Below are 113,679 nucleotides of genomic sequence, written 5' to 3'. Positions count from 1 at the left end.
ACTCCGCGCCCTGATCGGTCAAGGCATCGAAGCCTTGCGCGCCAATGGCACCCTGCCGGCCGACACCCTGCCGCCGGACTTCGTGGTCGAGCGGCCCAAGACCCGCGAGCACGGCGACTTCGCCACCAACGCGGCGATGCTGCTGGCCAAGGCCGCGCGCACCAGTCCGCGCGCCCTCGCCCAGCAGCTGGTGGACGCGCTGCCGGCCAACGACGACGTGAGCCAGGTCGAGATCGCCGGCCCCGGCTTCATCAATTTCCACCTCGGCCCCGGCGCCTACCAGCGCGAGGTGCTGACGGTGCTCAAGCAGGGCGAGGACTACGGCCGCAGCCTGGTCGGCAACGGCCGCACCGTGGGCGTGGAGTACGTCTCGGCCAACCCGACCGGGCCGCTGCACGTCGGCCACGGCCGCGCCGCGGCCATCGGCGACTGCCTGGCGCGCCTGCTCGAGGCCAACGGCTGGAACGCCAAGCGCGAGTTCTACTACAACGACGGCGGCAACCAGATCGAGAATCTGGCCCGCTCGGTGCAGGCGCGCGCCCAGGGCAAGACCCCGGACAGCCCGGACTGGCCGGAGGAAGGCTACCGCGGCGACTACATCCAGGACGTGGCCGACGCCTACCTGGCCGGCGCCGCGGTGGACCTGGAGGGCCACGTGGTCACCGGCGCCAGGGATCCGCAGGACCTGGACGCGATCCGCCGCTTCGCCGTGGCCTACCTGCGCAACGAGCAGAACCACGACCTGGCCGCGTTCGGCGTGGATTTCGACATCTACTTCCTGGAAAGCTCGCTGTACCGCGACGGCAAGGTCGAGGAGGCGGTGCAGAAGCTGATCGCCTCCGGCCACACCTACGAGGACGGCGGCGCACTGTGGCTGAAATCCACCGATTTCGGCGACGACAAGGACCGGGTGATGCGCAAGTCCGACGGCACCTACACCTACTTCGTGCCGGACGTGGCCTACCACCTGAGCAAGTGGCAGCGCGGCTACGTGCGCGCCATCACCGAACTGGGCGCCGACCACCACGGCTCGCTGGCGCGGGTGCGCGCCGGCCTGCAGGCGATGGACCTGGGCATCCCCAAGGGCTGGCCGGAGTACGTGCTGCACCAGATGGTGACGGTGATGCGCGGCGGCGAGGAAGTGAAGCTGTCCAAGCGCGCCGGCAGCTACCTGACCCTGCGCGACCTGATCGAGGAAGCCGGCCGTGACGCCACGCGCTGGTTCCTGATCGCGCGCAAGCCCGATTCGCAGCTCACCTTCGACATCGACCTGGCCCGCCAGCAGAGCAACGACAATCCGGTGTTCTACGTGCAGTATGCGCATGCCCGCGTGTGCAGCCTGCTGCGCCAGGCGCAGGAGAAGAAGCTGGACTACGACCAGGCCGATGGCCAGGCGCAACTGAACCGGCTGAACGACGCGACCTCGCTGGAACTGATGCAGGAACTCTCGCGCTACCCGGAAGTGGTGGAGAATGCGGGGCATGCGCTGGAGCCGCACCTGATCGCGCAATACCTGCGCGAACTGGCCACGGCCTTCCACACCTGGTACCACGGCACGCCGGTGCTGGTGGACGACGCCGGCGAGCGCAACGCCAAGCTGACCCTGGCGGTGGCGGCGCAGCAGGTGCTGGCGAACGGTCTGAATCTCCTGGGCGTTTCGGCCCCGGAAAAAATGTGAGTGGAGAAGCGGTAAATGGCAGCACGACGCGGTAAGACCCAGGCCCGACGCAACACCGGCAACGGCACGCCCGGGTGGGTGTGGCTGATCGCCGGCGCGGCGATCGCCGCGGTGGTGTTCCTCGGCGCGCCGGGCCTGTTCAAGAAGGACGGCGACTTCCTGCGGGTCAGCGGCCCGCGCGCCAATCCGGACGCGCAACCGGCGCCGGTGGCCGATGCCGACGTCGATGCGGCCCCGGACCTGCCCAAGCCCGCCGCCAACGCGGCCGGCAGCACCAAGCCGGAGGCGAAGAAGGACGCGCAGACCCAGTACGACTTCTACACCCTGCTGCCCGGCAAGGAAGTGCAGATGTCCGACGCCGAACTGGCCGCCAGCGCGCGCGCGGAAGCGGCCCGCCAGGCCAAGGCGCAGGCCGCGGCGGGTGCGACTGCCGCCGCGACCGGCACCACGCCGGCAGCGGCCACGGCCGCGCCGACCGCGACCGCGGCCAATCCGACCCCGCTGCCGGAAACGCCGAGCGCGGTCGCCGGCACCAGCGCCGCCGCGGCCGCCGCCAAGCCTGCGGCCGCCACGGCAACGCCGGTCGCGACCACCGCCCCGGCCGCTGCAGCCGCGGCGGCCGCGCCCGACACCGCGCGCTACATCCTGCAGGCCGGCTCGTTCGGCGCCTCCGGCGACGCCGAGTCGACCAAGGCCAAGCTGGCGATGCTGGGCCTGTCGGCACGCGTGGAATCGGCGCAGATCAGTGGCAAGACCGTCTACCGCGTGCGCATGGGGCCCTATGGCACCGCCAGCGAACTGGCCGAGGCCAAGCAGAAGTTGAACGGCAGCGGGCTGTCGGCGATCGCGATCAAGGCGCAGTGAGGCTGGGAGTCGGGAATCGGGAGTCGGGAATGGGAGAAGCGGGATCCGTGCCGCTTTTGCCTTCGCGTGCATGCATGCGGCGTCGCCGCTGACGTTGCGCTGCGCCGCCTTGCCAGGGCGCTGCAGGTCACCGGCGCTGTGCTGCCCGTGATCGCGAGCAGGGCGCAGTAGCGCCGGGAATCGGGATTCGGGAATGGGAAGAGCGAGTGCTCGCCCGTTCCGTGAGGCGTGCGGGTGCGGGACCGCGCGTGGGGGGCGTGCGCGACGCCGCCGCAGCGGCCGTGATCGCGCGCATGCGGTGATTCGCCGCGAGCGCAAGGCGGTGTCGACACCCTGCCGCCGCATTTGCTTTTACCATTCCCGATTCCCCCTCCCGATTCCCGGCCCCCCAATGACCCAGACTGCCCTGATCACCGGCGCCACCTCCGGTTTCGGCGCTGCCGCCGTGCGCCGCTTCGTCGACGCCGGCTGGCGCGTGATCGCCACCGGCCGCCGCGCCGAGCGCCTGCAGCCGCTACTGGACGCCTTCGGCGCCGAGCGCGTGCACATCGCCGCCTTCGACATCCGCGACACCGCGGCGCTGGACGCGATGCTGGCGGCGCTGCCCGAGGCGTTCCGCGGCATCGACCTGCTGGTCAACAACGCCGGCCTGGCGCAAGGCACCGCGCCGGCGCAGGCCGCGCAGCTGGACGACTGGCGCACGATGATCGACACCAACATCACCGCACTGGTGACGCTGACCCATCGCCTGCTGCCGACGCTGATCCAGCGCCGCGGCGCGATCATCAACATCAGCTCGGTCGCCGCGCTGTATCCCTACCCCGGCGGCAACACCTACGGCGGCACCAAGGCCTTCGTCAGCCAGTTCTCGCTGGGCCTGCGCTCGGACCTGCACGGCACCGGCGTGCGCGTGACCGCGATCGAACCGGGCATGGCCGAGACCGAGTTCACCCTGGTCCGCACCCATGGCGACCAGAAGGCCTCGGACACGCTCTACCAGGGCGCGCAGCCGATGACCGCCGAGGACATCGCCGAGCAGATCTTCTGGGTGGCGACGCTGCCGCCGCATCTGAACATCAATCGGCTGGAAATCATGCCGGTGACGCAGTCCTTCGCCGGCTTCCAGGTCGCGCGGCAACCGGCCTGAACGGCCGCGGGGCCGCCACGCCCGGCCCCGCCACGTCCCTGCGCTCCCACGCCCTCGCGGCAAGAAGATTCCCTGCCGCCGCACGGCGGAGGCCGGCGCCGCTCGCACCGGCCGAGTGGCGATTCCGACATTTCCTTAACGAAATGATATAACATTACTTCACTGGAGCCGGGTTCGTGGATCGGACCGCGCACCACCCGCTCGCCTGCAGCCCCGCCGCTGCCGCCAGCCTCCCGCCCCCTTTGCCTGCAGACACCATGAAGACCTACACCCATGCCCTCGCCGTGCTGGCCGGGCTCGCGGCCGGCGACGGCGCCGCGCAGACGTCGACCGACACCACCACCACCCTCGGCACCGTGGAAGCGCGGCGCCACAGTGCCGCCTCGCTGTCCACCCGCAACATCCTCAGTTCGGTCGACGTACTCGGCAGCGAACAGATCGGCGACAAGAACGTCATGAACAGCTGGGAGCTGCTCGGGCAGATGCCCGGCATGCAGCTCACCGAAACCCGGCAGGGCGCCGAGTCCGGCAAGGTCACCTTCCGCGCCTTCAACGGCGAGGGCTACATCAACGGCATCAAGGTGCTGATCGACGGCGTGCCGAGCAACGTCAACAGCGGCAACCAGCGCTTCATCGACATGATCTTTCCGCTGGAGATCGCCTACATCGAGGTGGTGCGCGGCACCAACGATCCGCGCTACGGCCTGCACAACATCGGCGGCAACCTCAACATCGCCACCCGCCAGGGCGGCGACTACCAGGACCTGCGGCTGAGCTACGGCAGCTTCGCCACGCGCGAGCTGCAGTACGCCGTCGGTCACGAGGCCGACGGCCTGGCGCAGAACTATTTCGTCGGCGCGCAGGCCGCGCATGGCTATCGCGCGCACGACACCTCGCGCAAGTACACCCTCGGCGGCAAATGGTTCTACGGCGAAGACGACGATGCCGCGCGCATCGGCCTGATCGCCCGTGCCTACCACCACGAGGCCGACGAACCGGGCTTCCTCACCGCCACGGAACTGGCCGATGACCGCGAGCAGTCGCCGCCGAAGAACGCCAACGACGGCGACGACCGCGACATGCGCCAGGCCAGCGTGCATGCCGACTTCAAGCTCGGCGACGGCCTGCACCTGCGCAACACGCTGTACGTCAACCGCTATGAGGACGACCGCCGCGTCACCTTCACCAGCTACCCGGTGGGCAACGCGCCGCGGCAACGCCGGCAATGGGACGAGACCCAGACCGGCCTGCTCAGCACCGTCACCTGGCAGGCCAGCGAGCTGCTGAGCGTGGAAGCCGGCGTCAACGCCGAGCACCAGGACAACCGCTACCGCCGCGCGCGCTACGCCTACAGCGTGCCGACCGACTTCGACCGCGCCCCGGCCCGCGTGCAGAACGACGACCGCTACAGCCTGGACAATCTCGGCCTGTACCTGCAGGCGGTGCTGCAGCCGACCGATGCGCTGAAGATCGTGCCGGCGTTCCGCGCCGACCGCTTCTCCGGCGAGACCGCGCTGCTGGGCGGCGTCCATGCGCCGCTGCAGCGCTACGGCTGGATCAACCAACCCAAGCTCAGCGTGATCTACGCCCTGACCCCGCAGCTGAGCGTGTATGCCAACTGGGGCCGCACCTTCCAGATCCTCACCGGCTCCACCGCGCCGGCGTATCTGACGCCCGGCCAGCCGGCGTTCCGGCCCTCGATCAATACCGGCAAGGAACTGGGCCTGAAACTGCAGCCCGTCGCCGGCACCGAGGCGCGGGTCGCGGTCTGGCGCCAGGACGCCACCGACGAAGTGGCCAACATGCCCAGCACCGGCACCACGGTCGGCCTCGGCCAGACCCGACGGCAGGGCGTGGACCTGCAACTGAGCACGCAACTGGGCGAACGCTGGACGGCGTGGATCTCGCACGCGATCCAGGAAGCCAAGGTGGTCAGCGCCTACACCGCGGCCGGCGAATCGCTGCGCGGGCGCGAGGTGTTCTCCACGCCGCGCTACATCAGCAACGTCGGCCTCGACTACCGGCCCGATGCGCGCTGGAAGCTCGGCGTGCAGGCGCGCGCGCAGGGCGACTACTACATCGACGAGCGCAACGCCCAGGGCAAGTACGGCGGCTTCCGCGTGGTCGACGCCAGCGTGCGCTACCAGTTCAGCCCGCGCACAAGCCTCGACCTGCAGGTCAAGAACCTCACCGACGCCCGCTACGCCTACGTCTGGTACGACAACTTCTTCTGGGGCGGCAACGACCAGCCGATGTTCTCGCCAGCGCCGGGCCGCTCGGCCTACCTCGGATTCGAACTGCGGCTGTAGCGAGCGCCAGCGACGCCCGGTCCGCCGCGGCCGCGCCAGGGCGTCTGCCTGCGCGGGGGAGCGGCCCTCTGCACATGCCGCTCCCCCGCGCATCGGTGCGCGCCGGCAGGTGGCGCGGACAGCCGCGATTTTCCCTGCGAAATCGCTTAACATCGCCTTCACGGAGCGACGTACGCCCAGCGTACCGAACAAGCAAGCCCCGCAACCTCGCCGTTGCCGCCAGCCCTCCGCTGTCCCCACTTGCTTGCAGGCCCCATGAAGATCGATTCCCTTGCCCTGGCCGTGTTGGCCGGGCTTGCCGCCGGCCATGCCGCCGCGCAGACCCTGACCTCCGAAACCACCACCACCCTGGGCACCGTGGAGGCGCGGCGCGCGACCGCCGCCTCGCTGTCCACCCGCAACATTCTCAGTTCGGTCGACGTGCTCGGCAGCGAGCAGATCGGCGACAAGCAGGTCATGAACGGCTGGGAGTTGCTGGGCATGATGCCCGGCGTGCAGCTCACCGAGATCCGCCAGGGCGCCGAATCCGGCAAGGCCACCTTCCGCGCCTTCAACGGCGAGGGCTACCTCAACGGCATCAAGATCCTGATCGATGGCGTGCCGAGCGATGCCAACAGCGGCAACCAGCGCTTCACCGACATGATCTTCCCGCTGGAGATCGCCTACATCGAGGTGGTCCGCGGCACCAACGACCCGCGCTACGGCCTGCACAACATCGGCGGCAACCTCAACATCGCCACCCGCCAGGGCGGCGACTACCAGGACCTGCGGCTGAGCTACGGCAGCTTCGCCACGCGCGAGCTGCAGTACGCCGTCGGTCACGAGGCCGACGGCCTGGCGCAGAACTATTTCGTCGGCGCGCAGGCCTCCAACGGCAGCCGGGCGCACGACAGCGCGCGCAAGTACACCCTCGCCGGCAAGTGGTTCTACGGCGGGGACGACGACGCCGCGCGCATCGGCCTGATCGCCCGCGCCTACCATCTTGAGGCCGATGCGCCCGGCTTCCTCACCGCCGCGCAACTGGCCGAAGACCGCGAGCAGTCGCCGCCGCAGAATGCCAACGACGGCGGCGACCGCACCCTGCGCCAGGCCAGCGTGCACGCCGACTTCAAGCTCGGCGACGGCCTGCAGCTGCGCAACACGCTGTACGTCAACCGCTACGACGAAGAACGCCGGGTCACCTTCACCAGTTACCCGGTCGGCAACGCGCCGCGGCAGCGCCGGCAATGGGACGAAACCCAGACCGGATTGCTCAGCACCGTCACCTGGCAGGCCAGCGACCTGCTGAGCGTGGAAGCCGGACTCAACGCCGAGCACCAGGACAACCGCTATCGCCGTGCACGCTACGCCTACGCGGTGCCGACCGATTTCTGGAGCGCGCCGGCACGCGTGCAGAACGACGACCGCTACACGCTGAACAACCTCGGCCTGTACCTGCAGGCGGTGCTGCAGCCGACCGACGCGCTGAAGATCGTGCCGGCGTTCCGCGTCGACCGCTTCTCCGGCGACACCACGCTGCCGGGCGGCATCCATGCGCCGCTGCAGCGCTATGGCTGGATCGACCAGCCCAAGCTCAGCGTGATCTACGCCCTGACCCCGCAGCTGAGCGTGTATGCCAACTGGGGCCGCACCTTCCAGATCCTCACCGGCTCCACCGCGCCGGCCTACCTGACGCCGGGCCAGCCCGGCGTGCGGCCGTCGATCAACACCGGCAAGGAACTGGGCCTGAAACTGCAGCCGACGGCGGGCACCGAGGCGCGCGTGGCGGTGTGGCGCCAGGACGCCACCGACGAGGTCGCCAACAACGTCAGTTCCGGCACCACTGTGGGCCTGGGCCAGACCCGGCGCCAGGGCGTGGACCTGCAACTGAGTACGCAACTGGGCGAGCACTGGACGGCGTGGATCTCGCACGCGATCCAGGAAGCCAAGGTGGTCAGCGCCTACAACGCCTCGGGCGAATCGCTGCGCGGACGCGAGGTGTTCTCGGTACCGCGCTATATCAGCAACGCCGGCGTCGATTACCGGCCCGACATGCGCTGGACGTTCGGCGTGCAGGCCCGCGCGCAAGGCGACTACTACATCGACGAGCGCAACGCCCAGGGCAAGTACGGCGGCTTCCGCGTGGTCGATGCCAGCGTGCGCTATCAGCTCAGCCCGCGCACAAGTCTCGATCTGCAGGTCAAGAACCTCACCGACGCCCGCTACGCCTACGTCTGGTACGACAGCTTCTTCTGGGGCGGCAACGACCAGCCGATGTTCTCGCCGGCGCCCGGGCGTTCGGCCTATCTCGGGTTCGAACTGCGGCTGTAGCGCGCCTCGACTCACCTGCATCCGCCACAGCCTGCTGCGTAGGAGCGGCTTCAGCCGCGACGGGCTCGACCGGGGCCGCCCCCGTCGCGGCCGAAGCCACTCCTACAGGACCATCCCGGAGTGATGAGAGGTGCCCGGTAGCGGCGTTTGCATGGCCAAGATGGCCGCGCAGTCGTCGGACGCGCCGTCTTCGCTGCATGTGGTACGGTTCCAGGCGTCGCCAGCCATCGCGCAAGCCTTCCGCTCGTTCACCGGAGTGCCTTGCGATGCTCTCTCCTTCTCCGCTCGACCACGTCGCCCTTCCCTTGCGGGAGCCGCGGCGATGACCGACTTCATCACCGACGCGGCACAGCTGCAGGACTGCGTGGGCCGCCTGCCCGGCCCGCGCGACATGAAGGTGATCGACCACCTGGATGTGCACGCACTGCGCTGGCTCGCCGCCAGTCCTTTGCTGTTCGCCGGCGTTGCCGGCCAGCGGCTGACGCTGAGCGCCGGCAGCGGCGCGCCCGGCTTCGCGCGCGGCGACACCCCGCATCTGCTGTCGATTCCGCTGCAGGCGCTGGACGCGGCGGACACCCAGGTCGGGGCCGGCGTCGGTTCGCTGTTCCTGGTGCCCGGCCTGGGCGAGACCCTGCGGATCAACGGCCGCATCGCCGGCGACGACGGCGCGCGGTTGTTCGTCGCCGTCGAGGAATGCTATCTGCACTGCGCCAAGGCGCTGCTCCGCGCCGACTGGTGGCGTGCCGCGGACCCGCACGAGGATGCGTCGGCGGACACGGTCGAGCGGTTTCTCGCCAGCTGCCGGCTGCTGGTCCTGGCCACCGCCGATGCCGAAGGCCGCGTCGATGTCAGCCCGCGCGGCGATCGTGCCGGGGCCTTGCTGCAGGCCCACGGCGATGCCTGGTGGTTCGCCGACCGGCCGGGCAATCGCCGCGTCGACAGCCTGGGCAATCTGCTATCGCAGCCGCAGATCGCGCTGCTGGCGCTGCGCCCGGGCAGCGCGCGCTGCGTGCGCATCGAAGGGCTCGCCCGCCCCAGCACCGACGCGGCGATCCGCACTGCGCTCGCGGTCGATGGACGCGTTCCGCATCTGGCGGTGCGGGTGCTGCCGGCGGTGCTCGACGACACCCGCAGCCCCGCGCTGGGCCGCTTCGACAACTGGCCGCCCGCCGCCATCGCACACGAGCTGGACCCGCCGGCGATCTTCCGCGACCACGTCAGGCACAGCGGCGAGCGCGGCGCCCAGGCCACGCTGCTGCGTGCGGCGGTCTCGGTGCCCGGCGTGGTCCGCAAGGGCCTGCAGACCGACTACAAGAAGAACATGTACTGAGCGTGCAACGCCGCCGCCGGCTTACCCGGTGGCGTCGATCGCGCCGGGTACGCTGATGTGATGCACGGCATAGCGCTGTGCCTGGTCGTCTGCCGCCGGCGGGTCGCGCCACAGGCGAAACCGCAGCCGCGTCCATCCCTGCGGTTCGTAACCGCGCACCGTGGCCAGCACGCGTTCGCTCGGCGCGTGCCCGTCGTCGGTGTCGTGCTCCAAGGCAAGCGAGGGTGCCTCAAGCTCACGGGTGGCGTAACGCGCCGTGCGCAGCGCCGCCGACGTCCACGCCGTCCCGACCATCCACGACTGCACCGCCGGGCGGCCGAAGGCCTCGCACAACGCGGCGAACGCGGGACCGGCGAGGAACGCATGCATCGCCGCCGCATCGCGCCACAGATAGAACGGCGCATACAGGTTCTGCCGGCCGGGCAGGACCGGATCGCGGCGATCGGCGACCAGGTAGGCCTTGAATCCCAGCCCCGGCAGCGTGTCCAGCAACGGCCCCTTGTCGGCGATGCGGCGGCGGATGATCGCCATGTCGTAGTCCGCCGGCAAGGCGATGCTGTACTGCATGGCGATCATGCCGGCGCTCCGCTGGCGGCGATGCCGGCGCGACCGCCGCCGAAGGACCAGTCCTGCGCGTCGGTGGTGACGATGGTGACCATCACGTCCTCCGGCGCGATCCCCGGCGCGATCGCCAGCAGCTCGACCAGGCGCCGGTAGAACGCCTGCTTGCAGGCGGCGCTGCGTTCGCGGCCGGCGGTGATGGCGATCAGCACGAAGCCGGCCGAGCGCGGCCCGCCCAGGTAGTGGCGGTCGAACACCAGTTCGTTCGGGTCGTGCTGGTGGATGACCTGGAAACAGTCGCCGGCCGGCACCTCGAAAGCCTCGTGCATGGCCTGGTAGAGGCTGGCCGACAGCGCGCGCAGGTAGGCGGGCGTGTTGCCGCGCAGCAGCGAAACGCGGGCGTACGGCATCAGCGCGCCTCCGTCGTGGCCGGCCGCGCCGCGGCGGCGGCGCGCAGCAACGGCAGCGCCGACGCCGCGCACGGCCAGCCGGCGTAGAAGGCCAGATGGGTGATGGCTTCGGCCAGGGCCTCGCGGTCGAGCCCGTTGTCCAGCGCGCGCGCCAGGTGAAACGGCAACTGCTCCAGCCGATACAGCGCGACCAGCGCGGCCACCGTGACCAGGCTGCGTTCGCGCGGCGACAGCCCCGGGCGCTGCCACACCTGGGCGAACAGCACCTCGTCGGTCAGGCGGGCGAACGCCGGCGCGATGTCGCCGAACGCGGCCTGGGGAGAGGGAAAAGGCGTGCTGGGGTCGGACATCGGGAAGGCCTCGCATGGGGAACGGGCACAGCCTAGTCGCGCACAATCTTCCGAAAAATCGGAAAATATCGAAACGACCATCCGGAAAAGCAGGATCGACCGATGCGCCCCACCACCTTCGACCTCGACGCGCTGCGCAGCTTCGTCGCCGGCGTGGAGCTGGGCAGCTTCGCCAAGGCGGCCGACCGCCGCGGGCGTTCCACCTCGGCGATCAGCGCGCAGTTGAAGAAGCTGGAGGAGCAGGCCGGGCAGCCGGTGCTGCGCCGCCAAGGCCGCGGCCTGGCCCTGACCGAGGCCGGCGAAGCGTTGCTGGGCTACGCGCGGCGGCTGCTCGAGCTCAACGACGAGGCGGTCGTGGCCCTGCAGGACACCGCGCTGCAAGGCTGGGTGCGGCTGGGGCTGCAGGAGGACTTCGGCGAGCACATGCTGCCGGACGTGCTGGGGCGTTTCGCCCGCGCCCACCCGCAGGTGCGGATCGAAGCGCGCATTGCCCGCCACCAGGAGCTGCTGACGCGGGTGGAGGCCGGGCAACTGGACCTGGCCCTGGCCTGGGAATCCGGCGCCGCGTCGGCGCACTGTCAGGCGCAGGCGCCCTGGCCGCTGCGCTGGATCGCCGCCGCACCCGGCCTCTCGTCCGCACTGGCCTGGAGCGGCGACGCGCCGCTGCCGCTGGTGATGCTGGAAGCGCCGTGCCTGTTGCGCAGCGCCGCGACCACCGCACTGGACCGCGCCGGCATCCCGTGGCGCATCGCCTTCACCAGCGCCAGCCTCGCCGGCGTGTGGGCCGCGGTCCGCGCTGGCTTGGGCATCACCCTGCGCACCCCGGCCGGCGTGCCGGCCGCACTGACCCTGCTGGCGCCCGGCGCCGGCGGCCTGCCGACGCTGCCGGCACTGGGGCTGACCCTGCATCGCGCGGTCGCCACGCCGCCGCCGGCGGTGGCGCGACTGGCGGAGATCGTGCAACAGCGCCTGCAGGCGGCACATGCGGCACTGGCAGCGCGCGGATGAGGACGTAGCGGCCGGACGTCAGCTTGCGCGCAGCGCGACCGGCGCGGGAACGCTGCGCCGCGCGCGCAGGCGCAGGAACGGCCGCTCCACCGCATAATGCAGCACCGCCGCGAACGCCAGCGCCATGCCGGCATAGACGGCGAAGGCGAGCGGCCCGCACCCGTCCAGTTGCGCACCGAACCACACCTGGGTCAGATGGAACGCGGCCTTGTGGCTCAGGTACAGGCTGTAGGACACCGCGGCCAGCCAGGCCACGCCCGGCACCCGGCAACGCCCCAGCCATCCCTGGGTGGAGGCGCCGGCGCCGACCAGCAACGCCAGCCCCAGCGACAGCACCGGCCAGCCGATCGCATTGGCGAGCAGGCCGGTCCGGTCGCGGAACAGCCACATCGCCAGCGCGCAGACCGCGATGCCGGCCAGCGCCACGGCGCTGGCGTGGCGCTGCAGGCGCTGCCAGTGCTGCGGCCGGAAGGTCTTCAGCACCGCCAGCACCACGCCGGCCAGCAGGCCGTCCAGGCGGTTCCAGGTGGGGTAGTAGAGATCCTCGATGAACCAGTTGCGCTGCAGCCCGGCGCCGATGCGATCCAGCGCGCTGTCGTGCAGCCAGATGGCGCTGCGCAGGGCGATCCCACCGACCACCACGGCCACGCACAGCGCCACGAAACGCGGCGCCGACGGCCGCCGCAGCATCCACGCCGCCAGCAGCGGGAACACCAGGTAGAAATGCTCTTCCACGCACAGCGACCAGGCATGCGAGAACGCCTGCTGGTTGGCGTAGTCGATGCCGAGGTTGAGGGTGAAGCTGGCGAACAGCCACCACGGCGCGATCCCGGGCGCTTCGCGAAAGCCCGGCCAGGCCAGGTACAGCGCCAGCACCACCGCGTACGCCGGCAGGATGCGATAGGCGCGGCGCCGGTAGAAATCGCCGTAGCGCAGCCGCTCGCTACGCGCCAGCGGCGCCAGCACCTGGCCGCCGATCAGGAAGCCGCTGAGCACGAAGAACAGGTCCACGCCCATCCAGCCATCGCGCGACAGCCACTGCCAGTCCGGGCCCAGCCCACCGACCACGAAGGAGTGGAACAGCATCACCCAGACGATGGCGATGGCGCGCAGCAGGTCGAGGCCGGGAGAGCGCATCGCGGGGAAGGTGGCGGTGGGAAGCGCGCAGCTTACTGGCTGCGCCGCCATCTGCGGCGGACGCCGTGCACCGGCGCCCGTGCGATCGCGCCTGAAGGACGCAGCCGCGGCGCCAAGCGACCAACCCCATGCTCGCGTGCGCGGGACGTCCCCTCACCCCACTTCCTCTCCCGAGGGGAGAGGGGCTTACTGGCGGACGCCGGCGCTGGCGCCAGTCCCGCGCGCACTCAGCCCAGCGGTTCGTCCGACAGGTAGGTGTAGCCGGTCAGGCCGGCCTCGAGCGCGTCGGCCAGTTGCGCGGCCTGCGCGGCCGGCAGCTGCGCGGCGGCCACGCGTTCGGCGTAGGCCGCGCGCAGCTCGTCCAGGCGGTAGCCGACGTAGTCCAGCATCACGTCGGTGGTGTCGCCGCGGCGCTGCTGGGCGATGCGGTAGCCGTCGCCGTCCACCGCCACTTCCACCGCGTCGGTGTCGCCGAACAGGTTGTGGATGTCGCCCAGGATCTCCTGGTAGGCGCCGACCAGGAAGAAACCGATGCGGTAGCTCTCGCCCGGGCGCAGCGCATGCAGCGGCAGCGAGCTGTCCAGGCTTTCGTTCTCGACGTAGGTCTTGACCATGCCGTCGGAATCGCAGGTCATGTCGCAGACCACGCCGCGCCGCGCCGGCGCCTCGTTCAGGCGCTCGATCGGCACGATCGGGAACACCTGGTCGATCGCCCACACGTCGGGAATCGATTCGAACACGCTGAAGTTGACGAAGTACTTGTCGACCAGGCGCTCGTTGAGTTCGTCCAGCACCGGGCGGTGGCTCTTTTCCTCGTGGCTCAGCCGCGCCCGCACGCCATGGGCGATGGCGTAGAACAGGTCGTCGATGCGCGCGCGATGGGTCAGGTCGATCTGGCCCAGGGCGTAGCCGCTGAGGCCTTCGGCATGGAAGTGCTGCGCCTCCTGGAACAGTTCCACCGCCGGGCGCTGGTCCAGTTCGGCATGGATCTCGCGCAGGTGACGGATCGCCGCCGGTTCGTCGTCGTGCGCGTCCGGCACGCGGCCTTCCGGCGCCTGCTCCACCTCGGACACGTTGGCGATCAGCACCGCGTGGTGCGCGGTCATCGCGCGCCCGCACTCGGTGACGATGCGCGGCGGCGCCAGGCCGTGCTCCTCGCAGGCGCTGGCCAGCGGCTGCACGATGTTGCTGGCGTAGGAATGCAGGCCGTAGTTGATCGAGCAGTAGCTGCGCGAGCGGGTGCCTTCGTAGTCGATGCCCAGGCCGCCGCCGACGTCGACGTGGCTGATCTTCGCGCCCAGCTTGGAGAGTTCGACGAAATAGCGGGTGGCCTCGCGCATGCCGTTGGCGATGTCGCGCACGTTGGAGATCTGCGAGCCCATGTGGAAGTGCAGCAGGTTCAGCGCGTCGGCGTACTCGGTGTCGCGCAGGGTCTTCCACAGGTCCAGCACCTGCCGCGGCGACAGCCCGAACTTGGCCTTGTCGCCGCCGCTGTTCTGCCACTTGCCCGCGCCCAGCGAGGCCAGGCGCATGCGCACGCCCAGGCCCGGCTTCACGTCCAGCGCGCGCGCCTCCTCCAGCACCAGCGTCAGCTCCGACGGCTTCTCGATGACGATGAAGGTCTGCAGCCCGAGCTTGCGCCCGATCAGCGCCAGGCGGATGTATTCGCGGTCCTTGTAGCCGTTGCACACGATCAGCCCGCCCGGCCGCGACAGCGCCAGCACCGCCATCAGTTCCGGCTTGCTGCCCGCCTCCAGGCCGAAGCCCTCGCCCTGGTGGCTGGCCAGGGTGCCGGCCACGCCGCGGTGCTGGTTGACCTTGATCGGATACACCGCGGTGTAGCCGCCGGCGTAGTCCCAGTCGGCCTGCGCCTGGGCGAAGGCGGCCTGCAGCTTGCCCAGGCGCTCGCCGAGGATGTCGGGGAAGCGCACCAGCATCGGCAGCTTGGCGCCGGCCGCGCGCGCGGCGTCCACCACCTCCGGCAGCGCGATCGCCACGCCGTCGGCGCCCTGCGGCCGCACCACCACCCGGCCGGCCGCGTCCACGTCGAAGTACCCGTCGGCCCAGTGCGGGATCGAGTAGGTCTTGCGGGCTTGGTCGAGGGACCAATCGCTCATCGTGGCGGCTCGGCTGAGGGAAAAAGGGCGTGGATTGTAACCCCTGCTACGCGTGGGGTCCGTTACAATCCGCGCCGTTCCGACGCCCTCGGCTCCGGCTGGAGCCGGGCCGGGTGCGCGGGCGCCTGGCGTGGCCTGCGCCTGGCGCTCATCCGGAAAGGGTGTGGCGGCAGCATCGCGTGGCTTGGCTGCACGAGGCTGCGCCCGACCCTCATCCGGCGAGGTGTGGTAACAGCGTCGCGTGGCTTGGCTGTGTGAGGCTGCGCCCGACCCTCATCCGGCGCTTCGCGCCACCTTCTCCCGGGGGGAGAAGGAAACGCTGCATTCTTTTTGCTTTCCTAGGACATTCCATGAGCGCCAACGACAACTGGTACATCGAACATTTCCAGCCCACCGGCTCGGCCATCGGCTACCGCATCACCGGCAAGCTGGACGAGGTGCAGTCGCCGTTCCAGAAGATCGAGATCTACGACACCACCGACTGGGGCAAGCTGATGGTGATCGACGGCGCGGTGATGCTGACCACGCGCGACAACTTCTTCTACCACGAGATGATCAGCCATCCGGCGCTGTTCACCCACGCCGCGCCCAAGCGCGTGGTGATCATCGGCGGCGGCGACTGCGGCACCTTGCGCGAAGTCCTCAAGCACCCGGGCGTGGAAAGCGCCACCCAGTGCGACATCGACGAGCAGGTCACGCGCATGGCCGAGAAGTACTTCCCGGAGCTGTGCGAGTCCAACGGCGACCCGCGCGCCGAACTGCTGTTCGACGACGGCGTGGCCTACATGGCCAACTGCCCGGCCGGCAGCGTGGACATCGTCATCGTCGACTCCACCGACCCGGTCGGCCCGGCCGAAGGCCTGTTCAACAAGGCCTTCTACGAGAGCTGCTTCAAGGCGCTGAAGGACGACGGCATCCTGGTGCAGCAGTCCGAATCGCCGCTGGCGCTGCTGGACCTGATCAAGGAAATGCGCGCGGAAATGGGCAAGGCCGGCTTCGCCAGCTTCCACACCGTGCCGTTCCCGCAGCCGTGCTATCCGACCGGCTGGTGGAGCGTGACCATGGCGCGCAAGCAGGGCGGCTTCGACTTCCGCCAGGCCGACGCCGCGGCCAAGCCGTTCGCCACCCGCTACTACAGCGCGCACCTGCACACCGGCACCCAGGTGCTGCCGCCGTTCGTGGTCGAAGCGCTGGGCGCCTAAGGCGAGGCCCCTGGCATCGGCGCGCATGGCCTGCGCCGATGCCTCGGATCGCCGGCGCTGTCCGGGCCTTCGGCAAGGCGTCGCGCCCACCGCTGCCGTCCAGCCGCCTGACGATCGTCGTGGCGGCGCCGGTGGTGGCGACGTTCTGGCTCACCCTCGGCCGCGGCTACGTTGGCGCCTGAGCCGGCGCCTGGCGCACGCGTGCTTGGCCCATCCAACGGGTCCGCCACGCGGCGGCAGACTCCGGCAGGCATGAATCCCACGTTTGTAGGAGCGGCTTCAGCCGCGACGGCTTTATCGGGAACGCCCCGTCGCGGCTGAAGCCGCTCCTGCAGGACACGCCCCGAACAGATTGGAGGCGCCCTTCCGTCGCGATGGGCCTTACCGGTGAGGTCACGTCGCGGCTGAAGCCGCCCCTGCACCGCGCCCATGCCATGCCGACGCAGGTGCGGCGAGCGTGCTACAGCGCGTCCGCATCCAGTTCGCCGGTGCGGATCCGCACCACTGTGCCCAGGTCGTAGACGAACACCTTGCCGTCGCCGATCTTGCCGGTAGCGGCGGCCTTGACGATGGCCTCGACCACGCGCTCGACCTGGTCCTCGCTGACCGCCACTTCCAGCTTCACCTTGGGCAGGAAATCGACCACGTACTCGGCGCCGCGGTACAGCTCGGTATGGCCCTTCTGCCGGCCGAAGCCCTTGACCTCGGTGACGGTGATGCCGGCCACACCCTGCGCGGCGAGCGCTTCGCGCACATCGTCGAGCTTGAACGGCTTGATCACGGCCATGATCATCTTCATGCGGCGTTCTCCAATCACAATGGCCTCAGGATAGCGCGGTTGCGCGATCGGCGGCCGTCGGGTTCAATGGCCGCGCGCCCCCAACGCCGGAATTTTCCGACAGCGCGCCGCGTCCGATCCCGATGGTCCCGACCTGCCGGGTGCCGCAGTCTGACGCCACCTGCCGGAGCACAGCCATGATCGACCTCAACCATCTCGACGACCTCGCCCGCCGCCTCAGCGACCTGGTGCCGCCGGGTCTGCGCCAATCCCGCGACGAACTGCAGAGCACCTTCAAGAGCGCGCTGCAGGCCGGGCTGGGCAAGCTCGACCTGGTCACCCGCGAGGAGTTCGAAGTGCAGCGCGCGGTGCTGCTGCGCACCCGCGAGAAACTCGAAGCGCTGGAGCGCAGCGTCGCCGCGCTGGAAGCGGCGCGCAACGGGCAGACGCCCAGCCCCACGCCCTGATCCACCCGCCACCATGAGCCTGGCGCTGGTGCACAGCCGTGCCCGCGCGGGGGTGCTTGCGCCTCCGGTTCGGGTCGAAGTCCATCTGTCCGGCGGCCTGCCGGCCACCCAGATCGTCGGCCTGCCCGAGGCGGCGGTGCGCGAGTCGCGCGATCGGGTCCGCGCCGCGCTGCTGTGCGCGCAGTACGAATTCCCGGCACGGCGGATCACCGTCAACCTGGCCCCGGCCGACCTGCCCAAGGAGGGCGGCCGCTTCGACCTGCCGATCGCGCTGGGCATCCTCGCCGCCGCCGGCCAGCTCGACCCGCAGGTGCTCGGCCAGTACGAATTCCTCGGCGAACTGGCCCTGACCGGCGAATTGCGCCCAGTCGACGGCGTCCTGCCGGCCGCGCTGGCCGCGGCACAGGCAGGACGTACCCTGATCGTGCCGGCCGACAACGGCGCCGAGGCCGCACTGGCGCAACACGTGCAGGCGTTCACCGCGCGGACCCTGCTGGAGGTCTGCGGGTTGCTCAACGGCAGCAAGACCCTGCCCGCGGCGACGGCGCCGCCGGCCGTCGCCGCGCCCTTTCCCGATCTGAGCGACGTGCGCGGCCAGGCGCAGGCGCGGCGCGCCCTGGAGATCGCCGCGGCCGGACATCACCACCTGCTGCTGATCGGCAGCCCCGGCTGCGGCAAGACCCTGCTGGCCTCGCGCCTGCCCGGGATCCTGCCCGCGGCCAGCGAGGCCGAGGCGCTGGAGAGCGCCGCCATCGCCTCGGTCAGCGGCCGCGGCGTGGATCCGGCGCGCTGGCGGCAACGTCCTTACCGCGCGCCGCACCACACCGCCAGCGCGGTGTCGCTGGTCGGCGGCGGCACCCATCCGCGCCCTGGCGAGATCTCCCTGGCCCACCACGGCGTGCTGTTCCTGGACGAGTTGCCCGAGTGGAACCGGCATGCCCTGGAAGTGCTGCGCGAACCGCTGGAGTCCGGCCAGGTGACCGTGTCGCGCGCGGCGCGCAGCGCCGAGTTTCCCGCGCGCTTCCAGTTGGTGGCGGCGATGAATCCCTGCCCCTGCGGCTGGGCCGGCGACCCCAGCGGCCGCTGCCGCTGCAGCGAGGAGGCGGTGCGGCGCTATCGCGCGCGCATCTCCGGCCCGCTGCTGGATCGCATCGACCTGCACGTGGAAGTGCCGCGGCTCCCCCCGCAGGCGCTGCGCGCCGATGCGCCGCCCGGCGAAACCAGCGCCGCCGTGCGCGAGCGCGTCGAGCTGGCGCGGCAGCGGCAACAGCGCCGGGCCGGCCGGCCCAACGGCCAGCTCGGCCACAGCGAGACCTTGCGCGACTGTCGCCTGCAGCCGCGCGACGAGGCCTTGCTGGAACAGGCCATCGAGCGCCTGCGGCTGTCGGCACGCTCGCTGCACCGCATCCTGCGCGTGGCGCGCACCATCGCCGACCTGGACGCCAGCGATGCCATCGCCACCGCGCATCTGACCGAAGCCATCGCCTACCGGCAACTGGATCGCGGCGAGCCGGCGCCGGTGGCACGTAGCGCCTAGGACCGTCGCCCCTCTGGTATTTGGACCGAATGGATGCGGGCAATGTGGGGGGGCATCGCCCGCACCACGTCCGACGCACTCACTCCTCTGCGAACTCAAGCCGCAGGGCCGGTGGCCTGTCGTCTGGGAAGGGCTTCAGAGCAGCCCGAATAACGACGGGAAACAAGTCGTAGGAGCGGCTTCAGCCGCGACGGGACGTTCCCGGTGAAGCCTGTCGCGGCTGAAGCCGTTCCCACACGGCAACCTGGATCCGGCTTGCGTGTGGCGAAAGCAGGTGATCAGAGGCGCCCTCCCGCCGCGACGGACATTCGCGCGGAAGCGTGTCGCGGCTGAAGCCGCTCCTACAACTGGCCCCAAGCAGCCCGGCATGACGCGGGCAACACCGCCGTTCCTGCGAGATCGCGCACGTGCCCCTGGCACTACATCGCACCTGTCCTGCCCCACCTGCGCAATCGCGAGGCGGCGGCCGCATCCTCTGGCCAGCACCGGCGTGGCCCTGGCCGCGTCATGTACCAGCACCACTGCCGACGTCACACACGCCGCTGTTCCAGGCGGATGTCTCCGCCTGGAACAAGGTTGCTGCGGCTACATCGCGGCGTTCAGGGCAGCGACGTGTACGGCTGCCGCCACGGATTGACCTCGACGTAGCTGCGGCCGGTGACGTCGTTGCCGTTGAGGGTGCCGACCACCTGCGAGGCGCCTTCCCAGTACGTGCGGTGACCGGTCCACAGCATCTCCTGGTCGTCGACCAACGGGGTGATGAGCAGATTGCCCTCGGGCAGGATCACGTTCCACTTCGACTCGTAGGTGTAGCCGGAATTCGGGCTGGTCCAGGTCGCGAGCCGCTGCAGGTCCATCTCGCTGCCGGACACCGGCGTCGCCACGCCCTTGGACACGCGCGTGCCGAACTTGTTGGTGATGGCGCCGGTGTTGGGATCCTGCAGGTAATACAGCATGTACTGCGTGTCGTTATCGAGCTGGATGGCGAACCAGTTCCAGCCGCCGCCGAAGAACGAGCCGTTCTCGTCGGAGGCCATGCCCTTGACGAACCACTGGCGGTCCTGCCACGAGGTGCCGACGATCTTGATCGGCACGCCGTTGTCGTAGACCGTGCCTTCCGTATCCAGCGCCGTGGACGAGTAGTAGGCCGAGGTCTTGGCGATGGGCCGATAGTCCACCACGCCGTTGCCGTTATGCAGGACGAAAGGCATGTCGCTGCTGGTCTTGAGGTCGATGGCGAAGCGTCCGTCGCTGAGCGCGCCCTTGATCGCATAGTTCTGCTGCGACCCGCTGATCGACCAGCCGTCGTTGGTGAAGTTGAACGATCCCTGCTGGTCCGGGATCTGTTCGGAGACGAAGCGCTCTTCCACCTTGTGCAGCTTGTTGTTCACGTCGGTGACCGCGAAATGCCAGGAGTAGGTGGCCGGCCCGGAGCCGATCGGCCACAACTGGAACACGGTGACCTCGTAACCGAATTCGCGCTTGGCGCCGCTGGGATCGACGCCGTACAGATGGCCGACGAAATACCACCATTCCAACTGGCTGTGGTGCGGGCCTTCGTCGCGCGGCAATTGCACCGGCGCAGGTTATTCGAAGACTTGCGCCGCCGCGGGCGCGGACGAGAGCCCGCACACGATGACCATGGCCGCGGCGAGCCAGCCACGGAAGCGCCCGAACGTTCTTGCAGAGAGATTCATTGTGATTTCCTCGAATGAATGACGGATGTCGTACTGATTGGATGCGATGCGGCGAGGTCAAGGCAGGATGCGCGCGCCCCACTCCACGCCCCAGGGATTCATTTCCGCGAACGCCTTGCCGGTAATGGATTTTCCGGCCAGGGTGCCCGCCACCTTGGCGGGTCCTTCGAAATAGAACTTCTGCGTGGCCGGCGCATACAGTTCGGCGTCCTGCAGCATCGGGGTAATGGTGATTGCGCCGTCGGGCAAGGTGACCTTCCACTGCGCCGGATAGGTGTAGCCGGTATGCGGACTGGTCCAGCTGCCGATCCGCTCCAGCTTGAGCGCGGCGGGATCGACCGGCGCGTAGTGGCCGTCGGCGGTCTTGACGGCGAGCGCCTGATCCACCGTGCCGTCGCCCTTCATGAAGAAACTGATGTTGTACTGGCTGTTGTCGTCCAGCGAAACGCCGAACCAGGTCCAGCCGCTGTTGGCGTCGCCGGGAATGCCGTTGGCCCATTCGTGGTCGTACCAGGAGGTCCCGGTGACCTTGACCGGCACGCCGTGGTCCCACACCGTGCCGCTGGTGGCATTGACGTTGAAGGAATAATACGGAGAGATGAAATCGCCGTAGGTTTCCACGCCATTGGTACCGTTCAAGGTCGGTTTCTGCAGCGCCTGCGTGCTGAGGTCGATGGCGTAATCCAGATCGGCGGGCGCGGCCTTGGCGTAGTAACTGCCCATCGATCCGCCCATCTGGAAGCCGGCGACATCGAGATCGAAACGGTCGGTCGAGGTAGTGAACGGACCGGTGGTCACCTGCTTCTTGAAGCGGAAATCGCCGCGGTCCAGATCCGAGATCGCAAAATGCGCATCGTAGACCGGCGGCGTATTGGCCACGCCATCGATCTGAAACACGACCATTTCGTACGCGTACGAATGTTTTCCGCCGGACGGGTCGGTACCGTCCAGAAAGCCGGTCATATACCACCATTCGGCCGGCTGGCGGTGCGCGGCCTCATCGTGCGGAAGCGAAATACTGGTTTCGATCGGCGGAAACGTGCCGATCGCCTGCGCCACCGCATCTGGCGCAAGCAGTGTGGCAGGAAACGCGAGGGCGGCGATCGCTAAAGCATGCACGCGTGCGTGCATCCGGATCATGTTCATGACGGAATCCCCTGAGCTGATTTGAGAAAGTGGCAACTGCGGCTGTTGGTCGTGCGTGGAACGCGATGGCGTCTTGTGTAGCGCGGCGATAGCGCGTTCGACACCAACCTCATCGACCGCGCAGTCACTGTCAACGCTCGAACTTTAAATAGTTCCATCCTGCAACGCGCGTCTCATCGTGACCGTGCGTAACGCTTCACTCGAGGTTCGCGGAAAAGCGATTTATAACCAGATTCTGACAGGCTCCAGCAGGCCCTGCGCAAAACTCAAAACGTTTCCCGGTCATTTTCCGAACACCCGCGAAACGAATAGAGCCAGGATAAATATTAGCGGGTCACGCTTCTTGTCTAGATAATCGACCAGCGCCCAATGTTCCACGCCGCGGCGCCGCGGGACGGCGCGTTCAAGACCCGCTTTCGGCAGCGACGATCGCGTCGGCGATCAGCCCATTGCAGCGCCGCGCGTGGGTAAACGTCATGCCGTGGGAGGCGCCGGCGAGCAACTGCAACTGCGCATCCGGCAGCCACCCGGCCAGGGCCGCGGCGTTGTCGTGGTACTGCGCCGGACTGTGCTCGCCGGCGACCAGCAGCACCGGCATCGCCAGCGCCGCCGCCTGCTCGGGCCGGTACGCCGGCAGCGCATCGGCGATCTGCGGCACCAGGGTCTGCGCGTTGTCGCGGACCATCTGCCGGAAGCTCGCGCTGCTGCGTGCCCAGGCGCCGGGCTGGCTGACCGAGTCGACGAAGCATGCCAGGCCGGCCTCGACCTGGCCGTCCTGCAGCAGCGCGATCGCCTGCGCGCGGACCGCCTGCACCTCCGGCGGCAGGCCCCGCGGTTGCGGACCGCCGGGATCGAACAGGGTCAGGCTGGCGATGGCCTCGGGCCGCAGCAGCGCCGCCTGCCAGGCCACGGCGGCGCCGCGGGAGTGGCCGACCAGATGCACCGGGCGCGGCTCCTCGGCAATGAAGGCGGCAAGCTGCCGGGCATGCCAGCGCCAGCCGAACGCATGGCGCGCCGCCGACGGCAGCCGAGGGTAGTACTGGCCCAGGCTCAACGCACTGAGCTGGAAACGATCGGCCAGGCCACGCAGCTGCGGCGCCCAGTAGCGGTAGTCGCACAGCGCCCCGTGCACCAGCAGCACCGGCGCGCCCTCGCCCACCCGCAGATAGGCCAGCGCGTCGTCCGCGCCGAGCCGGCGCACGGCCGGCTTGGGCAGGGGCGCCCGAGGACTGGCGGTGCGTTGCATGGTCATGCCCGTGCGCGGATCTGCGCCATCCGCCCGACGCGCGGGCACGGGTCGCCGATGCCGACCTCTGCCGCGCAGCAGGCGGCGGAATGGGCAGGCCCAAGAGCAGAAATGGGGAAGACGAGCGCAGGCATGCGCATACGATAGCCGTGCCGCTGGCATGCGCGCTGCGGCGTCAGCGGATCTGTTTGCCGGGCACGCGATCGTCGGAAAGACGGGGCGGAGGAAGCAGGGAGCAAGACTGGATGGCGCGCCCGGAGGGATTCGAACCCCCGACCAATGGCTTCGGAAGCCACTACTCTATCCGGCTGAGCTACGGGCGCAACGGACGCGCATTCTAACGGCATTCGTCGGCCGCGTCTCCCCCGGGCGCAACTTCCTGCGGCAGCGCCCCCGCGGGCGTTCCGACCAGGCCGCGCCGCTCGTAGGCAAGACGTGCGCGACGCACAGGCGACGCCGGGGCCGACCATGCCCGGCCCGGGGGTAGCATCCACAGGCTGGCGCCGGACAGACTGCCAGAGCGTATCTGTAGACCTGCAAGCGGCACCGACACCTCGCGCTCCCGCAGCTACCGCGCGGAGCGCAGGCCAACGGCACGACATCGCGTGCTGCCGTCCACACGATGCGGCTGCTACCCTTGCGCGATGGGTTACGAACGCTACGAGACGCCTGCCGCGCTGCCGCCGCGCGCGCGCCTGGGCCAGTACTGGAAGCTGCTGCGCGGCGACCGGCCGATCGGCGCGCTGCTGCTGCTGTGGCCGACCTGGTGGGCGCTGTGGCTGGCCGCCGACGGGGTGCCGCCGCTGTGGACGCTGTGCGTGTTCACCGCCGGGGTCTGGCTGACCCGCTCGGCCGGCTGCGTGATCAACGACTATGCCGACCGCTGGCTGGACCCGCAGGTCGAGCGCACCCGCAGCCGGCCGCTGGCCACCGGTGCGGTCAGCGGCCGCGAAGCGCTGGCGGTGTTCGCGGTGCTGATGCTGGTGGCGTTCGCGCTGGTGCTGACCATGAACGCGCTGACCATCGGCCTGAGCGTGATCGGGCTGCTACTGGCCGCCAGCTATCCCTACCTCAAGCGCTACACCTACCTGCCGCAGGTCTACCTGGGCATGGCCTTCGGCTGGGGCATCCCCATGGCCTTCGCCGCGGTGCGCGGCGAGGTGCCGGCGCTGGCCTGGCTGCTGTACGCGACCAACATCCTGTGGGCCACCGCCTACGACACCTGGTATGCGATGGTCGATCGCGAGGACGACCTGCGCGCCGGCTCCAAGTCCACCGCGATCCTGTTCGGCGAACTGGATCTGGTCATCCAGGGCGTGCTGTACGCGCTGATGTTCGTCGCCCTGGCCTTCGTCGGCCAGCGCGCGGACCTGGGCATCTGGTACTGGGTCGGCCTGGGCGTGGCGGCGCTGCTGGTGGCCGCCGAGTTCCGCATGGCCCGGCACCGCGAACGCGCGGCGTGCTTCCGCGCCTTCCTGCACAACAACTGGGTCGGCCTGGCGGTCTTCGCCGGCATCGCCGTGGCGCTGGCGCTGCGCGCAGCCTAGGGCCTGTCATCGATCACGCGCAGCGCGCGCCGAAACGTGCCCCAAGCCCCCGCAACGGGCCGGCACCCCAACGCGCAGTGCCGACATGGCCGCGTCCAGGCGCAGCCCGCACAGGGCCAGGCCAGGATGCGGCATCGGCCGCTCCCCATCTCACCAGCGCGTTCTAGCGCTTGGCATCCTGCGCTGGCGCGGCCTCGGCCGGCGCGTGGGTCAACAACGCCAGCACCCGCTGCTGCTCCTGCATGTCCTGCAACCCACTGATCCGCAGGCTGTCCCCCGGCAGCGGCGCCATGATCGTGGCCACGGTCAGCACCTGGCCGTCGGCCAGCAGTGCGACCGGCTTGCCGACGTTCTGCTCGGTGGCCCGGGTCAGGCGCTGGCCATGTCCAGGAAAGCGCAGATCCAGCGCTGGCTGGCCATCGCCGTTGTCGGCGGGCGCGACGGTCGCCGCCTCCTCGACGACCAGCAACGCCTGCGGCGCCAGGTACACAGGCTGTCCGTGGTAGTCGGCCTGGACAGCGTCGGGGGTGGGCGCATGGCTGGCCAGGCGCCATTCGATCTTCGCCTTGACCGGGATGGCGGCGGCGACATCCGGTGCCTTGCCATACCCGCACCCGGCGACAGCAAAGACACACAGCGTCATCGACAGACCCGAAGCCTTCCGGCGCATCGCAAGCTCCTTCATTGTTGGCCTCGTCACGATCATAAGGCCGGGGGCGCCTGCGGACCGTTCATGCGCGCAGCCCCCTGCCGGATCGCCGCTGCGGCAGGTCGGCCGATGCGCACGCAACGCGGCGCGTCCCGCCATGCCTCGCGCGACAGGCAGCGCGCCCTGACGCGCGCGCTTTCCGGCCGAGCCGAGCCGTCTGCACCCGCGTGCGATAGACGCAGCACGCTCACGGCACCCGCGCCACCACCCACGCATCGACCCGTTCGACGCCGGCACGGCGCAGCGCCTGTGCCGCGGCGTGCAGGGTCGCGCCGGTGGTCATCACGTCGTCGACCAGGGCCACGTGCGCCGGCAGCACCGCCGAGGCCGGCACCGCGAACGCGCCGCACAGATTGCGCCGACGTGCGCGGGCGTCCAGTTCGGACTGCGCCGCGGTCGCCCGCACCCGCTGCAGCGCCAGGCACAGCGGCAGCGCCAGTGCGCGCGCCAGCGGCTTCGCCAGTTCCAGGGCCTGGTCGTAGCCACGCTGACGCAACCGGGCCGGATGCAGCGGCACCGGCAGCAGCGCCTGCGGCCGCGGCAAGGCCGCGCAGCGTGTCTGCAGCAGTGCGGCGAGCAGGCGCCCGGCCGCCAGGTCCTGGTGGAACTTGAAGCGGCGCAACAGCCCATCGACCGGTGCGGCGTACACGCAGGCGCTGGCGACCCGCTCCAGCAACGGCGGCCGGCGCTGGCACGCGCCGCAGACCTGCGCGGCATCCAGGGCCGGCAACGGCAGCGCGCAGCGGCAGCAGGCCGCCGCATTCCACGGCAGGCCATCGCCACAGGCCGCACACAGGTCCAGGCCCGGCACGCCGGGCTCGCCACAGACCAGACAGCGTTCCGGCAACAGGCGGCGCTGCAGCCACCGCCAGCCGCCGTCAACCAAACCAGCGCCAATGAAGTTGACAGGACTTTGCATGCTCACCAGACTGCCCGCTTTCCCAGCCGCTGACCGTCAGGAAACCCCCATGTCCGCTGTCGTCCGACACGACTGGCAACGCCAGGAATTGCTCGCCCTGTTCGATCTGCCGTTCCCGGAGCTGCTGCACCGCGCCGCCGCCGTGCACCGCGAGCACTTCGATCCGGCGCAGGTGCAGGTCTCGACGCTGCTGTCGGTGAAGACCGGCGGCTGCCCGGAAGACTGCGCGTACTGCCCGCAGGCCCAGCGCTACGCCACCGGCGTGGAGGCGCAGAAGCTGATGAGCACCGAGGCGGTGCTGGACAAGGCGCGCCAGGCCAAGGCCGCCGGCGCCTCGCGGTTCTGCATGGGCGCGGCCTGGCGCTCGCCCAAGGACCGCGACATCCCGAAGGTGGCCGAGATGATCCGCGAGGTGAAGGCGCTGGGCCTGGAGACCTGCGCCACCCTGGGCATGCTCGACGGCACCCAGGCGCAGGCGCTGAAGGCGGCCGGGCTGGACTACTACAACCACAATCTGGACACCGCGCCGGATTTCTACGACTCGATCATCCACACCCGCCAGTACCAGGACCGCCTGGACACGCTGACCCATGTGCGGGACGCCGGCCTGAAGACCTGCTGCGGCGGCATCGTCGGCATGGGCGAGTCGCGCGACCAGCGCGCCGGCCTGCTGCAGGCGCTGGCCAACCTGCCGGTGCATCCGGATTCGGTGCCGATCAACCGCCTGGTGCAGGTCGCCGGCACCCCGCTGCACGGCACGGTCGAGCTGGACCCGTTCGAGTTCGTGCGCACGATCGCGGTGGCGCGCATCGCGATGCCGCGGGCGATGGTGCGGCTGTCGGCCGGGCGCGAGAGCATGAGCGACGAATTGCAGGCGCTGTGCTTCTGCGCCGGCGCCAACTCGATCTTCTACGGCGAGAAGCTGCTGACCACCGGCAACCCGGACACCGAGCGCGACCAGGCGCTGTTCGCGCGGCTGGGGCTGCGGCCGATGCAGGTGATGGTGGACGCCGATGCGCACGACCATCCCGGCACCGTGCATGCGGACATCACCGCCCCGTCCACGCCGGCGATCGCCGCCGCCCTGGCCTGAGTCCCCGCCGCGCGTCCGTCCGCCGATCCGGCCGTCCATCGCCGGCGGCGCCCGGCCCGGCCGGGGACGCGCTACGCTAACCGGCCCGTTGCCCGTCCCGCGCCCATGGCCCGTCCCGACCTGCACGACCGCATCCAGTCCGCGCGCGCCTTGCGCGAAGCGCAGGGGCGCCTGCGCGTGCGCCGCAGCGTCGGCCGCCGCGACGGCGTGCGCCTGGAAGTGGACGGCCGCTGGCTGACCGGCTTCTGCAGCAACGACTACCTGGGCCTGGCGCAGCAGTTCGAAGTGGTCGCCGCCCTGCAGGATGCGGCCGCGCGCGAGGGCGCCGGCGCCACCGCCTCGCACCTGGTGTGCGGCCACCACGCGCTGCACGACGCGCTGGAACGCGAGATCGCCGACTGGCTCGGCTATCCGCAGGCGCTGCTGTTCGGCAGCGGCTTCATCGCCAACCTGGCGGTGCAGCAGGCGCTGTTGAGCGAGGAAGAAGACGTGTGCGTACAGGACCGGCTCAACCACGCCAGCCTGCTCGACGCCAGCCGCCTGGCCGGCTGCCGCCTGCGCCGCTACCCGCACCTGGATGCCGAAGGCGCGATGCGCCAGCTCAAGCACGCCGCCGACGGCGCGGCGATGCTGGCCACCGATGGCGTGTTCAGCATGGACGGCGACAGCGCGCCGCTGCGCTCGCTGGCGCTGGTGGCGCGCACGCAACAGGCGCTGCTGTACGTGGACGACGCGCACGGCGTCGGCGTGGTCGGTCCGCATGGGCGCGGCAGCGTCGCCGAGGCCGGCCTGGGGGTCGACGACGTCCCGCTGCAACTGGTGACCCTGGGCAAGGCGCTGGGCGGCTACGGCGCGGCGGTGGTCGGCGATGCCACGCTGATCCGGCACCTGGCCGAAACCGCGCGGCCGTATCTGTACACCACCGCGCTGCCGCCGGCGCAGGCCGCGGCCTCGCTGGCGGCGGTCAAGCTGGCGCGGCGCGACCAATGGCGGCGCGAGCGCCTGGTCGAACTGATCGCCCTGTTCCGCGGCGGCGCGCGTCGCCATGGCCTGGAGCTGATGGCCTCGGACACGCCGATCCAGCCGCTGCTGTGCGGCGAGGAGCGCACCGCGCTGGCGTGGTCGGCGGCGCTGGAACAGGCCGGCTACCTGGTCTCGGCGATCCGCCCGCCGACCGTGCCGGAAGGCAAGTCGCGGCTGCGCGTGACCCTGTCGGCGCTGCACACGCCGGCGCAGGTGCAGGCGCTGCTGGATGCGCTGGCGCTGGCCCGCGATCGCGTGGCCGCGCATCCGCCCGGCCTGCCGGCGTGAGCGACGCCGGACTCGCGGCGCGGCGCAAGGTGTGGGACGCGCTGTCGGAGTTGTACCTGGACACAGCGGTGCACGCGCAGCATCCGCACATCGCCGCCGTGCTTGCCGCCTCGCCGTTCGCCACCGACGCACTGTGGCAGATGCTGCGCGACGACGTGCATCCGCGGCTGGCGCCCAACCTGCTGACGCCGGCCGGCGCCTGGCAGGGCATCGACGGCGAGTGGCTGAGCGCGGCGATCCAGCAGCGCCGCGGCGCGCATCGCTGGTCGGCCTGGCGCACCCGCGACTATCCGCGCCGGCAGTGGCGCCTGCTGCTGCCGCAGGTGCTGGAGCGGCGCGCGGCGCACTGACGCGGCGGCCGACGCCGCTCTTTCCGGTTTCTTCGCGACGACGGACGACGATGCATATCGACACCCTGGGGCAGGGCCCCGACCTGGTCCTGCTGCACGGCTGGGCGTTGAACGGCGGCATCTTCGCGCCGCTGGTGGAGCGCCTGTCGGCGCAGTACCGCCTGCACCTGGTGGACCTGCCCGGGCATGGCCACAGCCGCGGCGACGACACGCCGCTGGCGCTGCCGCACGTGGTCAGCGCGATCGCCGCGGCCACGCCGCCGGCGGTGTGGCTGGGCTGGTCGCTGGGCGGGCTGTTCGCGCTGCACGCCGCCGCCACCCAGCCGCAGGTGCGCGGGCTGGCGATGCTCGCGGCGACGCCGCGTTTCGTGCGCGGCAGCGACTGGCCGCACGCGGTGGAGCCGCAGGTGTTCGAACAGTTCGGCCGCGATCTCGCCGAGGACTACCGCGGCACCCTCGAACGCTTCCTGGCGCTGGACACGCTCGGCTCGGCGCATGCGCGCGCCGAACTGCGCAGCCTGCGCGACGCGCTCGACGCCCGCGGCGCGCCCGACCCGCACGTGCTGCAGGATGGCCTGACCCTGCTGGAGCGCACCGACCTGCGCCGCGCCCTGCCCGGCCTGCGCGTGCCCAGCCTGTGGATCGGCGGCCAGCGCGACCGCCTGGTCCCGCCGGCGGGCATGGACGCCGCCGCGGCGCTGGCACCCAACGCACGCGCGCTGACCATCGCCGGCGGCGGCCACGCCCCGTTCCTCGGTCATGCCGACACCGTCGCCGAGGCGCTGCGCGGATTCCTGGCGACGCTGGACTAGCGGCGTCGCGCCGCGCGTTCCACGCTGCTGCCTTAGGAGCGGCTTCAGCCGCGACGCGCCCGTTGCGTCGGGTCGCGGCTGAAGCCGCTCCTACAGGCGCTTGCGGCGAGCCCGCCGGGTGCACTGTGGGAGGGACTTCAGTCCCGACGCATTGCGCCATCGGAAAGCGCACACCGTCTCGTGCGTCGCGCGCTACATGACAGTTGACTCCCACAACGCATCACGCGACCCGCACCGACGTCAGAAAGACGCAAGCGTCTCCGCCCTGGGACTCAACTGTCGTGCCGCCGCGACAAGCGAAGCAGAAAGCCGACCGACACCCTCCGTCGTCGGGACTGAAGTCCCTCCCACAAGGACGCCCGGCTCATCACTGTGGGAACTAATTCAGTCGCGACGCATGGCAGTCGAACGCAGCGCAGCGACGTCGCACCAACACGTGTCTTGCGTGCTCGACTGTCCTGCAGTCGCGATGTGACGAAGCCGAAAGCCGGCCGACACCCTCCATCGTCGGGACTGAAGTCCCTCCCACAAGGATGCCCGGCCCGTCCCTGTGGGAGCCGCTCCATTCGCGACGCATGGCAGCCAAACACAGCGCAGCGAACTCGCTCCTGCACATGTCCTGCGCGCGCAACTGTCCTGCAGTCGCGGTGTGACGCTGGCCGCCGCAGCCACGATGTCCGATCATCGCGGCTCCTTCGAACCGGAGTGCAAGCATGGACCTGGGAATCGCCGGCAAATGGGCGCTGGTCTGCGCCGCGAGCAAGGGGCTGGGACTGGGCTGCGCGCAGGCGCTGGCCCGCGAGGGCGTGCACGTGACGATCGTGGCGCGCGGCCAGGCCGGGCTGGATAAGGCGGCGGCGCAACTGCGCGCGCTCGACGGCGGCGGCGAGGTGGTCGCGGTGGCGGCGGACATCGCCACCGAGGCCGGACGCGCCGCCGCACTGGCTGCCTGTCCGCAGGTCGACATCCTGATCAACAACGCCGGCGGCCCGCCGCCCGGCGATTTCCGCGAGTGGGAACGCGAGGACTGGCTGCGCGCGCTCGACGCCAACATGCTGGCGCCGATCGCGCTGATCCGCGCCACCGTCGATGCGATGCAGGCGCGCGGTTTCGGCCGCATCGTCAACATCACCTCCGCCGCGGTGAAGGCGCCGATCGACAGCCTGGGCCTGTCCAACGGCGCGCGTGCCGGCCTCACCGGCTTCGTCGCCGGGCTGGCGCGGCGCACGGTGGCGCACAACGTCACCATCAACAACCTGCTGCCGGGGCAGTTCGACACCGACCGCCTGCGCGGCAACATCGCCCATGCCGCGCAGCGCGAGGGCGTCGACCCCGCCGACCTGGCCGAACGCAAGCGCCGGCAGATTCCGGCCGGGCGCTTCGGCACCGCCGAGGAATTCGGCGCGGCCTGCGCCTTCCTGTGCAGCGCGCAAGCCGGTTACCTGAGCGGGCAGAACCTGTTGCTCGACGGCGGCAGCTATCCGGGGACGTTCTGAGGAGCCGGGATTGGGGATTGGGGAGTCGGGATTCGTAAGCCGAGATTGGCGGCGCGTGCGCAGAACGCGGTGATGCAGGCGCCACCGCTGGCCGCAGCGCGACGCGGGCGGCGATAATGCGCGGATGGATCCTTCCGCGTTCGACTCCCAGCACATCCGCCGCGCGTTCGCGCGTGCCGCCGCCAGCTACGACGCGGCCGCGGCCCTGCAGCGCGAGGTGCAGGGGCGCTTGCTGGAATCGCTGGACTACCTCGGCGACCGCGTGCCGCAGGTGGTGCTGGACGTGGGCAGCGGCCCGGCGCATGCCGCCGCGGCGATGAAGAAGCGCTGGCCGCGCGCGCAGGTGATCGCGCTCGACCAGGCCCTGCCGATGCTGCAACAGGCCAAGCGCCAGGCCGGCTGGTGGAAGCCGTTCGGCCGCGTCTGCGCCGACGCGCGCGCGCTGCCGCTGGCCGAGCACAGCGTCGATGTGATCTTCAGCAATCTGTGCCTGCAGTGGGTCGAGGACCTGCCGGCGGTGTTCGCCGGCTTCCGCCGCGTGCTGCGCCCCGGCGGCCTGCTGCTGTGTTCCAGCTTCGGCCCGGACACGCTGATCGAGCTGCGCGAGGCCTTCGCCCAGGCCGACCGCACCACGCCGCACGTGAGCCGCTTCGCGCCGATCGCGCAGTTCGGCGATGCGCTGATGCTGTCCGGCTTCCGCGATCCGGTGCTGGACCGCGACGTGTTCAACCTGACCTATCCGGACCTCGCCGCGCTGATGCGCGAACTGCGCGCGATCGGCGCCACCAACGCACTGCAGGCGCGCCGCCACACCCTCACCGGGCGCGGCCGCTTCGCCGCCGCCAGCGCCGCCTACGAACCGCTGCGCCAGGCCGACGGCACCCTGCCCAGCACCTGGGAAGTGATCTACGCGCATGCCTGGGCGCCGCCGCCGGGTGCGCCGATCCGCGAGGGCGGCGGCGAGATCGCCGCAGTGCCGCTGTCAGCGATCCCGATCCGCCGCCGCGGCGACTGAGCCGGGCAGCACCCGGAACAGCACCCGCCCCTGGTAGGGCGTCCCCAGCGCCTGCGCCCGCGCGCCCTGCGCGGCGATGCGCGCGGCTACCTGCGGCCAGGCGTCGTCCTTGCACACCCACACGCGGTCGGCGCGGGGTTGCCGCAAGACCGTGGTCAGGTCGGCGTCGTACTCGGGACCGAAGCGCGGCGCATCGGGCAAGGCGTCCAGGCGGATCTTGCGCACCTGCGCGCCCAGTTCCAGGCGCAGGCCGTAGCGCGCCATGTCCTCGACAAACACCACCTCGCGCACCGGCGCGCCGGCACGCCGGGCGATCGCCTGCGCCCAGGCGTCGGCATCCTTGTGCGTGGGCAGCAGCGCCAACGCCAGCGCGAGCGCCAGCAGCAGCCCGCACCAGCCCAGCAGCCACGGCCAGCGCCATGCCGCGCGGCCCTCCTGCGCGCGCTGCCAGGCCGCCAGCAACGCCAGCGGCACGAACAGCGGCAGCACGTACAGCGGCAGCCGCGAGCGCGACAGGCACAGCACCAGCAGCGGCAGCAGCACCCACAGCGTCAGCAGCAGCGGCGCGGCCTGCCGCAGGCGCAGCGCCGGATCGCGCCACCACTGCCGCAGCTGCCGCGGCAGCTGCCAGGCCCAGCGCGCCAGCGCCGGCGTCCACGGCAGCGTGCCCAGGACCAGGATCGGCGCATACGCCACCGCCCAGCCGTACCACTGCGCATTGCGCCCGAACGCATCGCTGGCCACGCGCTTGACCACCTCGTCGCCGACGAAGTACTGCAGCAACCCGGGATGGCCGCGGATCACCGCCAGGTACCAGGGCAGCGCCAGCACCGCGAACAGGGCGATGCCGGAGAGCTGCAGCGCGCGCCGCGGCGGCCCGGGCGTGATCGCGTTGAACAGCAACAGCGCCGGCAACGGCAGCAGGCCCGGCGGTCCCTTGGTCATGAACGCCAGCGCGAAACCGGCCCACATCGCCGCGATCCAGCGCTTGCCCTGGCCGGGCGGATGCGCCCGCGCTTCGACGAAGGCCCACACCGCCAGGGTCTCGCAGGCGGCGAGCAGGAAGTCGGTGGAAATCCATTGCGCCGCCCCGAACGGCGCCAGCATGGTCGCGTAGAGCAGCGCGGCCTGCGCCGGCAGGTCGGGGCGCTCGGGGAACAACCGCGCGGCCAGGCGCCAGGCCAGCAACACGCACAGCAGGTAGGCCAGCGCCGACGGCAGCCGCGCCGCCCACGGCGACGGCCCGAACACGGCGACGCTGGCGGCGATCGCCCAATAGGTCAGAGGCGGCTTGGTCCAGTGCGCCACGTCCTGGCTGCGCCGGGGCGTGAGCCAGTCGCCGCTGTGCAGCATGTTCAGCGCGACATTGGAGTAACGGCCTTCGTCGGCGTCCCAGATCCCGCGCATGCCCAGCAGGGCCAGCGCGAGCGTGCAGGCCAGCAGCGCCACCGCGACGGCCGGGGAACGAAGCAGCGCGCGCATCGGCGGTCCTCTCACTCGACGCGGCGACCATAGCCACCGCGCCTGCGGCCACCGATGACGGCGCGCGGACAGTTTTGCGACAGCGCGAACGCACCGGCCTCAGGCCGGCGCGCGGCTCAGGCGGAGACCTGCGCGATCCAGTCTTCCAGGTTGTAGTAGTTGCTGACCCGGGCGATCTTGCCGTCGCGAATGTCGAAGAACGCCCCACCCGGCAGCACGTAGCGCTGGCCGCGCGCCTCCGGCAGGCCGGTGTCGGTGTGGTGGTACTCGCCATGCACCACGTACTCGGCGGCGGCGCGGCGGCCGTCCTGCGCGGCCAGCACCACGATGTCGTGCAGTTGCTCGCGGTAGCTGGCGTTCATGCGCTGCAGGAAGGCGGCGAACGCGTCCTTGCCGGTCTCGCGCGCGCCCTGGTTGAGGTCGTGGGCGACGTCGTCGCTGAGCATGCCCAGCATGCCGTCCCAGTCGCCGCGGTTGAACGCCGCGTAATAGGCCTGGACCAGGGCGATGGCCTGGTCCTGCGCAGGAACTCCGTGGTTGCTCATGGCGGTCGCCCCTCCAGTCGTGGAAAGGCCCAATCATACGGGCTCGCCGCAACGCTCAGGCGGCCTGCTCCAGCAGGTCGCGATGGAAGAAGTACAGCTCCTGCAGCAGGAAGCGCCAGCGGGTCTGGAAGCTGCGGAAGCGGCTGCTCGGGGTCGACGACGCCAGCGCGTCGATCTGCAGTTCCTGGCACAGCCGCAGCGCCCGCGCCATGTGCAGCGGATCGCTGACCACGATGACCCGGTGCAGGCCGTGTTCGCGCATCAGCCGGCGCGCCTCGATCAGGTTCTGCCGGGTGGTGCGCGACACCGTCTCGATCAGGATCGCGTCGGCCGGCACGTCGTGGCGCAGCGCGTAGCGCCGGGCCACCTGCGACTCGGCGAAGCGCGCGCCGTTGCCGAAGCCGCCGGTGAAGATCAGGGTCGGCGCGTAGCCGCGCTGGTACAGGTCCAGGCCGTGGCGGATGCGCTCCTCGAACACCGGCGACGGCTTGGCGTCGTAGGCCGCCGCGCCGAGCACGATGATCGCGTCCGCCGGCGCCGCCTGGTCGCGGTCGCCGACCCAGACGATGTAGATCGCCACGCCCAGCAGCCACAGCCCCAGCAGCGCCGCCAGGCGCAGCAGCCAGCGCAGCCAGCGGAACCCGCCCCGCGCGCTCATGCCGCACCCCACGGCAAGGCGTCCAGGTCGACGTTGCCGCCGGACAGGATCACCCCGACCCGCCGCCCGGCGAAGCGCGCCGGCTGCGCCAGCACCGCCGCCAGGGCGATCGCCGAGGACGGCTCCACCACCTGCTTGAGCACCTGCCACAGCAACCGCATCGCCGCCACGGTCGCCGCGTCCTCGACCACCAGCACCTCGGCATGGCCGTGCAGCAGGGCGAAGTTCGGCTCGCCCAGGCTGCCGCGCAGGCCGTCGCAGACGGTGTCCGGGACCATGTCCACGCGGCGCTCGCCGGCGGCCAGCGAGCGCGCGGTGTCGGCGGCGCCGGCCGGCTCGGCCAGCAGCAACTGCGCCTGCGGTGCCAGCGCCGACAGCGCCAGGCGGCTGCCCGCGGCCAGGCCGCCGCCGCCGACCGGCACCACCAGCAGGTCCAGTCCGCCGCTGGCGTCGAGCAGTTCCAGCGCCGCGGTGCCCTGGCCGGCGATCACCGCCGGATCGGCATACGGATGCACCAGGGTCGCGCCGGTGTCGCGCTGCACCCGTGCGCACATTTCCTCGCGCGCGGCGATGGTCGGCGCGCAGCGCCACAGCGTGGCGCCGTGGCGGGCGATGTTGGCGAGCTTGGCCGCGACCGCGCCTTCGGGCACCACCACATGACAGCCGATGCCGCGGGTGCGCGCGGCCTGCGCCAGGGCCGCGCCATGGTTGCCCGAGGAGTGGGTGACGACCCCGCGGGCCGCCTGCGCCGGATCCAGCGCCCACACCGCGTTGCAGGCGCCGCGGAACTTGAACGCGCCGCCGCGCTGCAGGTGTTCGGCCTTGAAATACAGCTGCGCGCCGGTGGCGGCGTCCAGCGCCTGCGAACGCAGGACCGGGGTCGGCCGCGCATACGCGGCGATGCGTGCGGCGGCCGCCAGGACGTCGCCGAACTCGGGCAGAAAACGTGAGACCATGCGCGAAAGGGTAGCGTATCGTCGCCAACGTGCAGCGCCCGCGAGCGGCGCAGGTGCGCCGCCGTTGCGCGCGACTTAAGCGTTCAAGTGCGGCGCGGGAAGTTAAGGGGGGATTCAATGCAACGGACCGAACCTGTCAGCCAGCCTGATGGAGGGCAAATGCCATGAAACTGCGCCTGATCTGCGCCGCTGGACTGCTGGCCGCACTGGGCGGCTGTGCCACCTACGATTACGCCGGAGGCGGCGACGGTGGCTACTACCGTGGCGCGCCCTCGGTCGAATACCGCTATCCGCCCGGTTACTCCGAGTACTACTCGCCGTACGGCGCGGTGCCCTACTACGGTTACGGCCCGGCGTATTACGGCTACTACGGCTACGGCGTGCCGTATTACTACTATCGCGGCTACGACGGCCCGCGCCACCGTCCACCGCCGCGCCCGCGGCCGGACGACGGCGGTTCGTCGCCGCCACCGCCCAGCGTGGGCGGTCGGGTGCCGACGCCGTGGCGCGACCTGGACCGCCTGCGCCGTCCGGATGCGCTCAATTCGGCGCCGCGGCCGCAGTCCATCCAGCCGCCCCGGCCAGTGATGCAGCGCCCTGAGGCGATGCCGCGGCCGCCGGCACCCCGCCCCGGCAACATGGGGCGCAGCAATGGGACACGTCGCACACTCGAGCCCTGAGAAAGGGCTTGCGTTCGCCTGTCACAGCAAGCACTCTACGTCCTACGGGGTGACCGCCTGCGTCGCTTTATGACCCGAAGGGGTTGACCCCACCGTCTATGTCGATGTCCGACAGGGAAATCTGGATCCCCCCTGTTCCGGCCCTGTCGGGCGTCGGCGCCTCACAACGAAAAGCCCCGGTCCGCCGGGGCTTTTCGCGTTGGGGCCTTGTCATTGCTGGCGCGCGCGCCGGCCGGCGGCGGAAAACGGGCATAAAAAAGGGCCGGTAGTCCCCCGACTACCGGCCCCCAGCTCCCCCAACGTGCGCGTGACTGGCCCCTGTTCCAATTCCAGTCATACGCCCCTGACGCATTGCCACGTTGGGTGCAGTGGAAATATCTGCAGATTGCGTGCCAACTTGAGGCCCAGATCTGCAATTTGTGATGGAACCGCTAAAATTCATGTCCACGCCCAGGGCGACCCCCGCCCGCGGCCCCCTGCCGCCGGTCCCGTGCCGGCCGACGAGACCCCGATGAGCGACTCCTTCTACCGCTATGACGTGATCGTGATCGGCGGCGGCCACGCCGGCACCGAAGCGGCGCTGGCGTCGGCGCGTGCCGGCGCGCGCACCCTGCTGCTGACCCACAACGTGGAGACGGTGGGGGCGATGAGCTGCAACCCGGCCATCGGCGGCATCGGCAAGGGCCACCTGGTCAAGGAGATCGACGCGCTGGGCGGGGCGATGGCCCAGGCCGCGGACCTGGCCGGCATCCAATGGCGCACGCTCAATGCCTCCAAGGGCCCGGCGGTGCGCGCGACCCGCTGCCAGGCCGACCGCAGCCTGTACCGCAGCGCGATCCGGCGCCTGGTCGAGGCGCAGCCGAACCTGACCCTGTTCCAGGCGGCGGTGGACGACCTGGTGATGGACGGCGAGCGCGTGCGCGGGGTGCTGACCCAGACCGGGCTGCGCTTCGAGGCGGCGGCGGTGGTGCTGACCGCCGGCACCTTCCTGGCCGGCAAGATCCACATCGGCCAGACCCAGTACGCCGGCGGCCGCGCCGGCGATCCGCCGGCCACCGCGCTGGCGCAGGCGCTGCGCGACGGCCGCTTCGGCGTGGACCGGCTCAAGACCGGCACCCCGCCGCGTATCGACGGGCGCAGCCTGGACTACGCGGCGATGGAGGAGCAGCCCGGCGACGATCCACTGCCGGTGATGTCGTTCCTGGGCGAGGTCGCCCAGCATCCGCGCCAGGTCTCGTGCTGGATCACCCACACCACCGAGCGCACCCACGCCATCATCCGCGGCGCGCTGGACCGCTCGCCGCTGTACACCGGGCAGATCGAGGGCATCGGCCCGCGCTACTGCCCCTCGATCGAGGACAAGGTGGTGCGCTTCGCCGAGAAGGCCAGCCACCAGATCTTCGTCGAGCCGGAAGGCCTGGACGTGGTCGAGATCTACCCCAACGGCATCTCCACCTCGCTGCCGTTCGACGTGCAGCTGGAGCTGGTGCGTTCGATCCGCGGCTTCGAGCGCGCCCACATCACCCGCCCCGGCTACGCCATCGAGTACGACTTCTTCGACCCGCGCGGGCTCAAGGCCTCGCTGGAGACCAAGGCCATGCCCGGGCTGTTCTTCGCCGGGCAGATCAACGGCACCACCGGCTACGAGGAAGCGGCCGCGCAGGGCCTGATCGCCGGCCTCAACGCCGCGCGCCAGGTGCGCGGGCTTGAGCCGTGGTCGCCGCGCCGCGACCAGGCCTATATCGGCGTGCTGATCGACGACCTGATCACCCACGGCACCAGCGAGCCGTACCGCATGTTCACCAGCCGTGCCGAGTACCGGCTGCAGTTGCGCGAGGACAACGCCGACGCGCGCCTGACCGGCATCGGCCACGACCTGGGCATCGTCGACGAAACGCGCTGGGCGCGGTTCCAGGCCAAGCAGGAAGCGGTGGCGCGCGAGAACGAGCGCCTGCGCGGGCTGTGGGCCACCCCGGGCAACGCACTGGGCCGCGAGGTCGCGGCCACGCTGGGCGTGGCGGTGAGCCGCGAGACCACCGTGCTGGACCTGATCAAGCGCCCGGAACTGGACTACGCCGCGCTGATGCGGGTGCCGTCGCTGGGCCCGGGCGTGACCGATGCGCAGGTGGCCGAGCAGGTGGAGATCGGCATCAAGTACGCCGGCTACCTGGACCGCCAGCGCGAAGAGATCGCGCGCCAGCAGCGCCACGAGGACACCCCGATCCCGGCCGCGTTCGACTATGCGCAGGTGCGCGGGCTGTCGGCCGAAGTGCAGCAGAAGCTCGAGCGGGTACGTCCGCAGACCGTCGGCCAGGCGCAGCGCATCCCCGGCATGACCCCGGCGGCGATCTCGCTGCTGCTGGTGCACCTGGAACGCGCGCGGCGCAGTCGGGTGGCGTGATCGGTCGCGAACGCGCAGCGCGCGCAGCACTCGCGTAGGAGCGGCTTCAGCCGCGACCCGGGGTGCGTATCGGCAATGCCCCGTCGCGGCTGAAGCCGCTCCTACGGACGCGACGGACGTATGGTTCCAGATGAGGCAGCGCGTGCCACCACCGGCAGCGATTGCCGGGAGGTGGTATGCGCTGCAGTGGGGCTCAGTCCTACGCAGCCACCGGCAGCAGGCGCTGGCGCAGCAGCAGCGCGGCCAGGTCCAGGGTTTCACCGGCCACGCGCATCACGCCGCCCATGTTGATGAAGCCGTGGATCATGCCCGGGTAGATGCGCACCAGGGTTTCCACGCCCGCCTCGCGCAGGCGCTGCGCGTAGTGCAGGCCTTCGTCGTGCAGCGCATCGCGCTCGGCCAGCACCACCAGCGCCGGGGCGACGCCGGCCACGTCCGGCGCCACCACCGGCGAGATGCGCCAGTCCGACGCCAGCGACGGGTCCGGCAGCAACTGGCGGTCGAAGTAGCGCATCGCCGCCTCGGTCAGCGGCGGGATGCCGGCGTTGTGCACGCGCGAGGGGAAGGGGTTGTCCGGACGCACGTCGGTCAGCGGGTAGATCAGGACCTGGCAACGCAAGGCAATGCTGGCATCGCGCGCATCCAGCGCGGCGCTGGCGGCCAGGGCGCCGCCCATGCTGTCGCCGGCGATCGCCAGGCGCTGCGGATCGGCGCCGACCTCGCCCGGGTGCGCCGCCAGCCAGCGCAGCACCGCGATCACGTCCTCGATGCCGGCCGGCGCCGGGTGCTCGGGCGCCAGCCGGTAGTCCACCGCCAGCACCTGGCAGCCGGCGCGCGCGGCCAGTTGCCGGCACACGTCGTCGTGCGAGTCGAGGTCGCCGACCACGCCGCCGCCGCCATGCGCGTACACGCAGGTCGGGGCCGGACCGGCGTCGAGGCCGTGCGGGCGGTACAGGCGCAGCGGAACCGGCGCGGCCGGACCCGGTGCCTGCAGGTCGCGAACCTCGGCCATCTCCGCGCGCGGGAAACCGAACTGCGCGGCGACGCCGCGCATCATCGCCCGCGCCTCGGGCAAGGGCAGTTCCTCCATCGGCGGCTGCCCGGACTGCTGCGCCAGGGCGAAGAAACGGACGACGTCTGGATCGAAATACATGGGTGGCCCTCCCGGGGCAGCTGCGCAAGCGGCGTCGGCCAAATTGTTATTATTCATAACCATTTTCGCAAATAAGCGAACCGAAACGCGCATCACGGCGCTTGGCGGGCCATCGGCAGACGGCCGCTTGCAGTGGCGTAGAGCCGTGCGCAATGCAGCTGTAGCAAGGCTTCGCACTGCGTGCGGCACGTGCTGGCCGCCGTCGCGCACGTGACTGCGTCGCATTGCAGCGCAACATGCGCGTGCGCGAATGCGGCGTTCGCATCGCGGCCGGCGGTCCAGCCGAGGACAGCGCGTTGGGGCTGGCGGGCGCGCCGCTGGCGTTGCGGAGCGCGGTGCCCAACCGGGGAGGTCACGCCACACCGCGGCGGCAACGCGTTTGCCAGGCCCAACCCGAAGGATGCGATCGCGCACGCCTGGGGCCGCGTGGCGATGCTGGATTCCGTGCAATCGAACAGGCGCCGGTCGGGCAGACGGCCGCTACGCCCGGTCTCGCCGGTGCCATGGGCCGCCTTGCGAGCCGCGGTGAGCCTGCTGCATGCGATCGCGCACGCGGGGACGGGGTCCACCTCCTCGCTTGCTGCCCGCAAGCGCGCGCAACCGCGGCGCGGCGTGCTCGAGGAGCAAGCAGACCCTAGTCGTCCTGCGCAGCGGCCTCGCGGCCCTGCTGGCGGATGATGGCTTCCTGTCGCGCGTCCTCGATCGAGGCGCGCACCGCGCGCACGTCTGCGCGGCGGGTGTCGAAGGTGAAGCGGCCGCTGAGCGCGCTGTCCGGGCGCAGCGTGCCCTTCTCGTACAGCGCCCACATCTCCTCGCCGTAGTGGGTGGCGTTGAGCTCGGGGGCGAAGCGGCCCAGGCAGTCGCGCAGGTTGTGCACGTCGCGCAGCAGCATGGCGCGGGCGGCGTTGTTGCCGGCGGCGCTGACCACCTGCGGGAAGTCGATCACCACCGGGCCGTCGGCGCCGACCAGCACGTTGTATTCGGACAGGTCGCCGTGGACCAGGCCCAGGCACAGCATCCTGACCACGTCGCCGACCAACTGCGCATGAAAGGCCTGCGCCTGCGCCGGTTCCAGCTCGACTTCGCTCAGCCGCGGCGCGCTCTGCCCGTCGGCGTCGGTGACCAGCTCCATCAGCAGCACGCCGTGGAAGTAGCCGCGCGGCTGCGGCACGTGCACGCCGGCGTCCACCAGCTGGTACAGGGTGTTGGCCTCGGTGTCCTTCCACGCCGCCTCCTGCTCGCGGCGGCCGAACTTGCTGGCCTTGCCGATCGCCCGCGCCTGGCGGCTGCCACGTACCTTGCGCCCTTCCTGGTACTGCACGCGGGCCTGGAAGCTGCGCTGCGCCATGTCCTTGTAGACCTTGGCGCAGAGCACGTCGTCGCCGGCCTGGACTACATAGACCGCGGCCTCCTTGCCGCTCTTGAGCGGGCGCAGCACGCCGTCGATGACGCCATCGTCGATCAGCGGCTGCAGGCTCGGGGGGATCTTCATCGGTTGCGGCATACCTGGAGTGAGTCGCCGCGATTATGGCCCAAGGCTGGCGCAGTGCCCGGCGCGCTGGGGCGGTGTCGAGGGTGTCGCCAAGGCGCTGAAGAGGCGCCCGGGGCGTGCCTGCGGCCAGTGCGATGAAGGAGATGCGGCGCGCAAGCGTCCGGTATTTGTCTACGACGCCCGCCGAAGCGTACCGCTACGTTCAGCTATGAAGATGGCGGCGCGAGGCTGGTCGTGGCGTGTGCCGCGGGGGCGCGCACGAGGCGTCGCCGGGGTCGGTGGTTGGAGAGCCGTCCGAGTGCCGTCGCGTCGGGACTGAAGTCCCTCCCACAGGAGAGCGTCGCGCGTGGCGACGCTCCTGCTCGCTCAGGTCTGCCTCAAGCAGGCCTCAAGCTCGCCTCAGGCCTGCCTCGGTTCCAGCTCAGGGCGCGGCCGCGGCCTGGGCCTGGGCATCGGCACCGCCGCCGAGCACCTGGTACAGGGTCACCCGGTTGCTGGCGTCCTGCAGACGCAGCGCGATCAGCGCCTGCTGCGCGGCGTACAGCGAGCGCTGCGCATCCAGCACCGCCAGGTGGCCGTCCAGGCCGGCGCGGTAGCGGGCGTCGGCCAGGGTATAGCTGCGCTGGCTGGCGTCGACCAGGGCCTGCTGCGCGCTCAGCTGCGCCTGCAGATGGTCGCGCGCGGCCAGGGCGTCGGCCACTTCGGCGAAGGCCGACTGGATCGCCTTCTCGTACTGCGCCACGGCGATGTCCTTGCCGAGCTTGGACGCGTCCAGCGAGGCCTTCAGCGCGCCGGCGTGGAAGATCGGCGCGGTGATGCTGGGCACGAACGACCAGGTGCGGCTGCCGGCCGAGAACAGCGTCGACAGCGCATCGCTGCTGCGGCCGGTCGACGCGGTCAGGCTCAGCGAGGGGAAAAATGCCGCGCGCGCGGCGCCGATGTCGGCATTGGCCGCCTGCAGGCTGTGCTCGGCGGCGAGCACGTCCGGACGCTGCAGCAACACCGCCGAGGACAGGTGCGCCGGCAGCGGCGCCAGCGCGACGCTGTCCTGCAGTGCCTGCGCCGTCGGCAACAGTGCCGCCTCCACCGGCGCGCCGACCAGCAGCTGCAGCGCATCGCGCGCCTGCGCCAACTGGGTGGCGGCGCTGGCCACGGCGACCCGCGCCGACGCCACGCTGGTCTGCTGCTGCGCCAGGTCCAGCCCCGACACGCTGCCGACGCCGTGCTGGCGCTCGGTCAGTTGCAGGGTCTGCGCCTGGCTGTCCAGGGTCTGCTGCGCCAGCGCCAGTTGTTCCTGGTCCGCGCCCACGGTCAGCCACGCCGCGGCGACCTGGGCGACCAGGCTCAGGCGCACGCTGCGCTGGTTCTCGGCGCTGGACAGCCAGTTCTGCTGGGCCTCCTGGTTGAGGCTGCGCAGTTGCCCGAACAGGTCCAGCTGCCAGCTGCTCAGGCCGACCTGGACGGCGTCGTTGGTGGAGAGCTGGGAGACGCCATCGTCATTGCTGGCGGCGCTGCTGCGGCCGCGGCTCATGCTGCCGCTGGCATCGAACGAGGGCAGCTGCGCGGCGCGCTGGATGCGGTACTGCGCGCGCGCCTTGTCGATGGACAGCATCGCCACGCGCAGGTCGCGGTTGTTCTGCAGGGCCAGCGCGATGGTCTGGCGCAACCGCGGATCCAGGAACACCTGCTGCCAGTCCGGCATCGCCAGGGTGTCGGTGGCGGCGCCGGCGGCCGGCGCCGCATCGGCCGCGGCCAGGTCGGCCGGCACCGGCGCCGCCGGACGCTGGTAGGTCGGCGCCAGGGTGCAGCCGGCCAGGGCCAGCAGCGTGGCCGCCGCCACGCTCATGCGCGAGACGGCGCTCATGCCTGCACCTCCTCGGTGGCCGCCGGGCGGCCGGGGAACAGCCGCCGCACGATCACGTAGAACAGCGGCACGAAGAACAGGCCCAGGGTGATCGAGGCCAGGGTGCCGCCGGTGACGCCGGTGCCCAGCGAGTGCCGCGCGGCCGAGCCGGCGCCCTTGCTGAACACCAGCGGCAGCACGCCGAGCAGGAACGCCAGCGAGGTCATCAGGATCGGCCGCAGGCGCATCTGCACCGCGTGCAGGGTGGCGGCCAGCAGGCTTTCGCCGCGGTGCTCGAGGTCGCGCGCGAACTCGACGATGAGGATGCCGTTCTTCGCCGCCAGGCCCACCGTGGTCAGCAGGCCCACCTGGAAGTACACGTCGTTCTCCAGACCACGCAGGGTCATCAGCAGCACCGCGCCGAACACGCCCACCGGCACCGCCAGCATCACCGCGAACGGGATCGACCAGCTCTCGTACAGCGCCACCAGGCACAGGAACACGAACAGCAGCGAGATCGCGTACAGCGCCGGTGCCTGGTTGGCCGACAGCTTCTCCTGGTAGGCCATGTCCGACCACGCGTAGCCGAAGCCGTGCGGCAGCTGCTTGCTCAGTTCGGCCATCTCGTCCATCGCCGCGCCGGAGCTGACCCCCGGCACCGCCTGGCCGGTCAGTTCCATCGCCGACACGCCGTTGTAGCGTTCCAGCGCGGCCGGCGCGCTGGTCCAGTGCGAGCGGGTGAAGGACGACATCGGCACCATGTCGCCGTCGCTGTTGCGCACCGTCCAGCGGTCAAGATCCTGCGGCGCCATGCGCGCCTGCGCATCGCCCTGGACGAAGACCTTCTTGATGCGGCCCTTGTAGATGAAGTTGTTGACGAAGTCGCCGCCGAGCGCGCTGTTGAGCGTGGCGTTGATGTCGCCCGGGTCCACGCCCAGCGCCTGCGCCTTGGCGTCGTCGATCTTCACCGCATACACCGGCGCGTCCTCCAGGCTGGCGTAGCGCACGTTCATCAGCTTGGGATCGTGCTGGGCCAGGCGCAGCAGCTTGTCGCGCGCGGCGACCAGGGCGGCATGGCCGGCGCCTTCGTAGTCCATCAGTTCGAAGGTGAAGCCGGAGGCGTCGCCCAGCCCGGTGATCGCCGGCGGCGAGGTCACGAACAGTTCCGCATCCGGCACGTCGGCCAGCGCCTTGTTCAGATGATCGGCGATGGTCGCCGCGTCGTCGTCGCGGTCGTCCCAGTCCTTCAGGCGGATGAAGGCCATGCCGACGTTCTGGCCGGCGCCGGTGACGCTGAAGCCGGCCGAGGACAGCACCGAGCGCACGCCCGGGTCCTTCAGCGCGGCCTTGGTCAGCCGGTCGGTCACCGCCAGGGTCTGCTCCAGGGTGGAGCCGGCCGGCAGCTTGACCAGCACGTTGAGCATGCCCTCGTCCTCGTCGGGCAGGAACGCACCGGGCAGGCGCCACAGCAACAGCCCGGTGACCGCGAGCAGCAGCGCGTAGGCGATCAGGCCCAGCGCGCGCCGCCCCAGCACCCGCTCGACCAGCGCGCGGTAGCGCTCGGACAGGTGCCGGAAGCGGGTGTTGAACCAGACGAAGAACCAGCCCAGGCGGCCGTGCGAGCCGATCGGCGCCTCGCCCTGGTGCAGCGGCTTGAGGATGGTCACGCACAGCGCCGGGGTCAGGGTCATCGCCACCAGCACCGACAGGATCATCGAGGCGGCGATGGTGATCGAGAACTGCCGGTAGATCACGCCGGTGACGCCGTTGAAGAACGCCATCGGCACGAACACCGCGGTCAGCACCAGTACGATGCCGACCAGGGCGCCGCCGATCTGCTGCATCGAGCGCAGCGTGGCTTCCTTCGGCGGCAGGCCTTCCTGGCCCATGACCCGCTCCACGTTCTCCACCACCACGATGGCGTCGTCGACCAGCAGGCCGATCGCCAGCACCATCGCGAACATGGTCAGGGTGTTGATCGAATAGCCGAACGCGGCGAGCACGCCGAAGGTGCCCATCAGCACCACCGGCACGGCGATGGTCGGGATCAGCGTGGCGCGCCAGTTCTGCAGGAACAGGTACATCACCGCCACCACCAGCAGCACCGCCTCGATCAGGGTGATCACCACCTCCTTGATCGAGGTGGTGACGAACGGCGTGGTGCTGAAGGCGATGTGGTAGTTGTAGCCGTGCGGCCAGTACTGCTTGAGTTCCTGCAGGCGCTTCTCGATCGCCTCGGAGGTCTCCACCGCGTTGGCGTCGGAGTTGAGCTCGATGCCCAGCGAGGCCGAGGGCTTGCCGTTGAAGCGGGTGATGCTGTCGTAGGTCTCCGGGCCCAGACCGATGGTGGCCACATCCGACAGGCGCACGGCCGCGCCGCTGGCATCGCTCTTGAGCACGATGGCGCCGAACTGGGCCGGGGTCTGCAGGCGGCTGCGGGTGGTCACGGTGGCGTCCAGGCGCTGCCCGCGCAGCGCCGGCTGGCCGCCGATCTCGCCGGCGGACACGTCGGTGTTCTGCGACTGCAGCGCGTTCTCCACATCGGACGGCATCAGCGCGTACTTGCGCAGCTTCTCCGGGTCCAGCCAGATGCGCATGGCGTATTCCGAGCCCAGCGGCTGGATGTTGCCGACGCCGCTGACGCGGCTGATCTGGTCGTCGATGTTCGATTCCATGTAGTTGGCGACATCGAAGTTGTCCATGCTGCCGTCGTCGGAGGTGAACGCCACCACCTCGAACAGCGAGCCGCTGGACTTGGTGATGACCAGGCCGTTCTGCTGCACCGCCTGCGGCAACACCGACATTACCGACTGCAACTGGTTCTGCACCTGCACCTGCGCGGTGTCGGCGTTGGTGCCGGTCTCGAACACCAGGTTGACCTGCGCGGTGCCGTCCGAGGCGCTGGTGGAGGTCATGTACAGCAGGTGGTCCAGGCTCTGCTGCGACTGTTCGATCAGCTGGGTGACGGTGTTTTCCACCGTCTGCGCCGAGGCGCCGGTGTAGGTGGCGCGCACGGTGATGGTGGGCGGCGCCATATGCGGATAGCGTTCGACCGGCAGCCCATGGATGGCCAGCATGCCGATCAGGACGATGACGATGGCCATGACCCAGGCCACCACCGGGTGGTTGACGAAGAAGCGCGACATGCGGGAGTCCTCAGTCGGCCTGGGCGTCGTCGCCCGGCAGCGCCGGCGCGGCATCGAGTTGGGCGGCGGTGACCGGATACGGCTGCACCGGCTTGCCGAGTTCGGCGCGGCTGCCGTTGACCACGATCAGGCGCTCGCCCGGCTTGAGCCCGGACTCCACCACCCAGTCGTGGCCGATCGCCTCGCCGGTGCGGATGTGGCGCTCCACCACCTTGTTCTGCGCGTCGAGCAGCTTGACCAGCGGCTCGCCCTTGCTGTCGCGGGTCACCGCCTGCTGCGGCACCAGCACCGCGCCCTGGTCGGTGGCCATCGGCAGCACCGCGCGCAGGTACATGCCCGGCAGCAGCAGGTGCTCGGGATTGGGCACCACCGCGCGCAGGGTGACGTTGCCGGTGCCGGCGTTGACCTGGGTGCCGACGAACTCGAGGGTGCCGGCGTGCGGATAGGTGCTGCCGTCCTCCAATCGCACCTTGACCTGCGCCTTGCCGTCGATGGCGTGGATCTGCCCGGCATCGAGCTGGCGGCGCAGCGCCAGCATCTGCGTGCTGGACTGGGTGACGTCCAGGTAGATCGGGTCCAGCCGCTGGATGGTGGTCAGCGCCGCGTCCTGCGCGGCGGTGAGCAGCGCGCCGACGGTGTAGGCGGAGGTGCCGATGGTGCCGGAGATCGGCGCGGTGATGCGGGTGTAGTCGAGGTTGATCCGCGCCGCCTGCAGCGCCGCCTTGGCCGCGACCACCGCGGCCTCGTCCTGGTGCAGGGCGGACAGGGCGTCGTCGGCGTCCTGCTTGCTGGCCGCGTCCATGTCGGTGAGGGTGCGGGTGCGCTCGGCCTTGGGCCGCGCGCTGGCCAGCGCCGCCTCGGCCTGCACCAGGTTGCCGCGGGCGATGTCGTAGGCGGCCTGGTACGGCGCCGGATCGATCAGGTACAGCGGCTGCCCGGCCTTGACCTCCTGCCCCTCCTGGAACAGGCGCTGGCGCAGCAGCCCGCCGACCTGCGGGCGCACGTCGGCGGTCTCGTAGGCCACGGTGCGGCCGGCCAGGGTGCGCTCCACCGGCAGGGTATGCGCCCCCAGGGTCAGCACCCCCACCCGCGGCGGCGGCGCGGCCGCCGGCTTGTCGCCGGAGCAGCCTCCGGCCACGGCAATGGCCAGCAACAGGGCACAGCGAACGGGACGACGAGGCGCCATCAGGAGGTCGGACATGGGAGTGCGGCTGGGAAGAAACGCGCAACGCTACTCTACGGATGTGTCGCATCGCACCATCCCTGTAACGGTGCGTTGTACGGCCTTCACCAAGGTCGGAGAAACGTCGGAAGCGGCACGCAGCGTCGCGCCGGCGAACCGCGGCATTCGTTCTATTACCGAACACAAATGCGATAATCGCCCACGTTGTCGACGTGCTTCCGGGCCGCGGCATGCCATCGTGCGCACACCCCGTCCTCGCCGCCGTCGTGGCCGGCCGCGGGCGCCGCGCGCCTACCCTGCAGAGGATCGAAAACGTGCAAACCCAATCGGATGTGTCGGCCGGCGGCCGGATCGTGCTGTGGAGCGTCGGCCTGCTGCTGGCGCTGATCGGGCTGGCGCTGCTGGTCGGCGGCATCCGCCTGGCCACGCTCGGCGGCAGCGTCTACTTCCTGGCGATGGGCGTGGCCTGCGTGGCCTCGGCGCTGCTCGTGCTGCGGCGGCGCCCGGCCGGCGCCTGGCTGTACGCGCTGGCCTTCGTACTGAGCGTGGCCTGGGCGTACTGGGACGCCGGCCTGGCGTTCTGGCCGCTGGTGTCGCGGCTGATGATGCCGGCGGTGCTGGCGCTGCTGGTCGCCCTCGCCTACCCGACCCTGCGCCGCGCCCGCGGCCTGCCCGGGGGCCGCGGCGCCTATGCGCTGGCGGCGGTGCTGGCGCTGGCCTGCGCCGGCGGCCTGGCCGGCATGTTCGTGCCGCATCCGCCGGTGGTCGCCAGCGGCCCCGGACCGGCGCCGGTGCCGGTGACCCCGGCGCAGGCGCAACGCGACTGGAGCCACTACGGCAACACCGCCGGCGGCAGCCGTTTCGCCGCGCTGGACCAGATCGGCCGCGGCAACGTCGACCAGTTGCAGGTGGCCTGGACCTACCGCACCGGCGACATCGCCGTCAGCGACGGCAACGGCGCCGAGGACCAGACCACCCCGCTACAGATCGGCGAGACGCTGTTCGTGTGCACCCCGCACAACAACGTCATTGCGCTGGACGCCAGCAGCGGCCGGCAACTGTGGAAGCGCGAGATCAACGCGCAGTCCTCGGTCTGGCAGCGCTGCCGCGGCCTGGCCTACTTCGATGCCGACGCGGCGCTGGCCCAGCCCAGCGCCGCCAACGCGTCGCCGGTGGCGGCGGCGGTGCTGCCGGCCGGCGCGAACTGCCGGCGGCGCGTGCTGACCAACACCATCGACGCGCGGCTGATCGCGCTGGACGCGGACACCGGCGCGTTCTGCACCGGCTTCGGCCAGAACGGCCAGGTCGACCTGAAAGCCGGCCTCGGCGCCGCGCCGGATCCGTTCTACCAGTTGACCTCGGCGCCGACCGTGGCCGGGACCACGGTGGTGGTCGGCGGCCGCGTCGCCGACAACGTGCAAGCCGACATGCCCGGCGGCGTGATCCGCGGCTTCGACGTGATCACCGGCGCGCAGCGCTGGGCGTTCGATCCCGGCAACCCGCAGGACACGCAGCCGCCGGCGCCGGGCAAGACCTATGTGCGCAGCACCCCCAACGTGTGGGCGCCGATGTCCTACGACGCCGCCTCCAACACCGTGTTCCTGCCGATGGGCAGCCCGTCCACCGACCTGTACGGGGCCGAGCGCACCGCGCTGGACCACCGCTTCGGCGCCTCGATCACCGCGCTGGACGCCAGCACCGGCAAGGTCAAGTGGGTCTACCAGACCGTGCACAACGACCTGTGGGACTTCGACCTGCCGATGCAGCCGAGCCTGATCGACTTCCCGATGGCCGACGGCCGCCGCGTGCCGGCGCTGATCATCGGCACCAAGGCCGGCCAGCTGTACGTGCTCGACCGCGCCACCGGCAGGCCGCTGACCGACGTCCGCGAGGTGCCGGTCAAGGCCGCCGACATTCCGCACGAACCGTATGCGCTGACCCAGCCGCTGTCGGTGGGGATGCCGCAGATCGGCACCAAGCACCTGCGCGAAGCGGACATGTGGGGCGCCACCCTGCTGGACCAGATGCTGTGCCGCATCGCCTTCAAGAAGATGCGCTACGAAGGCCTGTACACCGCGCCCGGCACCGACGTGTCGCTGAGTTTCCCCGGCTCGCTGGGCGGCATGAACTGGGGCGGCCTGTCGGTCGACCCGGTGCACGACGTGGTGTTCGCCAACGACATGCGCCTGGGCCTGTGGGTGCAGATGATCCCGCAGAAGGCCGAGAAGGCGGCCGCCTCCAGCGGCGGCGAGGCGGTCAACACCGGCATGGGCGCGGTGCCGCTGAAGGGCACGCCGTACGCGGTCAACAAGAACCGCTTCCTGTCGGCGCTGGGCATCCCCTGCCAGGCGCCGCCGTTCGGCACGCTCAGCGCGATCGACCTGAAGACCCGCCGCATCGCCTGGCAGGTGCCGGTGGGCACGGTGCAGGACACCGGCCCGCTCGGCTTCAAGATGCACCTGCCGATTCCGATCGGCATGCCGACCCTGGGCGGCACCCTGGTCACCCAGAGCGGCCTGGTGTTCATCGCCGGTACCCAGGACTACTACCTGCGCGCCTACGACAGCGGCACCGGCAAGGAACTGTGGAAGGCGCGGCTGCCGGTGGGCAGCCAGGGCGGGCCGATGACCTACCTCTCGGCCAAGAACGGCAAGCAGTACGTGGTGATCACCGCCGGCGGCGCGCGGCAGTCGCCGGACCGCGGCGACTACGTGATCGCCTACGCGCTGCCGGACGCCAAGTAGGAACACGCCGCACCATTGCCACCCGCGCGCGGTGGCAATGGCTGGCCCCGCGTCCTTGGGGCCTCAGGGCGCCTCGACCGGGCGCAGCATGGTGGCCGGCACCGCGATGCCGGGCGCCGAGAACGCACAAGTCCCACGCCCACCACGTCCGAGGATCCGGAAGGTGGGGGGCAGATGCGCGACGCTGGCGCGGTGCCAGCACACGGCGCCTGCAGTGCCCGTCCAGCGCTGGAACTGGTGCCAAACGTCGCCGCCGCCACACCGGTCCCGGCGCCGGGCAGCGGCGCCGAGGGAGCGACACAGGCCAGGCCGGCACCGCCAGCGCCGTCAAGCGCGTTGTTCTCGGAGGCTGGCGCAGCGCGCGCCCGGCGGGTCGCCCTGCCTTCAACGCGCTGGCTGCAGCCGCATCGTCAACACCGCGGCAATGGCCACCAGCAGCGGCAACGCCAGCACGTAGTACAGATTGGCCGGCTGCCAGCCGGCGTCGACCAGCACGCCGACGGTCATCGGCGAGAGGATCGCGCCGACGCGGCCGATGCCGATCGCCCAGCCCAGGCCGGTGGTGCGCACGGTCGGCTCGAACACGATCGGCGCCACCGCATACAGGCCGGCCATCGAGCCGAACAGCGCCGCGCCGATCACGAAGGCCACCGGGAAGGCCAGCTGCAGCTGCGCGCCGAGCGTGGCGAACACCACCATCCCCAGTGCGGCGATCAGGAAGCTGGCCGCGGTCAGCCGCGGCAGCGCGAAGCGTGCGGCCAGAGCGCCGAACACCGCGCCCCCGACGATGCCGCCCAGGTTCAGCAGCACCCCGCCGGTGACGCCCTGTTCGGCCGACAGCCCGGCTTGCACCAGCAGCTTGGGCGTCCAGCTCAGCACGAAGTAGAAGGCGAACATGTGCATGAAGAAGCCCAGCGCGATCAGCACGCTGTTGCGACGCAGGCGCGGGGTGAACAGTGCCGCGTAACCCGCTTTCTCCTGTGCCGGCGGTCGCGGCGGCAGCGCGTCCAGCGTCGGTGCGCGCATGCGCGCCAGCAGCGCGTTGAGCCGCGCCAGCGCATCCGGCGGACGCCGGCTGAGCAGGAAATCCAACGATTCGGGCAGCAGCGCCAGCACCACCGGGATGCACAGCAGCGACGCGAGGGCGCCGAACAGGAAGGCCGCGTGCCAGCCCCAGCGTTCCAGCAGCGCCGCGGCGACCAGCCCGCCGAGCGTGGCGCCGATGGGATAGCCGGTGGCCTGCAGCGCAACCGCGGTGCTGCGCCACTTCGGGCTCGCGTATTCGGCGGTGATCACGCCCACGCCGGCAAGCATGCCGCCGATGCCGATGCCGGTGAACACGCGCAGCGCGGCCAGTTGCCAGATGTTCTGCGCCAGCGCCGAGGCGGCCATGCCGATGGTCAGGATCGCCAGGCAGCACAGGATCATGTTGCGGCGGCCCCAGCGGTCGGCCAGCGGCGCCAGCAGCAGCGAGCCCAGCGCCATGCCCACCAGCCCGGCGCTGAGCGCGATCCCCAGCAGCTTGCCGGACAAGTGCCAGGCCTCCGACACGTGCGGGGCGATGAACGCCATCACCATCACGTCGAACCCGTCCAGCATGTTCAACAGCACGCAGACCGCAATGGCCGTCCACTGGAAACCGCTCATGCGCTCCAGGACCAGGGCGGTGGGCGGGGCGGCGGCATGGCTCATGGCAATACTCCTGCTAGAACGGCGAACGAGAACCGCAGCGTCGCGGACTTACTTGGGGGGCGCGGCGGCATGCAGCGCGTCGAGCGCCTGCCGCAACCGCACCGCGTCGATCTGCCCCGGCGCCGAGGCGCTGCCGAGCATGCCGAAGGTCAGGCTCTGCCCGAAGGTGCCGCCGGACAGCCGCGACACCGCGCCCAGCGGCCCCATCGCCATGGTCAGCAGCGGCTGGCCGCTGCGCTGGCGCATCTGCCAGGTGGCGTCGAGCAGATGCAGCACGTCGCCCGGATCGCGCGGCATCACCGCGATCTTCAGCACGTCGGCGCCCAGCGCCTGCTGGCGCTGCAGCCGCGCCACCATCTCGGCCACCGGCGGGGTGGCGTGGAAGTCGTGGCTGGACATCACCACGTACACGCCCTGCCGGTGCGCGTGCTGCACCAGCTGCCGCACCACCGCCGGGTCGCGGAACATCTCCACGTCGAGCAGGTCGGCGAAGCGCGCGTCCAGCAGCCGCGCGTACAGCGCGCCGTAGGCGGCATCGTCGAGCGGCACCGCACCGCCCTCGGCGTTGGTGCGGAAGGTCAGCAGCAGCGGCTTGCCGTGCAATGCCTGCGCCAGACGCGGCCCCAATGCCGCCAGCGCCGCCGCGTCGGTGGCGCCGTCCATCAGGTCGATGCGCCACTCGGCCATGTCCGCATCCGGCGAGGCGGCGATGCGCTGCGCCTGCGCCAGCGCCTGCTCGGCGTCATGGGCGGTGATCGGCACGATGATCTTCGGCAGGCCGGTGCCGATGGCGAGCCCGCGGATCTGCAGCAGCTGCGGCGCCGGCAACGGGGCCGCCGCGGGCGCTGACGCGGGCGCCGCTGCCGGAAGCGCCGCGGGCGCGGCCTGCAGCGGCGACGCCAGCAGCAGGCCGGCGCAGCACAGGAACATCAGTCGTGACGGAAACAGGGGCATCGGGATCGGCCTGGGCAAGGAGGCGCGCAGCGCGCGCTCAGAAGGTGAGCTTGACCTGCAGCCCCACCGCCAGCGCGTTGTCGGTGCGCGCATAGGCGAAGGTGCCGGGGTTGACGATGTACTGCACATCCGGCCGCAGCATCAGCCACGGGGTCAGCTGCGCGCTGTAGGACAGTTCGTAGAGTTGCTCGGCGGTGTCGAGCGCGAACACCGGCGCGTCCGGCGGCACGCCTGCATCGAGCAGCGCCGCGCGCCGCGCGTCGAGCAGGCGATGGTTGATGTCGGCGCCGACGTAGCCCAGGGCGATGCGGTCCTGGCTGCGCCGGCCGATGCCCTGGTACACCCCGCCCAGCGCGTACCAGCGGGTGATCTGCGCGGTGGCGCGGTCGGACACCATGTACTGGGCGAAGCCGGTGAGGCCGCGCCCGCGTTCGCCGCCGGGCGAGTAAAGCTTCTGTTCGACCAGCAGATAGGCGCCGTCGCGGCCGGTGGTGGCACGCGGATCCAGGCCCTTGCGCGGCACCCGCGAGGAGTCGTAGTAGCCGCCGAACTTGTAGGTGCCCGGATAGGCCCCGCCGGCGCCCGGCGTCCAGGTCAGCTCCACGGGGAACAGCGAGCCGGTGGTGCCGCGCGCGGCCAGGTCGAACGCGGTGTGCACGTTGTTGTTGGTGCGGGGATTGACCTGGAACCAGCCGACCCGCAGGTTCGCCGCCGGCGTCAGTTGCTGCGCCACCTCCGCGCCCCAGCGCGCGTTGGGATAGTTGTACCAACCGCTGTTGCCGGACATCGCCAGCGGATGCGCGCAGAACGCGGCGTTGACGAAGTTGGTCAGCAGCGTGTGCGCGCCGAACTGGTTGCCCATCGCATAGAAGCCGGCCTTGACGTAGGAACGGCCGTCGTTGAAGCGGCGGTCGTAGCTCAGTTCGGTCAGCCGGGTGAACTGGCCGCCGTAGGCTTCCTGGATCGGGAAGCGGTTGCCGAGCAGGTCGGCCGAGGTGCTGCGGCCGCGGCGGTCGTTGAGGGTCACATGCACTGTGCCGCCGTCCCAGCCGGCCAGTTTCGCCAGGTCCAGGTCCACGCCCAGCCGCACCTGCTGCGCATAGCGCGCGCCGCGCTCGCCGCGGCCGCCGTCGACCAGGCCCATGGCTTCGCCGACATAGTCGCCGCGCACGTTGACGCCGCGCCGCAGCCAGTCGCTGCGCACGCCGTCCCAGTCGCCGCTGAAGGTGCTGTGCGCCAGGTCGGTGGCGTCCTGCGCGGCGGCGCCGGACGGGGCGAAGGCGACGGCCGCGACCAGCAGCGACCAGGCCGGCAACGACGGCAGGCGTCGCACCGCGCGAGCGCCGGCGGGAGCGACGCGGCTCACGGCGCCACCGCCAGCGGCGCGCTCAGCGGCGAGGTCGCGCCATCGTCGCTGGTGACGGTGGCGGTGAGCGTGGCCAGATCCGCGCTGTCGGCCTCTAGCGGCAGCGCGAAACGGCCCTGCCCCTGCGCATCCACCGACGCCTCGGCACGGCCGAGATAGCGCTCGGCTTCGTCGTCGCCGGCGCGGCGGTTGCCGAACAGCTCCACCGTGTACAGGTGGCCGGCGCGGCCGGTGAAGGTCCCCTGCACCTGCGGCACGCCGGCGCCGCGTTCGATCGCGCGCAACTGCGGGGCGGCCTGGCCGAAGTTCGGCGGCGGTTGGCAGCCGTCCGCCGCGACGGCGCCGCAGATCGCCGCGCGCTTGCGCGGGTCCGGATCGACGCCGATGCCGCGCGAGCCGACGAAGGCCGCGTGTTCCAGGCCCGGCACGCCGAACACGATGGCGCCGCGCGGCTGGCCCGGCGCGCAGGCGCCGCCGGCGAAACAGCGCTCGATCTTCAGGCCGTTGCCGGAGAGCAGGTTGGCGCTGAAACGGTTGGGTTCGCTGCGCGGCTGCGGACGCACCGCGATGCCGATGCCATTGCCGACCAGGCGGTTGCCCTCGATCAGGTTGTCGCGGCCGCTGACGCTGACCCCGATCGAATTGCCGGCGAAGTCGTTGTCGGCGATGGTGTTGCGGTTGCCCCAGTTGATCTGCAGCCCGTCGGAATAGCGTTCGAACCGGTTGCGCAGCACGGTGTTGTCGTTGCCCCACAGGATCTCGATGCCCTGCGAGGGCTCGGGGTTGGCATCGGTGGAGCGGAACAGGTTGTCGGCCACCAGGTTCCAGGCCGCGCCGCGGGTCAGTTCCAGGCCGTCGCCGTTGTCGAGGAAGGTGTTGCGCACGATGCGGTTGCGCACCGTGGTGGTGGCGGTGGACTGGCCGTTGCCGTCGTCGCCGGTCAGCATCACCCCGGCGCCGCCGTGGTTGGCGACGATGCGGTTGTCGCGCAGCACATTGTCGCTGGCGCGGTTGATCAGCACGCCGATGCAGAAGTTGCGGATCTCCAGGCCGCTCAGTTCCACGCCATGGGTATCGCGCAGCACCAGGCCGGGCAGCGTGGTGCTGCGCACGTTGGTGCCGAACTGGCCCTTCTCCGCGCCCGGGCAGGCGGCGGTGCCCTTGCCCCGGATGTAGCCGGCGCCGTCGATGGCGATGTACTGGCCGTCGTGCGCCCGTGCCAGGCCGACCACCTGCAGCGGCCCCTGCAACGCCGGCAACGGCGCGCGCGGGCGGATCACGTAGGGCGGCGCGCCCACCGCGGCGATCTCGATGCGGTAGCGGCCGGGCGCCTGGTTGGCGGTGGTGATCGCCCAGCGGAGGGAGCCCGGGGCATCGTCGTCGGCATAGCGGTCCACGGTCAGCACGCTGGGCGCCGGCGGCACCGGCTCGGCCTGGTAGGCGCGCACGGCGCCGGGAAGCAGGGCCGCCAGCAGGGCCAGGCCGCGGGAAAACGCACAGGACATGCACCATCTCCAACAGAATCGGGACCGCGCCGGCGGCAGGCGGCGCCGCGGCCGCCGGTGGCGCACGCGTCGTGCGCTGCCAGGCGCCGGAACAGGGGCAACGCTAGTTTTATCGCAGTGCACCATTCAAGTGCGAATATCGATTGTCGGTGCGTTTATCGCACAATCGGATCTTGGCCGCGTCGAACCCCGGCGCTTTGGGAGCGGCGGCGCAACCACGGCACATGCCAGGTGCGTGGCGCTACGCGGCGGCGGCGGCCTTGCGCGCGATCAGCCGATGCACGCGCTTGCCGGAGGAGGCGCTGATGACTTCGTGGTCGTCGAGCACCTGCATGCCGCCGCCCAGCGCCGCACGCATCCGCGCGGCATCCAGCACGGTATACAGGCGGCCGTGCGCATCGCGCGGCGCGTCGTTTCCAGCCACCCGCCAACTCAGGTACAAGGTGCCCTCCGGCATCAGCAGCTCGGCCAGCCGCGCGGCGGCGGCGGCCGCGTCCGCCTGGTCGAGATGCATCACCACCGTTTCGCACAGCACGTTGCGAAACGCGCCGGACGGGACGCCGTCCAGCGCCGGCAACGCGGCCAGCTCGAACCGCGGGCCGCGGTAGCGCCGCCGCGCCTCCTCAAGCAGCCCGGCGCTCGCGTCGTAGCCGCACACCTCGAAACCGCGCGCTGCGAGCCAGGCCGTATCGCGCCCCGCGCCGCAGCCGACGTCGGCGGTCGGCCCCGGCGCGAAATGCCGGCGGAGCAGTGCGTACATGTCCTCGGGCGCGGCCTGGTCGCGCCAGTCCTGCGCATAGCGCGCGGCATCGGCGTCGTAGGCCGCGACGGTCGGGCGATCCACCATGGCGATTGCTCCGCGACGGCGTCGCACGACGCCCGGCGTAGCTTAGCCCTTGTGTGCGACAGGCGTCGGGGGGACGCGCCCGCCGCGGCGGCCGGCCCGAGCGAGCGAGCGCGGTATCATCGGCGCCCGCGTGGCCGCCGGCCGCCCACCGCCGGAGAGCGCCATGTCCCCGATCCGCCCCTACCTCGACACGACCCCGCAGCTGGGCGCGCGCGTCTATGTGGACCCGGCCTGCACCCTCATCGGCGACGTGGAACTGGCGGACGACGTGTCGGTGTGGCCGGGCACGGTGATCCGCGGCGACGTCAACTACGTGCGCATCGGCGCGCGCAGCAACATCCAGGACGGCACCATCATCCACGTCAGCCACCACAGCCCGTTCAACGCCGCCGGCTACCCGACCCTGATCGGCGCGGACGTGACCGTCGGCCACGGCACCATCATCCACGCCTGCACCATCGAGGACCTGTGCCTGATCGGCATGGGCGCGTGCATCCTGGACGGCGCCACGGTGAAGAAGTACGGCTTCGTCGGCGCCGGTGCGGTGGTCGGCCCGGGCAAGACCGTCGGCGAGGGCGAGCTGTGGCTGGGCAATCCCGCGCGCAAGGCGCGCATGCTCAGCGACAAGGAGATCGAGAGCCTGCACTACTCGGCGCAGCACTACGTGCGGCTGAAGGACCGCTATCTGGGCGCGGCCGCGGCGGCGTCGGAGTAGCCGCCACCGCTACTCCGCCGCCAACGCCAGCAACGCGCGGCCGATCGGGCGCGGCGTCTCGCTGCGCAGCACCACGCTGGTGGTCACCGCACCGAAGCGCGCCAGGGCATCGATGACCGGCTCCAGTTGCGCCGGCGCAGGCACCAGCACGCGCAGCACGAAGCAGTCCTCGCCGGTGACCCGGTGCACGTCCAGCACCTGCGGCATCTGCGCGAACAGTTGCAGGCACGCGCCGATCTGCGCATGCGTGGTGCGCAGGCGGACGATCGCCGAGGTCGCCAGGCCCAGCGCGCGCGGATCGACCCGCGCGGTGTAGCCGGTGATCACGCCCTGTTCCTCGAGCCGGCGCACGCGTTCGGACATCGCCGGCTGCGACAGGCCGATGCGCCGCCCCAGCGCCGCCAGGGCAATGCGGCCGTCGCACTGCAGCGCCTCCAGGATCGCGTAATCCAGCGCATCGCCCCGCCAGGTTTTCGCCGCCACTCGCTTCGCCCCCTCGTCATGCACCGTGGATTCATCGGAAAACCGCCGCTTGCGCCGATGCATCACCATGGCGGTGCCAGGCAGGCAGCGCGACACTCACGCTTTCCTCCAACGGAGCGTAGCGCATGCAGGACGTGGTGATCGTGCCGGGCATCGGCGACTCGGGGCCGGAGCACTGGCAAACCCTCTGGCAGCGGCACGACCCGCGCATGCGCCGGCTGCAGCCGGCGTCGTTCGCGCACCCGCAACTGCACGACTGGCTGCGCGCGCTCGACCGCTGCGTGCAGCACTGCGCCACACCGCCGCTGCTGATCGCGCACAGCCTGGGTTGCCTGCTGGTCGCGCATTGGGCCGCGCGCGCCGAACGCCTGCCGCGCGGCGCCTTCCTGGTGGCGGTGCCCGATCCGCACAGCGCCGCGTTCCCGCATGCGCACGCGGCCAGTTTCGTCCCGGTGCCGGTCGCACCGCTGCCGTTTCCCAGCCTGATCGTGGCCAGCAACGACGATCCGTACGCGGCGCCGTCCTACAGCCGCCGCTGCGCAGCCGACTGGGGCAGCGGACTGGTCGAACTCGACCGCCTGGGACACCTCAATGCGGCCAGCGGCCTGAGCGCATGGCCACACGGCGCGCAGTTGCTGGCCGCCTTCGACGCCGGCCTAAGACCTGCGCCGGCGTCGCCCGCCTGAGCGCTGCCGGCGCCGCGCGGGCAGGACGCCGCGCGGCACCGTGGACCGGCACGAGCGCGCGCTGGCGACTGGCGCGCCCCACGCGCTTGCGCGACACTATGCGTCTCTGGCGTGGGGACGCCACCGAACGAATGGAATCGCCGATGATCAAGATCTCGCCGCGCGGCCTGCTGGCTGCTTTTTTCTGTGCGCTGTGCGCTACCGCCCTTCCGGCCCAGGCCCAGGACAGCGGCCCGGACATGACCGCCGAGCAGTTCGTCGGCTCGCTGCATTTCCGCGACGGGCATATCGAACTGCCGCAGGCCAAGGTGCATTTCGACCTCGGCCCGGCATTCCGCTTTCTGGACAAGACCGACGCGCGCAGGGTGCTGGAGAGCTACTGGGGCAACCCGCCCGACGACGACGTGCTGGGCCTGATCGTGCCGCGCCAACCCGCGCTCGACGAAAAAGGCAGCTGGGCGGTGGTGGTCACCTATTCCGACGACGGCTACGTGTCCGACGAGGACGCCAGCAAGATCGACTACCAGGCCATGCTCAAGGACATGCAGCAGGAGACGCGCGAGTCCAACGCGCAGCGCAAGAAGGCCGGCTACGAGCAGGTCGACCTGGTCGGCTGGGCGGTGCCGCCGCGCTACGACACCGGCAGCAAGAAGCTGTACTGGGCGCGCGAGCTGGCGTTCGCGGGCGAGCGCGAGCACACCCTCAACTACGACATCCGCGTGCTCGGACGGAATGGCTACCTGAGCCTCAATGCGGTCTCGGGCATGGGCGAACTGGCGCAGGTGCGCGAAGGCATGCAGCAGTTGCTGCCGATGGCCGAGTTCGACAGCGGCGCCCGCTATGCCGACCACAACCCGTCCACCGACAAGATCGCCAGCTATGGCCTGGCCACCCTGATCGGCGGCGGCCTGGCGGCCAAGGCCGGCCTGTTCGCCAAGCTCGGCCTGCTGCTGGCCAAGGCCTGGAAGCTGGTGCTGGTCGGCCTGATGGCCCTGGTCGCCGGCGTGCGCAAGCTGTTCGCCGGGCGCCAGCGCGACGGCGGCACGGTACGTTGATCGGCACCGCCGGCGCGCTGGGCAATTCCCGCCACGCCGGCTAAAGTGCCGCTTCGGAGCAGGACGCAGTCGAGAGCAGCATGCCGCCACAGGCAGCCGGCCGAACGGAAGGACGGCCTCCCCACATCGCAGGCGCCCGTGTCCGCCGCGCCGCGCGGCGGCGGTGAGCGGCATGCTCGATACCTACCGCGAGGTCATCACCCCCGAAGGCGTGCCGCTGCATCTGCCGGCCGCCGGCGCGGTGCCGCGCGCGCTGGCCTGGCTGATCGACCTGGCGCTGCGTTTCGCCGTGCTGACCGCGATGGGCATGTTCCTCGGCCTGCTCGGCGGACTCGGCCGGGGCCTGTACCTGGTGGTGATGTTCCTGGTGTTCTGGGGGTACCCGATCGTGCTCGAGGGCTGGCGCGGGCAGACCCTGGGCAAGCAAGCGCTGGGTCTGCGCGTGGTGGCGCGCAACGGCGCGCCGGCGGGGTGGATGGCGGCGATCACCCGCAACCTGCTGCGCACCGTGGACATGCTGCCGTTCGGCTATGCCGTCGGCCTGATCGCCTGCCTGTTCGACGCCCATTCGCGGCGCCTGGGCGACCTGGTCGCAGGCACGCTGGTGGTGCACCAGCCGCCGCGCGAGGACGCGGCATTGCCGCCGATCGCCAGCGCGCTCGCCCCGCCGCGGCCACTGCTGCCGGCCGAACAGGCGGCGCTGATCGCCTTCGCCGAGCGCGCGCCCCGGCTCACCCCGGAGCGGCAACTGGAACTGGCCGCGCTGGCGCAGCCGCTGACCGACACGCCGGGCCAGGCCGGGGTGCTGCGCCTGTACGCGATGGCCAACTGGTTGCTGGGGCGCCGATGAAGCAGGAACAGTTCGTCCTTCGCCATCAGCACGAGTGGCAGGCGTTCGAGGCCTGGCTGCAGCACAGCGGGCGCAAGCAGGCCCGCAAGACCGCCGCCGGCGCCACGGACGCGGTCGCGCCGCCGAGCCCGCCGCCGCTGCCGCTCGCCGACGAGGACATGCCGGCGCGCTACCGGCGCCTGTGCCAGCAGCAGGCGCTGGCGAGCAAGCGCGGCTACAGCCCGCAGGTGACCGCGCGCCTGCAGCACCTGATGCAGCAGGGCCACACCGTGCTGTACCGGGCGCCGCGGCCACGCTGGCGGCGCGCGGCGGAGTTCCTGTTCGCCGAGTTCCCGCAGCTGGTGCGCAGCCAGGCCGGCTACATGGCCGCGGCCGCCGCACTGTTCGTGGTGCCGCTGGTGACCATCTTCGTGCTGCTGCAGTTCCGGCCGGAACTGATCCACGGGCTGATGGACCCGATGCAGGTCAGCCAGATCGAACGCATGTACGACCCGGCCGCCAGCGCGCAGAAGCTCGGCCGCGACAGCGGCACCGACTGGCAGATGTTCGGCCACTACATCATGAACAACATCAGCATCGGCCTGCGCACCTTCGCCAGCGGCCTGCTGGCGGGGCTGGGCACGGTGCTGGTGCTGCTGTTCAACGGCATCACCATCGGCGCGGTGGCCGGGCACCTGCACCAGATCGGTTACGGCGTCACCTTCTGGCGCTTCGTCGCCGGGCATGCACCGTTCGAGCTGACCGCGATCGTGATCGCCGGCGGCGCCGGCCTGCAGCTCGGCCTGAAGGTGCTGGCGCCAGGGCGGCGGCGGCGCGTCGATGCGTTGGTGGAAGGCGGCAGGATCGGCGCCCGGCTGTGCCTGGGCGTGGCCGCGATGCTGCTGGTGGCCGCTTTCATCGAGGCGTTCTGGTCGTCCATCGCGACCGTGCCGGCATGGGTCAAGTACAGCGTGTCCGCGGTGCTGTGGACGCTGGTGCTGGTGTGGCTGTGGCGCGGCGGGCGCGGCCGGGCGGAGGCCGTCGATGCGGATTGAGCGCCTGGACGTGGTGCTGCGCGCACGCTCGGCCTGGGAAGCGATGGAACTGGGCAACGCCCTGGTGCGCCGCCACGCCGGGGCGATCTGGAAGCCCTGGCTGCTGATCACCCTGCCGCTGTTCGTCGTGCTCAACCTCGGCGCCTGGGCGATCGACCAGCTGTGGCTGGCGCCGCTGCTGCTGTGGTGGCTGAAGCCGGTGCTGGACCGGATTCCGCTGTTCGTGATCTCGCGTGCGGTATTCGGCGACGTGCCGCGCGTGCGCGACACCGTGCGCGCGCAGGGCGCCTGGGGCTGGCGCATCCTGCTCGGCTACCTGACCTGGCGCCGGCTGAGCCCGGCGCGCAGCGTGTTCATGCCGCTGGAGCTGCTGGAAGGCGCAAGCCCCGACCAGCAGCGCGAGCGCCGCCGCACCCTGGGCGGGGCCATCTACGGCCATGCGCTGTTGATGGCCACCGTGTACTGGCATTTCGAGGCGATGCTGTGCCTGGCCTGCATCGCCACGATCTTCCTGTTCGTGCCCATCGACCTGCTGCCGGAAACCGCGCGCGCGGCCTGGTCGCTGATCGGCCAGCAGACCCCGGTGTGGGCCGACCTCGGCTTCAACGCCATCGGCTGGCTGGCGATGACCCTGATCGAACCGTTCTTCGTCGGCGCCGGCTTCGGCCTGTACCTCAACCGGCGCACCCAGCTCGAAGCCTGGGACGTGGAGATGGCGCTGCGCCGGATGGCCGCGCGCCTGCGCAATGCCGCGCCGCTGGCGCTGCTGTGCGTGGCCCTGCTCGCCGCACCGGCCGCAGCGCTGCGTGCGCAGCCGGTGGCCGACGACACGGCAGTGCAGACTGCGGCAGCGCCGGCCACAGCCGACGACACGCGCGATGCCGATGGCGAGACCGCCACCGACTCGGACTCGGACTCGGACGCAGATGCCGACACCGACACCGATGCCGATGCCGACGGCAAGACGCCTGCCGCACACGCCACCGAGCGCCACCACCATGGGGCGCGCCCGGTCCCGTTGGACGAGGTGTTCGACACCGTGCCCGCCGCCGATGCGCGCTTCGCCCGCGCCGCCGACCACGCCTACGCCGACCCGCTGCTGACCGCCAAGCGCACCATCGGCTACTGGAAGAAGCGCAATCCCGACGAACCGCCGAAGCCGGACGACAGCAAGGAGCGCACCCTCACCCCGTTTGGCGAATGGCTGCAGGCCGCGGGCCAGGCCATCGCCTTCGTCGGCAGATGGGGCATGTGGCTGCTGGCGGGGATCGTGCTGCTGGTGCTGCTGCTGACCGCCAAGCACTGGCTGCCATGGATGCGCGGCGGCGGACGCCGACGCGCGGCGGCGCCGGTGGCGCCGGAGCACGTGCCGGTGCTGGCGCCGCAGCCGCTGCCCGACGACGTGGCGACGGTGGCGCGGCGCGCCTGGCGCGAGGGCCGCCACCGCGACGCATTGGCGCTGCTTTACCGGGCCAGCGTGGCGACGCTGTGCGAGCGCGCCGACCTGGTGCTGCCGCCCAGCGCCACCGAGGCGCAGTGCCTGCGCGCCGCGCAGCGCCTGCCCGATGAGACCGACCGCAGCCTGTTCGCGCGCATGGTGCGGGTCTGGCAGCACGCCGCCTACGCCGGCCGCCTGCCCGAGGACAGCGCCTTCGATGCGCTGGTCGAGGACCTGCAGCGCCAGTTCCGGTGGCAGGCATGAACAGCGGCACGCGCAATGCGCTGATCTTCCTGGTCGGCCTGCTGCTGGCCAGCGTCGCCGCGGCCTGGTTCTTCGGCCGCTACGAACGCGCCGAGCGGGTGATCGTGCTGCCGCCGCGCGGCGAGGCCGCCTACAACCCCCTGTACGCGCTGCGCCAGACCCTGCGCGCCGACGGCGTGCGCGCCGAGTCGCGGCAACGCCTGGACTTGGCGGCGATGCGCCTGCGCCCGCACGACAGCGTGGTGCTGTACGGCGATCCGCGCATGCTCGGCCAGGCCGACAGCGAGGCCTTGCTGGACTGGGTGGAGCACGGCGGCCATCTGGTGCTGCGCACGCCCACCGCCGAGGTCAAGCGCGGCGACGTGCCGATCCTGGAAGCGCTGGACATCACCGTCGAGGCGCGCAGCCCGGACAACTGCCTGGTGCTGGCGGTGCCGGGCGCGGCGCCGCAAAAAGTCTTCTGCGACGGCCGCCGCTTCCATATCGATCCGGACACGCCCAGCAACTGGTGGAGCGGCGAGAACGACGACTTCGTGTTTGCGCGCATTCCCTACGGCGACGGTAGCGTGGACGTGCTGTCGCAGCTGAACTTCCTCGAGAACCAGGACAAGCGGTTCGGCGCGATGCTCAAGGGTTCGTCGGTAGAGACCGACCAGGAGTTGCGCAGCGGCGGGCTGCGCGAGGCGGGCAACCGCCTGCTGGCCCGGCAGGTGCTGGGGCCGAACTACGGCCAGGGCACCATCCACCTGATCTATTCGGCCGAACTGCCGTCGCTGTGGCGCACCCTGTTCACCCGCGGCTGGCCGGCCTGGCTGCCGGCGCTGCTGATCCTGCTGGCCTGGCTGTGGTCGCGCATGCAGCGCTTCGGGCCGCTGCGCGCCGCCCCGGCGGCCGATCGCCGCTCGCTGCTGGAGCACGTGCGCGCCAGCGGCGAACACCTGCTGCGCTACGGCCGCGCCGACCTGCTGTACGCGGCGATGCGCGAGGCGTTCCTGGCGCGGCTGCGCCGGCGCGCGCCGATCGCCGCGGCACTGGAGGGCCCGGCCCAGGCCGCCGCCATCGCCGAACGCCTGCAGCTGCCGGTGGCCCAGGTCGAACAGGCGTTGCAACCGCCGCCGCCCACCCAATCCGCCGCCTTGCGCGAGCGCATCCGCCTCCTCGTCCAGATGAGAAACCAGTTATGACCACCGCCTCCTCCGCCGCCGTCGCGCCGCTCGCCGGCCCTGCCCTGATCGAACGCGCCGAGGCGATCCGCGCCGCGGTCGGCCACGCCTTCATCGGCCAGCCGCAGGTGCTGGAGCAGATCCTGATCGCGCTGCTGGCCGGCGGCCACGTGCTGATCGAGGGCGTGCCCGGCCTCGGCAAGACCCTGCTGGTGCGCGCGTTGGCGCAGGCGCTGGAACTGAACTACGCACGCGTGCAGTTCACCCCGGACCTGATGCCCAGCGACGTCAGCGGCCATGCCGTGTACGACCCCAAGACCGAAAGCTTCAAGATCCGCCGCGGCCCGGTGTTCACCCACCTGCTGCTGGCCGACGAGATCAACCGCGCCCCGGCCAAGACCCAGTCGGCGCTGCTGGAAGTGATGCAGGAAGGCCAGGTCACCATCGAAGGCACGGCCTTCCCGCTGGCGCCGCCGTTCCTGGCCCTGGCCACGCAGAACCCGGTCGAGCAGGAAGGCACCTACCCGTTGCCGGAAGCGCAGCTGGACCGTTTCCTGCTGAAGATCCTGATCGACTACCCGCAGCTGGAGGACGAGGCGCGCATGGTCACCGCGGTCACCAGCGGCCGCAGCGCCGGCGACTTCGACCTGTCGCAGGTGCCGCGCGTGCTCAGCGCCGAGGACGTGGTGGCGATGCAGGCCGGCACCGCCGCCATCGCGGTCGACCCGCAGGTCATCGACTACGCCGTGCGCATCGTCGCCGCCACCCGCCGCTGGCCCGGCATCGCCCTGGGCGCCGGCCCGCGCGGCAGCATCGCCCTGGTCCGCGCGGCGCGCGCGCAGGCGGTGCTGTCCGGCCGCGATTTCGTCATCCCCGACGACATCCGCGACGTGGCCAAGCCGGCCCTGCGCCACCGCATCGCCCTGGCCCCGGAACTGCAGATCGAAGGCCAGAGCGCCGACGACGCCCTGGGTGCGCTGCTGGCCAAGGTGGAGGCGCCGAGGAAATGAGCCGGGAGTCGGGAATGGGGAAGGGGGAATGGAAAACGCCGGGGTTCTCGGCGTTTCCGGCACCCCCCGATTGCGGTGAACCGACGAACGCTGCAGAGCGTCGCGCTGCAGCCCTGCCGCTTTTCCGATTCCCCATTCCCCATTCCCCATTCCCGGCAGCCCAGCAATGAGACCCGCCCCGCCACTGCTAGCCCTGCTCGCACTGTGGGCGCTGTGCGGCCTGGCCGTGGCGCTGGGCTGGCTGCCGTTGTGGAGCTGGCAGGCGCTCGCGGCCGGCATCGCGCTGGTCGCGGCGCTCGATGCCTGGCGGCTGTGGCGGCGGCCGACGCCGCAACTGCGCCGCGACCTGCCCGAAGCGCTGCCGCTGGGCGTGCAGCGCGAGGTGGTGCTGCACCTGGACAGCGCGCAGCGCCAGCGCGTGGACCTGTTCGACCTGGTGCCCAGCGGCTGGGAACTGCAGGGGCTGCCGCAGCGCATGACCCTGCCCGCCGCGCATCGGACCCAGGTGCGTTACCAGTTGCGGCCCACGGCGCGCGGCCGCTTCGTCTTCGACGGCACCCACCTGCGCCTGCATGCGCCCTGGCGCCTGTGGTGGCAGCAACGCCTGGCCGGGCCGGCGCAGACCGTGCGCGTGTACCCGAACTTCGCGCCGCTGACCCGCTTTGCCCTGTTCAGCGCCGAACAGGCCTCGCGCCTGGTCGGCGCGCACCTGAAGCGGCGCCGCGGCGAAGGCACCGACTTCCACCAGATGCGCGAGTACCGCGTCGGCGACAGCCTGCACCAGATCGACTGGAAGGCCACCTCGCGCGCGCGCAAGCTGATCTCGCGCGAGTACCAGGACGAGAAGAACCAGCAGTTGCTGATGCTGATCGACACCGGGCGGCGGATGCTGGCCAGCGAGCGCGGCCTGTCGCATTTCGACCACGTGCTCAACGCCGCGCTGGTGGTGTCGTACCTGGCGCTGCGCCAGGGCGATGCGGTGGGCATGATGGCCAGCGGCGGCGAGGCGCGCTGGGTGGCGCCGCAGCGTGGCATGGGCACGGTCGACGTGTTGCTGCGCGCCAGCTACGACCTGCAGCCGCAGCCGGTGGCCACCGACTACCTGGCCGCGGCCACTGAGCTGTCGTTGCGCCAGCGCCGCCGCGCGCTGGTGATGCTGGTCAGCAACGTGCGCGACGAGGACATCGAGGACCTGCTGGCCGCGGTGCGCCTGCTGCAGCGCCGCCACCTGGTGTGCGTGGCCAGCCTGCGCGAGCGCGAGCTGGACCAGGCGCTGGCCGACGAAGTGCACGACCTGCCGCAGGCCGTGCAGGCCGGCGCCGTGGCGCGCTACCTGCAGCAACGCAGCGCCGCGCACGACGCGCTGCGCAGCCACGGCGTGATGGTGCTCGACGTCACCGGCGAGGAGTTGCCCGGCGCGCTGATCGAGCGCTACCTGGCGGTGAAGCGCGACGGGTTGCTGTAGCGAGCGGCCGAGGCGGCGCCGCAGCGCTCGACCGCGCTTGCCGTCGGCGCAAACACTGCCTTATTGGCAGTGCTGCAACAGCTTCTCCAGTTCCGCCGCAGCCACGGCGGCAGGAACCTTGCTCTTAATCAGGTCATAGCAGGCCATGGTCGATATGCCGCCCGCCAAACGTTGCGCGGCCACGCCGGTCGAGAACATCTTGCCCAGCCCGATCGACGCGGAGCCACTGCCATTCGCCGTGCTCGTGCCATCGAAGCTGCCAAAGACGGAATAGGAGTCGCCCAGATTGCTGCGTGCGATCTTCGCATTGGCCGACTTGAGGATGGCTTCCTGCAACTCTGCGGCTTTCTGCTTGCTCGCGTATTCAGCCGCCACGGCGGCGGCGTTCTGCCGCAGGTCATTCTCGCTCTGAGCGAAACCCGCGAGAATCGCCTGGTCTTCGGCAGTGGGCACGAGCGCGTCCATGGCGCTCTTCGCGGCACTTACGTCCGCCTCGTCGACCGTGCCCGGGCTGCCCGCCGCTGCCTGGAGTGACGCCCATTTCCAGTTTCGCTTGATCGTATGCGCTTTGCCGCTTGGCGGCTGCGCTGTAGCTTTCGCGCAGTTGCTTGAGCTTGCTATCGGCCTCGATCATCGCCTGCTTCGCCAGCGTCTCCTCCGACAGCGCCCTCGCATAGTCTGTCGATGCCTTCTTGGCGACTTCGATCCGCGCGTCTTCGCTGGTCCCGTCCGCGTCCGAGTCGCCCTCTCTGGCGACGCCTGAGATCACCAACAATTCGTACCCTTTCTTGCTGCAGTCGGCACCTGCGACCCCATCGTTGCACTTTCTTGCCACCGCCACCGGCACATAGGCCGCATCCACCTGTTTGTAGCCCAGGTTCATCGAAATGCCTGGGTTCTCGGTGGATGCCGTGGAAACATCGACACCGAATGTCGTCTTCGACGCATACACCAGCGGCGCCTGCTCCAGATGCGCGCAGCCACCCAACAGCAGAAAAGAGCAACAGGCAAGAGACGTTTTCATCGTGACACCTCCTGTGAGTGGACGCAGACCTGCGACAAATCGCCGCCACCGGCCTGCAGGATCGCAAGCAGGCGGCGGACCTCGGCTTCGGTATTGGAAATCAGCACGATGCGGCAGGCGTCCGCACCAAGGGGAGCGTAGATCGCGGTTTCGGCGTGCCAGCCCACCGTCCATGCGCGCGGGGTCTGCGAGATTCCCAGACCTTGCGAGCGGATCGCCACAGGCGCCAAGCCTGCCGTGGCGATGCGTGCGCCGAACAGGCCGCGCACGACCACGTCGTCTTGCGCGGTGGCGACCGTCACCACCGCGCACGCGCTGCAGTTGACGGCGACGCACGCAAGCAGCGCCAGCACTCTGGCGCGAGCACGATATGCAGACATGCTGGCCCCTACAGCACTCCCCGACGTCGATCTTCGTCAGTCAGGCAAGACCAGTAAACCGTGATGCGTATCACAACGTAGACATTTCGCATGCGGCGCGCATGGCGCGACTCCACCGGCCGCTTTCCCGGCGGAGGATGACCCCCTGACGTCGCCGCTACGTTGCCGCCGCAGGCGGCGGCGGCAACTGTGCACTGGCCAGTTGCAGGCGCTGCAGCGCGCGCAGCATCAGCGGCCGGTGCCGCGCCAGCTTCATCCACGCCGGCAGCCGCGCCACCATCGAACGGCCGAACAGGCCGCGGCGTTCGCGCAGCGTCGCCGCCACATAGTCCTGCAATTCCTGCAGATGGCGCGGGTTGTAGGCCCACAGCAGGCCGGCGCGGGTCGGCGCGACCAGCGCCAGCGGCATGCCGAAATGCGGATCGCAGGGCGCTCCGTCGCGCAGGCGTCGCAGTTGCACGGCAACTGCGCTGTCCTTGCGGCAATACGCGCAGCGCGCGGGCAAGGTCTTGGGGGGAGGCACTGAGGTTGTCGATGTCACGCAGACCTGCACCCACTGGTGGCCACAATGACCGCAAGCGCGACGGCCGACCAATTGCACCGCTCCAGCCCAGTCGCCGGCGTCGCTGTCCAGCCCCGCGGCGCACTGCCCGCAACGGAAGCGTGCCTGCCACCGATAAGGCTCCCACTGCGCCAGCACCCAGCCCGGCGCGCCGCAACGATGGCAGCGCACCGCCACCTGGTCCGCATAGGCGGCCAACGGCGTTCCGTCGTTGCGATGCCGGCGCGGCGCGCCAGGCGACGCCGCTTCGGCGCGCGATAGCGACTCAGGCATACAGCACGTCCGGCCGCGCGTCCTCGACGATGGCGTGCGGCAGGAACCGCGCGCTGTCGCGGGTGATCGGGCCGTCGTCCTCGCGGATGCCGATGCCGCAGGCGCGGTCGCCGACGGTCCAGCTGCCGACCATCGGGTAGCGGCCCTCGAAGGCCGGCAACGGATGCGCCTGCTGGCGGACATACGGCCCGGCATACGGGCCATCGCTCTCCAGCACGCGGCCATCGTCCAGATGCAGCACGATATTGGCGCCTTCGCGCGAATGCAGCGGCTTGCGCACCCAGCCCGGCGGCAACGCGCTGCCGTCGTCGAACGCCGCCGGCAGCAGGTTCGGATGGCCACGGTGGCGCTCCCACAGCAACGGCAGGATGCCCTTGTTGCTGAGCAGCGCCTTCCACGGTGGCTCCAACAGGCGCAGGCCCGAGCCCGGCAGCGCCTGGCCGAAGCGTTCGGCGAACATGTCCTCCAGCGGATACAGCTTGAACAGCGCGCCGATCACCGTGTCGTCCAGATCGGTGTAGCGGCCGTCGCTGGACAGGCCGATGTCCTCGATCGCGATCAGCTCGCCGGCGGCGCCGGCCTGCGCGGCGCAGTCGCGCAGGTAGGCGACCGTCCCCTGGTCCTCTTCCGAATCGCGCACCGCGGCGAAGTACAGCGGCGGCGGCAGCCCGCCGGCGAGCGCGGCGAAACGCTCCAGCAAGGCTTCGTGGATGGAATTGAACTGGTCGGCCTCGTCCGGCAGGCGACCCTGCGCGCGCTGGTCCTCCAGCCACTGCCACTGGAAGAACGCCGACTCGAACAGCGAGGTCGGCGTGTCGTAGTTGAGTTCGTAGAGCTTGGCCGGGCCGCGGCCGTCGTAGGCCAGGTCCAGGCGCCCGTACAGATGCGGCTCGCGGCGCCGCCAGCTGTCGGCGATCCAGTCGCGGAACGCCGGCGGAATCGCCAGCCGCTGCATCAACGCCTCGCTGGCGACGATGTCGTCGAGCAGGCCCATCGCCATCGCATGCAGTTCGGCGCTGGGGTCCTCCAGGTCGCGTTCGATCTGGCGCAGGCTGAACGCGTAGTAGGCGCGCTCGTCCCAATAGCGCTGGCCGTCGATGGTGTGGAAGCGGAAACCGTACTCCGCGGCCTGGGCGCGCCAGTCGCCGCGCTCGACGATCGCGATGCGTTTCATGCGAGGTCTCGTGCGATGAGGAGAAAAGCGATGCTCAGCTGCCGAAGCCGCGCCCGCCGGCGGATTCGCCGAAACCGCCGCGGCTGACGGTGACCGCCCGGTTCGGCGTGGCGCCGATATGGGTCATGGTCTGGTTGCCGCGCAGTGTCGTGCCGCTGGCCGCCGCACCGGCACCGCCGGCGCCGCCGGAATAGGACGCCGGCCGCTGCCACTGATCCTGCCGATCCTGGTAGGCGGGCGCAGCATTTAACCCGGCGGCGCGGTTGTTGTTGAGCATCTGCGACAGGAAGAAACCGGTCATCATCGGCCCGATGAAGGAATGGCCGTGGCTGTCGCGCTGCTCCACGCAGCGCTCCGGCGCATAGTCCTGCGCGCACTGTTCGCGGCTGGCGTACTTGGGCCCCTGCTCGGCCGCCTGCTTCTGCGCCTGCGCGAAGGCCTCGCGGCAGGTGGCGATGTCGTGGGTCTGCGCCACGCAGGCATCCACCGAGGTGTACAGGCCTTCCTGGGTCTTGGCTTCCGGCTCGCGCCCGCAGGCGGTGAACAACAGCGGCGCGGCGCTCATCAGCAACAAGGCAGTCGTCTTCGACCTTTTCATGGCAACGTCTTCCTGAGTCCAGCCCCGATGATGCCCGGTTCCGCCGGCCGCGGAAACCCGCGGCCGGCGTTCGGGCGCCACCGTTGCCGGCCGCGACGCGTCAGCTCGCCGGCGGCGGCGGCACGTAGCTGGACAGGCGCGCGTCGAAGTACGGCTGCACCGCGGCGATGTTGGATTTGACCTGGATGTCCATGCCCACGTCGCGGCTCATGCCCAGCACGTCGTTGTCCGGCCAGCCGGGGCCGAAGCACCATTGCGTGCTGAGGATGTTGTTGGCCTGCAGGTGCGCGAGCATGCGCTTGGTCGCCAATTCCGCGCTGGCGTTGCCCGCCGGATAGCCGTGCTCGCCGAGAAAGCCGCGCTTGCCTCTGCGTCCCAGCCAGTCGATGAACGGCGTGACCATCTTGATGCCGGTGTCCGGCGCAACGGATTCATTGGGATTGGTCCAGTTGCCGCCGCCCTGGCCCTCGTTGTCGAGGTAGTTGTGCGCCTCATAGACGATGCGGTCGTACGGGTCGGGGATCGTGTCCAGGTTGTTGGATACCTGGTCCCACAGGCGCGCGCTGGCGTACTGATTGCCGCAGACGAACACGTAATGCGACCGGTCGAAGTCGAAGATGCGCGCCGAAGTGGCGGTGGCGGTGCGCAGCCAGTGATCGGCCATCACCAGCTTGCTGCCGTCGGCGTTGTACTCCGGCCCTTCGTAGGGCTCGTTCATCAGGCCCCAGCCGAAGATCGCCGGATGCGAGCGGAAGCGCTGCACGATGCGGCTCCACAGATCCGGCAGGCCGGCGGCGTTGTACAGCGTGCAGCCGGGCGTGCCGATCACGCGGTACTCGTAGAGCTTGAGCAGGGTGTCGGCCGGGTCGAAGTAGGCCAGGTACAGGAAATTGCCTTTGCGGTAGGTGCCGTTCCACACCGATTGGTCGGCGGGATCGGTGACCGCGCGTCCGTCCGGCCCGATCAACTGCCCGGAACCATCGCGCCGGTAACCGGACTTGCTCGCGACCTTGATCGGCAGGCGCATGTAGTCGTGCAACTCCAGGATCGCCACCTTGCCGCGCAGCGCGAGCCGGTCCAGCACTTTCTCGACCTGGTCGCAGTACGTGGCGTTGAGCGGCATGCCCTGGCCGGTGCTGAAGCGTGCGGCGGTGGTAGGCAGGCGGAACAGCGGACAGGCACCGGCGGCGGCGATGTGCTGGTCGCGGATGTCGCGGTAGTGCCGGTCGATGACCGCGTTGTCCACGAAGTTGTTGGACGCCAGCCCGGACAGGTTGAGGCCGGCGAACGGCAGCGTACCCGCGGCGCGGGCCTGGCCGCCGAGGCCCCACAGCGCGGCGCCGGCAGCGATGCCGACACCGGCACGCAGGACGTTGCGGCGGCCCGGATCGGCCGGGGTGGTCATAAGGGACGGGGCGGGGGAGGAAACAACGGAAGACGACGAACGCACATGCCGGAGCATGGACACCTCCTGTGGTCATGATGGGCGAGCCGGGCCTACGCCCCCTGACGCACCGGCCTGGGCAGTCTGCCAAGCGGCGGGGGGCGATTCTGCGACGCATTCCGCAGTCCTGGCCGGCGCGCGGCGGCGCCGACGCGCGTGCTAACGTGGCCGGCCCACCGGTGGGCGTCCAGGACGGTTGCAGCAGCAACGATCCGATCGCGCCACCATCGCCAGCCTCCCCGCCCGCACGTTCGCTGCTCCCATGCCCGACTATCGCTCCAAGACCTCCACCCACGGCCGCAACATGGCCGGCGCCCGCGCGCTGTGGCGCGCCACCGGCATGCAGGACGCCGACTTCCACAAGCCGATCATCGCCATCGCCAATTCCTTCACCCAGTTCGTGCCCGGCCACGTGCACCTGAAGGACCTCGGGCAACTGGTCGCGCGCGAGATCGAGCGCGTCGGCGGCGTGGCCAAGGAGTTCGACACCATCGCCGTGGACGACGGCATCGCCATGGGCCACGACGGCATGCTGTACTCGCTGCCAAGCCGCGAGATCATCGCCGACTCGGTCGAGTACATGGTCAACGCGCACTGCGCCGACGCGCTGGTGTGCATCTCCAACTGCGACAAGATCACCCCCGGCATGCTGATGGCCGCGCTGCGCCTGAACATCCCCACCGTGTTCGTCTCCGGCGGGCCGATGGAAGCCGGCAAGACCAAGCTCGCCGACCACAACCTGGACCTGATCGACGCGATGGTGATCGCCGCCGATCCCACCGCCTCCGACGAGAAGGTCGCCGCGTTCGAGCGCAGCGCCTGCCCCACCTGCGGCTCCTGCTCGGGCATGTTCACCGCCAACTCGATGAACTGCCTGACCGAAGCGCTGGGCCTGTCCCTGCCCGGCAACGGCACCGTGGTCGCCACCCATGCCGACCGCGAGCAACTGTTCCTCAAGGCCGGCCGTACCGCGGTGGAACTGTGCCACCGCTGGTACGGCGCCGAAGACCCGCGCGCGTTGCCGCGCGGCATCGCCACCTTCGAGGCGTTCGAGAACGCGATGACCCTGGACATCGCGATGGGCGGCTCCACCAACACCATCCTGCACCTGCTCGCCGCCGCGCAGGAGGCCGAAGTGCCGTTCACCCTGCGCGACATCGACCGCCTGTCGCGGCGCGTGCCGCAGCTGTGCAAGGTGGCGCCGAACACGCAGAAGTACCACATCGAGGACGTGCACCGCGCCGGCGGCATCGTCGCCATCCTCGGCGAACTGGCGCGCGGCGGCCTGCTGCACACCGACCAGGCCACCGTGCACAGCCGCAGCCTGGCCGACGCGATCGCGCAGTGGGACATCACCCAGAGCGACGACGCCGCGGTGCAGACCTTCTACAAGGCCGGGCCGGCCGGCATCCCCACCCAGGTCGCCTTCAGCCAGGCCACGCGCTGGCCGAGCCTGGACGCCGACCGCGCCACCGGCTGCATCCGCGACGTCGCCCACGCCTACTCGCAGGAAGGCGGCCTGGCGGTGCTGTACGGCAATATTGCCGAGGACGGCTGCGTGGTGAAGACCGCCGGCGTGGACGAATCCATCCACGTGTTCGAGGGCAACGCCAAGGTGTTCGAGAGCCAGGACGCCGCGGTCAAGGGCATCCTCGCCGACGACGTCAAGGCCGGCGACGTGGTGGTGATCCGCTACGAAGGCCCCAAGGGCGGCCCCGGCATGCAGGAAATGCTGTATCCGACCTCGTATCTGAAGTCCAAGGGCCTGGGCAAACAGTGCGCCCTGCTCACCGACGGCCGCTTCTCCGGCGGCACCTCCGGCCTGTCGATCGGCCACGCCTCGCCCGAGGCCGCGGCCGGCGGCGCCATCGGCCTGGTCCGCGACGGCGACCGCATCCGCATCGACATCCCCCAGCGCCGCATCGACCTGCTGGTCTCCGAGGCAGAACTGGCCTCGCGTCGCGCCGAACAGGACGCCCGCGGCTGGAAACCGGCCGACCCGCGCCCGCGCAAGGTCAGTACCGCATTGAAGGCGTACGCGCTGCTGGCGACCAGCGCGGATAAGGGGGCGGTGCGCGACAAGGCGCTGCTGGACGGCTGAGGCGTTGCCATGAAGACCGCGGATTCCCCCGGTCTTCATGGCGCCCTGGCATTGCACTGTAGGAGGGACTTCAGTCCCGACGCGGGAACACAAACGCCCACAGCTGGGTTGCTTTCTTGATGCTGGCGTCACTCGCTGCCGGTGTCCAACCCATCAGCGGACTGCACGCCTCAGACGCCCACGCCCTAGCACATGCGTATGGATCTGCTCGGCCGGCCCCATCCGCGCTGGGTGCTGTTTGCCGTTGGCCGGGATGAAGCGTCGTATCCGGCCAACCTATGCTTGGGCGATGCGCAGGCTGTCATGCCTACGCCGCGACCGGCGGTACACCTACTCCAGCAACTGCGGCGATGGATGTGCCGTTATCCCTTCACCCTCATGGGTGTAACTCACACGCCAGCTCGAACGTCGGACAAGGCAGCCAGCATCGACTCCCGCAACCGCGACCGCCATCCGACAAGTCATTGATGTGAAATAAGAATTCCTCTCTTTGCAGACTTCTGGCGTTGGTGGATACTTGGCCCATCACCGCTTTTAGGCGGTCTAATAGTAGTTGGGCGGCTAGCACATGGATCGCATCAAGCTCATCGAGGTGAATTTGGCGGCTGTTGAATCAGCCGCAGAGCTTCATGCCTTGCTCAGCGAGTCTTTAGGGTTTCCCGGATGGTATGGCCGTAACTGGGACGCCTTCTGGGATTCAATCACCGGGCTCGTAAAAATGCCTGAGACACTTCGACTGAAAGGTTGGAGAGAACTAGAGACCAAACTCCCGCGAGATGCGGAGCTAATGAAGTTGTGCCTCGATGAAATGGCCATCAAGTATCCCAAGGCCGCGTCAGATGTGCTCTATGCTTAGCCTAGCGGCCGGCATGCTTCCTCTTCGCATAGAAACCGCAATGCTCAGCATCCGTCAAAGCCCCTTGGCATTCGACCAGCCGTCTAACCAGCCGCTCAAGAGCGACCGCTTACCGGCGCTGCCGAGAGGCGCCCTCTGCGGATTCGCTGCTCCGGCGCCCCTCAACTAGCGCATTAGGCCTACAGGCAGGAAAGATCAATACGACTTTTGCTAGCTGAACTTTTTTGCTGCCGGCCTCCGCTTTCGCATCGCCTGACTACACCTACTGCGAGATCACCGGGCTAGCTCTCGGTGCAGACAAAGTGTTTGTCGGTTCGGTTGCGGCCCGAATTGTTGATCGCCAAGGATTTACGGGTGATTCCGGTTGCCAAACGATCTGGAAGGACTCTTACGCAACCGGCAAACGTCTTTCTGAGGGTGGTCAATGGTCCGACTTGGACTCGGTGAAGCGGCAAAAACTCCAGGACTTTTAGACAACGGTCTTGGATAGCGTAATTGGCGACCTGCATCTTGGCTTTTAGGCCTAATAATCGTTCAAGCCGATACCGCTTTGCGGCACGGCAAATTGCAACATCATGCGATAGTGCTGTACGTGCGGCGCGGCTTCCGCGTTTGGCAAGTTGCTTGACGCTTCGACGCTCGGCTCTTGGACGCATTCCACTCGTCTCCAGCCATCGGATAGCCCGCCGCCTCGTCGTCCGGCTTCGTTGCCCCACTGCGCTCATTGCCTTCGGTCTCTGTCACATCCAGCGGCCAGCACCTCGGGCAAGCCCCAAGACCGCGATCTGTGGCATGCTCGGCGTTCGGAGGCAGTGCTGGGGAGCACGGGCCATGCTTTACCGCCGCCTGGCAGCGCCGTCTAACCATTCGGTCAAGCCGACGCCGCTTCGCGGCGCGGCGTAACTCAGGCGTTAGCATGCACAACAGCGAGCAGGGGTCTCGATGGAAATGACGATGAGGGAAGCGCAGGGGGACATGCGTCGCGGCTACTTGAGCGGCGCTACTGGGATCGTGGCATCGGCGATGGCCTGGGCAATCGCCACTGCTTTTGCGGCGTTCGTCTCGCCGGAGCGCGCTATCTGGGCGCTGCTTATTGGCGGCATGTTGATCTATCCGGTCAGCGTGCTGCTGTGCAAGCTTCTTGGAGCCTCTGGCGCACACAGCAAAGGCAATCCGCTCGGTCAACTTGCGGGAGCGAGCACGTTCTGGCTCATCTTCAGCTTGCCGCTCGCGTACGGGCTGGGCCTCCGTCAGCCGGCTTGGTTCTTCTTGGGCATGCTGCTCGTCATCGGGGGCCGCTACCTGGTGTTTGCATCTGTGTATGGCATGCGGCTCTACTGGGCATTGGGTCTGGCGCTCGCTGCGAGCGCAATTGTCTTGGCGTTGTGTCGCGCGCCCGCGGTCTTCGTGGTTGCCGTGGGGGCGGCCATCGAGTTCGCCTTTGGCGCCGTAGCCTTCGCGCAGCATGGAAAGTGGGTGCGCGCCAACAATGTTCTCGACCCGACGCCGCTTCGCAGCGCGGCTTGATCCGATGTCAGGCCTCACTGATCCCACCATACGCCCCACTTGACCCAGTCTTCGACATGAGATTTCAACGTCTATTGTTTGTTGTCGTGCTGTACCTGATGGCCGCTTCGACATTCGTTGTGTTTGTCAGCAACGTAGTGCCTTGGTTCCAGTACCGCCTGTCGTCTGCACCCGCCAGGCTGATCCTCTTGCCCCAACCCGTAGGCGACAGCCCGAAAGATGAAATAAGAGCGGCGTCAGATCAGCGAAAGTACGGCCACGCGGTACTCCTGAAACTTGAGTCTGGCGAGACCCTTAGTTCTCACGCGCACCTAAAGTCCGATCAATACAAGCAGGCATCTTCAGATCAGGGGCTTCCGGTTCTGTATCGAAAAGATGGGCCAAACAAAGTTCAGGTTATTGGCAACCTCCAAGAGCTGGAGTCCCCTTGGATATGGCTGGTCCTCTGTATCGCCCTCTCGATTGTTGCACCCTACGCGGGACGGCTACGGGCGAGGGAGATGGCTAGCTGAATCCATGGCCGCAGCAAGAAGAGAGCTCTCGACACATGAGTCAGGCAACCTGGAAGTTTCGACTACGATATGAGGACACCCTAGGCGATGTTGTCCAAGCGCTTCGCAACTCCGGCTTCGGGGTACTGGAAGCCGAGAGCATCATCGAAGCTCTCCTCTAGTCGTCGACCGAGCTCCGCCTCGCCGTCCGGAAGGACTCGCCTAGATCCCACCAAGCTTGTTCAAGAGCTTTCGGCGGCAAATGTCACGGCAGTTTTTGTCAATTAACCAGCCATCTAGCAGTTCGTCCAAGTCGATGTTGCTTCGCGGCGCAGATTAACTCAGGCATTTCCTCCACCCAATGAATGCAGCCGGCGCTTTGAAAGTCGTACTCGTAAGTTCCGTGCCGTATTCGGCGCATCACGAGTCGCTGTTGCTAAGTCTGATCGACCGAAAGATTGATCTCTTTTGCGCGACAGGGACGGATTGCGAGAACTGGGAGTTTATTTTTGACTTGCTACTCACTGACCCAGATCGCAATTTTGCCCATGACATCACAACAACCAGTCATCCGAACGAGCCGATAGAAGACGTGCTGAATTTTGCGAAGATCTGGCATGTTGAAGGCTCGCAGGCAGTAGAACTCATTGAGGTTTTTTCTTGAGTTCCTCGCAGTGGTTTCTAACAGTTCATCCAAGCCAACGCCGCTTCGCGACGAGGCTGAACTCAGTTGGCAGGTCGCTTGGGACACACGGTTGCTCTACATCCTTTTCGCCGAGCGTGCGCGCCCGTCTACGCCGCCGTAGCAGATGTAGTCGCGGCGCTGTTGCCACCAGACCTGGGGGAGGTGCCGACCATGTTCGTCATTCTGGGATGGCTGCAGCTGCTCGCTTCCACAGGCTGCGGCTTGCTCGTTGGCTGGCTGTTTCGGCGCTCTGCCGATCAACGCAGACTGCAATAGTTGCGGCCATCGCATGCACCCGCCTCCCGCCAGGAACATGATCAGGTGGAAAAGATGATGAAAATATGGATGAAGATCGTCATGGCAGCCTGCTCGGTAGCCCTGTTACCTCCTGCAGCGCGAGCATCCGAACCGCTTCCGTCCATCACCCGGGCGGCGCTGAAGGACTCAGAGAGCGAATACCAACACAGCCCGCTCTGCGACAAAGTGGAACTCACACTATGGACGTGCCAAACGCGCAAGCGGGTGTTTTCGCTGTGTTCGTCGAAAGTGGTGAACCGGACGAGTGGCTACCTGCAGTACCGGGCATCGGAGGCGGGCAAGCTGGTCCTGCAATATCCGGCGGAGAAGACGCCGCCGGCGGGGCTGTTCACCTACAACACGTTCCCGAACGGCAACGCCTCGATCGAATTCAGCAATGCCGGCTACCGGTACAGCCTGTTCGACCCGCTCAGATCGGGCTCGTCGATCCTGGTCTCACCGCCGGGAACCTCGGAAAAGGCCACGGAGATCGCCTGCGGCCCCAACCAGACGTTGCAGCTCAACTACACCATGCGGCTGATGTACGACGCGGGCGTCTAGGTCGACCCCTGATGTGAAGCGTCCAGAACGCGGCGTCGCTTGCACTTTTCTTGCCGGTGTCGGCGGCGTGCGACGGTCGTGGTGCTTGACGCGGTCGGCCACTTGCTACACTCGGCTCGACTGCCGGGTTCCCTCCGGTGGTCGGACCGATCGGCTCCATTCCCAAAGCCCGCCGCACCGGTCGCCGTCTTTCTCAGAGCCCCGTCCCTCTCCTCGACATTGGTACGACCATGAAACAGGCCATCATGTTCCTCCTGCTCGCCGTTGTTTCTTCTCCTGTTTTGGCAGCCGGCAGATACTGCGAAGAGTTGAAGGCCGAGCTCACCGCGAAACTCGATGCCCACGGCGTCAAGGACTACACGCTTGAGATCGTCGACAACGCCGACATCAAGGATCGCAAGGTCATTGGCAGCTGCCAAGCCGGTACCAAGAAGATCGTGTACAGCAAGAACAAGCCGTCGACGTAACCGGCATGGGTGCTGCGATGGCCCAGGCTCAGAGGCGCCACATCGAGTTCGCTTGCAACGTAGGCCTCGCATGCAGGTAGTGGATCACGCTCCTCATGCCTGGTTTCTCCTGCGCGACGACGACACGCTCTTGCTCGACGTCAACTGCAGCCATGGCCCCGTCGGCTACGAGTGGACCATGGTGTTGAACGAGGAGGAAGCCGCACAGTTTCGTGCACTCGGACATGATTTCATCGCACAGCTCGCCGAACAGGTGCAGTGGACCGCGCCGGGCGTGCTCAACAGCCGCTCGCCGTATCTTGGACGCAAAGTGGATAGGGAGACCCGCCAGCGCGTCACACTGGCCATCAAGGCCTGGCACCAGCACGGTCAGCAGTTCTGTCCGCAAATCGGGTGAAGCAGCGGCCCAGGGTTGTGCGCTGTCCTGCCTTTCCGTCCTCTCGACCGCCTGCCTGATACGCCAACCACGCAGTACGGTTAGTTTCTCAACGCCGCCCATCCCGCATGCACGTCGACATCACCCACCACGTGGACGCCAGCGAGCCGGACGACGAAGACGGCTATTACTACGCCTACACCCTCTACCGCTTCAGCGACGGCCGCGATCTGCTGCTGGCGCGCGGCTACGACGACGAGGCGGACCAGGCGCATGTCCTGAGCATCGAGGTAGGCGGACGCGCGCGGACGATGACCGATGCGGACCTGCGGCACCCGCTGCTACTGGCCGCCGCCGCGTACTGGGCGAGGCCGGCAAGCGTAGACTGCGCTGGCTGAGCGGCCGCGGCGACGGTTACGAGCCGCTGCCCGGCCAGCCCACCATCGGATCAGGGGAGGCTCCATGAAACGCGTCACCGGGATCGGCGGCATCTTCTTCAAGGCACAGGATCCGGCCGCACTGCAGGCCTGGTACCAGCGGCACCTCGGCATCGACGTGCAGGCCTGGGGCGGCACCGCCTTCGCCTGGAGCGACGCCAGCGTCGCGCCGGTGGCCGGTTCCACCGTGTGGTCGATCGGCGCGGCGGCGCAGGAGCCGCACTTCGCGCCCGGCACCGCCCCCTTCATGATCAATTACCGGGTGCACGATCTGCATGCCCTGGTCGCGGCGCTGCGCGAGGAGGGCTGCCACGTGCTGGACCGCATCGACGAATCCGAGTACGGCGCATTCGCCTGGGTCATCGACCCGGAAGGCAACAAGGTGGAACTCTGGCAGCCGCCCGCGGGGCAGTAGCGCCAGCGCCGGGCCGGAGCGACCGGACGCCCCGCCAACGACCGCCGAAACCCGCCGCGCCGCCTGGCGCCCGCCGGCATCGCCCATGCGCAGCGACCGGTGAGTGTACGCTGCCGACGGGCGGCGCGCGGTCTTCGCTCGCCCTGCACCGCCCTGCCACTACTGTCCGCGCTCATTGTCCTGATCGGAATCCGCCCGCCGATGACTACCTCGCTCCCCGGTTCCCCCTCACCCCTGCGCGCGTTCACGGCGCGGGTCCTGGTCGTGATGGCATTGGGCGCGCTGGCGCTGCTGGCCTGGCAGTTGTCGGAACTGCTGCTGATCGTGTTCGGTGCGGTGGTGGTGGGCGTGCTGCTGCACGGGCTGGCGACGCTGTTGCGCAAGTGGTTGCCGCTGCCGGAGTGGGCGGCGCTGGCGTTGGTGATCCTGCTGCTGGTGCTGGCGCTGTCGGCGATCGTGCTGTTGTTCGGCGCCGAGGTCGCCGCGCAGATCGACACCTTCCGCGCCACCTTGCCGGCGGCCTGGAACAAGTTCCATGCCTGGCTGCAGTCCGGCCCGCTGGGACCGCAGATCGAGCGCATCCCCGACCAGTTGCGCGACGGCGCCTCGACCCTGGCCACGCATGCCGGCGCCATCGTGCTGTCGGCCGGCGGCGGCGTCACCGACGCGGTGCTGATGATGGTCGGCGGCCTGTACCTGGCCGCGCAGCCGAAGCTGTATCGGCACGGCCTGCTGCACCTGCTGCCGCGCGACCGACGCGGCGTCGCCGACGAGGCGCTGACCGCCAGCGGCCAGGCGCTGCGCGCATGGCTGACCGGGCAGCTGCTGGCGATGGCGGTGATCGGCACCCTGACCGGGATCGGCCTGTGGCTGCTGGGCGTGCCGGTGGCGCTGGGCATCGGCCTGTTGACCGCGCTGCTGGATTTCATCCCCATCGTCGGCCCGATCGTGGCCGCGGTCCCGGCGATCCTGCTGGGCTTCACCGTCAGCCCGCAGGTGGCGCTGGGCGCGCTGCTGCTGTTCGTGGTGCTGCAGCAACTCGAGGGCCACGTGCTGCAGCCGCTAATCCAGGCGCGGGCGGTGGACCTGCCGCCGGCCCTGCTGCTGTTCTCGCTGTTCGGCATCGGCGTGCTGTTCGGGCCGATGGGCGTGGTGCTGGCGGCACCGCTCACCGTGGTGCTCTTCGTGCTGGTCAAGCGCCTGTACGTGCAGCACGCGCTGGGCGATGCCGAGGGCGCCGAAGGGTCCGGAAAGCCGGCGTGACAGGTGGGGCGATCCGCCCCGGTCGGACGCCACGCTGCCGACCGATCCGCAGGACCCGCAGCGCGACCTGGTCGAGACCTTGCACGGTGCCGCCATGTACAGCGACAGGGGCCACGCCTGGCTCGGGCACGATGCCGAGCAGATCGCCGCATGCAGCACCGGTTCTAGACGCAACTGACGGCGCTGACCGCGCGTCTGGGCGCGGCGTGGCCCGGCGCTGAGCGCCGCCGGCGGAGCGGCGGCGGCACGCGACGATTCGGGCATCTCGGGCATCTATGCGGCGCTGTGCAAGCAGGCATCCGGCAGCGTGCGAGCGCCCCGCTGAGGTCGAGCGCGGGGCGCCGCCTGCCGCAGCGTCATCCGCAGTTCCGGAAACGCGGCCTGCGATACGGTCGCTGAACGCGGGTCCCGGAGTGGGACCGACTGGCTTTGACTTGTCATTCACGCGGCCCACACTGGCGGGTGCCTTTCCCTCGCCACCGATGACCCGTGAAGAAGCCGCCCCAGGATCCTGCGTCCACCACGCCCGCCGACACCGACACCACCCCCGAAAACCCGCAACGCCGGCGCCTACTGGGCGGCCTGGCACTAGCCGGCAGCGCCCTGGCGATCGGTGGCCCCGCCGAGGCGCGTACAGAAGCCTCCAAGCGCGCGGCGCCGCGCACGTTGTCGGCGACCGCGCTGGACCGCCAGTTGCGCGAGAAGATCGAACACGTGGTGGTGATCTACGCCGAGAACCGCAGCTTCAACAACCTGTTCCCCGAGTTCCCCGGGCTGCAGCAGCCGCTGTCCAAGGTGACGCCGGCGCAGGCGCGGCAGCTGGACCGCGACGGCAGCGTGCTCGACATCCTGCCGCCGATCTGGGGCGGGCTGGCGCCGGACGAGCAGGTGGTGGCGCACCGCCGCTACAAGATCGGCGAGGACGCGATCGGGCCGCTGCCCAACGCGCCGTTCCCGCTGCGCACGCCCGACGGGCAGCCGCTGCCGCACGGCATCGTGACCCGCGACCTGGTGCATCGCTTCTACGAGAACCAGATGCAGATCAACGGCGGCCGCAACGACGGCTTCGCCGCGTGGAGCGACGCCGGCGGCCTGGTGATGGGCCACTACGGCGATGCGCCGGCCACGCTGCGGCTGTGGAGCCTGGCCCGCGAGTACACGCTCTGCGACAACTTCTTCATGGGCGCGTTCGGCGGCTCGTTCCTCAACCACCAGTACCTGATCGCCGCGCAGGCGCCGTACTACCCCAAGGCCGACAGCAGCCCGGCGCGGACGCAGATCAGCGTGCTGGCCAGCGACCGCCCCGACGAGATCCGGCTGGCGGTGCAGGACGATTCGCCGGGCACCGCGCTTAACGGCCGGCCGCGCTTCGTGCGCAACGGCGCGCTGACCCCGGATTTCTGGGCCATCAACACGCTCAGCCCGCCGTTCCAGCCCAGCACCAGCCAGGACCCCACGCGCCCGGACTACGCCGACCCCAACAGCCCCAACACGCTGCCGCCGCAGACCCACCGCCACATCGGCGACGCGCTCGACGCCAAGGGCGTGGACTGGGCCTGGTACGCCGGCGGCTGGGCGCTGGCGGTGCAGGGCAAGGGCGACACCGGCGACACCAGCGAGTTCCCGACCAGCCCCAACTTCCAGATCCACCACCAGCCGTTCAACTACTTCGCCAACCTCGCCCCGGGCACGCCGGCGCGCGCGCGCCGGCTGCGCGACGGCGGCCTGGGCGACAGCGCCCCCGGCAACCGCTTCCTCGCCGACGTGCAGGCCGGCGCGCTGCCGCCGGTGACGTTCTACAAGCCGCAGGGCAACCTCAACATGCACGCCGGCTATTCCGACGTGGCCGCCGGCGATCGCCACATCGCGATGGTGGTGGACGCGCTGCGCAACAGCCCGCTGTGGGACAAGACCGTCGTGTTCATCACCTTCGACGAGAACGGCGGCTGGTGGGACCACGTGGCCCCGCCCAAGGCCGACCGCTGGGGCCCGGGCTCGCGCATCCCGGCGCTGGTGGTGTCGCCGTACGCCAAGCGCGGCCATGTCGACCACAGCGTCTACGACACCGGCTCGATCCTGCGCTTCATCACCCGCCGCTTCGGCCTGGAGCCGCTGCCGGGGCTGGTCGAGCGCGAGCGGGCGATGCACGCCGCCAGCGGCGTGGTGCCGGGCGACCTGACCGCCGCGCTGGACCTGGGCTGATCCCGGGCCAGCGCGCGGGCACATGCGTCGCCTGCCGCGGCCTGCGGCAGGCGAGCGCCGCTGGCGACGACAAGCAATCCCGACGCCGGCCCGCCCCGCGTCGGCGCAGCGCCGCGATCAGGCGGCGCCGAGCGCCTCGCCGCCGCGCTGGCGGCGGAACAGCAGCCAGGTGCAGACCAGGCCGATCAGCGCCGCCAGCGACAGCCACAGCGCCGGCGCGGCGCGGCTGTGGGTGGCGTGGATCAGCCAGGTGGACACCGCCGGGGTGAAGCCGCCCATCGTCGCGGTGGCCAGGCTGTAGGCCAACGAGAAGCCGGTGGTGCGCACCTCCGCCGGCATCACCTCGGTCAGCGCCACCACCATCGCGCCGTTGTAGGCGCCGTAGAGCAGCGACAGCCATTCGCCGACCAGCAGCAGCCGCGCGAACGAAGGCGCGTCGACCAGCCATTGCAGCGCCGGCCACACCGTCAGCAGCATCGCCACACTGGCGAACACCAGCAGCGGCTTGCGGCCGATGCGGTCGCTCAGGGCGCCCATCACCGGCAGCCACACGAAATTCGACAGGCCGATGCAACCGGTCACCACCAGGCTGTCCAGCTCGCTCAGATGCAGCTCGGCGCGGCCGTAGGTCGGCATGTAGGCGGTGATCAGGTAGAACGACACGGTGGTCATCATCACCATGCCCACGCCGGCCAGGATCAAGCCGACATTGGCGCGCAGCGAGCGCGCGATGCCGGCCAGGTCCGGCGCGTGGCGCGCGGCGAATTCGGGGGTTTCCTGCAGCGAGCGGCGGATCAGGAAGATCAGCGGCACGATCAGGCTGCCGATGAAGAACGGCACGCGCCACCCCCAGCGGTCCATCACGCTGTCGGGCAGCAGCGCGTGCAGGGCCACGCCGAGCGCGGCGGCGAACACCACCGCCACCTGCTGGCTGGCCGACTGCCAGGCCACGTAGAAGCCGCGCCGGCCCGGCGTGGCGATCTCGGCCAGATACACCGACACGCCGCCCAGTTCGGCGCCGGCGGAGAAGCCCTGCAGCAGGCGGCCGAGCAGCACGAGCAGCGGCGCCAGCACGCCGATGGTGGCGTAGCCGGGGACGAAGGCGATCAGCAGCACGCCCGCCGACATCAGCCCCAGGGTCAGGATCAGGCCCTTGCGGCGCCCGTGCCGGTCGATGTAACCGCCGAGCACCAGCGCGCCGATCGGCCGCATCAGGAAGCCGGCGCCGAACGTGGCCAGCGACAGCATCAGCGAGGCGAACGCGTCGTGCGAAGGGAAGAACGCATGGCCGATGGCGGTGGCATAGAAGCCATAGACCATGAAGTCGTACATCTCGAGGAAGTTGCCGGTGACCACGCGGAACACGGCGGCGGCGCCATGCGGGGCGGCATCGGCGGGGGCGGGGGGCGTAGGGGAAGAGGCCATCGGTCCAAGTCTGCTGGAAAAGAAAAGGCGCCGCCTTGCGATGGTGTGCGACATCGGAAGCGGCGCGCGCAACGGTACAACACGTCGCGTGCGCACGCTGCCACGGCGGTGCGCACCGCTACGTGCGGGTTAATGCGCGGCCGTCCCATGGCGCGGTGCGCGCACGCGCGCTGGTGCAAGGCCGCGCTGCACCGCGACGCGCGTCGGCGGTGCGCCCACATGCCGATACCAGCGTTGATCCACCCCGCGCGAATGCGCCCGGTGCGTGGGCGCATTCGCCTCCAGCGCACCCGACACGCACGCGCAGGTCGCCACGGCAGCACCCCATCCGAACGGGTACGCTGAGCGCTGCTCACGCGCCAGGAAGCCCCACCGATGCGTCCCGTTCGACCGCTGCATCTCGGCGTGATCGCCGATACCCATGGCCTGCTGCGCCCCGAGGCGCTGGCGGCCTTGCGCGGTTGTGCCGCCATCGTGCATGCCGGCGACATCGGCAAACCGGACGTGCTGGACGCACTGCGGGAACTGGCGCCGCTGCATGCGATCCGCGGCAACATCGACACCGCGCCGTGGGCGCAGGCGCTGCCCGAAACCCTGGACCTGGACATCGACGGCGTGCGCCTGCACGTGCGCCACGACCTGAAGACGCTGGCGCGCGTCGCCGACGGCGTGGACGTGGTGATCAGCGGCCACTCGCACATGCCGTCGCTGCAGCATCGCGACGGCGTGCTCTACCTCAATCCCGGCAGCGCCGGACCGCGCCGCTTCCGCCTGCCGATCAGCCTCGGCCACCTGTATCTGACGCCGACCGGCCCGCGCGGCGAATTGCAGACCCTGGCCTAGCGCAGGACGCGTCGCGCGCGACCGGCGTGCGGACGCATCGCTTGCGGCGGGCGGGCGACGAACGCGCGCGCTTCGCGACAGTCGACGCGGGGAGGCATGTGGCCAGCGGATGGGCATGGCGAGGCCAGGATGCGACAACGCGAAAGGCGCGCACCTGCGCGAGGGAGGAAGCGTTTCCGGCAAGATCGGCCTCGGCCGCATGACCAGGGACGAATACCAGGTCAACCGCATGGCCTGACCATGTTCTTCGGCGCCGTCCTGGGCCTGGTGCACACCGGTACCGAACGCCTCAACGCCTGGCAGTTCGGCGGGGCGCTGACCCTGCTTGCCAGCGTGGTCACCTCGACCCTGTTCGTTTCCAGCAGCCGGCACCGGGTGGCCTGCGCGGTCTACACCCTGCTGATGGCTTTGGCGCTGCCGAGGGCGATCGACACGATGCGCCAGGGCCACGCCCCACTGCCGGACACGTGCAACCGACGCCGATCGTGTGGACCACGATGGCCCTCCTGGTGGAGTTCTGGGGCCGCGACAAAGACGTCGCCGCCACGACGGCAACTGCCCGCGAGCGCGACTAGCACGCGAACGCAGGCGGAGCGGGCGCCGTCTGTGCGCACCACACGCCCCCGGTTCCGGCCAGGCGCCGCCTCACCAGTCAGTCGGCGCGTAGTCCTTGAGGAACTGCCCCCACACGTGTTCGCCGGTGTTGAAGCCGTGGATGATCGGATCGACGATGCGCGCGGCGCCGTCGACGATGTCCAGCGGCGGGTGGAAGCGCTCTTCCTGCACCTTGCGCGCGGCGATCTCGGCCGGATCCTCGTCGGTGACCCAGCCGGTGTCCACGCTGTTCATGTGGATGCCGTCGTTCTGGTAATCCGCCGCCGAGGTGCGGGTCATCATGTTCAACGCGGCCTTGGCCATGTTGGTGTGCGGATGCCGGGTGGTCTTGAAGTTGCGGTAGAACTGCCCTTCCATCGCCGACACGTTGACGATGTGCTTGTCGCGCTCGGGCGTGCGCAGCATCAGCGGCTTGAGCCGCGCGTTGAGGACGAACGGCGCGATCGCGTTGACCAATTGCGTCTCCAGCAGTTCCACCGAGGACACTTCGTCCAGCAGCAGGCGCCAGGAGTTGCGCCCGCGCAGGTCCACCTGCTGCAGGTCCTGGTCCAGCCGTCCTTCCGGGAACAGGTGCTGCTGCGCGAGCAGGTCGTCGGCCAGCAGCGGCACCTGCGACAGCTCCGCGGCGCGCAGCAGGCCATCGGCGCCGGCACGCGAAGGGCCCGCGCCGGCCGGCAACGTGGTGCCCGCCGCCGGCAGCAGGTCGGGACCGCGCAGCCCTTCGTACTGGCCCACCAGCCGGCGCACGTGCTCGGGCAGGTCGTGCAGCGCGGCGGTCTCGCCGGCCAGCATGTGCGCGTAGAACTGCGGCGGCCGGCGCACGGTCTGGCAGGCGTTGTTGACGATGAAATCCAGGCGCGTGCGGGTCGCCAGCAGTTCGCTGCAGAACGCCTCGACGCTGGGCGTGTGGCGCAGGTCCAGCCCGTACACCTGCAGGCGATGACCCCACTCGGCGAAATCCGGCTCCTGCGCGTAGCGCGCCGCCGAGTCGCGCGGGAAGCGCGTGGTCACGATCAGCTCGGCGCCGGCGCGCAGCAACTTGAGTCCGGCCTGGTAGCCGATCTTGACCCGGCCGCCGGTGAGCAGCGCCACGCGCCCGCGCAGGTCCGCGCTCTCGGTGCGCTTGAGGTAGTTCAACTCGGCGCAGGGCGGGCACAGCTGGTCGTAGAAGTGGTGCAACTCGGTGTACTTCTGCTTGCACACGTAGCAGTGGCGCAGCTCGGGCGAATGCGCCGCCGGCGCCTCGGCCGCGGCCTGCGCGTGGGTCAGCGCTTCCGGCGCGTGCGGCGGAAAATAGTTCGGCGTACTGAACACCGGCTTGCGGCGCAGCGCGCGGATGCCGGTCTGCGCCAGCAACTCCTCGGCCTTGCGCACCTTCTCCTGGTGGCGCTCGCGCGCCTGCTCCTTGAGCAGCTTGCGCCGCGCCTTGGGCTCAGGGTTGAAGACCTGGGCGACCACCTGCAGCAGGCGCACCCGCTCGGCCTCCGGCAGGGTATCGAGCACGCGCCGGTCGGCGGCGATGGTCTCGAGCAGGTCCAGGGCGATGCGCAGGCGCTCGGCCAGGGGCAGGTCGTCGGGAGAGACAGGGGCAGTGGCGTTCAAGACAGATCCGGGTAGGCGACGGCGAGCCGCGGCAGGGCGCCGGCACGATGCCGACAGGGCAGCACGCGGCCCTGCGGCGTCGCCGTCTGCCAAGGCGGGGACGGCGGCGGCACGGACCGCGGCGGGCCGGAGGGACCGGCCACCCGGGCATTTTCGCCGATCCGGGGCCTGCGATGCCACGCGCAGCGCGATGGCCGTGCCGCGTACCCGCCGCGGAGGCCGGCCGGGACCGCTCAGCGCGCCGGTGCGGTCGCGAACTCGCCGCGCTGCAGCCGGGCCACGTCGTTGCCCTGCGCATCCTTGGCCTGCAGGTCGGCGCCCTTGGCGGCGAGTTCCTTCAGCACCTCGGTGCGCTGGAACAGCGCCGCGTACATCGCCGCGGTCTGCCCGGCGTTATTGCGCTGGTCCGGCGCGCAATCGGCCTGCATCAGCCGCTTGGCGATGCTCAACTCGCCCTTAAAGATCGCGCCCATCAGCGCGGTGTTGCCGCGCTTGTCCTGCGCGCAGGGGTCGGCACCGGCGCGCAGCAACTGCTCCACCGCCGCCTGCTGGCCGTGGTAGGCGGCCAGGATCAGCGCGGTGTAGCCCTTGTCGTCGCGGGTGTTGAGGTCGTAATGGGCCCGGATGAACTCGGCCAGCATGTCCTGGCGGCCCTGCCGCGCGGCATCGAAGAAGTAACTGCGCAACTGCGCCTGCACCGCGGCCGGATCCGGCGCCGCAGACGCGGCCGGTGCGGCGGCGGCCGTGGCACTCACGGCCAGGCCGAGCAGAAAGAGAACAACACGACGCATAGGTGGTCTCCGCAAGAAGATGCACGGCGCGGCGATACCGCCGCCACGCCGCGCGTGGGACGGATCAATCCTGCAACTGCGCGGCCAGTTGCTTGACCCGCGCCAGGTCGCCCTTGGCCACCCGCGCCACGCCGCTGCCATAGGCCGGGTCGGCCTTGTACAGGAACGAGAGCATGATGTGCTTGCTCGTATCGTCGGTGCCGGCCAGCGATTCGCCGAAGCTCTGGATCAGGTCCTGCTGCTCCTTCTTGCTGTAGCTGCGGAACAGCTCGCCGGCCTGCTTGAAGTTCTGCTCGCGGGCGATCTTGGCCTGCTGGGTGGTGCCGGACAGCGGCAGCTGGCTGTAGCGCGCGTTCGGATCCTGCGGCCGCGGGCTGAGCCGGCTCGGCTCGTAGTTCACGCCGCTGCTGGTGCTGCCGGCGTTCATCGCGCCGTCCTGGTTGCCGTTGTTGACCGCCACCCGCGGCCGGTTCACCGGCAGGCTCAGGCCATTGGTGCCGACGCGGTACAGCTGGGTATCGGCGTAGGAGAAGATGCGCCCCTGCAGCAGCCGGTCTTCGGACGGCTCGATGCCCGGCACCAGGTTGGCCGGCGCCATCGCCACCTGCTCGGTCTCCTGGAAGAAGTTGTCCACGTTCTTGTTCAACACCATCTGCCCGATCTTGCGCTCGGGCACGCCCGGCCAGATCTTGGTGGCATCCAGCGGATCGAAGTCGAACTTGGCCAGGTCCTCGGGCGCGAGTACCTGGATGTACAGGTCCCACTTCGGGTAGTCGCCGCGCTTGATCGCGCCGACCAGGTCGTTGGTCAGGTGGCTGTAGTCCTTGCCCTGCACCGCCACCACCTGCTGCGGATCCAGGTTCTTCAGGCCCTGCAGGCTCTTCCAGTGGAACTTCACGTAGTGCACCTGGCCCTGCGCGTTGACCAGCTTGTAGGCATGCACGCCGTTGCCGTCCATGAAGCGGTAGCCGGCCGGCGTGCCTTCGTTGGAGTACAGCAGGGTCAGCGTGCGGGTGGCCTCGGGCACATGCGAGAAGAAATCGAAGCGGCGCGCATCGTCGTCGAGATTGGTGCGCGGGTCCGGCTTGAACGCATGCACCATGTCCGGGAACTTGATCGCGTCGCGGATGAAGAAGGTCGGGAAGTTGTTGCCGACCAGGTCCCAGTTGCCTTCGCTGGTGTAGAACTTGGTGGCGAAGCCGTGCGGGTCGCGCAGCGTCTCCGGCGAATGGTTGCCGTGCACCACCGAGGAGAAGCGCACGAACACCGGCGTGGTCGTGCCCGGCGCGAACACCTTGGCCTTGCTCAAGTCGGAGATGTCGGCAGTCGCGGTGAACTCGCCGTGCACGCCGGTGCCGCGCGCGTGCACCACGCGCTCGGGGATGCGCTCGCGGTCGAAGCGCTGCAGCTTCTGGATCAGTTGCACGTCCTGCAGCAGCGTCGGGCCGTTGGGCCCGGCGGTCTGCGAGTTCTGGTTGTCGCCCACCGGCGCGCCGTTGTCGCGGGTGAGCGTGGACTGCGCGGCGCTGGCCGACAGGATCAGGGAAGGCGACAACAGGACTAGCAACAAGACAGATCCAGGGCGCATGGCGTCGGCTCGCGTGAAGGGAGCTGCAGCATGGCGGCAGCGCGTCGCGCTGAACATTCGTTCCTTACGATCGCCGCCATCGACGCAGCCAATCGCGCGTGCGCACTGTGACCGCGAGCGCTGGAAGAGCGCGCAATGCGTAGCAGCCGCACTGCAGACTTAGCATCCCGCGACGGCGACGCGGATGCAGATCGACCGCAAAATGTAGACGCATGCGAAGGCGATGGTGGCCACAGCGCGTGGTGCAATGCGCCTACAGCGATACAGGCGCGCGATGCGCGCCAGAAGAGCACTTCGGGAAGTTTGCTGCGGGAGGCGGCTCCCGTCCCCTTTGCGGGATCAGCCGCGGCGGGCTTTGCCGGGAACGCGTCGTCGCGGCTGAAGCCGCTGCGACAGCGCGCGTGCATCCGGCTTGCGGCAACGGCGCCAGCGCAGCGCCACTGTCCTGCCTGGCCCCGCCATGATGGCGGGGCGGCGGCTAGCGCTTCGCGCTCAGCGCGCGGCTGCGATTGGCGAACAGGGTCTGGTCGGCACGACTGTAGGCCTGCCGCTGCACGGCCGCATCGATGCCGCGCTGGAAGTCGGCGCGGAACCCCGGCTCGGTGATGCGCTGGGCGATCAGGAACGCCGCGTGCGCCACATCGGCCCCGACGGCGTGCGCATCGGGAAACCCCTCGCGCTGGATCAGCTCGGTCAGACGCTCCTGGCTTTCCTTGTGCGCCGTCCGCACCTCGTGCGCGAACGCGCGCAGCGAGACGGTGTCGTGCTGCAGCCGCTGCGGCGTGTAGTCCCGCTTGAGGTCGGCGCGGGCCTGCGCGTCGTCGCTGATCAACTGCAACAGTTGTGCGCGATAGGCCGGATTGGCCGGCGCTGCCGCCGCCGCGCCTTCTGTCGGTGCGGGTGCCGGTTGCGCCGCGATGCTGCCCGCCAGCACGCACAACGCCGCTCCGAACGCCCACTGTCTGGCGATTCGCATGGTGATACTCCCCCTGTGGCCCGCGATACTAGACCAGCGCGCGCGGCCTGTCCGCGCGGCGGCGGCCAACGCACGGAATTGCCGTCAGGGCGACGCCAGCCTGGCGAACTGCGTCACATCGTCAGGCCAACGGACGTCACATTCGCTAGCCGATCACCCGCTTGAACGGCGGCAGCGCGTCGATGATGCGCTTGCCGTAGCGCTTGGTCAGCAGCCGCGAATCGAGAATGATCACCCGGCCGTGGTCGTCGGCGGTGCGGATCAGGCGGCCGGCGAACTGGGTCAGGGTGCGCAGCGCGTGTGGCACCGCGATCAGGTTGAAGGCGTTGAGGCCGCGGCTTTCGAACCATTCGCCGAGCGTGGCGGTCTGCGGGTCGGTCGGCACCGCGAACGGCACCTGGGTGATGACCACCGTGGTACAGGCCTCGCCGGGCAGGTCCAGGCCCTCGCCGAAGGAATTGAGGCCGAACAGCACCGAGCCTTCGCCGGCGGCGATGCGGCGCATGTGCTCGCCGATCATCTGCGACTTGGAGCCATCGCCCTGCACCAGCACGCGGTTGCGCTGCGCGATCGGCAGCAGGTCGGCCACCTTGAGCATCTTCCAGCGCGAGGTGAACAGCACGATCGAGCCCTTGCCCCAGTCCAGCTCGCGCACCAGGTAGCGCGCCACTTCGCGCGGGTGGCCCTCGCGGTCGTCCGGCGCCACCGGGAACGCCGGCACGATCAGTTCGGCCTGGTTCGGCAGGTCGAACGGCGAGGACAGCGACACCATCTCGGCATGCGCGGGCAGGCCGTTGTCGATCGCCAGCGCCTGGAAATCGCCGCCGCCGGTCAGCGTGGCCGAGGTCAGCACCGCCGCGTCCACTTCGCTCCACAGCAGCGAGCGCAGCACCTGCGCGGCCGATACCGGCGAGCAGTGGCAGACCAGGTCGGCATCGCGCGAGGCGGTGATCCAGCGCGCCATCGGCGGCTGCCCGTCCTGGTCCTCGCGGCGCCAGCCCAGCCACAGCGCGTACTGCTGCTCGACCATCTCCAGGGCCATGCCCAGGTTGCGCTGCAGGCGTTCCTTGGCCGCATCGTCCTGCTTGGACTTGGCCGCCATCTGGTGCGCGGCCTGCACCCAGTTCAGCAGCGCCCCGGTGTCCTGCGCCTGCGCGTCGATCAGCGGCTTCCATTCCTCGGGCAGGCGGCCGTTGGGCGCGCGCCACATCGGTTCGTCCTGGCCCGGCTCCGGCACCCATACCCGTTCGATCTCGGCGCGGAACGCCTTCAGGCCCTTGGCCACCTGCGCGGCCAGTTCGATCGCCTCGTTGGGCAGCTGGTTGCCGATGCGGTCCTTGTCGGCGAGCCGGTAGGCGGCGCCGACCAGCGCCTGCAGGCGGCCGGTGCGCCGCGCCATCTCGTCCAGCGGCAGGTTGGCCGCGCCCTGGTCGATGGCGACGCCGGCGATATGGTGGCCCTCGTCGAGTACCAGCAGCATGTCCGACGGCGGCGCGATCAGCGGCTGGCCGTTGTCGCTGTCGCCCAGCGACAGCGCCGACAGCAGCAGGGCGTGGTTGGTGACCACGATCTGCGCATCGCGCACCTCGCTGCGCGCCTTCAGCACCGGGCACTGCACGGCGAAGGAGCAGCGGCGGCCGGCGCAGCCGGCGGCGTTGGTGGTGATGCGCGCGCGCAACGACGGCGGCACCGGCTCCGGCGCGGCGTCCAGGTCGCCGTTCCAGGTCCGGTCGGCATAGGCCTTGGCCAGCGCCCGCGCCTGTTCGGCCTCGGCCGGGCTCAGCGGGCGGTCGTACAGCGGCGCCTCGTCCTCGAACATGCTGTCCTGCGCGGCTTCGCCGTGCAGTTCGGCGACGTTGCGCGTGCACAGGTAGCGGGTGCGGCCCTTGGCCAACGCCACCGTGGCCTCCAGCCCGGTGGCCTTGAGGAAGGCCGGGATGTCGCGCTCGACCAGCTGCGACTGCAGCGCCACCGTGCCGGTGCTGATCACCAGCTTTTTCTTGCTGGCCAGCGCGATCGGCACGCCGGCGGTCAGATAGCCCAGGCTCTTGCCGACGCCGGTGGGCGCTTCGGCCACGCCCACCCCGCCGGAGGTGCCCAGCGCACGCGAAACCACGCCGATCATCTGGCTCTGCGCGCGGCGCACGCGAAAGCCCGGCGTGTTGGCCTGCAGCTTGGCGTAGGCATCGCGGATCGCCAGCTTGACCGGTTCGGTGAGCTGACGCGGGGACGGGCCGGACGCGGGCGGCGTCGACGGCGAAGGGGACTCGGTCATCCCGGCATTTTCTCACGTCCCGTCGCAGGGACTGAAACGCGGGAACTGAACGGCGCTATGCGCCGCGTTACGGCGCCGGCGACGCGGCCTTGCGCGGCAGCGCCAACCACAGCGCGCGCAGCAGCAGCCCCAGGCCGACCACGTACAACGCATCGTCTAGCACTTGCGCCAGTGCGTAGACGTCCGGATGGGAGCCACGGAACTGCGGGGTCATCAGTGCCACCCAGCCCAGCACCGCGTCCAACAGCCGCGGCACGATCGCGCCCGTCAGCAACACCGTCAGCCCGAGCCGCGCCAGGGTGCGCGCGCGGCCCGGTGCCAGGCGCGGGAGCAGCAGCAGGGCGATCAGCGGCAGCAGCAGGCGCGCCAGCAGGCCGAGCACGCCGGTCAGCGCGCCCACGTCGAGCAACGGGTACAGCCCCACTGCCAGCATCGCCTCCTCCCTGGGCCAGGCCCGCCGGCGTCCATCAGTGCGGCGGCGCCATCCGCGGCGGCAGGGCGAAGCGCAGCGCCAGCACCACCAACAGCACGCCCACCGTCAACATCAGGCTGAGGACCGTGCGCAGCACGCCCAGCCACAGCGTGAACTCGGACAGGCTGGCACCGCGCGACATCAGCCACATCGGCAACACCGACAGCGCCGTGCCCAGCAGCATCACCAGCAGCATGATGCTCAACCCGCACAGGCCGAGCGTGCGCGGCCGGCCGGGACGGCGCGTGGCCAGCAGCGCCAGGCCGATCACGTACACCAGCACGACCGGCAGCTGGAACAGCAGGGTCGTCAACAGTTGCATCACCACTCCATTGTCCATGCCGTCGTTCCTCTCGATGCAGACGTCGCGGTCAGTCGGCGCTGACCAGCACCGCATCGCGCTCGCGCAGCGCGGCATAGACCGGATCGGTGTCCGGGCGCACGCCATGCCATGCCTCGAAACTTTCGGCCGCCTGCTCCACCAGCATGCCCAGGCCGTCCACGGTGTCGCGGCAGTGCGCCGCGCGCGCCCACGCCAGGAACGCGATCGCGACCTCGCCGTAGTTCAGGTCCACCGCCAGGGTCATGCTGTTGATCAGCGACAGCGGCAGGGTGAAGCCGGCGGCCGGATCGCGGCCGATGGTGGTGGCGTTGACGATCAGTTCGAAATCGCCCAGTTCGCGCAGGTCCTCCCAATAACGCGAGACCGCGCGCGCCGGCTCGCCCAGCACGTCGACCAGCGCGTCGGCCCGTTCCGGCGAGCGGTTGACCACCACCAGTTGCTGCACGCCGGCCTCCAGCAGCGCCGGCGCCACGCCGCGCGCGGCGCCGCCGGCGCCCAGCAGCAGCGCGCGGCGACCGCGCAGGTCCAGGCCGTTGCGGCCGGTCAGGTCGCGCACCAGGCCGGCGCCGTCGGTGTTGTCGCCGTGCCACTGGCCGTCGCGGTAGCTGAGCGTGTTGACCGCACCGGCGCAGCGCGCGCGTTCGCTGTGCACCAGGCTGAGCGCGAACGCGGCTTCCTTCAGCGGCAGGGTCACGTTGGCGCCGGTACCGCCGGCGGCGGCGAAGGCGGCCAGCGCCGCGGCGAACCCGTCGGCCTGGACATCGATCGCCTCGTACTGCAGGGCGATGCCGGTCTGCTTGGCGAAGGCGGCGTGGATGCGCGGCGACAGCGAATGGGCGACGGGATGGCCGAACACGGCAAAACGGGAGTTGGGCATGGAGCGCTCGTTGGTTGTTTTAGACTGGCGGCGACATTCCATGGAATCCCTCATGCGGACCCCTGCCCTGCCGCTCGCGCTGGCCGCGAGTTTACTCTGCGTGCCGTGTGCGTTCGCGCTTTCCGAATTCGGCATCGAGGGCATGGGCGTGGTGTCGACCGCCGCCGACGAGACCCGCGCCAGCGTGTCGGCCGACGGCCAGCGCATCGTCTGGGCCAGTCCCGACCGCGCCGGCGGGCCCGGCGGCGGCGACCTGTGGCAGGCGCAGATGCGCGACGGGCGCTGGCGCGACCCGCAACCGCTGCCGGCGCCAGTGAACTCGCCGAACCAGGACAGCGACCCGTTCTTCAGCGCCGACGGACGCTGGCTGTACTTCGCCTCCGATCGCCCCGGCGGCCATGGCGGCAGCGACCTGTACCGCGCGCCGGTGCTGGCCGACGGCCGCTACGGCGCGCCGCAGAACCTGGGCGCAGCGGTGAATTCGCCGGGCAACGAGCGCGCGCCGACCCTGTCGCTGGACGGCACGCGGCTGCTGTTCGCCAGCGATGGCCACGGCGGCGCCGGCGGCCTGGACCTGTTCGTGGCACGCCTGGACGGCCAGGCATTCGCCGCACCGCAGGCGCTGGCCGGGGTCGACAGCGCCGACGACGAGACCGATGCCGCCTGGCTCGGCGACGGCCATGCGCTGCTGTTCGCCCGCGCCCATGGCAACACGAGCAGCCAGGTGCTGCTGGCGCAATGCGCCGGTGGCCGCTATGCGGACCCGCAGCCGCTGGCGCTGTCGTTCAACGGCAGCGACGGCCACACCGCCGGCGCCGTGCTGGACGCGTCCAAGCCCAGCGAACTGCTGCTGTCGGGGAGCGCGCGCGCACCGAAGGCCGGCAAGCGCGACCTGTACCGGATCAAGGCGCCGGCGGCCACGGGCAGCGGCGATTGCATGTAAGTTCGACGAGCGGCGAAGCGAGGCACGCGAGCCCTGGAGCGCCGTCGCGCCGGGTTGTCGAAGGGAGTGCGGCTGCGTGTGCAGGCACGCCGCTCTGCAACCGCGACCGGGCATCTTCGGGACGCCGGTCTGCTGCCATGCCGACACACACGGCAAGGGCGTACCCAAAGGCCGTTGTGGGAGGGACTTCAGTCCCGACGCATGGCACCTGGACGCAGCGCCTGTCCGCTTGTCGCGACCGAACAGCGCCTCCAACACCTCCCTTACCGTAGCGCAACGGGGCGCGTCGTCGCCCCGCCGTAGCGGCTCCTGTTCCCTTTTGGCGGGATCTGCCGCGATACATTCCCTGTAATGCCTCATCGCGGCTGAAGCCGCTCCTACGCGCGTGCATTGCGGCCGGATCAGTGGCTCCCTGAAATGGCTTCCACCGGCCGCAGCCCAGCACCTGATGCGCAGCGGCGATCAAGGCAGGCACGCAAGGCCCCTGATCGCGCTGCGATCGGCGCGGCGCCTCAGTACACGTCGCGCCGGTAGCGCCCGTCGGCGCTGAGCGCATCGAGTGCGTCCTCGCCGAGGATCTCGCGCAATGCCGCATCCACGCCGCGCGCCATGCCCGCGAGGCTGCCGCAGACATACACGGTAGCGCCGCGCGCCACCCAGTCGCGCACCGCGTCGGCGGACTCGCGCAGCCCGTCCTGCACATAGCGCTTGTGCGCCTGGTCGCGCGAGAACAGCAGGTCCAGGCGCTGCAGGTGGCCGGCGGCCTGCCAGGCCCGCAGTTCGTCGCCGAACAAGGCGTCGTGCGCGGCGTTGCGTTCGCCGAACAGCAGCCAGTGCCCATGCACGCCGGCCTGCTCGGCCTCGCGCAGCAGGCTGCGCAGGCCGGCGATGCCGGTGCCGTTGCCGATCAGCAGCAACGGCGCATCGCCATGCCGGCGGAACCCCGGGTTGGCCCGCACCTGCGCCCGCAGCACCGCGCCCAGCGGCGCGTGCCGGCACAGCCAGCCGGCGCCCAGGCCGGGGCTGCCATCGTCGCGCAGGGTCAGGCGCACGACCAGCTGCAACAGGCCGTCGGCCGGCACCGAGGCGATCGAATACTCGCGCAGCGGCAGGTTCGGCAGTGCATCCAACCAGGCCTGCAGGTCGTCGCCCGGCGCCGGCGGCGTCAACGCGCGCGTGGCCAGCGCCTGCCACAGCGGCTGGCGCACGCCCTCGGCGTGCACCGTCCGTTCGGCGTCCAGCGCCTGCGCGGCGAGCCACGCACGGACCGCGTCGGCGGCGTGGCAGGGCTGCACTTCCAGGATGTCGCCGGCATGCCAGTGCGCCTGCGGTGGCGGCGTCAGGTCGATGCGCCACACCGGCGCGCCGGCGCTGCCGGGATTGAGCAGGACGCGGCCGGCCAGGCGCCAGTCCAGCGGTTCCGGCGCCTGCAGCACCGGCGCCGACGCCGCCACGCCGGTCAGCGCGGACAGTTGCCATTGCCACTGCGCCAGCGCCTGCGGATCGGCGTTGTCCACCTCCAGCGCCGGGAACAGCGCCTGCGCGCCCTGCGCGTCCAGCCACTGCTGCACTTCCCGGGAGAAGCCGCAGAACTGCGGATACTGGCGGTCGCCCAGGCCGAGCATGGCGTAGCGCAGGTCCGGCAGGGCCTGCGCCTGGCGCAGCACGCGCCGGACGAAGCCGCGCGCCGCGTCCGGCGGTTCGCCGTCGCCGAAGGTGCTGACCACGAACAGCGCGCGCTGGGCGCCGCGCAGGTGCGCCAGCTCCAGCTGCGCCAGCGAGCGCACGTCCACCGCCAGGCCGGCGGCCTGCAGCTGCGCGGCGGTCTGCCAGGCCAGGCGCTCGGCCAGGCCGCTCTGGCTGGCGAAGCCCACCAGCCAGGAGGCGGCGGCATCGCCGACCAGCCCCGGCAGCGCGCGCCGCGCATCGCGCAAGGCGCGCTTCTTGCGCCGGCGGTCCAGGTACAGCATCCAACCGGTGACGAAGAACAGCGACATGCACAGGCTCGCCAGCAGCATCGCCACGCGCCCGGGCAGGCCGAAGAAGCTGCCGCTGTGCAGCGCGAACATGCTGGTCAGCAGGCGCCGGCCCAGCGGCTGCTGGCGATACTCCAGATGGCGCAGGATGCGGCCATTGGCCGGATCGACCTCCACGCTGTCGTAGGCGCGCCCGTGCGCCGGGTCGGGCGGCAGGTAGCGGGCCACGATCGGCTGGCCACTGCGGCCGGGCAGGCGCAGGTCCAGGTAGGCGCGCTGCGCGGCGGGCACGCTCGCCAGGGCCGCTTGCAGCCGCGCGTAGTCCACCGCCGGCGGTTTGCCGCCGCGGCCGCCCTCCTGCTCCTTGGGCGCGGCATCGCCGCCGAGCATCGACACCAGCCCCTGCCGGTACCAGTCGTAGGACCAGTACAGCCCGGTCGCGGCGATCAGCAGGTACACCAGCAGGCACCAGGTGCCGATCACCGAATGCAGGCTCCACAGGAAGCTGCGCCCCTGCCGGTTCCACTCCACCGCCCACCAGGTCCGCCAGCTCCACCAGCGCCGCGGCCAGCGCAGGTACAACCCGGACAGGCAGAAGAAGATCAGCACGATGGCGCAGGCGCCGGTGACCGCCTTGCCGCGCTCGCCCGCCGCCAGGCGCCGGTGCAGGTCTTCGACGAAGGAGAAGAACCCGTCCAGGCGCGGCGCCGGCAGCACCGCGCCGGTGTAGGGGTCGAAATACAGGCGGCCGCCGTCGCGGCCGGGCAGGCGCACCGCGGACGGCCGCGTGCCGGTCGGGTCGATCAGCAGCCGGTTGCTGCGGTGCGCGCCATCCAGATCCAGGCGCCGCGCCAGTTCGGCCAGCGGCAAGGGCTGCTCGCCGGCGGCATGGCGCGCGGCGATGGCCGCCATCGGCGGATTGGCCAGGCGCACGATCTCGTCCTCGAAGGCGAGCGTGGCCCCGCTCAGCCCCATCACCGACAGCACCAGCCCGGCGCTGATGCCGAGCAGCCAGTGCAACTGGAACAACAGCGTCTTGATCACGGCGCGCGGGGGGAGAGGGCGGGCGCGCATTGTAAATGAGAACGCTTATCGCATGCGATTGACCGCCCCCGCGCGGCGTCTACCGCCAAGCGTGACCGCCGGCGCAGTTGCCATTTGCGGCACATCCGGCGGTCACCTGACGGACATCGAACCTGGCCAGTTTCTTCACCTCCATCGACCACCCCCGAGGTTCCTGCAATGTCCGTCTCCCTGCGCGGTTGTCTTGCCCTGCTTGCGCTGTTCGCCGCCCAGGCGGCCAGCGCCGCCACCAGCTGCCCCACGCTCTACGCCGGCGGCAAGGCACCGACGCTCGACGCGTCGATCACCAGCCGCACCACCGAGGTCTGCCATACCGAATACGTGCTGATGGCCTCGGGCGTGACCAAGGGTCCGCTGTACTCGGCCGAGCACCTGACCGACCAGCAGGTCGCCGGCGCCGAATCGATCGGCCGCGTCGGTTCCTTCCACGACGAGACCGGCATCCCGGCCGCCGACCGCTCGCACACCTCGGACTACACCAACTCCGGCTTCGACCGCGGCCACATGACCCCGGCCGGCGATGCCTCGACCACCAACTCGGAGAAGGAAACCTTCTCGATGGCCAACGTGGTCCCGCAGGACCACAAGCTCAACACCGGCGAGTGGGCGCGGATCGAAGAGCAGGTGCGTCAGCTGGCCAAGCAGCGCGGCGAGGTCTACGTGGTCACCGGCCCGGCCTTCGACAGCGGCACGCGCAGCAGCATCGGCGCCGACAACGTGCAGGTCCCGAACTACGTGTGGAAGGCGGTGTACGAACCGGGCAACGGCGCGGCCGCCTACATGTGCGTCAACGACAGCACCATCAACTGCGACGTGGTGTCGATCAACGACGTCATCACCATGTCCGGCGTGGACCCGTTCCCGGCGATCAGCGCCAGCATGAAGGCGAACCCGATCGCGCTGACGTTGCCGTAGTTCGGGAGTCGGGAATGGGGAATCGGGATTCGTAAAAGCGTCCTGACACCCTGCCCGGGTTGGAGCGGCCGGATGCGCGAATGCGCCAGCCGGCCGCCATTGCAAGCGCGCACACCTCAGGCGGTGTGCGCCGTCATCGCCTCGACCAGCGCCGCGAATACCACGCTGCACGCGGCGTTGCCGCGCACGTCCTGGTGCATCACGATCCAGCTGTCCAGGCCCACGCGCACCTGCTGCGGCAGTACCGGCACCAGCGCCGGCGTGCGCCGCGCCAGCGCGACCTGGCAGAAGCCGATGCCGCAGCCGGCACGCAGCAGCGCCAGTTGCGCCAGGTCGCTGTCGGCGCGCAACGCGAACGCCTCGCGCCGCCATGCCGGCAAGGCGCTGCGCGCCGCACGCAGGAACGGCGTCTCCGCATCGAAGCCGATCAGCGCGTGCTGCGGCAGGTCCTGCAGCGTCTGCGGCAGGCCGTGCCGGTCCACGTAGTCCTGGTGCGCGAACAACGCCACCGCCACCGCGCCGACGTGGCGCGCGACCAGCACATCCTGGGTCGGGCGGGTCATGCGCACCGCCACATCCGCTTCGCGGTGCAGCAGGTCCTGCACCCGGTTGCTCAGCACCAGTTCCAGCCGCAACTGCGGATGCGCGCGGCGCAGGGCCGCCAGCACCGGCGGCAACACCTCCGCACCGATCACCTCGCTGGCGGCGATGCGCACCGTGCCGCGCACCGCCTCGCCGTGGCGGCCGGCCGCGCGCTGCAGCGACGCGGCCAGGCTGCCCATCGCCTGTGCGTGGCCGCGCAGCGCCAGGGCCGCATCGGTGGGCAGCAGGCCGGTCTGCGAGCGCACGAACAGCGGCACCGCCAGCGCCTGTTCCAGCGCCGCCACATGGCGGCCGACGGTGGGCTGGGTCAGGCCCAGCGCGCGTGCCGCCGCCGACAGCGACCCCTCCTCCAGCACCGCCAGGAAGGACCGGTAGAGTTCCCAGCCGATCGTGTTGTCCATACAGAAATGTATAGCCGGTCGGCGGTCTTCGCCAATTTTCTTCTGCGGCACCGGCGCCGACACTGACCGCCGACCCCAACGGAGCGCTGGCATGTCCCCTACTTCTTCCACGGCCCTGGTACTGGGCGCCAGCGGCGGCATCGGCGGCGAACTGGCGCGGCAGTTGCGCGACGCCGGCTGGCAGGTGCGCGCCTTGCAGCGCGGCCTCGCCCGCGCCAGCGAGGACCGCGACGGCATCCACTGGCGCCGTGGCGATGCCTTGCAGCGCGACGACGTGCTGCAGGCGGCGCAGGGCTGCGCGGTGATCGTGCATGCGGTCAACCCGCCCGGCTACCGGCGCTGGTCGGAGCTGGTGCTGCCGATGATCGACAACACCGTCGCCGCGGCCATCGCCGAGCGCGCCACCGTGGTCCTGCCCGGTACGGTCTACAACTACGGCCCGGATGCCTATCCGGCGCCGGACGAAGACGCGCCGCAGGCCCCGCGCACGCGCAAGGGCGCGATCCGCGTGGAACTGGAACGGCGCCTGCAGGCCGCGACCGCGCTGGGCGCGCGGGCGATCGTGGTGCGCGCCGGCGACTTCTTCGGTCCACGCGTCGGCAACAGCTGGTTCGCGCAGGGGCTGGTGCAGCCCGGACGGCCGGTCGCGACGGTGACCCTGCCCGGCGATCCCGGCGTGGGCCACCAGTGGGCCTACGTGCCGGACGTGGCGCGGACCATGCTGGCGCTGCTGCAGCGGCGCGCGGACCTGCCGGCCTTCGCCCGCATGCACATGGACGGGCACTGGGACGCCGACGGCACGCAGATGGCCGCAGCGATCGCGCGGGTCGCGCAACGCCATGGTCTGGCGCCGCCACGCACGCGCCGCTTCCCGTGGCCGCTGCTGACCCTGGCCCTGCCGTTCTGGCCGCTGGCGCGCGAGCTGCACGAAATGCGCCCGCTGTGGCGGCACCCGCTGCGCATGCGCAACACGCGACTGTTGGAACTGCTCGGCGAAGAACCGCACACGCCGCTGGATGCGGCGGTGGAGGCGACGCTGCGCGGGCTGGGCTGTCTGCCGGCGACCTCCCAATCGGCCTGACGCCGGCGTGTCTGCGTAGGAGCGGCTTCAGCGGCGACCAGGCGCCAACGGGAAGGCGCGGTCGCGGCCGACGCCGCTGCTACCAGCAGGATGCGCGGTCGCGATGCCTTTGCCAGGCAAGGCCTGGTCGCGACGTCAAGGCACTCCGCCAACCAGCTCGGGTCCCGATCAAGCCGGATACCGCGTGCCCGGCAGCAGCGGCTTCAGCCGCGACGGACGTGCCTGGAAACGCTCGGTCGCGGCCGACGCCGCGCCCACAGGACGCTTACCGTCGCGACTGGAGGCGCCCTGGAGCCGCTTGCACAGACAGACGCTGGGCTCAGCGCGCCTCGCGCAGCCAGCGCGCCACCTGCGGCGCGAAGTAGGTCAGCACGCCGTCGGCGCCGGCGCGCTTGAACGCCATCAGCGATTCCAGCACGCAGGCGCGCTCGTCCAGCCAGCCGTTGCCGATCGCCGCCTTGAGCATCGCGTACTCGCCGCTGACCTGGTAAGCGAAGGTCGGCACGCGGAATTCGTCCTTCACCCGCCGCACCACGTCCAGGTAGGGCATGCCGGGCTTGACCATCACCATGTCCGCGCCCTCTTCCAGATCCAGGGCGATCTCGCGCAGGGCCTCGTCGCCGTTGGCCGGGTCCATCTGGTAGGTGGTCTTGTCGGCCTTGCCGAGGTTGCCGGCGCTGCCCACCGCCTCGCGGAACGGGCCGTAGAACGCCGAGGCGTACTTGGCCGAGTAGGCCATGATGCGCACGTGCAGGTGTTCGTCGGCATCCAGCGCGCGGCGGATCGCGCCGATGCGCCCGTCCATCATGTCCGAGGGCGAGACGATGTCCACGCCGGCCTGCGCATGCGACAGCGACTGCTGCACCAGCGCCTCGACGGTGATGTCGTTGAGCACGTAGCCGCGGTCGTCGATGATGCCGTCCTGGCCGTGGCTGGTGTACGGATCCAGCGCCACGTCGGTCATCACCCCCAGCTCCGGGAAGCGCGTCTTCAGCGCGCGCACCGCGCGTTGCGCCAGGCCGTCCGGGTTCCAGGCCTCGGCCGCGTCCAGCGACTTGCCGGACGGGTCGATCACCGGGAACAGGTCGATCACCGGGATGCCCAGTTCCAACGCCGCCTCGGCCTCCTTCAGCAGTTCCTCGATCGACAGCCGCTCCACGCCGGGCATGGACGCGATCGGCGTGCGCCCGGGCACATCGTGCACGAACACCGGCCAGATCAGGTCGTCGACGGTGAGGGTGTGCTCGCGCATCAGGCGGCGCGAAAAGGCATCGCGGCGCATGCGCCGGGGACGGTAGTGGGGATGGGCCACGTGCAGGCTCCTGGGTAGGCGGATTCTTGAGAGGCCGCGCCAGTCGCACCGGCCGATGCCGCCAAGGCACCGCAGGCCGCGCCGCCGGCACCGGCGTGAACGCAAGGCGCCCGCGAGCGGGCGCCATCGGCTGCGCATGTTACTCCCGCCGGCGCGGCGCGCCGCACGAAATGTTGCAACACAGCATGCCGGTCGCCCGGCGCAGGCTCAGATCACGCCGCCGCCCAGGCTCAGCCGGATCACCCCGACCACGATCACCAGCGCATTGAGCATGAGACCGGTCTTGGCGCGGCCGCGGTTGGGTGCGGCGGTGAACAGCAGCCCGATCGCGGCGATCAGCGCGCCGACCGCGGCGAACGGGATCAGGAACCAGTTGCCCCAGCCGAGCAGCGGAATGAAGGCCAGGATCATCCACAGCAACGCCACGATGCCCCACAGCAGACTGATCAGGCCCATGCCGGCCTCCATGCGAATGTCAGCCTGCACCATAGCGCGCGGCGGAGGCCAGGCAACCCAACTCTTGGCATGGGGATCACGGCGGCCCTGCCAGGGTGCGGCAGCGGCGGGTTCGGCACGATTCACCCGGCCCGCCTATGATCGCGTGAGATCCGAACACGGGGGTAAGGCCATGACTGTACGACCGTTGCTGCCGCTGGCGCTGCTGCTCGCCCTGGCCGGCTGCGCCAGTTCTTCCAAGGTGATGGTCGGCGCGGCGCGCCCGCCGATCGATCCGGCACTGGTGCAGATCTACTCCGCGCCGCCGCCGGGGGCGGTGGACATCGCCCAGTTGGAAGCCTCCAGCGCGGCCGGTTTCGGCACCCAGGGCCAGACCGATGCGGCGGTGGCCCGGCTCAAGCGCGACGCGGCCAAGCTCGGCGCCAACGGCGTGGTGCTGATGGGCGTGGGCTCGCAGCGCTCCGGCGGCGGCCTGTCGGTGGGCGCCGGCAGCTACGGCGGCCACGTCGGCGGCGGCCTGGGCATCGGCATCCCCACCACGCAGAAGCGCGCCGCGGGCATGGCGATCTGGGTGCCGCCGGGGGCGCCGGCACCGGCGGCTCCGCAGCCAGCACCACCGCCCGTTCACTAGAATCTGGCCAGGTCGGGGAGCACCGACATACCCGCCGCTCCCGTGAAGCGAATATCCCAGCTCGCTGTGCGGGCCTGGACGGCCCTCGCGCGCTGAAACCCTTGCCGAGCTATTTGCGGGCGGAATCGGGACGATCCGCGCGAGGGTCGCGCCTACGATGCCGCCCGCCGTGCAACCGCACATTCAGTCCAGATGGCTGGGATGGACCGCTTTCGACGGAGGGGCGTGCGATGAAGCAATGGATATTGATTCTGGTTGCGTTCCTGGGATTTCAGGGTGTCGCTGGCGCGCAGCAGGTCTATGAAGATCTGCCCGGTCGGCGGCGGCAACGCCAGCGACTGGACGGGACCGCAACGGCCCCAACGTCTTCCCACGGATCATTGCTCCGCACCGACGGTGCCGCCGCGCTCTCCGGGCGCAGCGGCGCGCCTGGCTAACCGTCCGGTCACCTGCGCTGCGACGGCACGAACTCCTCGTCCACCGCCGCGGCCAGCTGGTCCGGGGGCAGCAGCCCTTGGTCGAGCAGGAAGTTGTTGAATTTCAGCCGGTCGAACTTCGCGCCCAGCGCCAGTTCGGTGCGCATGCGCAGCTCTAGGATGCGGCTGTAGCCGTAGAAGTAGCTGCCGGCCTGGCCGGGCGCGCGCACCATGTAGCGGTCCAGCTCCTGCCGCGCCATCGCCGGCGACAGGCCGACCTCGTGTTCCAGCACCAGGCGCGCACGCTCGCGGTCGATCAGGCCGAGATTGAGCATCGGGTCGAGCATGGCGCGCGCCGCGCGCAGCAGGCGGAACTGCAAGGCGATCAGCTGCCCGTCCAGCGGTTCGTACGGCACCATCTCGGCCTCGGCGTACAGCGCCCAGCCTTCGACGTTGACCGAATTGAACGCGTACAGGCTGCGCGCCAGCGACACGCCGCGCTCGACCATGGCGGTGAACTGCAGTTCGTGGCCGGGCCGGCCCTCGTGCGCGCTCAGCGTCCACGCCGCCGCGCCGAAGTTGAAATCGTCGTAGTGCTCGCCCTTGCCGGCGCTGTCGGGATTGCCCAGCGGCAGCACGAAGGTGCCCTGCTCGCCAGTGTTGCCGACCAACGGCGCCGGGCGGAAATGCGGCGCCGGTTGCGCGGCGCTTTCGGCCGGCGAGCCCAGGCGCATCTGCATCGGCCGTTGCGGCACGTCGACGATGCGCTGTTGGCGGATGATCGGGTCGATGCGGTCGATGACGCTGCGGTAGTGCGCTTCGAGCTTGTCGTCGGGGATGGTGTCGCGCTTGAGCGCGCGCAGCACCGTGCGGTAGTCGCGCGCATCGTCGCCGCGCAGTCCCTTGGCGGCGGCCACCAGTGGCGCCAGCTGCTGCATCGCCGCGCGGGTTTCCATGAACTCCAGCTGCGCGCGCTGCATCAGCACCTGCGGGGCGATGTCGATGCCGACCTGCTTGAGCCGGAACGCGTACAGCTCGGGCGGCAGGCGCGCATCCGCGCGCGCCTGCGGCAGCACCACCGTGCGCGTCCAGGTGGCGTAGTCCCGGAACTGCTGGTCCATCGCCGCCAGTGCCGCATCCGCACCGGCGATCCTGTACTCGGCGAACAGCGCGCGAATGCCCTTGGCGTAGGTGTCGACGTTGCTCAAGGCCTGCTCGACCTCGCGCCTGGTCGGCTGCAGCAGGCTGCCGTCGGCGCGCTTCTCTTCGTAGCGTTGCCGCGCCAGCAGCAGGGTGGAGGTGCTGCCCGGCGCCAGTCCTACGTAGCGCTGCAGCCGCGCCAGCGCCTTGGCGCGGCGCGCCGCCGGGACCTGTTCGGACAACAGATTGTTGATCCCGCCGAAGACGTGCTGCGGCGCGTCCATCCATGGCAGCAGCAGGCGCTCGTCGAGCGTGCTGCCCTCGATGGACTGATCGGCGGCGTGGATCAGGATCGCCAGATCCTGGCGCACGTTCGGATCGCGCTCCACCTGGAGCTTTTCCTGCAGCGTGCGGCGCGCGGCGGCGGTGGCCTCGCGGAAACGCCGCGCGTTGTCCGGGCCGAGATCGGAGACCTGGTCGTCGAATCCGGGCACGCCGAAGAAGCTCACTTCCTCGGCCTGGAACGGCGCCTGCGCCTGCAGCAGGATCTGCGCGAACGCATTGCTGCGCTCCACCCAGGCCGGCGCGCGCGTGGCCGCACTGGCGGTCGGCGCGGCCGCCGCCAGCGCCGGGAACGGCGAAGGCACCGTCAGCGCCAAGGTCAGGGCGATGGCGAGGACACGTGGCTTCATGGCGCAGCTCCGACAGGACAATGCGGGGACCGTACGCGGCGCATGCGGATCGGCCATCTGCCGGAGGTCATGGCCGTCACCACGCGGCGGTGCAGCATGCCGGTGGGCCTGCGCGGCGACCGCCGCAATGCGCGTGCGGTAGCGCAGCGTGGGCGCATCGCGTCAGACCCTCGGCGGTGCGATGGTGCACGCCCATGGACGCCGCACATGGACGCTCCACAACGCGGTGGGCGGCAGAACGTTCGCGGCCCGCCTACTGCGTAGCGTCGGCTTCGGCCGGCATGGCGTTGTCCGCGTCCGCCGCGGGCATCGGCGGCGCATCGACCGCCATGCCGTCCGCCTCTTCGTCGTCGTCGGCGGCATCCTGCCCGAGCGCATCGAGCAGCGGGATCGCCTCGCCGGCATCCGGCAGCACCTGCAAGGTGGTGTAGTGCCACTCGCCCGCATGACGCTCGGCTTCGATGTACAGGGTGCCGTTGGCGCGGCTGCCGTGCAGCGACACGCTCAAGCTGGCATTGCCGTTGCCGGCGCCGCTGGTGCTGATGCTGCCGCTGGGCATGATGCCGTCCTTGATCGGCGCACCCAGCGCGGCCGCCACGCGTGGATCGTGTTGTGCGGTCATCACGCCGACGCGGTACGGCTCGGACGCCTTGGTGACGCGCGCGAGGCCGAGCACGAACACCGCGATCGAGGCCAGCAGCAGCGCGCCGAGCACCAGCGCGATCAGCGGCACCGCCCATTTCCAGTGCCGCGCCCACCAGCCGCGCTTGGCCTGCGGCTGCACCACGCCGGAGGTGGGGCCGGGCGTTCCGGGCAGCGGCGGCGGACTCGACATTGCGTCACTCCTTGTCGTGCAAAACGAAACGGGGCGCTCAGGGCTTCAGGCAGCGTGCCAGGAACGCTTCGGTGGTGCGATAGCGATGCAGTGCGTTGCTGCCGGACAGCCCGTGCTTGGCGCCCGGATAGGTCATCAGCTCGAACAGCTTGCCGCGCTTCTGCAGCTCGCTCATCAGCGAGGTGGAATTGGTGAACAGCACGTTGTCGTCGGCCATACCGTGCAGCAGCAGCAATTGCGAGGTCAACCCGTCCAGGTGCGCGGCCACGCGGCTGTCGCGATAGCCGTCGGGATTGGCCTTGGGCAGGTTCATGTAGCGCTCGGTGTAGTGGCTGTCGTACAGGCCCCAATCGGTGACCGGCGCGCCGGCGGCGCCGCAGGCATAGGCCTCGCTGTGCTTAGACAGCAGCATCAGGGTCATGTAGCCGCCGTTGGACCAGCCGTACACGCCGATCCGCGCCGGATCCACCCACGGCTGCGCCTTCAGCCAGGCCACGCCGCGCAGCTGGTCGTCCACTTCCACGGTGCCCTGGTGCTGGTACAGCGCCCCGCCGAAATCGCGGCCGCGGCGCGGCGTGCCGCGGTTGTCCAGCGAGAACACCACATAGCCGTGCTGGGCCAGGTACTGGTCGAACAGCGCATCGCCGCGGCCGGGCCAGCTATCGACCACGGTCTGCGCGGCCGGGCCGCCGTAGACGTAGACCACCACCGGGTAGCGCTTGGCCGGATCGAAGCCGTCCGGCTTCATCAACCGGTAGTGCAGCTGGGTCTTGCCGTCGGCGGCGGTCATGGTGCCGAACTCGACCGGGCGCTGCGCGGCGCGGTAGGCGGCATAGGGATGCTGCGGATCGGCCAGGTCGTTGACCAGCAGGGTGGCGATCTTTTCGCCAGTGGCGCGGAACAGCTCGATCTGCGGCGGGGTGGTGGTATTGGACCAGCTGTCGACATAGACGCTGGCGTTCTTGGCGAAGCTGGCCGCGTGCGTGCCGTTGGGCTTGGACAGCTGCTCGATGGCGCCGCCGGCCAGCGGCACCGCGTAGAGCTGGGTCTGGGTCGGCGAGGCCTTGGTCGCGGAGAAATAGACCTTGCCGGCGGCCTCGTCCACCGCCAGCAGCTCGTCCACCACCCACTCGCCCTGGGTCAGCGGGCGCAGCGTGCGGCCGTCTTCCGAGGCCAGGTACAGGTGTTCGTAGCCGCTGCGCTCGGAGCCCCAGACGAAGCGCCCGTCCTTGAGGAAATGCAGGTCGTAGGTGAGCGGCACCCAGGTCGGGCTGGTCTCGGTGATCAGCACGCGCTGCTTGCCGGTGGCCAGGGTCGCCTCGATCAGGTCCAGGCGCTTCTGGTCGCGCGACTGGCGCTGGAAGGTCAGCCGTTGCGGATCGCGCCAGTCCACCCGCGCCAGGTAGATGTCCGGATTCTTGCCCAGGTCGACCCACTGCGGCTGCGCGCCGGCACGCGGCGCGATCACGCCCAACTGCACCTTGACGTTGGGCTGGCCGGCCTGCGGATAGCGCTGTTCCACCACCTCGGTATGGTCGGCGTAGACCTCCGGGCGCTTCTGCACCGGCACCTCGGTTTCGTCGATGCGGGCGAAGGCGATCGCCGAATCGTCCGGCGCCCACCAGTAGCCGGTGTGGCGGTCCATTTCCTCGTCGGCGACGAACTCGGCCACGCCGTTGCCGATGGTCTCGCTGCCGTCGCGGGTGAGCTGGTGCTGCTGGCCGCTGGCCAGGTCGATCACCCACAGGTTGCGCCCGCGCACGAAGCTGACGTAGCCGCCCTTGGGCGAGATCTTCGGGTCGGTGACGAAGCCTTCGCCGTGGGTGAGCTTGCGCACCGCGGCGCTGCCGGTCTTGCTCAGGTCGTACAGGTACAGCTCGCCGCCGAGCGGGAACAGCAGCGCATGCGCATCCGGCGCCCACTGGTATTCGACGATGCCGGTGTAGGCGGCGATGCGCTGGCGCTCGCGGCGCGCCTTCTCCTCGTCGCTCAGCGTCTCGGTGCCGGGCAGCACCAGCTTGGAATCCACCAGCATGCGGGTCTGGCCGCTGGCGATGTCGTACTCCCACAGGTCCAGCTGGTTGCGGTCGCTGTCCTTGCCGCGCAGGAAGGTCACCCGCGAGCCGTCCGGCGCCACCTTGGGCTTCATCAGGGTCGGCCCGGACAGCGGCTTGCTGCCGGTGATGGCCTCCAGGGTCAGTTTCTCGGCGTGGGCGGGAAGGACGGGCGTGGCGAGCATGAGGGCGAGAGCGGCGAACAAAGAGCGCATGAAGGTTCCTGATGGAGCACCGAGCGCACGGATGATGCGCGTGCGCCCGGGATTTGAGAAGCGCGCCGGCTCAGCGCTGCCCGAACAGGTGCTTGCGCGCTTCCTCGCTGAGCGGCTTGCCCGCGTTCGGGTTCACCTGCTCCTTCAAGGCGTAGGCGCGCTGGGTGGCCGGGCGCGCGGCGATGGCCTCGTGCCAGCGCTTGAGATGCGGGAACGCGGCGTAGTCGGGGGTCAGGCCGGGGTACACCTCGATCCACGGGTAGCTGGCCATGTCGGCGATGCCGTAGGCGTCGCCGGCCAGATAGGCGCTGTGCGCCAGGCGCTTGTCCAGCACGCCGTGCAGGCGCCGCACCTCGTTGCCGTAGCGCTCGATCGCATAGCCGATCTTCTCCGGCGCGTAGACGTTGAAGTGGCCCATCTGCCCGGTCATCGGGCCGAGGCCGGCCATCTGCCAGAACAGCCATTCCAGCGCGACCACGCGCCCGCGCGGATCGGCCGGCAGGAAGCGGCCGGTCTTCTCGGCCAGGTACAGCAGGATCGCGCCGGACTCGAACACGCTCTGCGGGGCGCCGCCGTCGGCCGGGGCATGGTCGACGATGGCCGGCATCTTGTTATTCGGCGAGATCGCCAGGAAGGCGGGCGCGAACTGCTCGCCGGCGCCGATGTTGACCGGCTTGAGCGTGTAGTCCAGCCCGGCTTCCTCGAGGAACAGGGTGATCTTGTGGCCGTTGGGGGTGGGCCAGTAGTACAGATCGATCATGGCGGCGGTCCTGGACAGGGGAACCCGAGTGTAGCGGCGCCCCCCGGCTTGGCAGCGTCACCGCCGGCCGGGTACCCTGGCCGCTCCCGCAACGCAGCATTCCAGACCACGCCATGACTCCCGAGCGGCCTCGCCTGCACCCCCTGTCCAACCTGATCTTCGCCTCGCGCTGGCTGCAGCTGCCGCTGTACCTGGGGCTGATCGTGGCCCAGGGCGTGTACGTGTTCCTGTTCGGCAAGGAACTGTGGCACCTGATCCACGAGGCGCCGAGCCTGGGCGAACAGCAGATCATGCTGATCGTGCTGGGCCTGATCGACGTGGTGATGATCTCCAACCTGCTGGTGATGGTGATCGTCGGCGGCTACGAGACCTTCGTGTCGCGGCTGGGCCTGGAAGGCCACCCGGACCAGCCGGAGTGGCTGAGCCACGTCAACGCCAGCGTGCTCAAGGTCAAGCTGGCGCTGTCGATCATCGGCATCTCCTCGATCCACCTGCTCAAGACCTTCATCGCGGTGGGCGCGCTCGGCGGCATGCCGATGTGCTCGCCGGAGCAGTTGGCCAGCGCCGCGGGCACGGTGGACCTGAAGAGCTGCGCGACGCTGACCGCCACCGGCGTGCTGTGGCAGACCGTCATCCATGGCATCTTCATCCTGTCGGCGATCGGCATCGCCTGGACCGACCGGATCATGTCCGCGTCCGCGCCGGCGCGGCCGGCGCATTGACCGGCACGCGCAGCGTCACGCTTTTTGCCGCATGGCCGCGGCTGCCACGCACCCGGCGGCCGGGGATGCTAGATTGGCCGATGGGGTGCGCTGGCGGCATGGGGGCCGCGGCCGCCGCGAACACACCGCCGTCGCATCGTTGATTGCCAACATCGGGGATTCAGGGGGACGCATGTCGCAACTCACCACACTCGCCAAGGCGCGCCGTCTCGCGCCCGTCCTGTTGCTGGCCGCGCTGGCGGCCTGCTCCAAGCAGGACGAGAGCGCACCCGCCGCCGCACCGGCCACGGCCGCCGCGAATGCGCCGGCAACGCCGGCGGTCTCGGCCAAGGTGCAGTCGATGGGCACCGAACAGCTGCACGATTCGGCCAGCCAGGCGCTGCGCGAGAACCGCATGTACGCACCGGCCGGCAACAACGCGGTCGAGTACTACCTGGCGCTGCGCGACAAGCAGCCCGACGACGCCGGGGTCAAGAGCGCGCTGACCGACCTGATGCCGTACACGCTGATCGCCGCCGAACAGAGCATCGCCCGCGAGGATTTTCCGGAAGCCCAGCGCCTGGTCGGCCTGATCGAGAAGATGGACCCGCAGGCGCCCGCCCTGCCGCGACTCAAGCAGGGCATCAGCAAGGGCATGCAAGCCGTGGCCCAGCGTAGCCAGGACGAGACCGACAAGGCCAAGAAGGACGCCGAGCAGAAGGCCAAGCTGGCGGCCGAGCAACAGAAGCAGGCGCAGCAGCAGGCCAGCGAGGCGCAGGCGGCGCAGCAGATCGCCGCGCAGCAGGAGGCCGCGCGCCGCGAGAGCGCGCGCCAGGAAGCCGAACGCCAGGCCGCCGCCCGCCCCGCTACGCCCGCCACGCAACCGACGCCGACACCTGCCGCGGCACCCGCGGCCGCACCGGCCGCCGCCACGGCACAGACCCTGCGCCCGATCAGCACCCCGGCCCCGCGCTATCCGCCCGAGGCGCTGCGCTCGGGCACCGCCGGCGAGGTGCTGGTGGAGATCACCGTCGGCACCGATGGCGCGGTCACCAACGCCCGCGTGCTGCGCGCCACGCCGCCGCGGGTGTTCGACCGCGAGGCGCTGAACGCCACCAAGCGCTGGCGCTTCGAGCCGGTCGGCGCACCGGTGACCACCCGCCGTACGC

General features: G+C 70.3%; 97 protein-coding genes, 1 tRNA gene and 1 pseudogene (2 of these 99 running past the window's edge). 48 read left to right on the top strand and 51 right to left on the bottom strand.

What is annotated here, in order from left to right; translation table 11 throughout:
- The 6 genes from argS to AC1PME_RS02110 all read left to right on the top strand — a co-directional run.
- Positions 1-1,678, top strand: partial view of an arginine--tRNA ligase gene (argS, locus tag AC1PME_RS02135; RefSeq protein ID WP_481097162.1) — the 3' portion only. 11 nt of this gene lie to the left of the window's left edge; only the last 1,678 of its 1,689 coding nucleotides appear in the window; its start codon lies beyond the left edge, outside the window; its stop codon occupies positions 1,676-1,678.
- Positions 1,679-1,693: 15 nt separating this feature from the next.
- Positions 1,694-2,542 carry an SPOR domain-containing protein gene (locus tag AC1PME_RS02130; protein ID WP_481097161.1) on the top strand — a complete coding sequence of 283 codons (849 nt, stop codon included), beginning with the start codon at positions 1,694-1,696 and terminating at the stop codon, positions 2,540-2,542.
- Positions 2,543-2,933: 391 nt separating this feature from the next.
- Complete coding sequence (locus AC1PME_RS02125; RefSeq protein WP_254460065.1) at positions 2,934-3,689, top strand: SDR family NAD(P)-dependent oxidoreductase; 756 nt, start codon at positions 2,934-2,936, stop codon at positions 3,687-3,689.
- 257 nt (positions 3,690-3,946) lie between these two features.
- A complete protein-coding gene (locus AC1PME_RS02120; protein WP_481097160.1) occupies positions 3,947-5,998 on the top strand; it encodes a TonB-dependent receptor in 2,052 nt (683 codons plus the stop codon).
- 255 nt (positions 5,999-6,253) lie between these two features.
- Complete coding sequence (locus AC1PME_RS02115; RefSeq protein ID WP_481097159.1) at positions 6,254-8,308, top strand: TonB-dependent receptor; 2,055 nt, start codon at positions 6,254-6,256, stop codon at positions 8,306-8,308.
- A 322-nt stretch (positions 8,309-8,630) separates the two neighbouring features.
- Positions 8,631-9,638 (top strand): pyridoxamine 5'-phosphate oxidase family protein, encoded by a 1,008-nt coding sequence (locus AC1PME_RS02110; protein ID WP_481097158.1) that lies wholly within the window; start codon positions 8,631-8,633, stop codon positions 9,636-9,638.
- Between the two features lie 21 nt (positions 9,639-9,659).
- Here AC1PME_RS02110 and AC1PME_RS02105 read toward each other — a convergent pair whose 3' ends face one another.
- The 3 genes from AC1PME_RS02105 to AC1PME_RS02095 are packed head-to-tail and all read right to left on the bottom strand — an operon-like array spanning position 9,660 to position 10,959.
- Positions 9,660-10,214, bottom strand: a complete 555-nt coding sequence (locus AC1PME_RS02105) for a DUF4865 family protein (protein ID WP_481097157.1) — start codon at positions 10,212-10,214, stop codon at positions 9,660-9,662.
- Positions 10,211-10,609: a tautomerase family protein gene (locus AC1PME_RS02100; protein WP_481097156.1), complete on the bottom strand. Its 399-nt coding sequence runs from the start codon at positions 10,607-10,609 to the stop codon at positions 10,211-10,213. The genes AC1PME_RS02105 and AC1PME_RS02100 overlap by 4 nt, the downstream gene beginning before the upstream one ends.
- Positions 10,609-10,959: a carboxymuconolactone decarboxylase family protein gene (locus tag AC1PME_RS02095; protein ID WP_254460059.1), complete on the bottom strand. Its 351-nt coding sequence runs from the start codon at positions 10,957-10,959 to the stop codon at positions 10,609-10,611. The genes AC1PME_RS02100 and AC1PME_RS02095 overlap by 1 nt, the downstream gene beginning before the upstream one ends.
- Before the next feature lie 102 nt (positions 10,960-11,061).
- Between AC1PME_RS02095 and AC1PME_RS02090 the strand changes: the two genes are divergently transcribed.
- On the top strand, positions 11,062-11,967 hold the full coding sequence (locus AC1PME_RS02090) for a LysR substrate-binding domain-containing protein (protein ID WP_481097155.1): 906 nt from the start codon (positions 11,062-11,064) through the stop codon (positions 11,965-11,967).
- Positions 11,968-11,985: 18 nt separating this feature from the next.
- On the opposite strand, the gene AC1PME_RS02085 is transcribed toward AC1PME_RS02090, so the two are convergent.
- Positions 11,986-13,104, bottom strand: a complete 1,119-nt coding sequence (locus AC1PME_RS02085; RefSeq protein ID WP_481097154.1) for an acyltransferase family protein — start codon at positions 13,102-13,104, stop codon at positions 11,986-11,988.
- A 227-nt stretch (positions 13,105-13,331) separates the two neighbouring features.
- Positions 13,332-15,221: an arginine decarboxylase gene (gene speA / locus AC1PME_RS02080; protein ID WP_481097153.1), complete on the bottom strand. Its 1,890-nt coding sequence runs from the start codon at positions 15,219-15,221 to the stop codon at positions 13,332-13,334.
- Positions 15,222-15,571: 350 nt separating this feature from the next.
- On the opposite strand from speA, the gene speE reads away from it, so the two are divergent.
- A complete protein-coding gene (gene speE / locus AC1PME_RS02075; protein WP_481097152.1) occupies positions 15,572-16,423 on the top strand; it encodes a polyamine aminopropyltransferase in 852 nt (283 codons plus the stop codon).
- 38 nt (positions 16,424-16,461) lie between these two features.
- Positions 16,462-16,605 (top strand): hypothetical protein, encoded by a 144-nt coding sequence (locus tag AC1PME_RS02070; RefSeq protein WP_307548039.1) that lies wholly within the window; start codon positions 16,462-16,464, stop codon positions 16,603-16,605.
- A 278-nt stretch (positions 16,606-16,883) separates the two neighbouring features.
- Here AC1PME_RS02070 and AC1PME_RS02065 read toward each other — a convergent pair whose 3' ends face one another.
- On the bottom strand, positions 16,884-17,222 hold the full coding sequence (locus tag AC1PME_RS02065) for a P-II family nitrogen regulator (RefSeq protein ID WP_010341856.1): 339 nt from the start codon (positions 17,220-17,222) through the stop codon (positions 16,884-16,886).
- 176 nt (positions 17,223-17,398) lie between these two features.
- Between AC1PME_RS02065 and ubiK the strand changes: the two genes are divergently transcribed.
- Together ubiK and AC1PME_RS02055 are read left to right on the top strand one after the other, a co-directional pair.
- The gene (gene ubiK, locus AC1PME_RS02060; RefSeq protein WP_254460053.1) at positions 17,399-17,668 is read left to right on the top strand and encodes a ubiquinone biosynthesis accessory factor UbiK; all 270 of its coding nucleotides are present in this window, start codon (positions 17,399-17,401) and stop codon (positions 17,666-17,668) included.
- 13 nt (positions 17,669-17,681) lie between these two features.
- Positions 17,682-19,205: a YifB family Mg chelatase-like AAA ATPase gene (locus AC1PME_RS02055; RefSeq protein WP_481097151.1), complete on the top strand. Its 1,524-nt coding sequence runs from the start codon at positions 17,682-17,684 to the stop codon at positions 19,203-19,205.
- A gap of 599 nt (positions 19,206-19,804) precedes the next feature.
- On the opposite strand, the gene AC1PME_RS02050 is transcribed toward AC1PME_RS02055, so the two are convergent.
- From AC1PME_RS02050 to AC1PME_RS02035, 4 genes are all read right to left on the bottom strand, one after another.
- Positions 19,805-20,782 (bottom strand): lipocalin-like domain-containing protein, encoded by a 978-nt coding sequence (locus AC1PME_RS02050; protein WP_481097150.1) that lies wholly within the window; start codon positions 20,780-20,782, stop codon positions 19,805-19,807.
- Positions 20,783-20,959: 177 nt separating this feature from the next.
- Positions 20,960-22,048 (bottom strand): carotenoid 1,2-hydratase, encoded by a 1,089-nt coding sequence (locus AC1PME_RS02045; RefSeq protein WP_254460050.1) that lies wholly within the window; start codon positions 22,046-22,048, stop codon positions 20,960-20,962.
- 403 nt (positions 22,049-22,451) lie between these two features.
- A complete protein-coding gene (locus AC1PME_RS02040) occupies positions 22,452-23,294 on the bottom strand; it encodes an alpha/beta fold hydrolase (RefSeq protein WP_307552811.1) in 843 nt (280 codons plus the stop codon).
- 246 nt (positions 23,295-23,540) lie between these two features.
- Positions 23,541-23,617: transfer RNA gene (locus tag AC1PME_RS02035), tRNA-Arg, on the bottom strand.
- Positions 23,618-23,938: 321 nt separating this feature from the next.
- Here AC1PME_RS02035 and ubiA point away from each other — a divergent pair.
- A complete protein-coding gene (ubiA, locus tag AC1PME_RS02030) occupies positions 23,939-24,841 on the top strand; it encodes a 4-hydroxybenzoate octaprenyltransferase (protein ID WP_307548022.1) in 903 nt (300 codons plus the stop codon).
- 163 nt (positions 24,842-25,004) lie between these two features.
- Here the strand turns inward: ubiA and AC1PME_RS02025 are convergent, their stop codons facing one another.
- Complete coding sequence (locus AC1PME_RS02025; protein WP_481097149.1) at positions 25,005-25,511, bottom strand: SecDF P1 head subdomain-containing protein; 507 nt, start codon at positions 25,509-25,511, stop codon at positions 25,005-25,007.
- 226 nt (positions 25,512-25,737) lie between these two features.
- Positions 25,738-26,469 carry a double zinc ribbon domain-containing protein gene (locus tag AC1PME_RS02020; protein WP_481097148.1) on the bottom strand — a complete coding sequence of 244 codons (732 nt, stop codon included), beginning with the start codon at positions 26,467-26,469 and terminating at the stop codon, positions 25,738-25,740.
- Between the two features lie 49 nt (positions 26,470-26,518).
- Here AC1PME_RS02020 and bioB point away from each other — a divergent pair, with 49 nt between their 5' ends.
- The 6 genes from bioB (at position 26,519) to bioC (ending at position 32,546) form a co-directional block, all read left to right on the top strand.
- Entirely contained in the window at positions 26,519-27,562 is a 1,044-nt protein-coding gene (gene bioB, locus AC1PME_RS02015; RefSeq protein ID WP_481097147.1) for a biotin synthase BioB, read from the top strand.
- A gap of 105 nt (positions 27,563-27,667) precedes the next feature.
- The gene (bioF, locus tag AC1PME_RS02010; RefSeq protein ID WP_481097146.1) at positions 27,668-28,873 is read left to right on the top strand and encodes an 8-amino-7-oxononanoate synthase; all 1,206 of its coding nucleotides are present in this window, start codon (positions 27,668-27,670) and stop codon (positions 28,871-28,873) included.
- Positions 28,870-29,223 (top strand): DUF7079 family protein, encoded by a 354-nt coding sequence (locus AC1PME_RS02005; protein WP_481097145.1) that lies wholly within the window; start codon positions 28,870-28,872, stop codon positions 29,221-29,223. The genes bioF and AC1PME_RS02005 overlap by 4 nt, the downstream gene beginning before the upstream one ends.
- Before the next feature lie 50 nt (positions 29,224-29,273).
- Positions 29,274-30,035, top strand: coding sequence for a pimeloyl-ACP methyl ester esterase BioH (bioH, locus tag AC1PME_RS02000; protein ID WP_307548011.1), 762 nt, complete (start codon positions 29,274-29,276; stop codon positions 30,033-30,035).
- 713 nt (positions 30,036-30,748) lie between these two features.
- Positions 30,749-31,531: an SDR family oxidoreductase gene (locus AC1PME_RS01995; RefSeq protein ID WP_481097144.1), complete on the top strand. Its 783-nt coding sequence runs from the start codon at positions 30,749-30,751 to the stop codon at positions 31,529-31,531.
- A 124-nt stretch (positions 31,532-31,655) separates the two neighbouring features.
- On the top strand, positions 31,656-32,546 hold the full coding sequence (gene bioC, locus AC1PME_RS01990) for a malonyl-ACP O-methyltransferase BioC (RefSeq protein WP_307548007.1): 891 nt from the start codon (positions 31,656-31,658) through the stop codon (positions 32,544-32,546).
- On the opposite strand, the gene AC1PME_RS01985 is transcribed toward bioC, so the two are convergent.
- From AC1PME_RS01985 to AC1PME_RS01970, 4 genes are all read right to left on the bottom strand, one after another.
- Positions 32,514-34,028, bottom strand: coding sequence for an ArnT family glycosyltransferase (locus tag AC1PME_RS01985; RefSeq protein WP_481097143.1), 1,515 nt, complete (start codon positions 34,026-34,028; stop codon positions 32,514-32,516). The genes bioC and AC1PME_RS01985 overlap by 33 nt on opposite strands.
- 116 nt (positions 34,029-34,144) lie before the next feature.
- The gene (locus tag AC1PME_RS01980) at positions 34,145-34,573 is read right to left on the bottom strand and encodes a ketosteroid isomerase-related protein (protein WP_254460039.1); all 429 of its coding nucleotides are present in this window, start codon (positions 34,571-34,573) and stop codon (positions 34,145-34,147) included.
- A 55-nt stretch (positions 34,574-34,628) separates the two neighbouring features.
- Entirely contained in the window at positions 34,629-35,243 is a 615-nt protein-coding gene (locus AC1PME_RS01975) for a YdcF family protein (protein WP_430543922.1), read from the bottom strand.
- Positions 35,228-36,187 carry a pyridoxal-phosphate dependent enzyme gene (locus AC1PME_RS01970; RefSeq protein ID WP_481097142.1) on the bottom strand — a complete coding sequence of 320 codons (960 nt, stop codon included), beginning with the start codon at positions 36,185-36,187 and terminating at the stop codon, positions 35,228-35,230. The genes AC1PME_RS01975 and AC1PME_RS01970 overlap by 16 nt, the downstream gene beginning before the upstream one ends.
- A gap of 164 nt (positions 36,188-36,351) precedes the next feature.
- On the opposite strand from AC1PME_RS01970, the gene AC1PME_RS01965 reads away from it, so the two are divergent.
- Entirely contained in the window at positions 36,352-36,867 is a 516-nt protein-coding gene (locus tag AC1PME_RS01965) for a hypothetical protein (protein WP_481097141.1), read from the top strand.
- 511 nt (positions 36,868-37,378) lie between these two features.
- Positions 37,379-39,268: a tRNA uridine-5-carboxymethylaminomethyl(34) synthesis enzyme MnmG gene (mnmG, locus tag AC1PME_RS01960; RefSeq protein WP_481097140.1), complete on the top strand. Its 1,890-nt coding sequence runs from the start codon at positions 37,379-37,381 to the stop codon at positions 39,266-39,268.
- A 199-nt stretch (positions 39,269-39,467) separates the two neighbouring features.
- Here mnmG and AC1PME_RS01955 read toward each other — a convergent pair whose 3' ends face one another.
- The 5 genes from AC1PME_RS01955 to AC1PME_RS01935 all read right to left on the bottom strand — a co-directional run bounded on the left by AC1PME_RS01955 (position 39,468) and on the right by AC1PME_RS01935 (position 48,103).
- The gene (locus AC1PME_RS01955; RefSeq protein WP_481097139.1) at positions 39,468-40,421 is read right to left on the bottom strand and encodes an alpha/beta hydrolase; all 954 of its coding nucleotides are present in this window, start codon (positions 40,419-40,421) and stop codon (positions 39,468-39,470) included.
- A gap of 634 nt (positions 40,422-41,055) precedes the next feature.
- Positions 41,056-41,913: a PA4780 family RIO1-like protein kinase gene (locus AC1PME_RS01950; protein WP_254460033.1), complete on the bottom strand. Its 858-nt coding sequence runs from the start codon at positions 41,911-41,913 to the stop codon at positions 41,056-41,058.
- A gap of 421 nt (positions 41,914-42,334) precedes the next feature.
- A complete protein-coding gene (locus tag AC1PME_RS01945; protein ID WP_481097138.1) occupies positions 42,335-43,777 on the bottom strand; it encodes an efflux transporter outer membrane subunit in 1,443 nt (480 codons plus the stop codon).
- Positions 43,774-46,902: a multidrug efflux RND transporter permease subunit gene (locus AC1PME_RS01940; protein ID WP_481097137.1), complete on the bottom strand. Its 3,129-nt coding sequence runs from the start codon at positions 46,900-46,902 to the stop codon at positions 43,774-43,776. The genes AC1PME_RS01945 and AC1PME_RS01940 overlap by 4 nt, the downstream gene beginning before the upstream one ends.
- Positions 46,903-46,912: 10 nt before the next feature.
- Positions 46,913-48,103 carry an efflux RND transporter periplasmic adaptor subunit gene (locus AC1PME_RS01935; protein WP_481097136.1) on the bottom strand — a complete coding sequence of 397 codons (1,191 nt, stop codon included), beginning with the start codon at positions 48,101-48,103 and terminating at the stop codon, positions 46,913-46,915.
- A gap of 296 nt (positions 48,104-48,399) precedes the next feature.
- Here AC1PME_RS01935 and AC1PME_RS01930 point away from each other — a divergent pair, with 296 nt between their 5' ends.
- Complete coding sequence (locus tag AC1PME_RS01930) at positions 48,400-50,829, top strand: membrane-bound PQQ-dependent dehydrogenase, glucose/quinate/shikimate family (RefSeq protein ID WP_481097135.1); 2,430 nt, start codon at positions 48,400-48,402, stop codon at positions 50,827-50,829.
- A 384-nt stretch (positions 50,830-51,213) separates the two neighbouring features.
- Here AC1PME_RS01930 and AC1PME_RS01925 read toward each other — a convergent pair whose 3' ends face one another.
- The 5 genes from AC1PME_RS01925 to AC1PME_RS01905 form a co-directional block, all read right to left on the bottom strand.
- Positions 51,214-52,521, bottom strand: coding sequence for an MFS transporter (locus AC1PME_RS01925; protein WP_481097134.1), 1,308 nt, complete (start codon positions 52,519-52,521; stop codon positions 51,214-51,216).
- A 48-nt stretch (positions 52,522-52,569) separates the two neighbouring features.
- On the bottom strand, positions 52,570-53,475 hold the full coding sequence (gene aroD, locus AC1PME_RS01920) for a type I 3-dehydroquinate dehydratase (protein WP_481097133.1): 906 nt from the start codon (positions 53,473-53,475) through the stop codon (positions 52,570-52,572).
- Between the two features lie 37 nt (positions 53,476-53,512).
- The gene (locus tag AC1PME_RS01915; protein WP_481097132.1) at positions 53,513-54,841 is read right to left on the bottom strand and encodes a carbohydrate porin; all 1,329 of its coding nucleotides are present in this window, start codon (positions 54,839-54,841) and stop codon (positions 53,513-53,515) included.
- Positions 54,838-56,346, bottom strand: coding sequence for a right-handed parallel beta-helix repeat-containing protein (locus tag AC1PME_RS01910; protein ID WP_481097131.1), 1,509 nt, complete (start codon positions 56,344-56,346; stop codon positions 54,838-54,840). Before AC1PME_RS01910 ends, AC1PME_RS01915 begins: the two co-directional genes overlap by 4 nt.
- Before the next feature lie 241 nt (positions 56,347-56,587).
- Entirely contained in the window at positions 56,588-57,193 is a 606-nt protein-coding gene (locus AC1PME_RS01905; RefSeq protein WP_307547980.1) for a methyltransferase domain-containing protein, read from the bottom strand.
- Positions 57,194-57,356: 163 nt separating this feature from the next.
- Between AC1PME_RS01905 and AC1PME_RS01900 the strand changes: the two genes are divergently transcribed.
- Entirely contained in the window at positions 57,357-57,908 is a 552-nt protein-coding gene (locus AC1PME_RS01900) for a gamma carbonic anhydrase family protein (protein WP_481097130.1), read from the top strand.
- 9 nt (positions 57,909-57,917) lie between these two features.
- Here AC1PME_RS01900 and AC1PME_RS01895 read toward each other — a convergent pair whose 3' ends face one another.
- Entirely contained in the window at positions 57,918-58,391 is a 474-nt protein-coding gene (locus tag AC1PME_RS01895) for an Lrp/AsnC family transcriptional regulator (protein ID WP_254460023.1), read from the bottom strand.
- A gap of 125 nt (positions 58,392-58,516) precedes the next feature.
- Here AC1PME_RS01895 and AC1PME_RS01890 point away from each other — a divergent pair, with 125 nt between their 5' ends.
- The 8 genes from AC1PME_RS01890 (at position 58,517) to AC1PME_RS01855 (ending at position 67,356) form a co-directional block, all read left to right on the top strand.
- Complete coding sequence (locus AC1PME_RS01890) at positions 58,517-59,077, top strand: RBBP9/YdeN family alpha/beta hydrolase (RefSeq protein WP_481097129.1); 561 nt, start codon at positions 58,517-58,519, stop codon at positions 59,075-59,077.
- A 143-nt stretch (positions 59,078-59,220) separates the two neighbouring features.
- Entirely contained in the window at positions 59,221-60,132 is a 912-nt protein-coding gene (locus AC1PME_RS01885) for a DUF2167 domain-containing protein (RefSeq protein ID WP_429002480.1), read from the top strand.
- Positions 60,133-60,304: 172 nt separating this feature from the next.
- Positions 60,305-60,982 (top strand): RDD family protein, encoded by a 678-nt coding sequence (locus AC1PME_RS01880; protein WP_254460020.1) that lies wholly within the window; start codon positions 60,305-60,307, stop codon positions 60,980-60,982.
- Positions 60,979-62,016, top strand: a complete 1,038-nt coding sequence (locus AC1PME_RS01875) for a stage II sporulation protein M (protein WP_307547975.1) — start codon at positions 60,979-60,981, stop codon at positions 62,014-62,016. The genes AC1PME_RS01880 and AC1PME_RS01875 overlap by 4 nt, the downstream gene beginning before the upstream one ends.
- Positions 62,006-63,718, top strand: coding sequence for a DUF4129 domain-containing protein (locus tag AC1PME_RS01870; RefSeq protein ID WP_481097128.1), 1,713 nt, complete (start codon positions 62,006-62,008; stop codon positions 63,716-63,718). The genes AC1PME_RS01875 and AC1PME_RS01870 overlap by 11 nt, the downstream gene beginning before the upstream one ends.
- Entirely contained in the window at positions 63,715-64,902 is a 1,188-nt protein-coding gene (locus tag AC1PME_RS01865; protein WP_481097127.1) for a DUF4350 domain-containing protein, read from the top strand. Before AC1PME_RS01870 ends, AC1PME_RS01865 begins: the two co-directional genes overlap by 4 nt.
- Positions 64,899-65,891 (top strand): AAA family ATPase, encoded by a 993-nt coding sequence (locus AC1PME_RS01860; RefSeq protein ID WP_481097126.1) that lies wholly within the window; start codon positions 64,899-64,901, stop codon positions 65,889-65,891. Before AC1PME_RS01865 ends, AC1PME_RS01860 begins: the two co-directional genes overlap by 4 nt.
- Positions 65,892-66,057: 166 nt before the next feature.
- Complete coding sequence (locus tag AC1PME_RS01855) at positions 66,058-67,356, top strand: DUF58 domain-containing protein (protein WP_481097125.1); 1,299 nt, start codon at positions 66,058-66,060, stop codon at positions 67,354-67,356.
- A gap of 60 nt (positions 67,357-67,416) precedes the next feature.
- Here AC1PME_RS01855 and AC1PME_RS01850 read toward each other — a convergent pair whose 3' ends face one another.
- The 7 genes from AC1PME_RS01850 to AC1PME_RS01820 form a co-directional block, all read right to left on the bottom strand.
- On the bottom strand, positions 67,417-67,821 hold the full coding sequence (locus AC1PME_RS01850; protein WP_481097124.1) for a hypothetical protein: 405 nt from the start codon (positions 67,819-67,821) through the stop codon (positions 67,417-67,419).
- Positions 67,754-68,380: a hypothetical protein gene (locus AC1PME_RS01845; RefSeq protein ID WP_481097123.1), complete on the bottom strand. Its 627-nt coding sequence runs from the start codon at positions 68,378-68,380 to the stop codon at positions 67,754-67,756. Before AC1PME_RS01845 ends, AC1PME_RS01850 begins: the two co-directional genes overlap by 68 nt.
- Entirely contained in the window at positions 68,377-68,760 is a 384-nt protein-coding gene (locus tag AC1PME_RS01840) for a hypothetical protein (protein WP_307547964.1), read from the bottom strand. The genes AC1PME_RS01845 and AC1PME_RS01840 overlap by 4 nt, the downstream gene beginning before the upstream one ends.
- Positions 68,761-68,917: 157 nt before the next feature.
- Positions 68,918-69,220: a hypothetical protein gene (locus AC1PME_RS01835; protein WP_481097122.1), complete on the bottom strand. Its 303-nt coding sequence runs from the start codon at positions 69,218-69,220 to the stop codon at positions 68,918-68,920.
- A gap of 367 nt (positions 69,221-69,587) precedes the next feature.
- On the bottom strand, positions 69,588-70,769 hold the full coding sequence (locus tag AC1PME_RS01830) for a glutathionylspermidine synthase family protein (protein ID WP_481097121.1): 1,182 nt from the start codon (positions 70,767-70,769) through the stop codon (positions 69,588-69,590).
- A gap of 34 nt (positions 70,770-70,803) precedes the next feature.
- Positions 70,804-71,367, bottom strand: a complete 564-nt coding sequence (locus tag AC1PME_RS01825; RefSeq protein ID WP_481097120.1) for a DUF1190 domain-containing protein — start codon at positions 71,365-71,367, stop codon at positions 70,804-70,806.
- A gap of 100 nt (positions 71,368-71,467) precedes the next feature.
- A complete protein-coding gene (locus AC1PME_RS01820) occupies positions 71,468-72,772 on the bottom strand; it encodes a glycoside hydrolase family 5 protein (RefSeq protein ID WP_481097119.1) in 1,305 nt (434 codons plus the stop codon).
- 301 nt (positions 72,773-73,073) lie between these two features.
- Between AC1PME_RS01820 and ilvD the strand changes: the two genes are divergently transcribed.
- The 11 genes and pseudogenes from ilvD (at position 73,074) to acpA (ending at position 84,489) form a co-directional block, all read left to right on the top strand.
- A complete protein-coding gene (gene ilvD / locus AC1PME_RS01815) occupies positions 73,074-74,912 on the top strand; it encodes a dihydroxy-acid dehydratase (RefSeq protein ID WP_481097118.1) in 1,839 nt (612 codons plus the stop codon).
- 568 nt (positions 74,913-75,480) lie between these two features.
- Entirely contained in the window at positions 75,481-75,768 is a 288-nt protein-coding gene (locus AC1PME_RS01810) for a barstar family protein (RefSeq protein WP_307547955.1), read from the top strand.
- 942 nt (positions 75,769-76,710) lie between these two features.
- Positions 76,711-77,295 (top strand): DUF7010 family protein, encoded by a 585-nt coding sequence (locus AC1PME_RS01805; RefSeq protein WP_481097117.1) that lies wholly within the window; start codon positions 76,711-76,713, stop codon positions 77,293-77,295.
- A gap of 924 nt (positions 77,296-78,219) precedes the next feature.
- Positions 78,220-78,450 (top strand): hypothetical protein, encoded by a 231-nt coding sequence (locus AC1PME_RS01800; protein WP_481097116.1) that lies wholly within the window; start codon positions 78,220-78,222, stop codon positions 78,448-78,450.
- A 351-nt stretch (positions 78,451-78,801) separates the two neighbouring features.
- Complete coding sequence (locus tag AC1PME_RS01795) at positions 78,802-79,329, top strand: hypothetical protein (protein WP_481098050.1); 528 nt, start codon at positions 78,802-78,804, stop codon at positions 79,327-79,329.
- A 230-nt stretch (positions 79,330-79,559) separates the two neighbouring features.
- Positions 79,560-79,796, top strand: coding sequence for a DUF1161 domain-containing protein (locus tag AC1PME_RS01790; RefSeq protein WP_481097115.1), 237 nt, complete (start codon positions 79,560-79,562; stop codon positions 79,794-79,796).
- A gap of 70 nt (positions 79,797-79,866) precedes the next feature.
- Positions 79,867-80,193 carry a hypothetical protein gene (locus AC1PME_RS01785; protein WP_481097114.1) on the top strand — a complete coding sequence of 109 codons (327 nt, stop codon included), beginning with the start codon at positions 79,867-79,869 and terminating at the stop codon, positions 80,191-80,193.
- Between the two features lie 107 nt (positions 80,194-80,300).
- A pseudogene (locus AC1PME_RS01780) lies at positions 80,301-80,638 on the top strand (hypothetical protein).
- Positions 80,635-81,024: a VOC family protein gene (locus AC1PME_RS01775; RefSeq protein ID WP_481097113.1), complete on the top strand. Its 390-nt coding sequence runs from the start codon at positions 80,635-80,637 to the stop codon at positions 81,022-81,024. The pseudogene AC1PME_RS01780 and the gene AC1PME_RS01775 overlap by 4 nt, the downstream one beginning before the upstream one ends.
- Before the next feature lie 267 nt (positions 81,025-81,291).
- Complete coding sequence (locus AC1PME_RS01770) at positions 81,292-82,287, top strand: AI-2E family transporter (RefSeq protein WP_254461316.1); 996 nt, start codon at positions 81,292-81,294, stop codon at positions 82,285-82,287.
- 489 nt (positions 82,288-82,776) lie between these two features.
- Positions 82,777-84,489 (top strand): acid phosphatase, encoded by a 1,713-nt coding sequence (gene acpA / locus AC1PME_RS01765; RefSeq protein ID WP_481097112.1) that lies wholly within the window; start codon positions 82,777-82,779, stop codon positions 84,487-84,489.
- Positions 84,490-84,606: 117 nt separating this feature from the next.
- On the opposite strand, the gene tcuC is transcribed toward acpA, so the two are convergent.
- Positions 84,607-85,914, bottom strand: a complete 1,308-nt coding sequence (gene tcuC / locus AC1PME_RS01760; RefSeq protein WP_481097111.1) for a tricarballylate/proton symporter TcuC — start codon at positions 85,912-85,914, stop codon at positions 84,607-84,609.
- A 375-nt stretch (positions 85,915-86,289) separates the two neighbouring features.
- Between tcuC and AC1PME_RS01755 the strand changes: the two genes are divergently transcribed.
- Entirely contained in the window at positions 86,290-86,757 is a 468-nt protein-coding gene (locus tag AC1PME_RS01755) for a metallophosphoesterase family protein (protein ID WP_481097110.1), read from the top strand.
- Positions 86,758-87,402: 645 nt separating this feature from the next.
- Here the strand turns inward: AC1PME_RS01755 and AC1PME_RS01750 are convergent.
- The 8 genes from AC1PME_RS01750 to aroE form a co-directional block, all read right to left on the bottom strand.
- A complete protein-coding gene (locus AC1PME_RS01750) occupies positions 87,403-88,974 on the bottom strand; it encodes an SDR family NAD(P)-dependent oxidoreductase (protein ID WP_481097109.1) in 1,572 nt (523 codons plus the stop codon).
- Between the two features lie 233 nt (positions 88,975-89,207).
- Complete coding sequence (locus AC1PME_RS01745) at positions 89,208-89,765, bottom strand: ankyrin repeat domain-containing protein (RefSeq protein ID WP_307547935.1); 558 nt, start codon at positions 89,763-89,765, stop codon at positions 89,208-89,210.
- A 64-nt stretch (positions 89,766-89,829) separates the two neighbouring features.
- Positions 89,830-91,353, bottom strand: coding sequence for a catalase KatB (katB, locus tag AC1PME_RS01740; protein WP_254459993.1), 1,524 nt, complete (start codon positions 91,351-91,353; stop codon positions 89,830-89,832).
- A gap of 478 nt (positions 91,354-91,831) precedes the next feature.
- Positions 91,832-92,329, bottom strand: coding sequence for a hypothetical protein (locus tag AC1PME_RS01735; RefSeq protein WP_481097108.1), 498 nt, complete (start codon positions 92,327-92,329; stop codon positions 91,832-91,834).
- A 145-nt stretch (positions 92,330-92,474) separates the two neighbouring features.
- On the bottom strand, positions 92,475-94,604 hold the full coding sequence (gene dinG, locus AC1PME_RS01730; protein ID WP_481097107.1) for an ATP-dependent DNA helicase DinG: 2,130 nt from the start codon (positions 94,602-94,604) through the stop codon (positions 92,475-92,477).
- A 67-nt stretch (positions 94,605-94,671) separates the two neighbouring features.
- Entirely contained in the window at positions 94,672-95,037 is a 366-nt protein-coding gene (locus AC1PME_RS01725) for a hypothetical protein (RefSeq protein ID WP_481097106.1), read from the bottom strand.
- A gap of 34 nt (positions 95,038-95,071) precedes the next feature.
- Positions 95,072-95,416, bottom strand: a complete 345-nt coding sequence (locus AC1PME_RS01720; RefSeq protein ID WP_481097105.1) for a hypothetical protein — start codon at positions 95,414-95,416, stop codon at positions 95,072-95,074.
- A gap of 31 nt (positions 95,417-95,447) precedes the next feature.
- Positions 95,448-96,296 (bottom strand): shikimate dehydrogenase, encoded by an 849-nt coding sequence (aroE, locus tag AC1PME_RS01715; RefSeq protein ID WP_481097104.1) that lies wholly within the window; start codon positions 96,294-96,296, stop codon positions 95,448-95,450.
- Positions 96,297-96,348: 52 nt separating this feature from the next.
- Between aroE and AC1PME_RS01710 the strand changes: the two genes are divergently transcribed.
- Positions 96,349-97,239: a TolB family protein gene (locus AC1PME_RS01710; protein ID WP_481097103.1), complete on the top strand. Its 891-nt coding sequence runs from the start codon at positions 96,349-96,351 to the stop codon at positions 97,237-97,239.
- Between the two features lie 512 nt (positions 97,240-97,751).
- Here the strand turns inward: AC1PME_RS01710 and AC1PME_RS01705 are convergent.
- Complete coding sequence (locus AC1PME_RS01705; protein ID WP_481097102.1) at positions 97,752-100,259, bottom strand: PepSY domain-containing protein; 2,508 nt, start codon at positions 100,257-100,259, stop codon at positions 97,752-97,754.
- 198 nt (positions 100,260-100,457) lie between these two features.
- Between AC1PME_RS01705 and AC1PME_RS01700 the strand changes: the two genes are divergently transcribed.
- A complete protein-coding gene (locus tag AC1PME_RS01700; protein WP_254459985.1) occupies positions 100,458-101,213 on the top strand; it encodes a DNA/RNA non-specific endonuclease in 756 nt (251 codons plus the stop codon).
- A gap of 116 nt (positions 101,214-101,329) precedes the next feature.
- On the opposite strand, the gene AC1PME_RS01695 is transcribed toward AC1PME_RS01700, so the two are convergent.
- The gene (locus AC1PME_RS01695) at positions 101,330-102,217 is read right to left on the bottom strand and encodes a LysR family transcriptional regulator (RefSeq protein WP_307547919.1); all 888 of its coding nucleotides are present in this window, start codon (positions 102,215-102,217) and stop codon (positions 101,330-101,332) included.
- 91 nt (positions 102,218-102,308) lie between these two features.
- Here AC1PME_RS01695 and AC1PME_RS01690 point away from each other — a divergent pair, with 91 nt between their 5' ends.
- Complete coding sequence (locus tag AC1PME_RS01690) at positions 102,309-103,298, top strand: NAD-dependent epimerase/dehydratase family protein (RefSeq protein WP_307547917.1); 990 nt, start codon at positions 102,309-102,311, stop codon at positions 103,296-103,298.
- A 319-nt stretch (positions 103,299-103,617) separates the two neighbouring features.
- On the opposite strand, the gene hemB is transcribed toward AC1PME_RS01690, so the two are convergent.
- Positions 103,618-104,610: a porphobilinogen synthase gene (gene hemB, locus AC1PME_RS01685; protein ID WP_307547916.1), complete on the bottom strand. Its 993-nt coding sequence runs from the start codon at positions 104,608-104,610 to the stop codon at positions 103,618-103,620.
- Positions 104,611-104,817: 207 nt separating this feature from the next.
- Positions 104,818-105,066: a hypothetical protein gene (locus AC1PME_RS01680; protein WP_010340624.1), complete on the bottom strand. Its 249-nt coding sequence runs from the start codon at positions 105,064-105,066 to the stop codon at positions 104,818-104,820.
- A gap of 172 nt (positions 105,067-105,238) precedes the next feature.
- On the opposite strand from AC1PME_RS01680, the gene AC1PME_RS01675 reads away from it, so the two are divergent.
- Complete coding sequence (locus AC1PME_RS01675; RefSeq protein ID WP_307547912.1) at positions 105,239-105,697, top strand: hypothetical protein; 459 nt, start codon at positions 105,239-105,241, stop codon at positions 105,695-105,697.
- Positions 105,698-106,142: 445 nt separating this feature from the next.
- Here the strand turns inward: AC1PME_RS01675 and AC1PME_RS01670 are convergent, their stop codons facing one another.
- The 4 genes from AC1PME_RS01670 to AC1PME_RS01655 form a co-directional block, all read right to left on the bottom strand.
- Positions 106,143-107,945 carry a DUF885 domain-containing protein gene (locus tag AC1PME_RS01670; protein WP_307547910.1) on the bottom strand — a complete coding sequence of 601 codons (1,803 nt, stop codon included), beginning with the start codon at positions 107,943-107,945 and terminating at the stop codon, positions 106,143-106,145.
- A gap of 253 nt (positions 107,946-108,198) precedes the next feature.
- Complete coding sequence (locus tag AC1PME_RS01665; RefSeq protein ID WP_481097101.1) at positions 108,199-108,780, bottom strand: cytochrome c oxidase assembly factor Coa1 family protein; 582 nt, start codon at positions 108,778-108,780, stop codon at positions 108,199-108,201.
- A 37-nt stretch (positions 108,781-108,817) separates the two neighbouring features.
- Positions 108,818-111,049 carry a S9 family peptidase gene (locus AC1PME_RS01660; RefSeq protein WP_481097100.1) on the bottom strand — a complete coding sequence of 744 codons (2,232 nt, stop codon included), beginning with the start codon at positions 111,047-111,049 and terminating at the stop codon, positions 108,818-108,820.
- A 70-nt stretch (positions 111,050-111,119) separates the two neighbouring features.
- Positions 111,120-111,809: a glutathione binding-like protein gene (locus AC1PME_RS01655; protein ID WP_254459977.1), complete on the bottom strand. Its 690-nt coding sequence runs from the start codon at positions 111,807-111,809 to the stop codon at positions 111,120-111,122.
- Positions 111,810-111,922: 113 nt separating this feature from the next.
- On the opposite strand from AC1PME_RS01655, the gene AC1PME_RS01650 reads away from it, so the two are divergent.
- On the top strand, positions 111,923-112,531 hold the full coding sequence (locus AC1PME_RS01650; protein WP_254459976.1) for a TIGR00645 family protein: 609 nt from the start codon (positions 111,923-111,925) through the stop codon (positions 112,529-112,531).
- 172 nt (positions 112,532-112,703) lie between these two features.
- Positions 112,704-113,679, top strand: partial view of an energy transducer TonB gene (locus AC1PME_RS01645; protein WP_307547903.1) — the 5' portion only. It continues 23 nt past the right edge of the window; only the first 976 of its 999 coding nucleotides appear in the window; its start codon is at positions 112,704-112,706; its stop codon lies beyond the right edge, outside the window.

Source organism: Xanthomonas sp. NCPPB 901, assembly GCF_056725085.1.
Note: the sequence above shows the minus strand (reverse complement) of the source record. Positions and strands in the feature narration are given on the sequence as shown.

Excerpts from the sequence above, each read along its gene's own strand:
- AC1PME_RS01945 (WP_481097138.1), bottom strand. The coding sequence starts at position 43,777 with ATGAGCGCCGTCTCGCGCATGAGCGTGGCGGCGGCCACGCTGCTGGCC.
- AC1PME_RS01830 (WP_481097121.1), bottom strand. The coding sequence starts at position 70,769 with ATGAAACGCATCGCGATCGTCGAGCGCGGCGACTGGCGCGCCCAGGCC.
- AC1PME_RS01995 (WP_481097144.1), top strand. The coding sequence starts at position 30,749 with ATGGACCTGGGAATCGCCGGCAAATGGGCGCTGGTCTGCGCCGCGAGC.
- AC1PME_RS01980 (WP_254460039.1), bottom strand. The coding sequence starts at position 34,573 with ATGAGCAACCACGGAGTTCCTGCGCAGGACCAGGCCATCGCCCTGGTC.
- speE (WP_481097152.1), top strand. The coding sequence starts at position 15,572 with ATGAGCGCCAACGACAACTGGTACATCGAACATTTCCAGCCCACCGGC.
- AC1PME_RS01770 (WP_254461316.1), top strand. The coding sequence starts at position 81,292 with ATGGCATTGGGCGCGCTGGCGCTGCTGGCCTGGCAGTTGTCGGAACTG.
- AC1PME_RS01955 (WP_481097139.1), bottom strand. The coding sequence starts at position 40,421 with ATGTATTTCGATCCAGACGTCGTCCGTTTCTTCGCCCTGGCGCAGCAG.
- AC1PME_RS01745 (WP_307547935.1), bottom strand. The coding sequence starts at position 89,765 with ATGCGTCGTGTTGTTCTCTTTCTGCTCGGCCTGGCCGTGAGTGCCACG.
- AC1PME_RS02095 (WP_254460059.1), bottom strand. The coding sequence starts at position 10,959 with ATGTCCGACCCCAGCACGCCTTTTCCCTCTCCCCAGGCCGCGTTCGGC.
- AC1PME_RS01795 (WP_481098050.1), top strand. The coding sequence starts at position 78,802 with ATGATGAAAATATGGATGAAGATCGTCATGGCAGCCTGCTCGGTAGCC.
- AC1PME_RS01680 (WP_010340624.1), bottom strand. The coding sequence starts at position 105,066 with ATGGGCCTGATCAGTCTGCTGTGGGGCATCGTGGCGTTGCTGTGGATG.
- AC1PME_RS01880 (WP_254460020.1), top strand. The coding sequence starts at position 60,305 with ATGCTCGATACCTACCGCGAGGTCATCACCCCCGAAGGCGTGCCGCTG.
- AC1PME_RS01675 (WP_307547912.1), top strand. The coding sequence starts at position 105,239 with ATGACTGTACGACCGTTGCTGCCGCTGGCGCTGCTGCTCGCCCTGGCC.
- AC1PME_RS01890 (WP_481097129.1), top strand. The coding sequence starts at position 58,517 with ATGCAGGACGTGGTGATCGTGCCGGGCATCGGCGACTCGGGGCCGGAG.
- AC1PME_RS01735 (WP_481097108.1), bottom strand. The coding sequence starts at position 92,329 with ATGCGAATCGCCAGACAGTGGGCGTTCGGAGCGGCGTTGTGCGTGCTG.
- bioC (WP_307548007.1), top strand. The coding sequence starts at position 31,656 with ATGGATCCTTCCGCGTTCGACTCCCAGCACATCCGCCGCGCGTTCGCG.
- AC1PME_RS01965 (WP_481097141.1), top strand. The coding sequence starts at position 36,352 with ATGAAACTGCGCCTGATCTGCGCCGCTGGACTGCTGGCCGCACTGGGC.
- AC1PME_RS01840 (WP_307547964.1), bottom strand. The coding sequence starts at position 68,760 with ATGTCTGCATATCGTGCTCGCGCCAGAGTGCTGGCGCTGCTTGCGTGC.
- AC1PME_RS02110 (WP_481097158.1), top strand. The coding sequence starts at position 8,631 with ATGACCGACTTCATCACCGACGCGGCACAGCTGCAGGACTGCGTGGGC.
- AC1PME_RS01910 (WP_481097131.1), bottom strand. The coding sequence starts at position 56,346 with ATGTCCTGTGCGTTTTCCCGCGGCCTGGCCCTGCTGGCGGCCCTGCTT.
- AC1PME_RS01860 (WP_481097126.1), top strand. The coding sequence starts at position 64,899 with ATGACCACCGCCTCCTCCGCCGCCGTCGCGCCGCTCGCCGGCCCTGCC.
- AC1PME_RS01690 (WP_307547917.1), top strand. The coding sequence starts at position 102,309 with ATGTCCCCTACTTCTTCCACGGCCCTGGTACTGGGCGCCAGCGGCGGC.
- aroD (WP_481097133.1), bottom strand. The coding sequence starts at position 53,475 with ATGCCCCTGTTTCCGTCACGACTGATGTTCCTGTGCTGCGCCGGCCTG.
- AC1PME_RS01850 (WP_481097124.1), bottom strand. The coding sequence starts at position 67,821 with ATGGACGCGCTCGTGCCCACTGCCGAAGACCAGGCGATTCTCGCGGGT.
- AC1PME_RS01825 (WP_481097120.1), bottom strand. The coding sequence starts at position 71,367 with ATGAAAAGGTCGAAGACGACTGCCTTGTTGCTGATGAGCGCCGCGCCG.
- AC1PME_RS02045 (WP_254460050.1), bottom strand. The coding sequence starts at position 22,048 with ATGAACATGATCCGGATGCACGCACGCGTGCATGCTTTAGCGATCGCC.
- aroE (WP_481097104.1), bottom strand. The coding sequence starts at position 96,296 with ATGCCCAACTCCCGTTTTGCCGTGTTCGGCCATCCCGTCGCCCATTCG.
- AC1PME_RS02125 (WP_254460065.1), top strand. The coding sequence starts at position 2,934 with ATGACCCAGACTGCCCTGATCACCGGCGCCACCTCCGGTTTCGGCGCT.
- AC1PME_RS02040 (WP_307552811.1), bottom strand. The coding sequence starts at position 23,294 with ATGCAACGCACCGCCAGTCCTCGGGCGCCCCTGCCCAAGCCGGCCGTG.
- AC1PME_RS01725 (WP_481097106.1), bottom strand. The coding sequence starts at position 95,037 with ATGCTGGCAGTGGGGCTGTACCCGTTGCTCGACGTGGGCGCGCTGACC.
- bioB (WP_481097147.1), top strand. The coding sequence starts at position 26,519 with ATGTCCGCTGTCGTCCGACACGACTGGCAACGCCAGGAATTGCTCGCC.
- AC1PME_RS01805 (WP_481097117.1), top strand. The coding sequence starts at position 76,711 with ATGGAAATGACGATGAGGGAAGCGCAGGGGGACATGCGTCGCGGCTAC.
- AC1PME_RS01665 (WP_481097101.1), bottom strand. The coding sequence starts at position 108,780 with ATGTCGAGTCCGCCGCCGCTGCCCGGAACGCCCGGCCCCACCTCCGGC.
- AC1PME_RS01755 (WP_481097110.1), top strand. The coding sequence starts at position 86,290 with ATGCGTCCCGTTCGACCGCTGCATCTCGGCGTGATCGCCGATACCCAT.
- AC1PME_RS01970 (WP_481097142.1), bottom strand. The coding sequence starts at position 36,187 with ATGGTCTCACGTTTTCTGCCCGAGTTCGGCGACGTCCTGGCGGCCGCC.
- AC1PME_RS01785 (WP_481097114.1), top strand. The coding sequence starts at position 79,867 with ATGCAGGTAGTGGATCACGCTCCTCATGCCTGGTTTCTCCTGCGCGAC.
- AC1PME_RS01900 (WP_481097130.1), top strand. The coding sequence starts at position 57,357 with ATGTCCCCGATCCGCCCCTACCTCGACACGACCCCGCAGCTGGGCGCG.
- mnmG (WP_481097140.1), top strand. The coding sequence starts at position 37,379 with ATGAGCGACTCCTTCTACCGCTATGACGTGATCGTGATCGGCGGCGGC.
- AC1PME_RS01935 (WP_481097136.1), bottom strand. The coding sequence starts at position 48,103 with ATGTCCGACCTCCTGATGGCGCCTCGTCGTCCCGTTCGCTGTGCCCTG.
- AC1PME_RS01720 (WP_481097105.1), bottom strand. The coding sequence starts at position 95,416 with ATGGACAATGGAGTGGTGATGCAACTGTTGACGACCCTGCTGTTCCAG.
- AC1PME_RS02025 (WP_481097149.1), bottom strand. The coding sequence starts at position 25,511 with ATGCGCCGGAAGGCTTCGGGTCTGTCGATGACGCTGTGTGTCTTTGCT.
- AC1PME_RS01925 (WP_481097134.1), bottom strand. The coding sequence starts at position 52,521 with ATGAGCCATGCCGCCGCCCCGCCCACCGCCCTGGTCCTGGAGCGCATG.
- AC1PME_RS02085 (WP_481097154.1), bottom strand. The coding sequence starts at position 13,104 with ATGCGCTCTCCCGGCCTCGACCTGCTGCGCGCCATCGCCATCGTCTGG.
- AC1PME_RS02020 (WP_481097148.1), bottom strand. The coding sequence starts at position 26,469 with ATGCAAAGTCCTGTCAACTTCATTGGCGCTGGTTTGGTTGACGGCGGC.
- AC1PME_RS01845 (WP_481097123.1), bottom strand. The coding sequence starts at position 68,380 with ATGAAAACGTCTCTTGCCTGTTGCTCTTTTCTGCTGTTGGGTGGCTGC.
- AC1PME_RS01670 (WP_307547910.1), bottom strand. The coding sequence starts at position 107,945 with ATGAAGCCACGTGTCCTCGCCATCGCCCTGACCTTGGCGCTGACGGTG.
- AC1PME_RS01855 (WP_481097125.1), top strand. The coding sequence starts at position 66,058 with ATGAGACCCGCCCCGCCACTGCTAGCCCTGCTCGCACTGTGGGCGCTG.
- AC1PME_RS01865 (WP_481097127.1), top strand. The coding sequence starts at position 63,715 with ATGAACAGCGGCACGCGCAATGCGCTGATCTTCCTGGTCGGCCTGCTG.
- AC1PME_RS01985 (WP_481097143.1), bottom strand. The coding sequence starts at position 34,028 with ATGCGCGCGCTGCTTCGTTCCCCGGCCGTCGCGGTGGCGCTGCTGGCC.
- AC1PME_RS01875 (WP_307547975.1), top strand. The coding sequence starts at position 60,979 with ATGAAGCAGGAACAGTTCGTCCTTCGCCATCAGCACGAGTGGCAGGCG.
- dinG (WP_481097107.1), bottom strand. The coding sequence starts at position 94,604 with ATGACCGAGTCCCCTTCGCCGTCGACGCCGCCCGCGTCCGGCCCGTCC.
- AC1PME_RS01810 (WP_307547955.1), top strand. The coding sequence starts at position 75,481 with ATGGATCGCATCAAGCTCATCGAGGTGAATTTGGCGGCTGTTGAATCA.
- AC1PME_RS02115 (WP_481097159.1), top strand. The coding sequence starts at position 6,254 with ATGAAGATCGATTCCCTTGCCCTGGCCGTGTTGGCCGGGCTTGCCGCC.
- bioH (WP_307548011.1), top strand. The coding sequence starts at position 29,274 with ATGCATATCGACACCCTGGGGCAGGGCCCCGACCTGGTCCTGCTGCAC.
- AC1PME_RS01820 (WP_481097119.1), bottom strand. The coding sequence starts at position 72,772 with ATGACCACCCCGGCCGATCCGGGCCGCCGCAACGTCCTGCGTGCCGGT.
- ilvD (WP_481097118.1), top strand. The coding sequence starts at position 73,074 with ATGCCCGACTATCGCTCCAAGACCTCCACCCACGGCCGCAACATGGCC.
- katB (WP_254459993.1), bottom strand. The coding sequence starts at position 91,353 with ATGCGCCCTGGATCTGTCTTGTTGCTAGTCCTGTTGTCGCCTTCCCTG.
- speA (WP_481097153.1), bottom strand. The coding sequence starts at position 15,221 with ATGAGCGATTGGTCCCTCGACCAAGCCCGCAAGACCTACTCGATCCCG.
- AC1PME_RS02100 (WP_481097156.1), bottom strand. The coding sequence starts at position 10,609 with ATGCCGTACGCCCGCGTTTCGCTGCTGCGCGGCAACACGCCCGCCTAC.
- AC1PME_RS01700 (WP_254459985.1), top strand. The coding sequence starts at position 100,458 with ATGTCCGTCTCCCTGCGCGGTTGTCTTGCCCTGCTTGCGCTGTTCGCC.
- AC1PME_RS01885 (WP_429002480.1), top strand. The coding sequence starts at position 59,221 with ATGATCAAGATCTCGCCGCGCGGCCTGCTGGCTGCTTTTTTCTGTGCG.
- ubiK (WP_254460053.1), top strand. The coding sequence starts at position 17,399 with ATGATCGACCTCAACCATCTCGACGACCTCGCCCGCCGCCTCAGCGAC.
- AC1PME_RS02070 (WP_307548039.1), top strand. The coding sequence starts at position 16,462 with ATGCCTCGGATCGCCGGCGCTGTCCGGGCCTTCGGCAAGGCGTCGCGC.
- AC1PME_RS01660 (WP_481097100.1), bottom strand. The coding sequence starts at position 111,049 with ATGCGCTCTTTGTTCGCCGCTCTCGCCCTCATGCTCGCCACGCCCGTC.
- AC1PME_RS02055 (WP_481097151.1), top strand. The coding sequence starts at position 17,682 with ATGAGCCTGGCGCTGGTGCACAGCCGTGCCCGCGCGGGGGTGCTTGCG.
- AC1PME_RS01790 (WP_481097115.1), top strand. The coding sequence starts at position 79,560 with ATGAAACAGGCCATCATGTTCCTCCTGCTCGCCGTTGTTTCTTCTCCT.
- AC1PME_RS02120 (WP_481097160.1), top strand. The coding sequence starts at position 3,947 with ATGAAGACCTACACCCATGCCCTCGCCGTGCTGGCCGGGCTCGCGGCC.
- AC1PME_RS01710 (WP_481097103.1), top strand. The coding sequence starts at position 96,349 with ATGCGGACCCCTGCCCTGCCGCTCGCGCTGGCCGCGAGTTTACTCTGC.
- tcuC (WP_481097111.1), bottom strand. The coding sequence starts at position 85,914 with ATGGCCTCTTCCCCTACGCCCCCCGCCCCCGCCGATGCCGCCCCGCAT.
- AC1PME_RS02105 (WP_481097157.1), bottom strand. The coding sequence starts at position 10,214 with ATGATCGCCATGCAGTACAGCATCGCCTTGCCGGCGGACTACGACATG.
- bioF (WP_481097146.1), top strand. The coding sequence starts at position 27,668 with ATGGCCCGTCCCGACCTGCACGACCGCATCCAGTCCGCGCGCGCCTTG.
- AC1PME_RS01905 (WP_307547980.1), bottom strand. The coding sequence starts at position 57,193 with ATGGTGGATCGCCCGACCGTCGCGGCCTACGACGCCGATGCCGCGCGC.
- AC1PME_RS01695 (WP_307547919.1), bottom strand. The coding sequence starts at position 102,217 with ATGGACAACACGATCGGCTGGGAACTCTACCGGTCCTTCCTGGCGGTG.
- AC1PME_RS01870 (WP_481097128.1), top strand. The coding sequence starts at position 62,006 with ATGCGGATTGAGCGCCTGGACGTGGTGCTGCGCGCACGCTCGGCCTGG.
- AC1PME_RS01655 (WP_254459977.1), bottom strand. The coding sequence starts at position 111,809 with ATGATCGATCTGTACTACTGGCCCACCCCCAACGGCCACAAGATCACC.
- AC1PME_RS01650 (WP_254459976.1), top strand. The coding sequence starts at position 111,923 with ATGACTCCCGAGCGGCCTCGCCTGCACCCCCTGTCCAACCTGATCTTC.
- AC1PME_RS02090 (WP_481097155.1), top strand. The coding sequence starts at position 11,062 with ATGCGCCCCACCACCTTCGACCTCGACGCGCTGCGCAGCTTCGTCGCC.
- AC1PME_RS01950 (WP_254460033.1), bottom strand. The coding sequence starts at position 41,913 with ATGAAGATCCCCCCGAGCCTGCAGCCGCTGATCGACGATGGCGTCATC.
- ubiA (WP_307548022.1), top strand. The coding sequence starts at position 23,939 with ATGGGTTACGAACGCTACGAGACGCCTGCCGCGCTGCCGCCGCGCGCG.
- AC1PME_RS01940 (WP_481097137.1), bottom strand. The coding sequence starts at position 46,902 with ATGTCGCGCTTCTTCGTCAACCACCCGGTGGTGGCCTGGGTCATGGCC.
- AC1PME_RS01775 (WP_481097113.1), top strand. The coding sequence starts at position 80,635 with ATGAAACGCGTCACCGGGATCGGCGGCATCTTCTTCAAGGCACAGGAT.
- AC1PME_RS02130 (WP_481097161.1), top strand. The coding sequence starts at position 1,694 with ATGGCAGCACGACGCGGTAAGACCCAGGCCCGACGCAACACCGGCAAC.
- AC1PME_RS02065 (WP_010341856.1), bottom strand. The coding sequence starts at position 17,222 with ATGAAGATGATCATGGCCGTGATCAAGCCGTTCAAGCTCGACGATGTG.